This is a genomic window from Rhizobium sp. Leaf371 (assembly GCF_001424045.1).
GTDB lineage: Bacteria > Pseudomonadota > Alphaproteobacteria > Rhizobiales > Rhizobiaceae > Ferranicluibacter.
The window spans coordinates 55597-170939 of sequence record NZ_LMQB01000003.1; the positions used below are offsets into that span (position 1 = coordinate 55597).

At 64.4% G+C, this 115343-nt stretch carries 102 protein-coding genes and 3 pseudogenes (2 of these 105 only partly in view); 72 read left to right on the plus strand and 33 right to left on the minus strand.

Translation table 11 applies throughout. From position 1 onward, the window contains the following. On the minus strand, window positions 1-340 hold the 5' end (the start) of the coding sequence (locus ASG39_RS05685) for a DUF3991 and TOPRIM domain-containing protein (protein ID WP_062593801.1). Its footprint begins 557 nt before the window's first position; 340 of the gene's 897 nt are visible here — the first part of the coding sequence; the start codon lies at window positions 338-340; the stop codon falls past the left edge of the window. Between the two features lie 517 nt (window positions 341-857). Beyond that, on the minus strand, window positions 858-1595 hold the full coding sequence (locus tag ASG39_RS05690; RefSeq protein ID WP_062593802.1) for a GGDEF domain-containing protein: 738 nt from the start codon (window positions 1593-1595) through the stop codon (window positions 858-860). Window positions 1596-1835: 240 nt separating this feature from the next. Between ASG39_RS05690 and ASG39_RS05695 the strand changes: the two genes are divergently transcribed. Next, window positions 1836-2657 carry an alpha/beta hydrolase gene (locus ASG39_RS05695; protein ID WP_244481142.1) on the plus strand — a complete coding sequence of 274 codons (822 nt, stop codon included), beginning with the start codon at window positions 1836-1838 and terminating at the stop codon, window positions 2655-2657. Window positions 2658-2771: 114 nt separating this feature from the next. Here the strand turns inward: ASG39_RS05695 and repC are convergent, their stop codons facing one another. From repC to ASG39_RS23040, 3 genes are all read right to left on the minus strand, one after another. Next, on the minus strand, window positions 2772-2972 hold the full coding sequence (repC, locus tag ASG39_RS24425; RefSeq protein ID WP_347360153.1) for a replication initiation protein RepC: 201 nt from the start codon (window positions 2970-2972) through the stop codon (window positions 2772-2774). 322 nt (window positions 2973-3294) lie between these two features. Further along, on the minus strand, window positions 3295-4017 hold the full coding sequence (locus ASG39_RS05700) for a hypothetical protein (RefSeq protein WP_062593803.1): 723 nt from the start codon (window positions 4015-4017) through the stop codon (window positions 3295-3297). 104 nt (window positions 4018-4121) lie between these two features. Then, complete coding sequence (locus tag ASG39_RS23040) at window positions 4122-4814, minus strand: hypothetical protein (protein WP_082476974.1); 693 nt, start codon at window positions 4812-4814, stop codon at window positions 4122-4124. Between the two features lie 826 nt (window positions 4815-5640). Between ASG39_RS23040 and ASG39_RS05710 the strand changes: the two genes are divergently transcribed. From ASG39_RS05710 to ASG39_RS05725, 4 genes are all read left to right on the plus strand, one after another. Beyond that, window positions 5641-6147: a MarR family transcriptional regulator gene (locus tag ASG39_RS05710; protein WP_062593806.1), complete on the plus strand. Its 507-nt coding sequence runs from the start codon at window positions 5641-5643 to the stop codon at window positions 6145-6147. A gap of 94 nt (window positions 6148-6241) precedes the next feature. Continuing rightward, window positions 6242-6928: an Abi family protein gene (locus ASG39_RS05715; RefSeq protein ID WP_062593808.1), complete on the plus strand. Its 687-nt coding sequence runs from the start codon at window positions 6242-6244 to the stop codon at window positions 6926-6928. Window positions 6929-7918: 990 nt separating this feature from the next. Next, on the plus strand, window positions 7919-8572 hold the full coding sequence (locus ASG39_RS05720) for a DMT family transporter (RefSeq protein ID WP_244481144.1): 654 nt from the start codon (window positions 7919-7921) through the stop codon (window positions 8570-8572). 130 nt (window positions 8573-8702) lie between these two features. Beyond that, the gene (locus ASG39_RS05725; protein WP_062593810.1) at window positions 8703-9737 is read left to right on the plus strand and encodes a LacI family DNA-binding transcriptional regulator; all 1035 of its coding nucleotides are present in this window, start codon (window positions 8703-8705) and stop codon (window positions 9735-9737) included. Between the two features lie 18 nt (window positions 9738-9755). On the opposite strand, the gene ASG39_RS05730 is transcribed toward ASG39_RS05725, so the two are convergent. Together ASG39_RS05730 and ASG39_RS05735 are read right to left on the minus strand one after the other, a co-directional pair. Further along, window positions 9756-10703, minus strand: coding sequence for an alpha/beta hydrolase (locus tag ASG39_RS05730; protein ID WP_062593811.1), 948 nt, complete (start codon window positions 10701-10703; stop codon window positions 9756-9758). Continuing rightward, entirely contained in the window at window positions 10700-11848 is a 1149-nt protein-coding gene (locus tag ASG39_RS05735; RefSeq protein WP_062594158.1) for a Gfo/Idh/MocA family oxidoreductase, read from the minus strand. The genes ASG39_RS05730 and ASG39_RS05735 overlap by 4 nt, the downstream gene beginning before the upstream one ends. Window positions 11849-12117: 269 nt before the next feature. Here ASG39_RS05735 and ASG39_RS05740 point away from each other — a divergent pair, with 269 nt between their 5' ends. Genes ASG39_RS05740 through ASG39_RS05765 form a run of 6 tightly spaced genes read left to right on the plus strand, consistent with a single transcriptional unit; the run spans window position 12118 to window position 17314 of the window. Beyond that, window positions 12118-12963, plus strand: a complete 846-nt coding sequence (locus ASG39_RS05740; RefSeq protein ID WP_062593813.1) for a sugar phosphate isomerase/epimerase — start codon at window positions 12118-12120, stop codon at window positions 12961-12963. After that, complete coding sequence (locus ASG39_RS05745; protein WP_062593816.1) at window positions 12960-14036, plus strand: Gfo/Idh/MocA family oxidoreductase; 1077 nt, start codon at window positions 12960-12962, stop codon at window positions 14034-14036. Before ASG39_RS05740 ends, ASG39_RS05745 begins: the two co-directional genes overlap by 4 nt. Next, the gene (locus ASG39_RS05750) at window positions 14036-14872 is read left to right on the plus strand and encodes a sugar phosphate isomerase/epimerase (protein WP_062593818.1); all 837 of its coding nucleotides are present in this window, start codon (window positions 14036-14038) and stop codon (window positions 14870-14872) included. The genes ASG39_RS05745 and ASG39_RS05750 overlap by 1 nt, the downstream gene beginning before the upstream one ends. Beyond that, the gene (locus ASG39_RS05755) at window positions 14869-15624 is read left to right on the plus strand and encodes an alpha/beta fold hydrolase (RefSeq protein WP_082476975.1); all 756 of its coding nucleotides are present in this window, start codon (window positions 14869-14871) and stop codon (window positions 15622-15624) included. The genes ASG39_RS05750 and ASG39_RS05755 overlap by 4 nt, the downstream gene beginning before the upstream one ends. Continuing rightward, window positions 15621-16334 (plus strand): ribulose-phosphate 3-epimerase, encoded by a 714-nt coding sequence (locus ASG39_RS05760; protein ID WP_062593820.1) that lies wholly within the window; start codon window positions 15621-15623, stop codon window positions 16332-16334. The genes ASG39_RS05755 and ASG39_RS05760 overlap by 4 nt, the downstream gene beginning before the upstream one ends. Then, window positions 16331-17314 carry an ROK family protein gene (locus tag ASG39_RS05765; protein WP_062593822.1) on the plus strand — a complete coding sequence of 328 codons (984 nt, stop codon included), beginning with the start codon at window positions 16331-16333 and terminating at the stop codon, window positions 17312-17314. Before ASG39_RS05760 ends, ASG39_RS05765 begins: the two co-directional genes overlap by 4 nt. Here ASG39_RS05765 and ASG39_RS05770 read toward each other — a convergent pair. After that, window positions 17305-18066 carry a DeoR/GlpR family DNA-binding transcription regulator gene (locus ASG39_RS05770; protein ID WP_062593824.1) on the minus strand — a complete coding sequence of 254 codons (762 nt, stop codon included), beginning with the start codon at window positions 18064-18066 and terminating at the stop codon, window positions 17305-17307. The two genes, ASG39_RS05765 and ASG39_RS05770, sit on opposite strands and share 10 nt — an antisense overlap. A gap of 207 nt (window positions 18067-18273) precedes the next feature. Between ASG39_RS05770 and ASG39_RS05775 the strand changes: the two genes are divergently transcribed. From ASG39_RS05775 to ASG39_RS05800, 6 genes are all read left to right on the plus strand, one after another. Then, on the plus strand, window positions 18274-19074 hold the full coding sequence (locus ASG39_RS05775) for a class I fructose-bisphosphate aldolase (protein WP_062593826.1): 801 nt from the start codon (window positions 18274-18276) through the stop codon (window positions 19072-19074). Between the two features lie 4 nt (window positions 19075-19078). Then, the gene (locus ASG39_RS05780) at window positions 19079-20011 is read left to right on the plus strand and encodes a PfkB family carbohydrate kinase (RefSeq protein ID WP_062593828.1); all 933 of its coding nucleotides are present in this window, start codon (window positions 19079-19081) and stop codon (window positions 20009-20011) included. A gap of 258 nt (window positions 20012-20269) precedes the next feature. Next, window positions 20270-21415 carry an ABC transporter ATP-binding protein gene (locus tag ASG39_RS05785; RefSeq protein ID WP_062593830.1) on the plus strand — a complete coding sequence of 382 codons (1146 nt, stop codon included), beginning with the start codon at window positions 20270-20272 and terminating at the stop codon, window positions 21413-21415. 377 nt (window positions 21416-21792) lie between these two features. After that, window positions 21793-23028: a sugar ABC transporter substrate-binding protein gene (locus ASG39_RS05790; RefSeq protein WP_062593832.1), complete on the plus strand. Its 1236-nt coding sequence runs from the start codon at window positions 21793-21795 to the stop codon at window positions 23026-23028. A 107-nt stretch (window positions 23029-23135) separates the two neighbouring features. Continuing rightward, complete coding sequence (locus tag ASG39_RS05795; protein ID WP_062593834.1) at window positions 23136-24074, plus strand: sugar ABC transporter permease; 939 nt, start codon at window positions 23136-23138, stop codon at window positions 24072-24074. A 4-nt stretch (window positions 24075-24078) separates the two neighbouring features. Further along, window positions 24079-24936, plus strand: a complete 858-nt coding sequence (locus ASG39_RS05800) for a carbohydrate ABC transporter permease (RefSeq protein ID WP_062593835.1) — start codon at window positions 24079-24081, stop codon at window positions 24934-24936. Window positions 24937-25346: 410 nt separating this feature from the next. Here the strand turns inward: ASG39_RS05800 and ASG39_RS05805 are convergent, their stop codons facing one another. Continuing rightward, window positions 25347-26258: a DMT family transporter gene (locus ASG39_RS05805; protein ID WP_062593837.1), complete on the minus strand. Its 912-nt coding sequence runs from the start codon at window positions 26256-26258 to the stop codon at window positions 25347-25349. 282 nt (window positions 26259-26540) lie between these two features. Here ASG39_RS05805 and ASG39_RS05810 point away from each other — a divergent pair, with 282 nt between their 5' ends. Beyond that, window positions 26541-27290 carry an AraC family transcriptional regulator gene (locus tag ASG39_RS05810; RefSeq protein WP_062594160.1) on the plus strand — a complete coding sequence of 250 codons (750 nt, stop codon included), beginning with the start codon at window positions 26541-26543 and terminating at the stop codon, window positions 27288-27290. Between the two features lie 210 nt (window positions 27291-27500). Here ASG39_RS05810 and ASG39_RS05815 read toward each other — a convergent pair whose 3' ends face one another. From ASG39_RS05815 to ASG39_RS05830, 4 genes are all read right to left on the minus strand, one after another. Then, window positions 27501-28175, minus strand: a complete 675-nt coding sequence (locus ASG39_RS05815) for a DAK2 domain-containing protein (RefSeq protein WP_062593840.1) — start codon at window positions 28173-28175, stop codon at window positions 27501-27503. Window positions 28176-28334: 159 nt separating this feature from the next. After that, complete coding sequence (locus ASG39_RS05820) at window positions 28335-28793, minus strand: hypothetical protein (protein ID WP_062593842.1); 459 nt, start codon at window positions 28791-28793, stop codon at window positions 28335-28337. Between the two features lie 256 nt (window positions 28794-29049). Next, window positions 29050-29772 carry an anti-sigma factor gene (locus ASG39_RS05825; RefSeq protein ID WP_062593844.1) on the minus strand — a complete coding sequence of 241 codons (723 nt, stop codon included), beginning with the start codon at window positions 29770-29772 and terminating at the stop codon, window positions 29050-29052. Then, a complete protein-coding gene (locus tag ASG39_RS05830) occupies window positions 29769-30314 on the minus strand; it encodes a sigma-70 family RNA polymerase sigma factor (RefSeq protein ID WP_062594162.1) in 546 nt (181 codons plus the stop codon). The genes ASG39_RS05825 and ASG39_RS05830 overlap by 4 nt, the downstream gene beginning before the upstream one ends. A 203-nt stretch (window positions 30315-30517) precedes the next feature. Between ASG39_RS05830 and ASG39_RS05835 the strand changes: the two genes are divergently transcribed. The 10 genes from ASG39_RS05835 (at window position 30518) to ASG39_RS05880 (ending at window position 40843) form a co-directional block, all read left to right on the plus strand. Continuing rightward, entirely contained in the window at window positions 30518-31306 is a 789-nt protein-coding gene (locus ASG39_RS05835; protein WP_062593847.1) for a DUF4394 domain-containing protein, read from the plus strand. A gap of 312 nt (window positions 31307-31618) precedes the next feature. Further along, window positions 31619-32362 carry a FadR/GntR family transcriptional regulator gene (locus ASG39_RS05840; protein WP_062593849.1) on the plus strand — a complete coding sequence of 248 codons (744 nt, stop codon included), beginning with the start codon at window positions 31619-31621 and terminating at the stop codon, window positions 32360-32362. A gap of 53 nt (window positions 32363-32415) precedes the next feature. After that, entirely contained in the window at window positions 32416-33321 is a 906-nt protein-coding gene (kdgD, locus tag ASG39_RS05845) for a 5-dehydro-4-deoxyglucarate dehydratase (protein WP_062593851.1), read from the plus strand. A gap of 137 nt (window positions 33322-33458) precedes the next feature. Beyond that, window positions 33459-34967 (plus strand): ABC transporter substrate-binding protein, encoded by a 1509-nt coding sequence (locus tag ASG39_RS05850; RefSeq protein WP_062593853.1) that lies wholly within the window; start codon window positions 33459-33461, stop codon window positions 34965-34967. 89 nt (window positions 34968-35056) lie between these two features. Next, the gene (locus ASG39_RS05855) at window positions 35057-35971 is read left to right on the plus strand and encodes an ABC transporter permease (protein WP_062593855.1); all 915 of its coding nucleotides are present in this window, start codon (window positions 35057-35059) and stop codon (window positions 35969-35971) included. Window positions 35972-35983: 12 nt separating this feature from the next. Then, window positions 35984-36898, plus strand: coding sequence for an ABC transporter permease (locus ASG39_RS05860; protein WP_062593857.1), 915 nt, complete (start codon window positions 35984-35986; stop codon window positions 36896-36898). A 20-nt stretch (window positions 36899-36918) separates the two neighbouring features. Further along, window positions 36919-38553: an ABC transporter ATP-binding protein gene (locus ASG39_RS05865; RefSeq protein ID WP_062594163.1), complete on the plus strand. Its 1635-nt coding sequence runs from the start codon at window positions 36919-36921 to the stop codon at window positions 38551-38553. 215 nt (window positions 38554-38768) lie between these two features. Beyond that, window positions 38769-39296 carry an Rrf2 family transcriptional regulator gene (locus ASG39_RS05870; RefSeq protein WP_062593859.1) on the plus strand — a complete coding sequence of 176 codons (528 nt, stop codon included), beginning with the start codon at window positions 38769-38771 and terminating at the stop codon, window positions 39294-39296. Further along, complete coding sequence (locus ASG39_RS05875; protein WP_062593861.1) at window positions 39293-40045, plus strand: NAD(P)H-binding protein; 753 nt, start codon at window positions 39293-39295, stop codon at window positions 40043-40045. Before ASG39_RS05870 ends, ASG39_RS05875 begins: the two co-directional genes overlap by 4 nt. A gap of 297 nt (window positions 40046-40342) precedes the next feature. Then, window positions 40343-40843 (plus strand): hypothetical protein, encoded by a 501-nt coding sequence (locus ASG39_RS05880; RefSeq protein WP_156468038.1) that lies wholly within the window; start codon window positions 40343-40345, stop codon window positions 40841-40843. A 29-nt stretch (window positions 40844-40872) separates the two neighbouring features. Here the strand turns inward: ASG39_RS05880 and ASG39_RS05885 are convergent, their stop codons facing one another. From ASG39_RS05885 to ASG39_RS05900, 4 genes are all read right to left on the minus strand, one after another. Continuing rightward, on the minus strand, window positions 40873-41907 hold the full coding sequence (locus ASG39_RS05885) for a hypothetical protein (protein WP_156468039.1): 1035 nt from the start codon (window positions 41905-41907) through the stop codon (window positions 40873-40875). Between the two features lie 142 nt (window positions 41908-42049). Then, window positions 42050-42424, minus strand: coding sequence for a VOC family protein (locus ASG39_RS05890; protein ID WP_062593867.1), 375 nt, complete (start codon window positions 42422-42424; stop codon window positions 42050-42052). 524 nt (window positions 42425-42948) lie between these two features. Then, window positions 42949-43152, minus strand: a complete 204-nt coding sequence (locus ASG39_RS05895; RefSeq protein ID WP_062593869.1) for a tautomerase family protein — start codon at window positions 43150-43152, stop codon at window positions 42949-42951. Between the two features lie 31 nt (window positions 43153-43183). After that, window positions 43184-43441 carry a tautomerase family protein gene (locus tag ASG39_RS05900; protein WP_082476981.1) on the minus strand — a complete coding sequence of 86 codons (258 nt, stop codon included), beginning with the start codon at window positions 43439-43441 and terminating at the stop codon, window positions 43184-43186. Window positions 43442-43586: 145 nt separating this feature from the next. Here ASG39_RS05900 and ASG39_RS05905 point away from each other — a divergent pair, with 145 nt between their 5' ends. Further along, the gene (locus ASG39_RS05905) at window positions 43587-44819 is read left to right on the plus strand and encodes an extracellular solute-binding protein (RefSeq protein ID WP_062593871.1); all 1233 of its coding nucleotides are present in this window, start codon (window positions 43587-43589) and stop codon (window positions 44817-44819) included. Between the two features lie 47 nt (window positions 44820-44866). Further along, a pseudogene (locus ASG39_RS24430) lies at window positions 44867-44981 on the plus strand (IS5/IS1182 family transposase); the annotation flags it as partial. 75 nt (window positions 44982-45056) lie between these two features. Here the strand turns inward: ASG39_RS24430 and ASG39_RS05910 are convergent. Next, the gene (locus tag ASG39_RS05910) at window positions 45057-45731 is read right to left on the minus strand and encodes a GntR family transcriptional regulator (RefSeq protein WP_062593873.1); all 675 of its coding nucleotides are present in this window, start codon (window positions 45729-45731) and stop codon (window positions 45057-45059) included. A gap of 324 nt (window positions 45732-46055) precedes the next feature. Here ASG39_RS05910 and ASG39_RS05915 point away from each other — a divergent pair, with 324 nt between their 5' ends. The 10 genes and pseudogenes from ASG39_RS05915 to atzF all read left to right on the plus strand — a co-directional run bounded on the left by ASG39_RS05915 (window position 46056) and on the right by atzF (window position 56530). Then, a complete protein-coding gene (locus tag ASG39_RS05915) occupies window positions 46056-47183 on the plus strand; it encodes a BMP family ABC transporter substrate-binding protein (protein ID WP_062594164.1) in 1128 nt (375 codons plus the stop codon). A 58-nt stretch (window positions 47184-47241) separates the two neighbouring features. Next, the gene (locus ASG39_RS05920; protein ID WP_062593875.1) at window positions 47242-48387 is read left to right on the plus strand and encodes an ABC transporter permease; all 1146 of its coding nucleotides are present in this window, start codon (window positions 47242-47244) and stop codon (window positions 48385-48387) included. Further along, window positions 48384-49310 carry an ABC transporter permease gene (locus tag ASG39_RS05925; RefSeq protein ID WP_062593877.1) on the plus strand — a complete coding sequence of 309 codons (927 nt, stop codon included), beginning with the start codon at window positions 48384-48386 and terminating at the stop codon, window positions 49308-49310. The genes ASG39_RS05920 and ASG39_RS05925 overlap by 4 nt, the downstream gene beginning before the upstream one ends. Before the next feature lie 12 nt (window positions 49311-49322). Then, a pseudogene (locus ASG39_RS05930) lies at window positions 49323-50340 on the plus strand (formamidase). Window positions 50341-50351: 11 nt separating this feature from the next. After that, window positions 50352-51053: an isochorismatase family cysteine hydrolase gene (locus ASG39_RS05935; protein ID WP_062593880.1), complete on the plus strand. Its 702-nt coding sequence runs from the start codon at window positions 50352-50354 to the stop codon at window positions 51051-51053. Next, on the plus strand, window positions 51053-52153 hold the full coding sequence (locus tag ASG39_RS05940) for a ring-opening amidohydrolase (protein WP_062593882.1): 1101 nt from the start codon (window positions 51053-51055) through the stop codon (window positions 52151-52153). Before ASG39_RS05935 ends, ASG39_RS05940 begins: the two co-directional genes overlap by 1 nt. Before the next feature lies 1 nt (window position 52154). Further along, the gene (locus ASG39_RS05945) at window positions 52155-53705 is read left to right on the plus strand and encodes an ABC transporter ATP-binding protein (RefSeq protein ID WP_062593884.1); all 1551 of its coding nucleotides are present in this window, start codon (window positions 52155-52157) and stop codon (window positions 53703-53705) included. Beyond that, a complete protein-coding gene (locus ASG39_RS05950; RefSeq protein ID WP_062593886.1) occupies window positions 53705-54373 on the plus strand; it encodes an isochorismatase family cysteine hydrolase in 669 nt (222 codons plus the stop codon). The genes ASG39_RS05945 and ASG39_RS05950 overlap by 1 nt, the downstream gene beginning before the upstream one ends. After that, window positions 54366-54719, plus strand: coding sequence for a cupin domain-containing protein (locus ASG39_RS05955; protein WP_062593888.1), 354 nt, complete (start codon window positions 54366-54368; stop codon window positions 54717-54719). The genes ASG39_RS05950 and ASG39_RS05955 overlap by 8 nt, the downstream gene beginning before the upstream one ends. Then, window positions 54716-56530 (plus strand): allophanate hydrolase, encoded by a 1815-nt coding sequence (atzF, locus tag ASG39_RS05960; RefSeq protein WP_062593890.1) that lies wholly within the window; start codon window positions 54716-54718, stop codon window positions 56528-56530. Before ASG39_RS05955 ends, atzF begins: the two co-directional genes overlap by 4 nt. A 174-nt stretch (window positions 56531-56704) precedes the next feature. Here atzF and ASG39_RS05965 read toward each other — a convergent pair whose 3' ends face one another. Both ASG39_RS05965 and ASG39_RS05970 read right to left on the minus strand, forming a co-directional pair. Further along, a complete protein-coding gene (locus ASG39_RS05965; protein WP_062593892.1) occupies window positions 56705-57496 on the minus strand; it encodes a creatininase family protein in 792 nt (263 codons plus the stop codon). Next, window positions 57493-57927, minus strand: a complete 435-nt coding sequence (locus tag ASG39_RS05970) for a RidA family protein (protein ID WP_062594166.1) — start codon at window positions 57925-57927, stop codon at window positions 57493-57495. Before ASG39_RS05970 ends, ASG39_RS05965 begins: the two co-directional genes overlap by 4 nt. Window positions 57928-58099: 172 nt before the next feature. Here ASG39_RS05970 and ASG39_RS05975 point away from each other — a divergent pair, with 172 nt between their 5' ends. From ASG39_RS05975 to ASG39_RS06015, 9 genes are all read left to right on the plus strand, one after another. Beyond that, a complete protein-coding gene (locus tag ASG39_RS05975; RefSeq protein ID WP_062593894.1) occupies window positions 58100-59101 on the plus strand; it encodes an ABC transporter substrate-binding protein in 1002 nt (333 codons plus the stop codon). Window positions 59102-59183: 82 nt separating this feature from the next. Further along, on the plus strand, window positions 59184-60008 hold the full coding sequence (locus tag ASG39_RS05980; RefSeq protein WP_062593896.1) for an ABC transporter ATP-binding protein: 825 nt from the start codon (window positions 59184-59186) through the stop codon (window positions 60006-60008). Between the two features lies 1 nt (window position 60009). Then, window positions 60010-60846, plus strand: coding sequence for an ABC transporter permease (locus ASG39_RS05985; RefSeq protein WP_062593898.1), 837 nt, complete (start codon window positions 60010-60012; stop codon window positions 60844-60846). Between the two features lie 5 nt (window positions 60847-60851). Continuing rightward, on the plus strand, window positions 60852-62147 hold the full coding sequence (locus ASG39_RS05990) for a cytosine deaminase (RefSeq protein WP_062593901.1): 1296 nt from the start codon (window positions 60852-60854) through the stop codon (window positions 62145-62147). After that, window positions 62144-63544: an FAD-binding oxidoreductase gene (locus tag ASG39_RS05995; RefSeq protein WP_062593903.1), complete on the plus strand. Its 1401-nt coding sequence runs from the start codon at window positions 62144-62146 to the stop codon at window positions 63542-63544. Before ASG39_RS05990 ends, ASG39_RS05995 begins: the two co-directional genes overlap by 4 nt. A gap of 3 nt (window positions 63545-63547) precedes the next feature. Continuing rightward, on the plus strand, window positions 63548-64153 hold the full coding sequence (locus ASG39_RS06000) for an NAD(P)H-dependent oxidoreductase (protein WP_062593905.1): 606 nt from the start codon (window positions 63548-63550) through the stop codon (window positions 64151-64153). A gap of 47 nt (window positions 64154-64200) precedes the next feature. After that, the gene (locus ASG39_RS06005; protein ID WP_062593907.1) at window positions 64201-65160 is read left to right on the plus strand and encodes a LysR family transcriptional regulator; all 960 of its coding nucleotides are present in this window, start codon (window positions 64201-64203) and stop codon (window positions 65158-65160) included. A gap of 79 nt (window positions 65161-65239) precedes the next feature. Then, the gene (locus tag ASG39_RS06010) at window positions 65240-65743 is read left to right on the plus strand and encodes an RNase H family protein (protein ID WP_062593909.1); all 504 of its coding nucleotides are present in this window, start codon (window positions 65240-65242) and stop codon (window positions 65741-65743) included. Between the two features lie 115 nt (window positions 65744-65858). Next, on the plus strand, window positions 65859-66488 hold the full coding sequence (locus tag ASG39_RS06015) for a hypothetical protein (protein ID WP_062593912.1): 630 nt from the start codon (window positions 65859-65861) through the stop codon (window positions 66486-66488). 134 nt (window positions 66489-66622) lie between these two features. Here the strand turns inward: ASG39_RS06015 and ASG39_RS06020 are convergent, their stop codons facing one another. The 5 genes from ASG39_RS06020 to ASG39_RS06040 form a co-directional block, all read right to left on the minus strand. Beyond that, on the minus strand, window positions 66623-68764 hold the full coding sequence (locus tag ASG39_RS06020; protein ID WP_062593914.1) for a beta-galactosidase: 2142 nt from the start codon (window positions 68762-68764) through the stop codon (window positions 66623-66625). 35 nt (window positions 68765-68799) lie between these two features. Further along, entirely contained in the window at window positions 68800-69936 is a 1137-nt protein-coding gene (locus ASG39_RS06025; RefSeq protein WP_062593916.1) for an ABC transporter ATP-binding protein, read from the minus strand. Window positions 69937-69963: 27 nt separating this feature from the next. Further along, window positions 69964-70815 (minus strand): carbohydrate ABC transporter permease, encoded by an 852-nt coding sequence (locus tag ASG39_RS06030; RefSeq protein ID WP_062593918.1) that lies wholly within the window; start codon window positions 70813-70815, stop codon window positions 69964-69966. After that, window positions 70815-71699, minus strand: coding sequence for a sugar ABC transporter permease (locus ASG39_RS06035; protein WP_062593920.1), 885 nt, complete (start codon window positions 71697-71699; stop codon window positions 70815-70817). Before ASG39_RS06035 ends, ASG39_RS06030 begins: the two co-directional genes overlap by 1 nt. A gap of 128 nt (window positions 71700-71827) precedes the next feature. Next, a complete protein-coding gene (locus ASG39_RS06040; RefSeq protein WP_062593922.1) occupies window positions 71828-73102 on the minus strand; it encodes an ABC transporter substrate-binding protein in 1275 nt (424 codons plus the stop codon). 201 nt (window positions 73103-73303) lie between these two features. Between ASG39_RS06040 and ASG39_RS06045 the strand changes: the two genes are divergently transcribed. Further along, window positions 73304-74458, plus strand: a complete 1155-nt coding sequence (locus tag ASG39_RS06045) for an ROK family protein (protein WP_062593924.1) — start codon at window positions 73304-73306, stop codon at window positions 74456-74458. Between the two features lie 36 nt (window positions 74459-74494). On the opposite strand, the gene ASG39_RS06050 is transcribed toward ASG39_RS06045, so the two are convergent. Continuing rightward, window positions 74495-75088, minus strand: coding sequence for a TetR/AcrR family transcriptional regulator (locus tag ASG39_RS06050; protein ID WP_082476997.1), 594 nt, complete (start codon window positions 75086-75088; stop codon window positions 74495-74497). Window positions 75089-75549: 461 nt separating this feature from the next. Between ASG39_RS06050 and ASG39_RS06055 the strand changes: the two genes are divergently transcribed. The 5 genes from ASG39_RS06055 to ASG39_RS06075 all read left to right on the plus strand — a co-directional run bounded on the left by ASG39_RS06055 (window position 75550) and on the right by ASG39_RS06075 (window position 82160). Then, complete coding sequence (locus ASG39_RS06055) at window positions 75550-76536, plus strand: MDR family oxidoreductase (protein WP_062593928.1); 987 nt, start codon at window positions 75550-75552, stop codon at window positions 76534-76536. Window positions 76537-76579: 43 nt separating this feature from the next. Continuing rightward, a complete protein-coding gene (locus tag ASG39_RS06060) occupies window positions 76580-77371 on the plus strand; it encodes an SDR family oxidoreductase (RefSeq protein WP_062593930.1) in 792 nt (263 codons plus the stop codon). Between the two features lie 83 nt (window positions 77372-77454). Next, on the plus strand, window positions 77455-79371 hold the full coding sequence (locus ASG39_RS06065) for a propionate--CoA ligase (protein WP_062593932.1): 1917 nt from the start codon (window positions 77455-77457) through the stop codon (window positions 79369-79371). Window positions 79372-79524: 153 nt separating this feature from the next. After that, on the plus strand, window positions 79525-81162 hold the full coding sequence (locus ASG39_RS06070; protein WP_062594168.1) for a GMC family oxidoreductase: 1638 nt from the start codon (window positions 79525-79527) through the stop codon (window positions 81160-81162). Between the two features lie 68 nt (window positions 81163-81230). Continuing rightward, a complete protein-coding gene (locus ASG39_RS06075) occupies window positions 81231-82160 on the plus strand; it encodes an alpha/beta hydrolase (RefSeq protein ID WP_062593934.1) in 930 nt (309 codons plus the stop codon). Between the two features lie 54 nt (window positions 82161-82214). Here ASG39_RS06075 and ASG39_RS06080 read toward each other — a convergent pair whose 3' ends face one another. Next, window positions 82215-83633 carry a helix-turn-helix transcriptional regulator gene (locus ASG39_RS06080; RefSeq protein ID WP_062593936.1) on the minus strand — a complete coding sequence of 473 codons (1419 nt, stop codon included), beginning with the start codon at window positions 83631-83633 and terminating at the stop codon, window positions 82215-82217. Between the two features lie 124 nt (window positions 83634-83757). On the opposite strand from ASG39_RS06080, the gene ASG39_RS06085 reads away from it, so the two are divergent. The 8 genes and pseudogenes from ASG39_RS06085 to ASG39_RS06120 all read left to right on the plus strand — a co-directional run bounded on the left by ASG39_RS06085 (window position 83758) and on the right by ASG39_RS06120 (window position 95276). Beyond that, complete coding sequence (locus ASG39_RS06085; RefSeq protein ID WP_062593938.1) at window positions 83758-85290, plus strand: acyl-CoA carboxylase subunit beta; 1533 nt, start codon at window positions 83758-83760, stop codon at window positions 85288-85290. A 133-nt stretch (window positions 85291-85423) separates the two neighbouring features. Continuing rightward, window positions 85424-87427 (plus strand): acetyl/propionyl/methylcrotonyl-CoA carboxylase subunit alpha, encoded by a 2004-nt coding sequence (locus ASG39_RS06090; protein WP_062593939.1) that lies wholly within the window; start codon window positions 85424-85426, stop codon window positions 87425-87427. Further along, complete coding sequence (gene scpA, locus ASG39_RS06095) at window positions 87427-89568, plus strand: methylmalonyl-CoA mutase (protein ID WP_062593942.1); 2142 nt, start codon at window positions 87427-87429, stop codon at window positions 89566-89568. The genes ASG39_RS06090 and scpA overlap by 1 nt, the downstream gene beginning before the upstream one ends. Before the next feature lie 8 nt (window positions 89569-89576). After that, window positions 89577-89984, plus strand: coding sequence for a methylmalonyl-CoA epimerase (mce, locus tag ASG39_RS06100; RefSeq protein WP_062593944.1), 408 nt, complete (start codon window positions 89577-89579; stop codon window positions 89982-89984). A gap of 256 nt (window positions 89985-90240) precedes the next feature. Then, complete coding sequence (locus ASG39_RS06105; RefSeq protein WP_156468040.1) at window positions 90241-90438, plus strand: hypothetical protein; 198 nt, start codon at window positions 90241-90243, stop codon at window positions 90436-90438. 449 nt (window positions 90439-90887) lie between these two features. Then, window positions 90888-92273, plus strand: a 1386-nt coding sequence (locus ASG39_RS23045; RefSeq protein WP_244481145.1) for a methyl-accepting chemotaxis protein, incomplete at its 3' end; no start/stop codon positions are given. Between the two features lies 1 nt (window position 92274). Further along, a pseudogene (locus ASG39_RS24435) lies at window positions 92275-92916 on the plus strand (methyl-accepting chemotaxis protein); the annotation flags it as partial. 401 nt (window positions 92917-93317) lie between these two features. Further along, complete coding sequence (locus tag ASG39_RS06120) at window positions 93318-95276, plus strand: HAMP domain-containing methyl-accepting chemotaxis protein (RefSeq protein ID WP_062593954.1); 1959 nt, start codon at window positions 93318-93320, stop codon at window positions 95274-95276. A gap of 337 nt (window positions 95277-95613) precedes the next feature. On the opposite strand, the gene ASG39_RS06125 is transcribed toward ASG39_RS06120, so the two are convergent. Continuing rightward, complete coding sequence (locus ASG39_RS06125) at window positions 95614-97557, minus strand: methyl-accepting chemotaxis protein (RefSeq protein ID WP_062593955.1); 1944 nt, start codon at window positions 97555-97557, stop codon at window positions 95614-95616. A 360-nt stretch (window positions 97558-97917) separates the two neighbouring features. On the opposite strand from ASG39_RS06125, the gene ASG39_RS06130 reads away from it, so the two are divergent. Continuing rightward, window positions 97918-98991 carry a PAS domain-containing protein gene (locus ASG39_RS06130; protein WP_062593957.1) on the plus strand — a complete coding sequence of 358 codons (1074 nt, stop codon included), beginning with the start codon at window positions 97918-97920 and terminating at the stop codon, window positions 98989-98991. A gap of 56 nt (window positions 98992-99047) precedes the next feature. On the opposite strand, the gene ASG39_RS06135 is transcribed toward ASG39_RS06130, so the two are convergent. The 3 genes from ASG39_RS06135 to ASG39_RS06145 form a co-directional block, all read right to left on the minus strand. Further along, window positions 99048-100184 (minus strand): GGDEF domain-containing protein, encoded by a 1137-nt coding sequence (locus ASG39_RS06135; RefSeq protein ID WP_062593960.1) that lies wholly within the window; start codon window positions 100182-100184, stop codon window positions 99048-99050. A gap of 332 nt (window positions 100185-100516) precedes the next feature. Further along, window positions 100517-102328 (minus strand): methyl-accepting chemotaxis protein, encoded by a 1812-nt coding sequence (locus ASG39_RS06140; protein WP_062593961.1) that lies wholly within the window; start codon window positions 102326-102328, stop codon window positions 100517-100519. Between the two features lie 142 nt (window positions 102329-102470). Then, a complete protein-coding gene (locus ASG39_RS06145) occupies window positions 102471-103382 on the minus strand; it encodes an EamA family transporter (protein ID WP_062593963.1) in 912 nt (303 codons plus the stop codon). Between the two features lie 122 nt (window positions 103383-103504). Here ASG39_RS06145 and ASG39_RS06150 point away from each other — a divergent pair, with 122 nt between their 5' ends. Beyond that, on the plus strand, window positions 103505-104281 hold the full coding sequence (locus tag ASG39_RS06150; protein WP_082476987.1) for a winged helix-turn-helix domain-containing protein: 777 nt from the start codon (window positions 103505-103507) through the stop codon (window positions 104279-104281). Here the strand turns inward: ASG39_RS06150 and ASG39_RS06155 are convergent. Beyond that, on the minus strand, window positions 104235-104630 hold the full coding sequence (locus tag ASG39_RS06155; protein ID WP_062593965.1) for a response regulator: 396 nt from the start codon (window positions 104628-104630) through the stop codon (window positions 104235-104237). The genes ASG39_RS06150 and ASG39_RS06155 overlap by 47 nt on opposite strands. After that, window positions 104630-108175: a PAS domain-containing protein gene (locus ASG39_RS06160; protein WP_156468042.1), complete on the minus strand. Its 3546-nt coding sequence runs from the start codon at window positions 108173-108175 to the stop codon at window positions 104630-104632. Before ASG39_RS06160 ends, ASG39_RS06155 begins: the two co-directional genes overlap by 1 nt. A gap of 382 nt (window positions 108176-108557) precedes the next feature. On the opposite strand from ASG39_RS06160, the gene ASG39_RS06165 reads away from it, so the two are divergent. From ASG39_RS06165 to ASG39_RS06195, 7 genes are all read left to right on the plus strand, one after another. Beyond that, a complete protein-coding gene (locus ASG39_RS06165) occupies window positions 108558-109115 on the plus strand; it encodes a hypothetical protein (protein WP_062593968.1) in 558 nt (185 codons plus the stop codon). 213 nt (window positions 109116-109328) lie between these two features. Beyond that, entirely contained in the window at window positions 109329-110567 is a 1239-nt protein-coding gene (gene serA, locus ASG39_RS06170) for a phosphoglycerate dehydrogenase (RefSeq protein WP_062593970.1), read from the plus strand. A 241-nt stretch (window positions 110568-110808) separates the two neighbouring features. Then, the gene (locus ASG39_RS06175) at window positions 110809-111351 is read left to right on the plus strand and encodes an XRE family transcriptional regulator (RefSeq protein ID WP_082476999.1); all 543 of its coding nucleotides are present in this window, start codon (window positions 110809-110811) and stop codon (window positions 111349-111351) included. Window positions 111352-111559: 208 nt separating this feature from the next. Then, window positions 111560-112501 carry a substrate-binding domain-containing protein gene (locus ASG39_RS06180; protein ID WP_062593974.1) on the plus strand — a complete coding sequence of 314 codons (942 nt, stop codon included), beginning with the start codon at window positions 111560-111562 and terminating at the stop codon, window positions 112499-112501. Window positions 112502-112643: 142 nt separating this feature from the next. Then, window positions 112644-113453: an ATP-binding cassette domain-containing protein gene (locus ASG39_RS06185; protein ID WP_062593976.1), complete on the plus strand. Its 810-nt coding sequence runs from the start codon at window positions 112644-112646 to the stop codon at window positions 113451-113453. Next, entirely contained in the window at window positions 113450-114493 is a 1044-nt protein-coding gene (locus ASG39_RS06190; protein WP_062593977.1) for an ABC transporter permease, read from the plus strand. Before ASG39_RS06185 ends, ASG39_RS06190 begins: the two co-directional genes overlap by 4 nt. A gap of 2 nt (window positions 114494-114495) precedes the next feature. Then, window positions 114496-115343: the 5' portion of a phosphotriesterase gene (locus ASG39_RS06195; protein WP_062594170.1), read on the plus strand. 241 nt of this gene lie beyond the right edge of the window; only the first 848 of its 1089 coding nucleotides appear in the window; it begins with the start codon at window positions 114496-114498; its stop codon lies beyond the right edge, outside the window.

The window sequence follows — 115343 nt, forward strand, 5'->3', positions numbered from 1 at the left end:
ATCTTGAAGCGATATCTGCCCTGGGTTGCCGGGCCAGCGGCGAGCTCCAGAGGGCGGTCTGCGCCGGGGCGATACCGGCCAGCGCTGCGACGGCGGCCAGCGTCGAGGGAAAATCGCCCGGGTGCAGCCAGCCCAATAGGGCAAAGACGTCGCCCTTGCGATCGGAAAGCGGATCGAACCAGCCTTTGCCCTGATGGGTGACGATGATGATCTCGGCGCCGCGCCGGTATTTGACGGCACGGCGGGTGCTTTCCTTCAGGTCGAGCGCGAAGCCCGCCTGTTCCAGTCCAACGGCGCAGGAGACCCGCGCCCGAAGGTTTTCGATGTCTTCTCTTTGCATTTCCGTTTTCCCTTTCCGCCCTCATGATTGACAGGCAGGATCAGGCAGCCGCGAAGGCCTGCGGCGGCAAGGGCGCGGCGAGAGGATGGCAGCGATCGGAGAACAGGCGCGGCGGAGCTTCCCTTGCGGACGCTGGGCGCAAGTGGCATGTCGCTCAGCCACAGCACCTTGCTTAGGAAAAACTGCGGCCGCATCAGCGTCAGGGATGGATGCCCGACAGGGGGAAGACCGCTGGCGGGCTTCCGCTTTGCCGGCAGCCCGGCCCGAAGGGCGACGCCAGCCTTCCTGTCGGCGACCAGACGAACCGCAGAACGACTTCCATTTCGGCCGAGGGTTTCGCGAACGTGAATTCTGTCTCAATGTTAGAACACCAGGCATGACCGGGGAACGTGTCAGCCTACAGTGACAGCGAAACCATCAGGCAATGCCCCCGATCCTTCAACATCCGGATGACGCTTTGGATATCTCACCGATGCCTCGGTTGGCTATGTCCAGACGCCGACCTTTGCTACCGTGCTCATGCCACGACCCTGTTTCGGCCGAGGGCCTTCGCCCGATAGAGATTGTCGTCCGCTGTCTTCAGGCTGTTCGATGGATCAAAACCAGACGGGCAGTAGAGCGCCCCGATACTCGCAGAGATCCGCACCTGTGAACCAGAAGATGCTTTCAGAACAATACGGGCGACGTCCTCGCGAACCTCCTCGCAACGAGCGAGCATTTCATCGAACGTCAAACCGTTCTGAAACAAACCGAATTCTTCGCCTCCAAGACGTCCCGAGAAATCCGACTGGCTTTGGTAGCGGGCAAGGATCTGGCCGGTACGACGAAGGGCTTCGTCGCCGGTCGCATGACCATACCTGTCATTGATCGTCTTGAAATGATCAAGGTCCAGAAACAGCAGGGCACCGGATGCGCCCTTTTGGCTGGCGACGTTCAGGGCTTCGAGAAACGCGCTCCGCGTGAGCACCCCTGTCAGTCCATCGGTCCGCGATTGAAGGTGAAGTGCCTCATAGGCATCCGCGAGCTTCTGCAAAGCCTCTTTCGCGGCTGCTTCTGCCCGTCGAACTTTCTCTGACTGGGTGAAATGGAGGGCGGAGGCCGGGATCGATATCGCCAGCGGGCAAAAAATGGTCATGAACAGGCCCGCACCCGCCACCTGCCCGCCGAGAAACGGTACAATGCTGAACGAAAGACCCAGCGAGGCCACCACCGACAGTAATCCGGTCAAAATTGACTTCTGAACAATACGACGCATCGATATCACCGTGTGGAAATAATAATATCTATGAACCTCATCACTTTAAAGATGGTTGAAACACTCCGGTAAAAGTCGAGCCATGTGCCCCACAACTGGAAAACCGGCCTCTGACGTTACGCGCGGGGAGTATCCGCCGGACTGTGGCTTGCAGGGATTATATGGAGCGAGGTTCGGATTGTGGTCACAGAGATCGCTTAGGTCCTTCGGCATCACGGTCAGAATGAACGCGGAGCATCGATGATGAACGAAAAAACGATCGAAACATCCCATGGACAGATCGCAGTCTACGACACGCCGGGAAACGGAATTCCTGTCCTGATGATCCACGCCAATTCCGTCTGCAAGGAGACATTCCATTTCCAGATTGAGGCCCTTGCTGGCAAGCACCGTATCATCGCCGTAGACCTGCCGGGCCATGGCCAATCCTCTGATGCCATCGATCCGCTGCGCACTTATAATTTCAACGGATACGCCGACACCATCTGCGAGGTGATTGAAGCGCTCGACATCGATCAATTCGCCTTGCTCGGCCACTCTCTCGGCGGCCATGTCGCCCTGGAACTGATGAGGCTCCTCCCGGAAAGGACGGCCGGTACGATGATCTTCGGCACACCGCCAATCCCTCCGGGTCCGGAGGGTGCAGCGCTCGGCTTTCTTCCCAATCCGGAATTCGCCAACACTGGCAAAGAAACCCTGAGTGAGCAAGAAATCGACATGGTCGTCGCGCTGGCGCTCGGATCAGATGCCGTCCACGACACGTTCTGGAAAACCGCTGTCCGACGAACGGACGGGCGCTCGCGCCAGTTGATGATCGATGCAGCACTTGCCGGAAGACATTCCGATCAGCGTGCCCTCGTGAAGACCTCTCCTGTTCCGCTCGCCATCGTCAACGGCGCCGACGACCCGGTGATCAATCTCGATTACATCGACAGCCTGACATTCGCGAACCTCTGGGAGAGCGGTCCGGTTCGTGTGGAAAATGCCGCACATGGTGTCCATTGGCAAAGGCACAAGGAGTTCAACGTCCTGCTGGATGGCTTCCTCAGCACAATCGCTTAAAGGTGGAATGGGCGCAGCTTCAGCGAATTCATTCTGCCCGCCTCTCGCGTCCGGCATTGCTTTGCATCAAGGCCATCAGCATCGGACCGACGGAAAACTCGCCTCTCTCCACCGTCATGTCAGATCGCGCAGATCACCGCTGGCCGGATTGCTCTGTCCTCCCCTTTCGAGAATGCAAGCCATGGCGGCCGCGCCATTCCAGTCCACGGCTTCGCAGGCAGACTGGCTTGCATCCGCGCGAGCCCCGGACATCGATTGTACGGTCACGGCGAAAGACGTCAGGTCACGCCAGTTCGCCCCACCCCTACTCCCCATACATCGCGATATCAGGGCACGCCTTCAGCACCATCTCAAACGTGCGGGCTTTTCTCAGCTCACTCGGCGGTTAGCTGGCGAGACCATTGTCATAGAAGAGAACGGGCCGGCTATTGGAGCCGCAATCGGATCCATGAGACGCTTCGGGCGTGACCCCTGTCGGCGCCTCAGGCAAGATAAGTCAACCCCGCTGCGGAACTTGGTACCAGTATCTTGTCTCACGATGGTGGGAGCACACGGGACGGCTGGATCGCACTGGTGATGGGCCGACACATTATTCACGCGCCAGCCCGTTTACAGCGGCTGCCACCGCAAGTCACGGCTATGGTTTAAACCGCTCCAGCATGGCCTTGAGTTGAGCGTTCTGCAGCTTGAGTTTGCCGACGAGTGCGCGGCGCAACAGCTTTATCTCGTCATCGAGGCTGAGGGCCCGAGGGGTGACTGGGAGGGGATTTGCACGCTTGCGCCCAGCGGCAGCCTGCTCGGTCCTGTTATTCTGTCGCCGTGGCGCCCGAGCTTTCGACGCAGGCGCTGCCGCCTCGGGTTCGGGCGGCGCCGCGACACCATCTCCGGCAGCGATAGCGGCGGAATAAGCAGCATCCCTCGCCTGTTCCGCCACAACCCCGTCGGGACGCTCGACGGCAATGGTCGGTTCGCCCATATCATCGGCTGTCACGCCGATAAGTGCCGGCGGGCTCACAGATGCTGCGTCATCAGCAACCGCGTCAGGTTCGGGCGTTGCCGCGACACTATCTCCACCAGCGATAAAGGAAGCGATAACGGCGGGATAAGCAGCATCCGTCGCCTGCTCCGCGACAAGCGCCGCCGGAAGCTCGATGACAGAGGCCGGTTCGACTCTATCTTCGGCAATCACACCGGCAAGCGGCGGTTGGCTCAGGGAGACTGGATGATCAGTGACCGCCTCGGCAGCGCGCGCCGTCTCGGCCTCCTCTCCACCAACGGTGTCAGGGGGCGGCAGGCTCTGTTGCGGAGCCTGGTGCCGTCTCGACGTCAGGCGGGTAACGTAATTCCATAGCGATGCCATGATGATTGACCTTGTGTTCTACCCGCTTGGACATTAGCGAGCGCGAACCGGGCGGCGGCCGCAACCGCGCCGATGCAACGGTCGCGGCTCGCTTGCCTGCACCGTCAAGCGAGATTGAGGCGCTTTCGTAAATCCGCATTCTCGGTGCGCAGCTTTTCGGAAAGCTGTTTGCGAAGGCTGCGGTTTTCGTCTTCGAGCCGCAGGAGCTCCGCCATCTCGTCGATCGCGTCCATGGCTGGTGCGACGTCGGCGACGGTTGCGCGCTTTTCACTGGCTGGCGCCTTAGCTTCGGCAACAGCCGGTGCAGCAGCCGACTTTGGCTTTCGGCCACGCCTGGGCTTGCCAGCGGTCGCGTCATTAGTGTCGGTTTGGGCGCTGACCGCCTTCTTTGCCCGCGGCTTGCGCTGCTTGACCGGCGGTGCTGTTACCGCGGCGGGCTCTGGCGCACCTGCATCCGGCTGGACGTCGGTGTCCGAATTCACATTCGTGTCGGCGGTCTTATCCGCGTCCGTCACGGTCTCGATTTCGTCGGGCATGTGGCTCTCCTGTGTCACCAATCCATTGTTCGGCTGCGGGATGACCGGTGTCAACACCGGCATCTGCAAACTGTCTTGCGCCAAGGCCGAATTGCCAATCGAGGCTTCCTCTTGCGCGACGCTTGAGAAAAGTCCGTCATCATGCGCTTGACGCGCCACGGACTTCAGATCGAGGTTTCCCCATATCGACTGTGGCTTGCGTTCAGATTTGCGCCGCCCGGATTTATATTCGACGGTGAAGCTGCGGGTAGTTTTTTTCACGGGATCATGCCTTGATATCTCATGCCGATGTATCAGCCATTGATGGGTGATCGCAAGACCGCACGGCAAGCGCAAGGCCCGGTTTCCGCACCGGGCCTTTGAGCCTTTTTTGAGCAGAGCCCCCGTATGCAGAACTCCGGCTATCGTTATCTCATCGTCGATGCCAGGCCCCCCCTGGTAGGATAACATTACGTGCAAGCTGAGAAATGCGTCTTTCTTCAAGACGTCCGAGCTTCTGACGAATGGCACGCTGCGGGAGAAAGTCGGGGACCAGCCTGACCTCGTTGAGGTCGCGATAGACAGGCAAGCCAGGCCGCAGCGGCGGTCGACTGGCTTAACGCTCCGGGATCGATAGATTAAGTCAGGACGTCGATTGGCATCTCATCGCAATGACGATCTGGAAGGCGATCATCCGTGAATTTGCGTTCGTTGTTCTCGCGAAGACGCCAAAACAGATGTTGCATGATTGGCTTCGGATGATAATCTTTGACTGATCGGAGCCAGCAAGTTGCGTAGGGCGAACGCTCCAGCTGGGCGAGCTTCCCGAATTTGCTGGAAAACCAACGCAGATCTGCCGGCCCTGCTCAAGAAAATGCGGCTCGGGTGGGTGAAATTGCTATCCCACGGTGGGTTAGGGATCCGACCCAGGTGGGGCCCAAATCCTATCCACTAAGCAGCATTACCTATCAGCGCTATATGCCAGGTAGACGAAACATGGATAGGCTGGTGCGGTAGATTTTTAGCCTACCTGCGTTTGCGGGACCTATTGAAGGTGTGGGCTTTTTCTATCACATTCTCGCTATGTTCAACGTTCGCGAGACCTCCAATGACCATTCAGGATAATATCGTCGTCGCATTTCCGACGAAACCCGACGAGCCTGCCTCAAGTAGCTTCGACAAAATCTGGGGCAAGAAGGTGAAGAGCCATGGCTATGCAGCCATCCCAACCATTCTCATTCGCTCGCAGCATAGGCTTGGCATCAACAGCACCCAGTTCTGTTTGCTGATGCACTTGCTTGATCTCTTCTGGTCGCCGGATCGTCCCCCCTTCCCCACCAAGCAGCAATTGGCGGACCGGATCGGCATCAAGCCATCCAGCATCAAGCCCAACATGAAGGCATTGGAGACCGCGGGCCTCATAAAGAGGGTGCAGCACAGGACGTCATCTGGAGACTGGGGCGCCAACACCTATCACCTGGATGGTCTGATCCAGCGTATCAAGGACCTGGAGCCCGACTTCGATCTGGAGAAGAAGAAGAGACTGGCCGAGAGAAAGCGGGTAGAGACACCGAAGGGCAAGCGACCTAAGGGTGAGCCTACACCCAAGAAATGAATTACCCCGGCCGCATGCCAAGGGCAGAGACGGTACCGGGGTTTACGCAGACAGATATATACAGGGGTGGGGCATAAATCAACCCCATGGGCACATGAGCATAGACGAGACCATACCCTACCCGGGCATAGAGGATACTCTGTCAGCCGACAGGTTCGGCACCTACCTCGCATGGGCCGGGGGTGACCGCAACAAGGCCGTGGCTCTCTATACCCTCAATGCCTTGCTCAGCGAAAGCCTGAACCTCCCACTGCATATGCTGGAGGTGGCCTTGCGCAACCGCATCCACCTGGTCATGAGCACAGTGCATGAAGAGACCTGGTTTGATATGCCCGAGCACCGGCTGAACCCGGTACAGGCCGACATGATCGCCGGAGCCCGCAAGGATCTCACCGACCACGGCAAGGACGATACCCCCGCCCGGATTGTCGCCGCGTTGACCTTCGGCTTCTGGACCGCGATGCTTGGCAAGGAATATGAAGACCTTTGGCAGAAGACCCTTAAGGACATCGCCAAGCGGGAAGACGGCAAAGGTCTTCGCCGCAAGGATTTCACACGATCACTCAGTTCAATTCGCACGCTAAGAAACCGGCTGGCCCATCATGAAACGGTGCTCTACTGGAATCTGCGAAAACACTATGCCAACATCATACAGATGACCTCGTGGCTATCACCGGTTGCCGCTGACTGGTGTAGGGCATACTGCCGTTTCGAGAGTCTCTATCCGGTAGAGGGAATGGATCTGCACAGTGATAAGCCGGAAAAGACGGAACTGGCGTAACCTAACGAACGAGGAACCGCGGCGAGTCGGATGATAAATGCGGCGATCACAATTCCGCTTCTCCGGCACGTGCAGCGTTGCCAGCGGTGAGCTTTTTATACAGACGGAAAAGTAAGATGGAACAATGTGCCACCTCCCTCAGGCCCCTGCAATTCAGCTAGTGCTCGCGGCAAGCGCGAAGACAATCATTCCTCCTCACTATTTGCGACTGAGGTTACGGCGTAAAGCAACAGCCTCCGAAATCCTTCGAACGACGACCATGAACCTCTTGCTCCCCTAAAGATCTGGCACCTGCTTCGAGCCCTCTTGGAACGCTCGCAGGGCGCGTTCGGGGGCGCTTTGCATGTATCCATTATAATTATATCCTTCTCTTTCAATGTGTTAACCCGGTTTGCAGCTGCAAACTAGTTTTAGGACCTTTGCGGAACATTATTGCAGGTCGCGCGAACTCTAATTCGACGTTATGACAATTCGAATTGCGCAGTCCGTCTACGTCTTCAAGCGAAACACAAGATAATAGGACCGGTCCGAAAAAACCGGCGGCCGCTGCGGAGGACAAGAACGCTTTTGAATTAGGGAAATGGGATGGAGGGACCTTCACTCGATTCAGTGTGAGCCTGCGCCGGAATAACATCAGTCAGACTGAGCTGCCAGGCTCGCTGTGCCCCACGCTCGGGGCGAGCTTAGCCAACTGCTCGCTTCATAAACGCTTACGCGCACGCTCCATCAAGCTTTCGCAACGATAGGCACGAACCAATCCGCCTCTATATGAGGTTTGCTGGCGGTGGATTGACAAGGTCGCCACACACAAGGTGCGGTAGAGATTACGCATCGAGGTCGTTACGGGCGCATGTGATTCCTGCCCCACTAAAGCCGGGTAGAAGCGCTCGCCGGGTTCCGGGTCTTTGCCAGGGGCGCTGCAGCATCGGCCTGTCTCTGGGCGGCGCTGGCTATGTCGGATACTTCATCAGCGCCGCCTTCGCCGTCCAGTTGGCCGGCGCGGCCATTCCGCCCGTCATCATCGGCACCATGCCGGTCTTCCTGGCGATCCTCGCCAATGTGAGGGACCGATCGGTGTCCTGGATGGCTCTCGCGCTGCCGCTGGCCCTGATTGCAGGTGGCGTGGGTATCGTGAACGTCGCAACGGTTCGCGCGGCGGATGCTGCGGACGCGGCGTCGATCATGCTCGGCGTTCTCGCAAGTCTGGCAGCCCTGGCGATCTGGATCGCCTACGGCTTGGCCAATGCGGCTGTCATGCGGTCAGCGGACGCGCCGGATGGCCTGCAATGGACGGGGCTTCAAGGCATCGGCGCGGCGATCGGAAGTCTGCTCCTTTTGCCATTGGCGTCGTTCGATCTCGCGGAGGCAGCATACGCTTCGGAGACGACGCGCTTCATCGTCTGGGCCGTGGTGATGGGGCTCGCCGGCTCATGGTTTGCGACCTGGTGCTGGGTGGTAGCCTCCCGTCGCCTGCCGCTGGCGCTCGCGGCCCAGCTGATCGTCGCGGAAACCGTGTTCGGCCTCGCCTATGGCTTTCTCTTCGAGGGCCGGTTGCCCTCTCCGGCCGAGGCCATCGGGGCGACGATGCAAATCGCCGGTGTCTTCTTCGGCATCGCGGCTTTCATCAAACCGCGGGCTTCATAGCCCTTGGAGAGCGAACTTCCACGAAATTTCCTTGCGGAATTTTTTTCTTTTCGCTTGTAAAAATCTTGTCCGATGTGAATTTGACGTCGACGGTGGGCGCGGCCGGAAGGGTCGCAGGCGGGAAGCGGGCATGGCGAAGAAAAGCTACAAGTCGATGGACGAATTCGCCCAGGCCTGCGGTGTTTCGCGCCCGACGCTGTCGAAGTATTTCCACGACCCCTCGAACGTCAAGGAGGTCACGCGCAAGCGGATCGAGGCGGCGCTGAAGAAGTCGAATTTCGAGCCCAATCTCTTTGCCCGGCACCTCAACCGCAAGCGCACGCGCAATATCGGCGTCCTCGTTCCCACCATTTCAGACCCCTTCTATGTGCAGGTCGTCACGCTGATCGAGCTGGAGCTGCGCGCGCGCGGATACTGGCCGATCCAGATCTCCTCGCACACCCGGCCCGATCTGGAGGAGGAAGCGATCCGGACGCTGCTGGCGCTGAAGGTGGCGGGGGCCATCGTCGCGCCGCTCGGTGCCGGCTCGCAGGCCTCGACGCTCCAGCGGCTGACGGATACGATCCCGGTCGTCTGCTTCGACAGTCCGGCGAGCTTTGACCTGCCCTATGTCGGCAACGACAATGCGCAGAGCGTGGCGGCCATGGTGCAGTATCTCTGTCGCTCGGGCGAGCCGCCGGTCTTTCTGGAAATTCCGCAGGTCAACGAGAACTCCGGCGAGCGGCAGGAGAGCTACCGGGCGACGATGCTGAAGGAGGGACACGAGCCCCTGGTGATCGACTGCGAAACGCCGGCCTCCTGGGAGTTCGAGCGGCTGGGCTTCGAGCAGATGCAGACCATCCTGAAGCGGGACGGCCTGCCCGGCCGGACGCTCTTCTGTGCCAATGACCGCTTCGCCTTCGGGGCGATGGCGGCGGCCTTCGCGGCCGGGCTGAAGATCGGGCGTGGCGAGGGCTGCGACGTGCGGATCGCCGGCCATGACGACCATCCGCTGAGCCGCTACACCTGCCCGCCCTTGACGACCATGGCGCAGGATGCCGCCGCCATCGCCGCGACGAGCGTCGAGATCCTGCTGCGCCGGATCGACGATCTCGACGAGGGACGCCCGATGCAGGACGACAAGGTCATTCTGGAAGCGACGCTGGTCATGCGGGAGTCCGCGTGAGGCCTATGGTCGTCCGGCCTATCGTCTTGCCCGGCCGATTTTCGCATCGAACGCGGCCCAGGCTTCGGCCGCGGCCTCCAGCGCGTCCCGGGCTTCCGGGATTAGGCCGCCCATGGAGACGAAGCCGTGGATCTGGCCCGGCCAGGTCCGGACGATCGCTTCCGCCTCCATTTGCAGGCGCTCGGCATAGGCCGCACCCTCGTCGTAGAGCACGTCGTGACCGGCCAACGCGACGAAGGCCGGAGCGACGTCCTCAAGCGAGGAGACGAGCAGCGGCGACAGGCGCCAGTCCGTCCCGTCGTCCTCCCGCGGCAGGTAATGCGCGCGGAACCAGGCCATGCCGGCAGCGGTAAGCCCGAAATCCCGGGCGTAAGCGGCATAGCTGGCGGAGGTCTGCCGCTGGTCCGTCACGGGGTAGATGAGGATCTGTGCCGTCACCTGTGGCAGCGCGCCGTCCCGCGCCATCAATGCGAGAACCGCCGCGAGATTTCCGCCGGCACTGTCGCCGCCGACCGCGATGCGGGCAGGATCGATGCCATAGCGATCGGCGTGCGCCGCCATGTCGGCGAGAAGCGCGGCGCAATCCTCGACCGCTGCGGGATAGGGATGGTCGGGTGCGAGCCGGTAATCGGGCGAGACCACGACGGCGCCCGCCAGATTGGCGAGGATGCGGCAGATATCCTCATGGCTTTCCGGCGCCCCGACGACCCATCCGCCGCCATGCAGATAGAGAAGCGCCGGCGCGCCTTCGGCCGGTGCGCCCTGCCCGCGCCAGAGGCGCAGGCGCAGCGGCCCGAGAAAGCGCTCCTCCGTCGCCGCGACCTCTTCGAGCGGCTTTTGCAGCGCGGCGAAGCCTTCGAGAAAGCCCGTGCGGGCCTCCTCCGGCGAGAGCGTCTCGATCGGCGGCGCATTTTCCCGCGCCATCAGGTCAAGGACGCGCCGTGCGGAGAGATCGAGCGCTGTCATGCGAGCAGGCTCCGGGCTTCGTCTTCCCGCAGTTCGGCCGGCTGGTCCAGCGCACCCTCGATCGCCTGCGCGTTCCCGGTTTCCGCCGCCCGCAGGATACCCTCCATGATCTCCAGCACATGCAGCGCGAGCGCGCCGGAGGCGCGGGGTGCCCGTTTCTCGCCGATGGCGCGGGCGAGGTCGGCAAGGCCGAGCATGCGGTAGTTCGCCCTGTCCGGCGCATCGACGGGCCAGTTGACGGCGCCGCAGGGGAGCGTTGCCGTATCCGTCTCCTTCCAGTCGGCGCCGCGCTCGGACACGGCCACCGTGCCGCCGAACGTATCGGGGTCCGGCAGCCGGAGCGACCCCTCCGTGCCGTGCAGTTCGATCGGATGGTTGGAATGGCGGAAGACATCCCAGGACGCCCCGAAGGTGATCGTCGCGCCGTTCTCAAATTCGAGCAGCGACAGAACGCTGGTCGGCGTCCCCACGGAAAAGCGCGTGCCCTGCTTCGGGCCTTCGGCGGTGATCAGCCGGTCCTTCTGGCCGCTGGTCGCCACGGCCTGCACGCGGCGGACGGGGCCGATCAGGTTGACCAGCATCGTCAGGTAGTAGGGACCCATATCCATGACCGGGCCGGCGCCGGGCTGGTAATAAAAGCCGGGGTCCGGATGCCAGTGCTCCATGCCGCGTCCCATCATGAAGGCGGTGCCGGTGACCGGCTTGCCGATCGCGCCGGCCTCCATCAGGCGCCGCGCATGCCGCCCGGCGGCGCCCAGAAACGTATCGGGCGCCGAACCGATCAGAAGCCCGCGCGCTTCGGCTTCCCGCACCAGCCGGCGTCCGAGCTCCGCCGTCACCGCCAGCGGCTTCTCCGTGAAGACGTGCTTCTGCGCCTCCAGAGCCTGCATCGAAATGTCGAAATGGGCTGCGGGAATGGTGAGGTTGAGCACGAGGTCGATATCGGCCGCCGCCATCAGGGCATCGACGCCGCTCGCGCGCAGGCCGAACTGCGCGGCGCGCTGGTCGGCCGCCTGCGGATTGACGTCGGCGCAGGCGACGATCTCGACGTCGCGAAACAGCGGTGCGTTGCGCAGATAGGCCATCGAGATATTGCCGCATCCCACGATGCCGATCCGGAGGGGTTGGCGTGATGTGTTCGTCATGTGCTGAGCCTGATCGTTGAGCCGCGTGGTCGCAAACACGCAGACAAAATATGTTGACGTGCGATAAGAATTTATCTTACGTACAACCAACCAGGCTGGGAGGCAACGGTGACATCCATCAAAATCACGACGGCTTCCGGCCATCCCGGCGGCATCGATGCCTGCGGATGCGATGCCTCCGCCGCCTGCCGCATCTCCCGCCTCTTCGCCTGACGAACCGCCGGAGACGGCCGCGCGGCTCGCCCGGAAACCATGACAGGAACCGACGGATGACGAAAACAGAACGGAAGTTCGGCTGCCAGACCTACACATGGGAAATGCTCGGGTCCGGTTGGAACGGCGGCCCGGACGCGCTGATCGCGGCGGTCGCAGACGGCGGCTACACCGGCATCGAGATCACCAACACCATGATCGGCGATTACGCGGCGCGCCCGGACGACTTCGCACGGGCGCTGGACGGCGCCGGCCTGACGCTCGTCTCCTTCGCGTTCGGCTCTGACAGCGGCTTCACCCTGCCCGTCCGGAGCGGGGAGGATCTGGATGCCGTCAGGCGCTGGGTGGATTTCGTCGCCCGGTTTCCCGGCGCGCTGGTCTCCCTCGGCTCGGCCACATCCGTGTCGGACGGACCCCGGGACGACGGGTTCGGGGTCGCAGCCGAGATCTACAACAGGGCGAGCGAGATCGGGCGCGGGGCCGGCGTGGTCGTTGCCGTCCACCCCTCCTCGCACCACCGGACGCTGCTTTCCACCCGCAGCGATTACGACGAGATCTTCTCGCGTCTCGACCCTGAGGTCGGCTGGGTGCCCGATACCGGGCACATCCTGCGGGGCGGCCAGACGATGGCCGACACACTCGCCGCGCATCACGATCGCATCCGCTACGTCCACCTGAAGGACGTGGATGCCGCCGGCGACTGGGCGATGCTGGGGGCGGGCGTCTGCGATATTGCCGAGGTCATCGCCATCGTCGCGAAGGCCCCGAATTTCAACGGCTGGATCGTGGTCGAGGAGGAATCCGACGCGGCGGGCAAGGACCCGGCAGGCGCCGTGCGCGCCAACCGCGAGACGCTCTCCCGCATGGGTTTCGACGACGCCCGCACGGGAGCAGGGTCGTGATCCGCAAACAGGAAAGACGGCTCCGGGTGGGCGTGCTCGGATGCGGACCCATCGCGCAGTTCGCGCATCTGGAATCCTGCGTGAAGGCCGGCAATGCCGATCTCTATGCCATCTGCGATGCGGCGCCGGACCTTCTGGCGCGCATGGCGGCGACCTACGAGCCGCAACGCAGCTATGCCGATTACGACGAAATGCTCGCCGATCCGGAGCTGGAGGCCGTCATCGTCGCGACGTCGGACGCCTATCACGTGCCGATGTCGATCAAGGCGCTCGACGCCGGCAAGCATGTGCTCTGCGAGAAACCGATCGGCGTCTCGATCGAGGAAGGCGAGGCGCTGGCCCGCGCGGTGGAGGCCTCCGGCAAGATCCTCCAGGTCGGGCACATGAAACGCTTCGATCCGGCGCTGGAGGCGGCACGGGATTTCGTGCGCGACGACATGGGCGAGATCCTGGCGCTCAAAGCCTGGTACTGCGACAGCACGCATCGCTACACCAACACGGACGCCGTGCAGCCGCTGCCGGTGTCGAGCAAGCTGGCGAAGCGGCCGGGCGGCAATCCCAAGGCCGATCTCCGGCAATATTTCATGCTGGCGCACGGGTCGCATCTGGTCGACACCGCCCGCTTCTTCTGCGGCGATATCGTCGCCGTCCGCGCGCGTCTGGCCACGCGCTTCGGCGCTTATTGCTGGTTCGTGGAAACCGAATTCGCCAATGGCGCCCTCGGCCATCTCGATCTCACCGTCGCGGTGCGGATGGACTGGCACGAGGGTTTTCAGCTCTATGGCGAGAACGGCTCGGTGATCGCGAAGACGTTCAATCCCTGGTATTTTCGCGCCTCCGAGGTCGATATCTTCCACGAGAAGGATGCGACGTCGCGGCGTCCGCTCGGGGCCGACGGCCACTTCTTCCGCCGCCAGGTCGAAGGGCTTGCGGACACGGTCCTCACGGGTGCGCCGATGCGCGGTGCGGACGTCCGCGACGGCCTCGCCTCCATCCGCGCCATGGTCGCCATCGCCCGCTCGGTGGAGACCGGCGAACGCGTCGAGCTGGCCTCCGTCACGGGAGCGGTCTGATGCAGCTCGGCATCTTCGCCAAGACCTTTGCCGGGACCGACCCCACGCAGGTGCTGCAGGCGGCGCGCGCAGCCGGCTACGCGACAGTGCAGTTCAACCTCGCCTGCACAGGCCTGCCCTCCCTGCCGGACGAGATCGCCGACGTCGCAGCCCTGGTCGCCCGGATCGATGCGGCCCGTGTCGCATCCGGCGTCGGTATCGCGGCGCTGTCCGGCACCTACAACATGGCGCATCCCGACCCCGCGGTGCGCACCCGCGGACGGCAGGCGCTCGGCCATATCATCGATATCGCGGGCGCGCTGAAGATCCCGCTCGTCACACTTTGCACCGGCTCCCGCCACCCCGGCGATCAGTGGGCACACCACCCCGACAATGCGACGCTCGAAGCCTGGGCCGACATGGTCGCGGACATGGCGGACGCCCTTCAGCGTGCGGAGGCTGCGGGGATCACGCTCGGGATCGAGCCGGAACAGGCGAATGTCGTCGCGTCGGCCGACGATGCCCGCCGGTTGATCGGGGAGATGGCCTCCGACCGGCTGCGGATCGTGCTCGATCCCGCAAACCTCTTCGAGAAGGCGGATGCCGGGCACGCCCGCACAATCGTCGCGCGCGCCGTGGAGATCGCGGCGGGGCTGACTGTCATGGCGCACGCCAAGGACCGGCAGGCCGACGGCCGCTTTGCCGCACCCGGACGCGGCGTCGTGGATTTCGCCGATTTCATCGCGCGGCTGCGCGCCTCCGGATTCGAGGGCGCCGTCGTGACGCATGGCCTGGAGCCGGAAGACGCGCCCGACGTTGCCCGGTTCCTGGCTCCGCTCCTCACGGTGCCGGCATGAGGCAGGCGGTTCTCTTCCAGCACGGATTGGGCGGCGACGACGCGCAGGCGGCGGCAAACTGGCCGGAGACGTCGAATGCGCTGCGGGTAACGATCAACAGTCGCGGCCACAAGGAAACGCCGCTCGGTCCCGACCGGCCGTTCAGCATCCCGCTGTTTGCAAGGGACGCGCTGGATGCCATGGCGGGGCACGAGAGGTTCATCGCGGGCGGCCTATCGATGGGCGCCGCCATCGCCCTCTATCTCGCCTGCCATCATCCCGAGCGGGTGACCGGCCTCATCCTCGTGCGCCCCGCCTGGACCTTTACCAGCGCCCCCGACAATATGGCACCCATCGCCGACATCGCGGCCCTGCTGCGGCGCCTGCCGCCCGAGGCCGCACGCGCGGCCTTTGCCGAGGGGGAGACCGGGCAGCGCCTCGCGCGGGATGCGCCCGACAATCTCGCCTCGCTGCTCGGCTATGCCGACCGACCCCAGCCCTCGCGCTTTGCCGAGGTGCTCGCCGATATCGCCGCGGGTTCCCCCGGCGTCAGCCGGCAGGCGGTCGAGGCCCTGCGGCTTCCCGCCCTGATCATTGCCAACGCGCACGACGCCATCCATCCGCGCGCCTGCGCCGAAACGCTCGCGGAGGCGATCCCCGGTGCCCGGCTCGTCACCGTGGCGCCAAAGGCGCTCGAACGGGATCGTCACCACCAAGAGGTCAGGGCCGCGATTGCGGACTTTCTCGCCATGCACACCCGGAGCCCATCATGATCGAAAACCACGCCCATGCCATCTCGGCCCTGCCCCGCAACCGCCTGCTTGCGGAATTCTCGTTGTGGTCGGCCGATCTGGTCAATCTGCAGCGCGACCTCGCCCGCATCGAGGCGGTCGCCGATCTTCATCATATCGATGTCGCGGACGGGCGTTTTGCGCCGGGTTATCTGTTCTTCCCCGATCTCGTCGCCCAGATCTCGCAGCAGACCAAGGTTCCGATCCACGTCCATCTGATGGTGGAGGCCGACAGCGTCGAGGCGCAGGCCGCGCAGTTCGTCGAAGCCGGCGCCAGCCTTCTGAGCGTGCATGCCGAAAACGGCGACGCCGGCCTTCGCGCGCTGGCGGCGGCGCGTGAGGCCGGTGTCGTCGGCGGCGTGGTCCTGCGGCTGGAGACGCCGGTCGAGGCGATCCTGCCCTTCCTGCCGCATGTCGGCATGGTCACGCTGCTCGGCACGCGGATCGGCGTCAAGGGGCAGTCGCTTGCGCCCGAGGCGTGCGGCCGGCTGGGGGAAGCACGGCGTCTTATCGAGGCGGCCGGGCTTTCCAACATCATCCTCGCCGCCGATGGCGGCATCCGCGAGACCACGGTGCCCGCGCTGCGCGCGGCAGGGGCTGAGACCGTCGTCCTCGGATCGCTTGCCTTCGGCGCGCCGGATCTCGCGGCCCGGATCGACTGGCTGCACGGACTTGGCGGCAGGGCGGCATGACCGCCGCCGCAGCCCTTGCCTTCGATCTTGGCGGCACCGATCTGCGGGCCGCGATCGTCACGCGGACAGGCGAGGTGCGGCAGGCGCTGACGGTGCCGACGCGCGCGCGCGCGGGGGTCGATGCGGTGCTCGACCAGATGGCGTCGCTCGCCGAGACGTTGATGGCGGAGACGGACGGCACCATCGCCGGCGTCGGGCTCGGCGCACCGGGGCCGCTCGACCCGTCGGCCGGCATCATGATCGCACCGCCGACGCTCGCCGGCTGGCACGATGTCGCCGTGGTCGAGCGTCTGTCGGCGCGGCTCGGCCTGCCGGTGTTCCTCGACAATGACGCGAACATGGCGGCGCTCGGCGAATGGCGCCATGGCGCGGCCCGGGGATTCGAGACCGTGCTGTTCGTCACCGTCTCCACCGGCATCGGCGGCGGCGTCGTCTCCGGCGGGCGCATCTTTCACGGCCGTCGCGGCCTTGCGGTCGAGATCGGCCATATGACCCTCTCCGGGTCCGGCCCGCGCTGCCTCTGCGGCAATGTGGGATGTTTCGAGGCGCTGGCATCGGGAACCGCCCTCGGTCATCGCGGTGCCGACGCCGCTTTGCGACCGGGCGGCGAAAAGATCGCTGCGGCCCAATCAGCCATCGGCCGTCCGGGCGCGCGGTCGGTGGTGGAGGCGGCGCGGGTGGACGATCCCGTCGCCCTCGCCCTGATCGCGGAGGAGGCGGAATGGCTCGGCATCGGACTGACCAACCTGCTGCACATCTTCTCGCCGGATATCGTCGTTATCGGCGGCGGCCTTTCGAATGCCTTCGATCTCCTGATCGGCGGCATCCGCAGCGTCGTCGCGACACGCGCCATGTCGGCCTATCGCGACGTCGTCATCGTGCGGGCGGGGCTTGGAACGAATGCCGGGCTGGTGGGAGCCGCCGGGCTGGTCTTTGCGCAGCCGGGCTTCACGATCCGGGCCGACCGCGATCAGACGTAGCGGACCTCGACGCCCAGCTTGTCGAGGCGGCCGCGGATCGAATAGGGCATGCCGGTATCGGTGATGATCATGTCGACGCGCGACAGCGAAAACGCCTTGGACGAGGCGCCAGTGTCCCATTTGGTCGAGTCTGCAACCAGGATAACGCGCCGCGCCATGCGCACCAGGTTGCGTTTCGTGCGGGCGATATCCTCGGAGACGTCGACGACGTCGAAGGCGTGATCGATCGCATGCGCGCTGACGAAGGCCTGGTGCGCCACCAGTCCGCCCACGGCCTTGTCGGCATCCGACACGATGGTGCTAACCGTGTTGGGAAACACCCGGCCGCCGATCATGTGGACGTCCAGTCCGGGGCGGTACATCAGGTGCTGGGCGATGTTCATGGCGGTCGTGGCGACCACCACATTGTGCACCGGCGGCATCTGCATCGCCAGTTGCAGCAGCGTCGAGCCGCTGTCGAAGACGATGGACTGGTTGTCGAGGATGAGCCGCGCCGCCATCTGGGCGATCCGGCGCTTGGCCTCGAAGTTGCGGTTCATCCGTTCCTCGAAGGCGGCGGCCGGCGAATCCACCGGCAAGGCGATGGCGCCGCCATGCGTCTTGATAAGCTGCTTCTTCCCGTCGAGATTTTCGAGGTCCGAGCGAATGGTGACTTCGGACACGCCGAAGCGCTCCGCAAGCTCCCGGGTCTTCGCCTGCCCCACGCGCTGGAGCTCAAGCATGATCTGGTGTCGTCGTTGTTCTGCAAGCATGGCGGTTCCGGTGGCGGAAGACTTTCGAAAAAACGAAGCAGACATCGCATGTGCGATGCCGAAATAAGCGTGTGCAGCGCAATATAGCGGAGATCTTTCGGAAATATCTATAAGGCAAATGTAAAACGAAAGAAATCGAAATATTGTGTATTTGTTTTCTTTCGAGTTAGCTGAGGCACAGACACGTCATCAACGGAGGAGATCGTTATGGGCCTTGGAACCAAAGTGCGGCTGTCGCGGCTGTTTTCGCATGCATCGGGAAATCTGTTCGGCGGCGCCGTCGATCATTTCGTCGGCTATGGCAATGTGCGCGAAGGCGGGCTTGCGGATCTGCCCGGCGCGCTGGAGCGGGTGATGGCCGGTGGGCCGGACTATATCAGCATCCAGCCGGGTGCCGCCCGGCATCTCTGGTCGGCCTATGCCGGCAAGGCGGCGCTCGTCATCCAGGCCGGCTGCTTCACGCCGGACGACCGCATCCGCCAGCTCATCGCCACGCCGGAAGACGCGGTTCGCTACGGCGCCGACGCCCTGGCCGTCGCCATTCCCGTGCGCGGCGATACCGAGGGCCACTACATCCGCTGGCTGACGGACACGGTCAACGCCGCCGCCCGTTTCGAAATGCCGGTCGTCGCCCACGTCTACCCGCGCGACTATGCCAATGGCGGCAAGATCGTCTTCACGCCGGACGAGATCGCCTATGCCGTCCGCATCGGTTTCGAGACCGGGGTGGACGTGATCAAGGTCGGCTATACCGGCGACTTCGACAGCTTCAAGGAAACGGTCGCCACCTGCCCGGTCCCGATCGTCATCGCGGGCGGACCGAAGACCGATACGCTGCTCGGCGCCCTTCAGCAGACCAGCGAGGCGCTGCGCGCCGGTGCCCGCGGTGCCGTCGTCGGCCGCAATCTCTGGGGTCACGGGGACACGACGAAGGCGGCCCGCGCCTTCAAGCTCGTCATTCACGACGGCATGGCGCCAGAGGAAGCTCTGGCCGCCGCAGGCGCCTGACGCCATGGCATCGCACCGCCTCGACGTTCTCGGCTTCGGCGCCGTCGCCATCGACGACATCGTCTATGTCGATCGACCGCTGAAGGCCGGCAAAGGCAAGGTCGTGGGGCGCACGCGAGACTTCGGCGGCAATGTCGCAACCGCCCTCGTGGCGGTTGCGCGGCTCGGCGGCCGGGCGGGCTTCATCGGCTGGCTGAGCGGCGCGTCCGACGACGATCCGAGCGCCGGCGAGCTCGAACGGCAGGGCGTGGACGTCTCCCGCGCCCCGCGCCGCCCCGATGCCCGGGCCATCCGCTCGGTCATCACCGTCGGGCCCGACGGAGACCGGTTCATCGCCTATGACGACGATGTGCCGCACGGGACCCGCGACGATCTCAGCGACCAGACGCTGTCGGCGGCGCGGGTCCTGCTCATCGATGGCTATGCGACGCATTCCGAGCGCATCGTCGCGCGGGCGCGCGCACTCGGACTGTCGGTCGTCGCCGACATCGAATGGTCGATCGGCTCGGCCACGGATCGCCTGATCGCGCTTGCCGATCATCTCGTCCTGCCGCTCGCCTATGCCGAGGCGCAGACGGGCGAGACCGCGCCGGCCGCCATTCTCCAGCGTCTGTGGACCGACGACCGCGCAGCCGTCGTGCTCACCGATGGCGACCGCGGCGCTTTCGTCCGTCTGGCAGGCGATGCGCGGGACTGGCACGTTCCGGCCTATGCGGTGCACGCCGTGGATACGACCGGTGCGGGCGACTGCTTTCACGGCGCTTATGCCTTGGCGCTTTCGCGGGGCGAACCGCCGATCGACTGCGTGCGCTATGCCGCCGCTGCCGCCGCGATCTCGGTGACCGGGAAAGGTGGCCGGATGGCCCTCCCCGATCACGCCGCCTGCAACGCGCTGATGACGGCGACCGACGCGCCGAGACCTCTGGCGATGGCCTGACGCACGCGCATCGAACGATACCGCTAAACTTGCACGCGTAAAAAAATATTTTTTCGTTCGCAATATGGAAGATACGTTCAAAAATGCGTGTCTTATGAAGGATCTACGGAATCTGCAACCGGAGCGGCCGGCAATGACGGAGGCTTTCGGCGGCAACGGGCCGTTGACGCGCGGCGCGCGGACAGGCCTTCTATCGGCGCTGTCGCACAAGGGCCATCGCAAGGTTCCGATGGCTGAGGAAATAGGGAGGAGAACACCGTGGCCGACGTGGTGCTGGACAAAATCTGCAAGACCTTTGGAACCGAGTTCCACGCGATCAAGGATCTCAGCCTGACGATCCGCGACGGCGAATTCCTGATCCTCGTCGGGCCGTCCGGCTGCGGCAAGTCGACCGCCCTCCGCATGATCGCCGGGCTGGAAGAGATCAGCAGCGGCACGCTGAGCATCGGCGGCGAAAACGTCGTCGATCTCTCGCCCAAGGATCGCAACATCGCCATGGTGTTCCAGTCCTACGCGCTCTACCCGCACATGACCGTGTTCGACAATATCGCCTTCTCGATGAAGCTTGCGGGAAAGAGCAAGGACGAGCGCACGAAACGCGTCAACGAAATCGCAAAGACCCTGCAATTGACCAAGGTGCTCGGCAACAAGCCGGCGGAGCTTTCCGGCGGGCAGCGCCAGCGCGTGGCGATGGGGCGGGCCATGGTGCGGGAGCCGGCGGCCTTCCTGATGGACGAGCCGCTCTCCAACCTCGACGCCAAGCTGCGCGTGCAGATGCGCGCCGAGATCGTCAACCTGCAGCGACAGCTCGCGGTGACGACCATCTACGTCACCCACGACCAGACCGAGGCCCTGACGATGGGCGACCGTGTCGCCGTGCTCAAGGGCGGCGTGCTGCAACAGGTGGACACGCCCAAAGTTCTCTACAGCAAGCCGGTCAATGCCTTCGTCGCGGGCTTCATCGGCTCGCCGTCGATGAACCTCTTCCAGGGGCGGCTCGAAAACAGCCGCATCGTCCTGCCGACCTTTTCGATCCCGGTGCCGGAGGCGGTCTTCGCGCGGTCCCCCGGGCTGCGGGCGTTCGAGGGGCGCATGGTGGTGTTCGGCATCCGTCCGGAGGATCTCCACGACAGCGGGCTCGCCTCCGGCGCGATGTATCCGACCGTGCCGGCAACGGTTAAATCCATCGAGGAGCTGGGCTCGGAGTGGATCGTCCATCTGAACATCGATGCCGTCCGCGTGGATTCCGGCGACCCCGATGCCGTGGAGGAACTGAGCAGCGCCGCGAATGCCGTCGCCAAGTTCGAGGCCACCAGCCCGGCCCGGGCCGGTGCGCGGATCGATGTGGCGATCGACGTTGCCAAGCTGCATGTCTTCGACCCGGAGACCCATCTGGCGCTCTGACCGCTGCGTCGTTCACCTCGTGTCGGAGGCTGCCGGACAGGGTGCCGGGCCCGCGGAAAAGCGGCAGATCGAGGGCCTTGCAGAGAGCGGCTCTCGCTCTGCGAGCGGCACCGAAAAACCACCGGAATCGCGTCCTTTCATTTATTTACGAAAGTAAAGAAATAACGATCCGCAGGTAATTTACTTTGAGATGAATTGCGCTGCTAAATTTGGGAATAATATAACTATAAATCAACAGGATAGCGGATTGCATCCAGACTCAAAAATACCGAAATTCCGGCAGGCTGAAATTGGACGTTGACAGGTGTCGGCGTTCGGGACCCTACTGCCATATCGATCTGGGAGGATCGAACAAACCGTATTCCTGGGAGGGGATCATGAAGGCTAAGAAGTTTCTCGCCACCGCAGCGCTCTGGGCATTGTGCTCGACGGCTGCGTTCGCCGATACCACCATCGAGTTCATCCAGTGGTGGGAGCCGGAAATGCCCGCAGGCGCGCTGCGCGGCATCATGGATGATTTCGAAAAGGCCAATCCCGGCATCAAGGTCACGCTCGTCAGCGGCCCCTACGCCACCACGCGCGACCAGATCGTCGTCGGTGCGGCGTCCGGCACGCTCAGCGACGTCGTCGGCCTCGATGGCGCCTGGGTCAACGGCCTCGCCAAGCAGGGCGCCATCGCCGCGATGGACCCGCTGATGGCCAATGCGAAATACGATGCCGGGCAGATCGCCGACATCGTCAAGGTCGATGGCAACAGCGTCATGTTCCCGCTCGCCTCCTTCGTCTATCCGGTGTTCGTCAATCTCGATCTTGCCAAGGCGGCCGGCGTCGACAAGGTGCCGGGCACGCGCACGGAATTTGCCGAAGCCGCCAAGAAGATGACGGATGCAGCCAAGAACCAGTATGGCTGGGTGCTGCCGCTGTCGCTGCAGAACCCCGGCGGCATCCAGAACGACGTGATGTCCTGGACCTGGGCGTCCGGCGGGTCGATGCTGAAGGACGGCAAGCCGGATCTCGAAAACGAGTCCGTCGTCGGCACGCTCGAATACATCAAGTCCCTGCACGACGCGGGCGTCATCTCACCCGGCATCTTCGCCAAGAAGGAGCAGGACAAGGTCGAGGAATTCGTGAACGGTCGCGTCGGCATGATGGTCGACTCGCTGGCCCACATCAACCTGATCCGCGAGCGGAACCCGAAGCTCAATTTCGGCATCTCCGCCCTGCCCGCCGTCGATGGCTACACGGGCAAGCGCGGCCTGCCCTATGCATCCTGGGGCATCGGCATCAGCGAAGGCAGCAAGCACAAGGAAGAAGCCTGGAAGCTGGTCGAATATCTGATGAGCCCCGACGTCAACGGCCGCCTCGTCTCCATCGCCAATGCGTTTCCGGGCAATGTGAACGCAAAGCCCGACTTCTCGAAGTCCGACCCGCTGTTCGAGCAGGCCTTCGCGATCTTCCAGAGCGGTCATCTCGCCAACGAGTTCGTCGGCCTTCCCGTGGCCGAGGACCTGATGCGCCAGATGGGCATCGAGGTCCAGAAGATGTTCGACGGTTCGGAAACGCCCAAGGAAGCCGCGGCCAACACCCAGAAGCAATGGCTGACCAAGTTCTAACGCGTTTCCTCGCAGCGTGAAAACCGCGCCGCACGCATCCCCGGCAGGCGCCAATCGCCTGCCGGGGCGCTTCATCCGCCTTTGAGGACATCTGGAAAGCAACCGTCATGAGCAGTGTGACAGAAGGTCTGGCCGTTCCGTCCGCGACGAAGCGCAAGCGCGGCTTCGTTGCCTATCGAACGCGAAAGCGGCTGGTTCCGTATCTCTATATCGCCCCGGCCACCCTGCTCTTCTCGGTGCTCATGCTGTTTCCGATGATCATGGTCTTTCGCTATTCGCTGATGGATGGCGCGATCATGAAGAAGGATTCCGCGTTCGTCGGCTTTCAGAACTACCTGACGATCTTCCGCGACGCGATCTTCTGGCAGGCCTTCGGGCAAACGCTCTATTTCACGGTCATGAGCGTGGTCTTCCACTTTCTCATCGGCCTCGCCTTCGCGCTTCTCCTCAATACGCAGCGGATCGATCCCGCCATTCGCAGCCTGTTGCGCGTGCTCTACATTCTGCCCTGGCTCTTCACCGCCGTCATCATCGCCATCATCTGGCGGCTGCTGCTCGACCCGAACGGCGTCGTAAACAGCGTGCTCATGGCCCTTCATATCGTCGATTTCAAAGTGGAGTGGTTCTCCTCCACCGCGACCGCGCTCCATGCCCTGACCTTCGCGAACATCTGGGCCGGCTATCCGCTCTACATGGTCAGCCTGCTCGCCGGCCTGCAGGGCATCTCCAAGGAGCTCTACGAGGCGGCCGGCATCGACGGGGCGAACGAGCTGCAGAAATTCTGGTACATCACCATTCCGCAGCTGATGCCGATCATCATCTCGATCGCGCTTCTCGATTTCATCTGGACGATGCAGGTCTTTCCGCTCGTCTGGATGACGACCGGCGGCGGGCCGATCTACGCGACGGAGGTGCTGAGCACCTACACCTACAAGCTCGCCTTCTCGCAATATGAATTCTCGCTGGCCTCGGCGAGCGCGATCATCATCCTCGTGGTGTCGATGAGCGTGACCTATTTCTACATCAAGCACCAGAAGGGCAGGTAATCCCATGGCCCAACGTTCAGCCAAGCGCGCCTCCGGCCGTTCCGTCCTGCCCACGATCCTGACCTATATCGGCCTGGCGATCGGCCTCGTCTTTGCGGGCTTTCCCATTCTCTGGATGGTCTTCAGTTCGTTGAAATCCAACACGGAAATCTTCGCCCTGCCTCCGAAACTCCTGCCGGACGTCTATACGCTCGTGGCCTACGCCTCGATCTTCGACGATCCGGTGAAGATCCGCTTCTTCATCAACAGCTACATCGTCGCCGGCGTCGTCACGCTGCTCACCTTGCTCGTCGCCATCGTCACGGCCTACGGTTTCAGTCGGTATTCGTTCCGCTTCAAGAACACGCTGAACATCTTCATCATCAGCACGCAGACCGTGCCGCCGATCACGCTGCTCATCCCCTATTTCGGCATGGTCGTCGCCTTCGGCATCTTCGATACCTATTTCGCGCTGATCCTGACCTACCTCGTCTTCACCCTGCCCTATGCCATCCTGCTGATGACGGGCTACCTCAACACGCTGCCGAAGGAGCTGGACGAGGCGGTCCTGGTCGATGGCGGCACCAGCTGGACGGCGCTCTGGCGCGTGATCGTCCCGGTCTCGGTGCCCGGCATCGTCGCGACAGCGGTCTATACGTTCCTTCTCTCCTGGAACGAATTCCTCTTCGCGCTGACACTGACGAAATCCATGGACCTTCGCACGGTCCCGATCGGTATCCAGCTGCTGATGGGACAGCACGCCTTCGAGTGGAACGAGATGATGGCGATGAGCGTGCTGGGCTCGTTGCCGCTCCTGCTCCTTTATCTCTTCGCCCAACGCTATTTCCTCGCCGGCATGACCTCCGGATCGGTGAAGAGCTGATCGGCGTGCGTTGAGCGCGGGCCGCGGAACGGTCCTGCATGGGTCGCCACGTCCCCACCCTCCACGTGCGAAAGCGCGCCGCAGACGATCTGCAGATTGCCGGCGTGCCTTCCCGTGTCGCGATCCGGTCTGAGCCGAGCGTCCCGGTGACCGGCCCGGTCTCAAGCCCGATGTGGCCGTGACCGAAGGCATGGGTGGTGTCGCTGCTGAGGCTGCTCGGACCGATGACGCGCAGGCCGGCGCGAAACCGCCTCGCCGAACGTGCTGGCATCCGCCAGGGCCCGCATGCCGGGATCACGGCGGGAGCGGGAGGTGCTCCTGTCCGCGACAGGCCGGGGACGTTGAGTTCGACGTGACGTCGAGGGAGATCGACCGGGGTGCCGCCCTCAGCTCCAATACAGAGACGGGTTTCAAGGTGGCGACACTCTTGCTGCGGCTCGATCTGTCGATCGCGACCTCGGGCGCGCGAAGATCACCACATTTCCGGCCAGCGTCAGCACGAGGCCGAGGATTGCAAGGGGGGTCCAATGATAGCCCTCGTAGACGGTCGAGAGCGACAGGGCCACGACCGGGAAGAGCACCGTCGTATAGGCAGCCCGCGACGAGCCGACGCGCGAAACCAGCATCAGATACGTGGTGAAGCCGATCACCGAGCCGAAGGCCGCGAGATAGAGCAAGGCGATGAGATAGCGCGTGTCGGGCGGTGCGACGACCGGTGTGCCGGTGAGGGCGATGAGGAGCAGCAGGAAGATCGCGCCATAGGTCATGCCCCAGGCATTGGCGATCACCGGGGCGATGCCCCCGGCGCTGTTGCGGCGGGAGACCATGTTGCCCAGCGAGAAGAACAGGGTGCCGAGCGCCGACAGGCCGACGCCCTTCCACGTGTCGGCATCGAAATGCACGAGGATATCCGGGCCAAACAGCAGGAGCAGCCCGGACGCGCCGAGCCCAGCCGCCACCACCGTGCGCCCGGTGATCCGATCGCCGAAGAACAGCCGGGCATTGATGGCGTTGTAGATCGTTGCCAGCGAGAAGATCACGGAGATCAGGCCCGACGGCACATAGCTGGCCGCGTTGTAGAAGCAGATGAAGTTGCAGCTGAACAGGCAGAGCGCCTGGGCCAGAATGAACGGCTGGTGCCGGGCGGCGGGCACCTTGAGCTTGCCCATCGCGCCCAGCACGACGAGGAAGATGAGCGCGGCCGCCGCAAAGCGGTAGAACACCGAAACCAGCACCGGCACCGCCCCGACCTGCATGGCAATGGCGATCCAGGTCGTGCCCCAGATGATGACGGTCGAAACGAACAGAAGGAGGTTGGCCATGACGTTCTCGCTGTGATGGCGGAACAGTAGGAGGGAAAGAGTCGCACTTCTTGCAGATTCTTGCGGTGAAAGTGCTCTGGCCGAGGCCAGACGAGACGCCGCGGCTGGCCAGCGCTGCCCAATGTCGTAAGATGGGGCTCGGTCCGCCAGAGCACTGTCATGTCCCTCGACAACCCGTCCATCTTCCGCTTTCTTTCGGCCTCGCCCCGCGCGCAGGTCACCGATGCGCTGACTCTCGGCTTGGGCCGGTCGGCGGCGATCTGGCGCAATGCCCATGACCAGATGCGCTACGAGCAGCCGGATGACCACACGTTCAGCCTGTATCTCGAAGGCGGATCCGGCACCCGCCGTATCGATCGAGGTCATGTCAGCGGCTGGCCGGGTGCGCTCTGCATCATGCCGCAAGGCGCCTCCTCGGAATGGGCCATCACCGATCCCTTCGCCTTCGTGCACCTCTATGTGCCCGATATGGAAATGCGGCGCGTCTTTGCCGAGACCTTCGATCGCGACTGCCGGCTGATGGTGGTGCCCGAAGCGACCTTCGACCAGTCACCGGCGCTCGCGCAGGCGCTGCGGCGGATCGCGGAGGCCACGATGTGGGGCGATCCGCTGCTGGCCGACGCGGCGATCACGACAGCCCTCGCCTGTCTGTTTGTCGATCCGCGTTATGGCGGTGCCCGTCCCGTCTGCGTGAAGAGCGGCCTCGCACCTGTCGTGCGCCGCCGGATCACCGATTACATCGAAGCCCATCTCGATACCCAGATCACCTTGCCGCATTTGGCCTCCCTTGCCGGCCTCAGCGCATTCCACCTGCAGCGCATGTTCCGCGCCAGCTGCGGTGTCTCGCCCCATGGCTGGGTCCAGCACAGGCGCCTCGCACGCGCCAAGGCGCTTCTGGCCGAAGGCGAGCCGATTGCCCGGATCGCTTCGGCCTGCGGCTTCAGCAGCCAGAGCCACCTGACGCGGGTATTCAAGACCCATACCGGCACCACGCCCTCTGCCTTTCGAAGAAGCGTTTCCGGTCGCGCCTGATGTTCGCACTGCCGTTTGCGCGCCGAACATCGAGCGCTCCGGATAGCAGGTGCCGGCGCAGCCGTCGGCACTGGCCGTCGCCGGGAAGGAGGGCGCGTGCCGTCCATGGGCCGAGCGTCCCTCGCGGCAGAGGACATCCGCAGGACGAGACGATGCGGTGCTCGCCGTCACTCTGATGCATCTCAATCCGCCTGGTAGCGGCCCGTCTCGTCAGCGGCGCGTCTGGCGCGCGATATCTTCAAAGAGGCGCGCGACGGCTTCAGCGCCCGGGTCGTTGATGCCCTTGAGCGCCGCCGCCGGAACATAAGCGGACCTGCCGGCGCCGGCCTTGGTGATCGTCGCCGTGTGATTTGCACCTTGGCGCGCCGCTTGCGCGGCGGCGTCGAGAGACTGCGTGGCGACCAGCGCTTCGAGCGCCGGTTCGAGCGCGTCGACCATCGTCCGGTCGCCGCGCTTTGCCCCGCCATAGCGTTTCATCTGGTGAAGTCCGGCAAGCAGGGCCCTGCCCCAATCTGCATCCGTCGCAAACGACGGACCGGCCGATGTAAAGAGGATCGACAGAAGGACACCGCTTGACCCGCCCGCAGACCGCAGGAGCCGTTCGCCGATGGATTGCAGCAGGGACGCGCCATCGCGAAGCGGCAGCTGGTCGAGGTGACCCGATATCGCGCCGGCTGCGAGCGCCAGCGTCGATCCCGTATCCCCGTCGCCGACCTTGGCATCCAGGGCATCCAGGGCATCCACATCCGCCGCGTGCGACGCGAGAGAGGCGGTCGCGGCCAGAAGAAATGCGCGAACCGCCGGATCGTCCGAAGGGGCGACCGTGGTCCGGGCAAGCTCCGGTGCAGCGACGATCCGCGCCGCCGCGTCGGGGCGAGCGTTCAACCGCGGCCAGGTTGCGACCGACGTCTCGGCCTGGATCGCCCGCAGCCGCTCGCGGTTCAGGACGTGCTCCAGCCGCGAGAAACACCGGACCCATCAGTGCACGCGACCACCGTCCTGTGTGGCGGCGCGTCCATTCCCGCAGCCGAAGCCGCACGGCTTTTAGCGAAGCGAGTCGTCGTCCGGCGTCAGGCCGGCCAGTGCGCGTAGCCGCCAGAGGCGGTCGGTCCACCAGCGCTCCAAGGGGTTCGTCGCCCGGTCCAACGGCAGATCGAGAACCATCCTGCGTGTCACGCGATCGTTCGACCATTCGAGCTTTGAACCGGACACGGCTCCCCCATAAAGCTGCAGCATTCCAAGGTCTGAAACGCCTCGAATGGCGCCATTCTCATCGCGAAGGACGATCCAGCCGGGCGCATCGCTTCCGCCACCCGGCATGGCGAAGAACATCGGCCGGCCGCAAACCGTCAGTGTCCAGCGTCCGTCGGGGCTCTTTTCGACCAAGTAGGGCTCGTCACAGTGCAGGTTGCCCTCTGGAACGAAGGCGACGGTGATGATGGCCGCTGCTCCCAGCAGCGCAAAGCCGTTCAGACAGGCACGAATTGGCTTTGCGATGGTCATGCCGGCCCTAACATCGTTTCACCACATATTACCGCATCGGCCAGAGCGTGGTGGGCGGTCGTCGCCGAAGTCGATGACGGCCTTCCGTCGCACACAGAAGGGGATCTGCATAGATCCCAGGTGCCGCGCCACCGTCATGGTCTCGTTTCCCGCGCCGACCGGACGAGAGGCTCAGGCGCAGGCTTCAAGACGCGCAGGACGGTTATCCGCGACGGCGAATGCGATGCCAAGCGCTATTTTCCTCCCCAGCCGCCCCTCACCGCGCAATCTTCGCAAACCCCTTTGCAAGGATGGGGCCTGTCGGCCTGCCCGTCAGGGAGCCGCCCGTCTGTTCCAGGGTCAGTTCGTAGAGCTGGCTGTCGTGCGGCTTGGGGAGAGCGGGCCCGTCCAGCCGGGCCGAGCGCGCGTCGTCGATCAGGCCGAGGGAGACCGGGCCGCGTTCGGGCGATGGCAGGGTCCAGACCTCGATCGTCTTGCCCTCGGGAACGGCGAAATCCGCCAGAAGCCGGACGGCCGCCGTCTCGTTGCCGAAATCCTCGACGATCGCCTTGATGTCGCCGGCCTCGTTGACGAGCACAGCCACCACCAGCGGATCGACAGTGCGCATCAGGCTGAACGTGAGCGCAACGGCGAGCGTGACAGCCGCCGCCGTGGCCCCAAGCGCCGTCGCGCGCCAGCCGCCCCGCCTGTTGTCGTTTGCGGTCGCCTTGTGCCTGCCCGTGCTCCCCGCATGTTGCGCCGAAAGCCCGGTTTCGATGCGGCTCCAGAGCTGGTCTCCGACGATGGCGGCCTCCGCCGTCTCGTCCAGCGGCAGAAAGCGCTCGCGGCTGGCGGCGATGGCGGCCTTGAGATCGGGATCGTTCTCCAGATCGGCCTCGATCCGCAGCATGTCCGCCGCATCCAGAAGGCCGAGCACATATTCGTCGGCGACGACGCCGATATCGCCCCGCCCGTTCCCATCGACCCGCTCGTCGCTCATGCCATGCACTCCCGCAATGCGGAGAGGCCGCGCCGGATCCAGGACTTCGTCGTGCCCAGCGGAATGCGGAGCCGGCCGGCGATCTCGCCATGGGAGTATCCGCCGATATAGGCCATGAGAATGCCGCGCCGCTTGGTTTCCTCGAGCGCACCCAGACAATCGTGAAGGCGGGAGGTGCGATCGAGCCGGTGCCAGGCCGCCATGACATGATCCACCTGTTCGCGCTCGCGCAGCACCTCGACATCCTCGACCGTATATTCCCGGCTGCCGTCGCGCAGCAGATTGAGCGCGCGGTTGCGAACGATGGCATAGATCCAGCCGCGGGCCGAACCACGATCCGGCTGATACTGGTGGGCCTGCGTCCAGATGCGGATGAAGCTTTCCTGAACCACCTCTTCGGCAAGGTCGCGCCGCCGCACGATGCGTTCGGCGACGGTGACCAGACGTCCCGCTTCCCGATCGAAGATCCTGCGCAATGCCGTGCGGTCACCCTTCGCGCAGGCGGCAAGGGCCGTCGTCAGATCGTCCGGCGGTGAGCCCATCGACATTAAAATCCTTTTCCATCGCCGCACCATCCGTGCGGTCTGACCCACTCTACCCGCCGGCGCGCAGGATTGGATGCGCTTTGAGAATATTTTTCATGTGGCTGCATCCAAACGGCCCTGCTCCCGTGTCTTCAAGACAGGAAGCATCGCCGTGCGCGCGCAGATGTCTTCCGAAATGGAACAACACACGGGAGAATTCCATGATGACCGTTCGCTTCGCCTTGATAACCTCCACTCTTCTGGTTGCCAGCACCGGCAGCCTATTTGCCGCGCCGGTCCTCGGCCTGACCGGCGACAAGACCCTGGTCCTGTTCGACACGGACAAGCCCGCCGTCACGAAGAGCATGGATGTCACCGGTGTCGACAGGTTGGTCGGCATCGATGTCCGCCCCGGGAACAAGACCGTCATCGGCGTCACCCCGGAAAGCGAGATCGTCACGATCGACCTTGAGACGGGCGCCGCAACGTCGGTTGCCAAGATGGACAAGGCGCTGGCGATGACGGCCGCACCTGTGGTGGTCGATTTCAACCCGGTGGCGGATCGTCTGCGTTTCATGACCGGCACCACCAACCACCGCGTCCACCCGGATACGGGTGCCGTCACGGTCGATGGCACGCTCGCTTATGAAGAGGGCGACATGCACAAGGGCGAGACGCCCGATATCGTCGCTGCGGCCTACACGAACTCGATCGGCAAGCCGGAGAAGACCGCGATGTACAACATCGATGCGACGATCGGCGGCCTGATCCAGCAGACCAAGCCGAACGACGGCACCTTGAAAGCCATCGGCAAGCTCGGCCTCAAGGACAAGCCGGCCACCTATGCCTTCGACATACAGGGCATGGAGACGGGCGGGAACGCCGCCTATCTCGCCGCCGGCAAGACGCTCTACAGCGTCAATCTCGAGACCGGCGCCGCGACGGAAATCGGTGCGATCACCGGCCTCAGCAACGACCTTCGCGATATCGCGATCCTCCCGGCGATGTAACCGTTCCCGGACCGACGAGATCGTCTCGATATGCGGCCGTGAAGGCGGCCGCATATCCTGCTTTCACGCCTCCAGGTTTTGCCTTTGTCCGGCGTAGGCGAACGACGATGGCGAATGACGATGGCGTCCCTGGTTGCGTTCTGCGGCCGCCGGCGACCGGATCTCGATCGGCATCGCACCGGATGCATTGACTTGGTTTCGGGACGAGCAGATCTTCACCCTCACAACGAGGAAGTGGACCGGCACGCGCGCTATGCACCATCGTCATCATACGAATTTTAGACAGTCATCCGAAATCGCAAGGCCTCTCCCATGAGCGCAGCACCACAAAGGGGGCGACGCTATTCGAGTGACGTCGTCGACATCATCCGGGCCCAGATCAGGGAGGGCGTCTATACGGTCGGCGACAAGCTTCCGACGGAACCGGCTCTAGTCAGCCGCTTCGGCTTCAGCCGCACCGTCATTCGCGAGGCGATCGCGGCGCTGCGGGCCGATGGCATGGTCGAGTCGCGCCAGGGGGCCGGTGTCTTCGTCATCGCGTCGCGACAGGGCGATCCGCTGCAGGATCTCTTCAGCCGGGAAACGGATCGGATCTCCGACATCATCGAAGAACTGGAGCTTCGCATCGGCGTCGAAGTCGAGGCCGCAGGCCTTGCCGCGTCGCGTCGATCGCCGGCGCAGGAGGCGGAAATCCAGGCGCAGGTCCAGCGCTTCGGGGATCTGATGGACATGGGAAAGCCGACGGACGAGGTGGATTTCCAGTTCCACATGGCGGTGGCCACCGCCACCAACAATGCCCGCTTCCGCACCTTCCTCGAGCATATCGGCCGCCGGATGATCCCGCGCGTGAAGTTCAAAAGCGTCATGGGCGGCGTCGATCCCCTGCCGAGCCGCGATCATCCGATCCTGGACGAGCACCGCGCCATTGCCGATGCCATCTCCGCGCAGGAGCCTGAAACCGCCCGCGAAGCCATGCGCCTGCATCTCCTGACCGGCATGGCGCGATACCGCTCCCTGGTGTCGCAACCAAAATATAAGCCGCCGACCACGGATTGACTCATCTCAAAAGTCATAATACGACTTGAGCCTTCAACGACTGGGAGGTTCTGTTGTCGCCTGAGGAAATCAAATCCGCCATCGCATCGGGTCTGCTGTCGTTTCCGGTCACCCATTTCAACGCGGACCTGAGCCTTCATCTAGAGAGTTACAGCCGGCATGTGGCGTGGCTTTCCGGCTTCGATGCGGCGGCGCTCTTTGCAGCCGGCGGCACGGGCGAGTTCTTTTCGCTGTCGCCCGAAGAAGTCGGCCTGGTCACGAAGGCGGCGAAAGAGGCCTCCGGCAGCGTGCCGATCATCACCGGCTGCGGCTACGGCACCGCACTTGCCATAGACACCGCGCGCCAGGCGGAGCGGGCCGGCGCGGATGGGCTGCTACTGCTGCCGCATTATCTGATGGAAGCGTCGCAGGAGGGGATTTACCGGCACGTCAAATCGGTCTGCCAGTCCACGCCGCTCGGGGTCATTCTCTACAATAGAGCCAATTCGGTTGCGACCGCCGACACTGTCGCGCGGCTTGCGGAGGCCTGCCCGAACCTGATCGGCTTCAGGGACGGCACCGGACGGGTCGATCTGGTCCGTCACGTCACCGCCAAGCTGGGGGACAGGCTCTGCTATATCGGCGGCATGCCGACGCATGAGCTGTTTGCCGAAGGGTTCAACGGCGTCGGCGTCACGACCTACTCCTCCGCCGTATTCAATTTCGTGCCGGCGCTGGCGCAGCGCTTCTACAAGGCGATGCGGGCGGGCGACCGGGCGACGATGGAGGATATCCTCAACCGCTTCTTCTTCCCGTTCGCCACCCTGCGCGACCGGGAAGCCGGCTACGCCGTTTCCATCATCAAGGCCGGCGTCGACCTGATCGGCCAGACGCCGGGGCCGGTTCGTCCGCCCCTGACGGACCTGACCCCTGACGAAAAGCAGATGCTGGCAAGCCTCATCGAGGCTGCCGGCGCCTGACGACGCTTGCCGCCGCCGCGCAGGGAGAGGCGGTGGCCGCATCCATCGGATCACGGATCGGACGACAGCGCCCTGACCATCGCGCGCAGCGGTCCGAACAATTTCAGACGACATCGTGTTCAATCGGGAGGAGCAACATGACTGGCATCACATTACGTCTTATCGCAGGAGGCCTGCTGGCCGCGGCGTCGGCATCCTATGCCATGGCGCAGGACGCCACGGCGATCCGCATCGTCCTGCCGGAGCAGCCGGCAAACCTCGAGCCCTGCGGCACCATCATCACCAATGTCGGGCAGATTCTCGCCCAGAACGTGGTGGAACCGCTCACGGTCATCGATGCGGCGACCGGACAGCCGCGCCCGAAGCTTGCGACCGAATGGAGCCAGGTCGATCCGCAGACATGGCGGCTGAAGCTCAGGGAGGGCGTGACCTTCCAGGATGGCGAGCCCTTCAACGCGGCGGCGGTCGCCTTTTCGATCGAGCGCATGACGGGCGGCAAGCTGAACTGCAACAACATGGCGAAGTTCGGCGATGCCAAGCTGACGGTGAGCGCCGTTGACGACCTGACGGTGGAGATCAAGTCCGACCGCCCGGAGCCGATCCTGCCCACCTTGCTCAGCGTGGTCATGGTGGTGTCGCCGAAGACGCCGGCCGACAAGGCGGTCAACGATCCGGTCGGCACGGGGCCGTTTCGCCTGAAGACCTTCAACACGCAGACCGTCGAACTTGTCAGTTTCGACAAATACTGGGGCGACAAACCGAACGTGACGGCGGCGACCTATGTCTGGCGCGCGGAATCCTCGATCCGGGCCGCCATGATCGAAACCGGCGAGGCCGACCTGACCCCGTCGATCGCGATCCAGGATGCCTCCAATCCGGAAACGGACTTCTCCTATCTCAACTCCGAGACGACGGCGATCCGCATCGATGCGGCGCAGCCGCCGCTTGACGACCTGCGCATCCGCAAGGCCCTGAACCTCGCCATCGACTGGGAGGGGCTCGCCCAATTGTTCGGAGACGACATCAAGCGCGCGTCGCAGATGGTGGTGCCCGGCATCAACGGCCATGACGATGCCCTCTCGCCCTGGACCTATGATGCCGCCGAGGCCAAGAAGCTGGTGGAAGAGGCCAAGGCTGCGGGCGTCCCGGTCGAAACCGAGATCACCCTCATCGGCCGCAACGGCATCTATCCCAACGGCTCGGAAGCCATGGAGGCCATGGTCGCCATGTGGCAGGACGCCGGGCTGAACGTAAAGCTGACCATGCTCGATGTCGCCGACTGGCTGCGCTACCTGCAGAAGCCTTACCCGGAGAACCGGGGTGCCAACATGCTGCAGATGATGCACGACAACAACAAGGGCGACGCGGCGTTCACCATTCCGATCTTCTATCGCTCGACCGGCAATTATGCGACCGTAAACGATCCGGCGCTCGACAAGCAGGTGGACGAGGCGCTGGCGGCAACCGGCGACGACCGCACGGCGAAGTTCAAGGCCCTCTTTGCCAAGGTCCGCACCGATGTCGTGTCCGATATCCCGATGTTCCACATGATCGGCTACACGCGCGTCGGCAAGCGCCTCAACTGGAAGCCGGATATCACCACCAACAGCGAAATCCCGCTGGCCAATATAGGCATCAAGTCCTGAGAACGGAAAAGACGCGCGGTGCCTTGCCGCGCGTCTGTCCGCCATGCCGGCCCTTTGCCGGCTGATACGGTCTCAAACGAGGGCCTGCCATGCTCCGCTATCTCGGACGTCGTGCGTCGTACAGCCTGATCTCGATCATCGGCCTGGTCACGCTCGTCTTCTTCCTGACACGCCTGACCGGCGACCCCTCCGCGCTCTACCTGCCCCTGGACGCGAGCGCCGATGCCCGCGCCCAGTTCGCACGGCTGAACGGGCTCGATCAGCCGGCGATCGTCCAGTTCTTCACCTATCTCGGCAATCTGGCGCAACTCGATTTCGGCCAGTCGCTTCGGCAGAACCGCTCGGCCATGGAGGTCGCGCTGGAGGCGTTTCCCGAAACGCTGAAGCTTGCCTTTCTCGCCATCGCGCTGGCGACGTCGCTTGCCATCGTCGTCGGATCGCTCGCCGCGGCCCGTCCGGGCAGCCTGTTCGACCGCATCGCCAGCCTCGTCTCGCTTGCCGGCGCCAGCGCACCCGATTTCTGGATCGCCATCGTCGGCATCCTCCTCTTTGCGGTCGGGTTCGGATGGCTGCCGACCTCCGGCACGGGCAGTGCGGCGCATTGGGTGCTCCCGATCTTCGTCCTGACGCTGCGTCCGTTCGGTCTTTTGGTGCAGGTGGTTCGCGGCACGATGCTGTCGGCCCTGTCCGCCGCCTATATCAAGACGGCCCGGGCCAAGGGCATGCCGCGCCGTGAGATCATCTTCGGCCATGCGCTGCGCAATTCGCTGCTGCCGATCGTCACGGTTGCGGGCGACCTCGCGACAGGGCTGGTCAACGGCGCGGTCGTGGTCGAATCCATCTTCGGCTGGCCGGGCATCGGCAAGCTGATGATCGACTCGATCATCCAGCGCGATTTCGCGGTCGTCCAGTCGACCATCCTCGTCACGGCCGTCGCGATCTTCCTTCTCAACATCGCGATCGATCTCCTCTACGCATTCCTCGATCCCCGCATCCGCTACTAGAAGGCTCGCCCGATGACGCTTCTTTCGGCTCCCGTCGCGGCGATCTCTCCGCGCATGCCGCTCCTTTCCTATCTCTGGCGCGACAAGATGGCCTTCGCGTCCGCCCTCTTTCTGGTGCTGCTCCTGCTCCTGGTCCTGTTCGGCCCCCTGCTCGTCGGCGACGCCGCCGCACGGCTCGGGCTGCGGCAGCGGAACCTGGCGCCTTTCACCTTCAATGGCGGGTTTCTCTACGTGCTCGGGGCAGACACGCTCGGGCGCCCCATCCTGGCGCGGCTGATCGTCGGCGCGCAGAACACGATCTTCATCGCTGCCGCCGCCGTGTTCAGTTCCATGCTGGTCGGTGGCGCGCTCGGGCTGGTCGCCGGCTATTCCGAGCGCTGGTACAGCCACGTCATCCAGCGTTTCGCCGATGTGATCATGAGCTTTCCGTCGCTGCTCCTCGCCCTGATCGTTCTCTATACGCTCGGGCCCAGTATGACGAACCTCGTCATCGTGCTGGCGATCACGCGCCTGCCGATCTACCTGCGAACCGCCCGCGCCGAGGTGCTGGAGCTTCGCGAGCGGATGTTCGTCAGCGCGGCCCGCTCGATGGGCGCCTCGCCGATGCGCATCGTCTTCCGCCATATCGCGCCGCTCGTTCTGCCGACGCTGGTCACGATCTCGGCCATCGATTTCGCGACCGTGATCCTTGCCGAATCCGCACTGAGCTTCCTCGGCCTCGGCATCCAGCCGCCCGATTTCACCTGGGGTGCGATGGTGGCGAACGGGCGTGGCTATCTGCAGACGGCGTGGTGGATCGCCTTCTGGCCGGGCCTTGCGATTATGCTGACGACCTTGTCGCTCAACATTCTCTCCAACTGGGCGCGCACCGTCGCCGACCCGCAGCAGCGCTGGCGGTTGCAGGCTCTGAGAAAGGCTGCCCGATGAGCAGGATCGAAGACGCGGAAATGCCCGCACCCCTCCTTCGGGTCGAGGGACTGACGGTCGACTTTCTCTCCGATGGCGATCCCGTCCGCGCGGTCGACGACGTCTCGTTCCATGTCGCGCGCGGCGAGACGCTGGTCATTCTCGGCGAGAGCGGCTCGGGCAAGAGTGTCAGCACCAGCACGCTGATGGGGCTGGTCGATTGCCCGCCCGGCCACATCGTCTCCGGCCGCTGCCTGTTCGACGGCCAGGAGCTTGCGCGACTCGACGAGGACAAGCGGCGGGCGCTTAACGGCCGGCGCATCGCGATGATTTTCCAGGACCCCCTCGCCTCGCTGAACCCGGTCTACACGGTCGGCCGGCAGATCGAGGAGGTCTATCGCAGCCATGGCGAAGGCGACGGCGACCTGCGCGCCCGGATCCTCGACCTCATGCGCCGCGTCGGCATTCCCGAGCCCGAGCAGCGGATCGATCTTTATCCCCACCAGTTCTCCGGCGGCCAGCGCCAGCGCATCATGATCGCCATCGCCATCGCGCTCAAACCCGACATCCTGATTGCCGACGAGCCGACCACGGCGCTCGATGTCAGCGTTCAGGCGCAGATCCTGGACCTGCTGCGCGATCTGCAGCGCGAAACCGGCATGGCGCTGATCATGATCACCCACGATCTCGAGGTGGCCGCGTCCATGGCGGACCGGATCATCGTCATGAATGGCGGCAAGGTGGTGGAAGCCGGACCGGCCAGAGACGTGTTCGAGACGCCGCAACACGCCTATACCCGGAAACTGATCGCCGCGCTGCCGCATGGCGAAGCCGCCGATGCCGGCCACAAGCGCTCCAGAGAACGGGCCGATGCGGTGCTGCTCAAGGTCGAGGGACTCGGCAAGGATTACGTCCTGTCCTCCGGCGCATTTGCCGGAAAATCGGTGTTCAAGGCGGTAGAAGATGTCGGCTTTCATCTCTGCAAAGGCGAAACGCTGGGCATCGTCGGCGAGAGCGGTTCCGGCAAGTCGAGCGTCGCGCGCATGCTGATGCGCCTGAACGAGCCGACATCGGGCAAGGCGATCTTTGCCGGGCAGAACATCTTCGATCTTACGGGAAAGGACCTGATGGCCTTTCGTCGCCGGGTGCAGATGGTGTTTCAGGACCCGTACGGCTCGATGAACCCGCGCATGAGCGTCCGCTCGATCATCTCGGAACCGTGGCAGATCCACGGCGACATCCTGCCACGCGCACGCTGGAGAGACCGCGTCGTGGAGCTTCTGGACCTCGTCGGCCTGAAGGCCGAGCATGAAGGCCGCTACATCCACCAGTTTTCCGGCGGACAGCGCCAGCGGATCGCCATCGCCCGCGCGCTGGCGAGCGAGCCGGAACTGATCATCTGCGACGAGGCGGTGTCGGCGCTCGATGTGTCGATCCAGGCGCAGGTCATCGATCTTCTGGCGGACCTGCGCAACCGGCTCGGCCTGTCCTACATCTTCATCACGCACGACCTGCCGATTGTGCGCCATTTCGCCGATCGCATCCTCGTCATGAAAGAGGGCCGAATCGTCGAGGAGAACGAAACCACCGCGCTCTTTGCGGCCCCCGTCCACGACTATACGCGGACGTTGCTGAACGCCGTCCCCCTGCCAAAGTGGCAGATGGCGACCTCGTAGGCGGTTGACCGAAGCCGCCGGAACAGCCTGCAGATCGCTCGACGCGCCTGCCGGCCCGACGCCGCCCCGTCCCCCAACCCGGGGCCGTTCCCACCTTCCCGGATGGGAGCGGTGCGGCGACAGGCCCCGATCCTGGCGAACGCACCGTTCACAGATCGACGATTGACCGCAATCCTAATCATGGATATTTTATATCCACGATTAGGAGATGTACCATGAAACTGAGCGAAGGCGTCGAGCAGGCCATTCACTGCACGGCATTCCTGGCGGGGTTGTCGGACGACGGCGTGCTGTCGGCAGCGGCGCTTGCCGAACTTCACGGCGTGTCCACCAGCTATCTCTTGAAACATTTGCAGGCGCTTTCCGGTGCGGGGATCGTGGCGACGACGCCGGGGCCGAAGGGCGGCTACCGCCTTGCGAAGGCGCCCGGGGAGATCAGCCTGCTCGATATCGTTCTCGCGGTCGAAGGACCGGCGCCCGCCTTCCGCTGCGCCGAGATCCGGCAGCGCGGGACCAACCCTCTGCCGGGGCGTTACTTCACCAGGCCCTGCCAGATCAACACCGCGATGCTGAAGGCCGAGAAGGCCTATCGCGCGGAACTTGCCAAAGTGTCCGTCGCGGACCTCGTGACCGACCTCGGCGCTGCCGACGACGGCGGGATCGCCGCGCGTGGATGCGCCTTCCTCGAACGCCACGAACGCAAGACGGGCAATCGCGCCTCGTCACAGGAGACAGCAAAATGAGCATGTCCAAGAAGGTCGTCGTCATCGGCGGCACGGGCCTGATCGGCTCGAAAGCAGTGAAGCGTCTGCAAGACGGCGGCCACGAGGCCGTCATTGCGAGCTCCCGAAACGGCGTCAACGCCTATACGGGAGAGGGACTCGTGGAGGCGCTGACAGGCGCGGATGCCGTGATCGACGTGTCGAACATGATGTCGTTCGACACGGCGGTCATCACCGATTTCTTCGCGACATCGAGCCGCAACCTGACGACGGCCGGAAGGGCCGCGGGGGTGCGCCATCACGTGATTCTGTCGATCGTCAACGCCGACGGCCTTGCCGCCAACCCGTATATGGCCGGCAAGCTGGCGCAGGAAGAGGCCGTCGCGGCGTCGGGCCAGGCCTATAGCATCGTGCGCGCGACGCAGTTTCACGAGTTCATCGAGACCCTGATCGACGCCTATTCCGCAGACGGCACCGTCACGGTTCCGGACATCGACTTCCAGCCGATCGCAGCGGCCGACGTCGCTTCAGCTCTTGTCGAGGTTGCGCTCGGCGCGCCGAAGAACGGCACGATTGACCTCGCAGGACCCGAACGTGGCACGTTCCAGTCCTTCGCCAGGACCTATCTCGACGCCAGGGGCGACCCCCGGCCGACCCGCGCGGATACCGCCATCGACTATTTCGGCGCCCCGGTCGTCACAGGTTCGCTGGTCCCCGGCGGGGCGTTCACCAAGGGCAGAGTGACGCTTGCGGACTGGCTGCGGACCTGAAGGTCCCAACCATCCTCTCTATTTCTGTGGCGTGTCCCACCTCGCGCATAACGGCACCGGCTCATGACGGAGCCAAGCCTGGCTGGCGCAGGTGGTCCCAAGGCCCCTGTCGCCCCGTCACGGGGCGGCGGGATGACAGGCCTTTCCTCATTGCCTGTTCGTGACGGCGCGAGGATGTGCGCTATATCTCGGGAATGACTGGGACGCTCCGGAGACGGTGGAAACATGAGATATGGCTTGCACCTGGGCTTGGCGATCGTCTTGATGGCGCAGCCTGTCCGTGCGCAGGACGGATCGATGCGAGGGGCGATCGAGGCCGGCCTTGCCGGCGTGCTTCGGGGTTGCGAGACTTGGATCCTCGATCCGAAAAGCTGGGCGGACGGGCCGGCGCCGTTCTTGGCGGCGATGCGGCTTGGCGATCGGGTCTCCGAAGTGGCCTCCATTCCCGACGATTTGAAACCGCCACCGCGCCTGCGCAAAGGCAACCGCTCCTTCCGGATCGACGTCAGCGATCGCGCCGGTTTTGCGCTGACCGTGTCCACCGAGATCCCGATGTGCCACATCGTCGGCGTTGGCTTCGGCGACTTCGTCTCTGCGACGGATGCCGTCCTGGCGACCGAGGCCTTCGGCGCGTCCTGGGCGCGGATCGGCGAGAAGGATGAGGGGTCGAGCCATTCCGTCGTCTTCCGGCATCGCCGGAGCGAGCGTCTGGCGCTGACGCTCAGCCAGCCGACCGAGGACCCGGACACGGTGCGAACGATCCACCTCCTGGGGACGGCGGTATACGATCTGCGGTGAGCCGCGAAACGGCCGCCGCCGAATGACGCTCAACAGTCCGGATGATAGGGCCCGATGGACACGGGGCATCCCAATCCGGCGCCGAGATCCTCGGCCAGCGCCGTCATCCCGTCGGGATCGCAGGACTGGGCGACCTGAATGGAAAGACCATCCGTTCCCGGCGCCTGTGTGCGGCAGATGGCCCTAAGCGAGGAGCCGCCAGCCCCCTTGGCGCGCGTCAGGCGGGTGATATCCAAGCGAAGGATCGAGGCGCGCGGGATGACGTAGAGCTGGTTCGACACCACGATCAGCGCTTGCCCGTCTGCCGACAGGCCCATTGTGCCCTGCCGGTCGGCCACCAGCCCGGAGGGATCGCGGACATATTCGAGTTCGGTCTCGTAAGCCGCCGTCGTCCCGGCTTTCGCCATGCGCTCCGTTCCCACGGAACCTGCCATCCGGATCGGCCGGAAGCCTGCGACCCAGTCCCTTTCCTGGCTGCTCAGGGGAAGGCAATAGCCGGTCTCGACATGGACATGGCAGGCCGTCCGCAAACGCGGATCGCGGTTTTCCGCGTCGATCGCCAGATCCGACGGCTGCAGCTCGGGCGGCCAGGCGATCAGCGAGATCCGAGCAGTGCCCGCGCGCCAGGCGGCGACCAGCGTATTCCAGTGCTGCCCGGTCGGCGCGGGGCCCAGTTTCGTTGCGAGATCGCCGGCGATGCGCCTGAGATTCGCATGCGCGTCGTCCTCGAACCAGACGACACTCGAGAAACGGCCGATCGGAAACTGCGGCGGGATGCGGTCGGAGCCATCGGCTGTCCAGGGCTCAAACGCCCCGGCAAGGCGGATCGCCTCCGGCAGGGCCAGCATATCGCGATGAGAGAGGCCACCCGGCGATGGGCCGAGACGGGCGGTCAACTGCGCGCGCGTCTCGTGCCGAGGCAACCGCCAGTCATCCAGCAGGCGGTGGATCGGGTTGGTGCCATCCGCCAGCATCGAAAGCGCGCGTGGCGGCGGACCGTCCGGCCAGGGGGCGACCGGGAATATCGCCCGGCTCCGTCGAAACAGTCTTGTCAGGAAGGACATTCGGAAGCCAGACCTTGATCGAGAGACGGCCGCGGGCAACAGGCATCAAGCCTCAGCCCCCAGACGCAGCATCATCGGCGGGTGAAACGCGCTTGAGGGGTTGGCCCTCCGCGGGTGCCCTCCCCTCTCAAATCTGTGGGTCTCAACGGTTCGCCGCAGTCCGCGCGCTCAGTTTGTTTCCATCCGGATCCCGGAGATAGGCGACGAAGGAACCATTCGACCGTTCGGCCGGCGGGCTCTCGATCGCCGTGCCGCCATGCGCGGTCCCGGCCGCGTGCCAGGCCTGGACATGGGCGGATGTCGGTGCGGCGATGCCGATCGTTCCGCCATTCGCGGCCGTCGCCGGCTTGCCGTCGATCGGCTTGGTAATCATCAGCCGGCCGCCTTCGTGAAAATAGATCAGCCTTCCCCGTGCATCCACCTCGCCGCGGGGTCCGCCCAAAGCAGCGAAGGTGGCGTCGTAAAAGCCTCGCGCCCTCTCGAGGTCGTTGCTCCCGATCATGATATGCGTGAACATGTTCTCTCTCCCGTGACGATCAGTCTGGGCCGATGTCGAACCCGAATGACCGTATCAGAAGCCCATCTACGCCGCCGTTTCAACCCCTCGGCCATTTTGCCCCGCCTTCGGATGGTGCGTCACTGCTGAAAGATGGAAAGGCCAACCCGTCCGGCTTGCAACGCCCCGGCTATACCGTCCTCGGCCACGCGAGACTCGCGTAGATATCCTTCGTTGTCCTCGGCGGATTCGGGTTGGCAGATGATCGCTGCAACGTCAGCGACGCCATCATCACATTGAGACCGTTGGGTCCGAACGGCACGTGTCTATTAGAAGATACTGCATCAGTCTGGAAAATAGGACGACATCGAGGGGAACGATGACAGTTGGTAGACAGATCCTCGGCATTGAAAAACCGCAACAGAAACGGCTTTAACGGTCATCGAAATAGCTTTCGAACACCGTTGTCGTCGCTGGTTCAGGGTTATTTCCGGCTCTCGGTGGCGCGACGGTGAGCCAGGCTCACCGAAGGCCGGGAACGTGATCTAACGCTGTTGGCTGCTGATCAAAGCCAGGTTGGCACGGCCGGTTTCGCCGATGTTGACGGCGGGGTGTTCCCGCAGAACGACGTTGATGTGCTCGCGGGATGAGCCGATCGCCTTGTTCGTCACGTCGATCATGCGGCTGACGATTTCGGTTTTCTGATCGTCGGTCAGACCCTGCTCGATGTCACATTGAATGAAGGGCATGTTTCACAATCCTTTGTTGAAGTGTCTGGCTTTACTGCTGTTTCGCTGCGGCGCGCTGGCGCAGCTGCTCTGCTCCGGCGACATCCTCGCCATTCGGCCCGGGAACGTAGTCGGGGACGTGTTCGCCTGCGTCAAGGAAGTTGAAGCCGGGCATTTCCCGGGTGACGACGAAGATGTTATCGATCGAAACGCCGGCAACATCGATCAGCACCTGACTCAAACCCTTCGCGAGCTGGCTCTTCTGTTCCTTCGTTCGACCGTTCCGGATGTCGCACGTAATGATGGGCATGATGATCTCCTTTCAGTTCGATGAGGGGCCCTTCCGGCCGCTTGACGAGACGTGGTTCTGATGCGGTTCAGGGCTTCGCCTCGATCCCCGTGCCGAAGACGTACTTCCACGCGTGGATCTCAACGGTTTCGTAGACGCCCAATGTGTGGAACGGATCGTTGGCGGCCCACGCGCGGGCGGCATCGGCATGCGCAATATGTGGGCCGATTTTCGCAACAATCTGGCCTCGCGCAAGAACTTCGATCTCCTCGCCCTGCCGGATCTCTATCGCCGCGTGCTCGAAAACCGGAAGAATACGGTCTCGGACTACGACGTCATCGCCATCAACATTCCCTGGCTCGGCGAGTGCGTCGAGAAGGACGTCATCCGGCCGATCGATGCATTGATCCAGAAGACGGGCATCAACCCTCTCGACTTCCACCCGTCCATCTGGTCCACGGCCAAGTGGGACGGCATGGATTACGGCGTTCCGGGATATTGCACCGTGGAAATCCTCGCCGCCCGCAGAGACCTGTTTTCCGAGGCCGGTCTCGACTTCCCGCGCACGTTCGATGACGTGATCGCCGCCGGCCGGCATTTCCACGCGCCCGCCCACGGCATGTATGGCGCCGTCTGGGACGGCGCGCGCGGCATGCCGATCGCTTCCAGCTTCATGTTCTTCCTCGGCGCGTGCGGCCAGCCGGCCATATCGCTCCGCAAGACGCGGGCCGGCTTCACGCTCGAGGGGGTCGATCTCGAGAAACTGCACTGTACCATTTCGTCGGAGGCCGGCCTTGCAGCTCTCGAATTCATGCGCCGCCTGATCGAGGTTTCGCCGCCGAACATTCTGGACATGGCCTGGGACCGCGCCCTCGACGTCTTCATGAAGGGCAAGGCGAGCCTTGGCTATTTCTGGACCATGCGCACGGCCCGGTTCGAATACGACGTCCAGTCCGTGGTCAAGCGGCGCGTGGAATATCTGCCGCAGCCCTCCGGCCCCGGCGGCACGCGCGCCTCGCCGATCGGCGGGTTCCTGTTCTGCATCCCGACCAACCTTCCGGACGAAAGGGTCGAACTGGCCGCCGACGCGATCGCCTGGATGGCGTCGCGCGAGGCGATGAAGGCGCATGTGAAGAACGGCTTCCCCATCGCGCCCCGATTTTCCGTCAGCGCCGATCCCGAGGCCGCCGCCAGCTCACCGATCGTGCGGTTCGTCGATCAGCTTGCCAAGAAGAACCTCCTCCACACGTGGCAGCGTCCAAACATTCCACAATACACGGCCATCGAACGCATTCTCGGCGAGGAGGTGCACAACGCGCTTTCCGGGGCGAAATCGCACAGAACGGCCTTGGACGATGCCGCGCGAGCCATTGATCGTTGTCTGAGGACGATCGATTGAGGATCGGGCCTTTTCGTTGATACCGCCGCATGCAGTGTGCGCCGCCCTATGATGGAACTCCCACCGACCATGCTGTTCTGCGTCAGAGCCCCAAGCGCAAGGCTCGTCATTCCGCCGCGCTCAAATCCGGTTCGACAGCCCGGCATCCAAGCGTCCTGCCAGAGTGCCGACCGACGCCGCCACTTCATCGGCGATGGCGATTTCGTCGGCCTTCGTCTCGGGTGCCGACACCGAACCTCAGACGCGCGCGACGGCGAAAACGGTGCTCGCATCGCTGACGATCGAGACGTGATCATAGGCGGCCTTTCCGGCAGCGGTGGCGTCGGCGCGCAGGATGGCGGTGACGATCCGACCATGCTCCTCGTAGGATTTCGAAAGCCGGCCTGACAGGCGGAACTGAGCATGGCGGAACGGGGCGAGCCTTGCGCGCGTCTGCGTCGCCAGTTCCAGAAGGTGATCGTTATGGGCGCCGCGATAGAGCCGGTTGTGGAATTCCGTGTTGTAGGCGGCATAGTCCTCAGGGACACCGGCGGTGACGAGCTGCATCGACGCCCGGTGCTCCTGTTCGAGCGCATGGCGTTCGTCTGCGTCCATCCGCGTTGCGGAAAGCCGGGCGCAGATGCCTTCGAGTTCGGCCATCGCCTCGAACATCGCGTGAAGATGGGCTTCCTCGACGGTCTTGACAATCGCGCTGCGGTTCGGCTCCCGGCCGACCAGACCCATGGCGCCGAGTTCGCGCAGGGCCTCGCGCACCGGCGTCCGGGACACCTCGAAGCGGGCCGCCAGCGACAGCTCGTCGAGCCGCTCCCCGGGCACCATGATACCGGTCACGATCATGTCGGCGATCGCGCGCACCATCTGCTCGACGGTCGTTCCAGTGCGGGTGACGGTCTTCCGTTTTGCTTGCGTCACGTTCGTCTCGAGGTCAATCTCATCACTGCATACAGATGACGGGCATCTCGGAGCATGTCAATAATCTGTTTAAGATACTGAAAAGATGTACTTTAATCGACGGTCCCTCGACAGCGCCTGCAGGTTTTTGCATCCGCCAGAGCGTAAACGACGTGGCGATGGAAAAATAGGCATTTTGATCGCAAACTGCATGCACTTTTATCATGCCGGTCTCGGGCGCATCACGGCGCTCAGTCTTTCCAATGCGTTAAGAAGTGGCACGGTCATTGCATGCACTTTCATGTCCAACAGCCACCGGCCCACCGCCGCACGGGGAACATGATGATGATCAACCGCTTTTCCATGAACCGCCGACAGTTTCTCCAGGCCTCCGCCGCGGGCCTTGCGACGGTCGCCGTGCCGGGCCTCACCGGGTCAACCGCTTTCGCGCAGGAAGCGCTCACCGTCGGCTTCATCTATGTCGGGCCAAAGGACGACTACGGCTACAACCAAGCGCATGCCGAAGGTGCCGCTGTCATCAAGGCCATGCCGGGCATCACGGTCGTGGAGGAGGAAAACGTGCCCGAGACCGTCGATGTCCAGAAGACGATGGAATCGATGATCAACCTCGACGGCGCTTCGCTCATCTTCCCGACCTCCTTCGGATATTTCGATCCCCACATGCTGGCGATGGCGGCAAAATATCCCGACACCCAGTTCCGCCATTGCGGCGGCCTGTGGCAGGAGAGCAAGCACCCCGCCAATACCGGATCCTATTTCGGCTTTATCCATCAGGGCCAGTATCTGAACGGCATCGCCGCCGGCCACGCCTCCAAAAGCAAGAAGATCGGCTTCGTGGGGGCCAAGCCGATCCCGCAGGTGCTGCAGAACGTCAATGCCTTCCTGCTCGGCGCCCGCTCGGTCGATCCCGCCATCACCTGCCAGGTCATCTTCACCGGCGAATGGTCGCTCGCCATCAAGGAGGCCGAGGCGACCAATGCACTGGTCGATCAGGGCGTCGACGTCATCACCTGCCATGTCGACAGCCCGAAGGTGGTGGTCGAGACCGCCGCCGGCCGCGGCGCCTTCGTCTGCGGCTACCACGCCAACCAGAGCCCGCTTGCGCCCGAAAAATACCTGACCGGCGCAGAATGGGCCTGGGGCAATGTCTACGCCGATTTCATCAAGACGGCGCAGGCCGGCGAAAAGCTCGGCAATTTCGTACGCGGCGGCCTGAAGGACGGCTTCGTCAAGATGAGCCCGCTCGGCCCCGGCGTGCCGGAGGAGGGTCGCAAGGCCTTCGAGGCGGCCCATGCCGAGGCGATGACCGGCAAGCTCTCGGTGTTCAAGGGCCCTTTGAAGGACAACAAGGGCAATGCCGTGATCCCCGCCGACAAGGCTTATGCCGAGGACGCGATCGATCTGGAAAGCATGGCCTATCTGGTCGAGGGCGTCGTCGGTTCGACCTCCTGACATCGTCTGACGCCGGAACCCCCGTAAAGCCTGATCATCCCGTCAACGGAGACGCGTCATGACAGTCGAAGCCAATAACTCGGCCCTGTCGCTGGAACCCGGCGGGGTCTCGTCCTTCCGCCCGGCTCTCGAATGGCTGGCGCGGCGGGCAGAGCCCGTGGTCATTGGCCTTGCCGCCATCCTTACCGGTCTGGCTCTGTTCTCGGTCTTCATCCTCGCGATCGGCAAGTCGCCGGTCGCGCTGTTCCAGATCATATATGCCGGCGGCTTCGGCAGCTGGTTCTCGCTCCAGAACAGCCTTTCGCGGGCAGCCCCCCTGCTTCTCACCGCGCTCTGCGTGGCTTTGCCGGCGCGGCTCGGCCTCGTCATCATCGGCGGCGAGGGGGCGCTGGTGCTCGGCGGCGTCGCGGCCGCGGCGATCGCCACGCCGCTCACCGGCATCCTCCCGCCTTATCCGGCGCTCGTCGGCATGGCGCTCGCCGCGATGCTCGGCGGCGGCATCTGGATCGGCGCGGTGGGGTTCCTGCGCCATTATCGCGGCGTCAACGAGACGATCTCGTCGCTGCTGCTCTCCTATATCGCCATCGCGCTGATGAACCAGCTGGTGGAAGGGCCGCTGCGCGATCCCGCCAGCCTCAACAAGCCGTCCACCTTTCCCCTGCCGGCAGACTACAGGATCGGCGCCATTCCGGGCATGGACGTTCATTGGGGCCTGATCATCGCGGTGGTCGCCTGCGTCCTCTCCTATGTCCTGATCGAGGCAACGCGCTTCGGCTTTGCCGCACGCATGGCGGGCGGCAATGTGCGGGCCGCGCAGATCCAGGGCCTGCCGGTCGGCCGGCTCATCGTCGGCTTCACGGCCATCGCCGGCAGTTTCGCAGGCCTCGCCGGCATGCTGGAGGTCGCCGCCGTGCAGGGCAGCGCCAATGCGTCGCTCGCCGCCGGCTATGGCTATACGGGCATCCTCGTCGCCTTCCTCGCCCGGCACAATCCGCTGGCCATCATTCCCATCGCCGTCCTGCTCGGCGGACTGGAGGCGTCCGGCGGCCTGATCCAGCGGCGAATGGGGCTACCCGATGCCACGGTGGTCGCGCTGCAAGGCACGCTCTTCATCGTCATCCTCTTCTGCGAGACCTTCTACGGCCGCTTCAAGGTCTTCAATCCCGATCTCTGGCCGGACATCCGGAAAGGAAACCGGACATGAGCGAGACGGATATCGGCCTCTGGGGCGTGCCCCTCGCCATCATCGCGGGCGCCATCCGGGTCTCCACGCCCTTCATCTTCGTCTCGCTCGGCGAGGCCATCACCGAGCGTTCGGGCCGCATCAATCTCGGGCTCGAAGGTACGCTCGTCTTTGGCGCGATGACGGCCTATGCCGTGGCGGTGCTGACGGGATCGCCGTGGCTCGGCGTGCTCGCGGCCATGGCTGCGGGCTCGGTCTTCGGGCTCATCCACGGCTTCATCTGCCGCTTTCCCCGGGTCAACGACATCGCCATCGGCATCGCCATGATGCAGTTCGGGCTCGGCTTCGCCTTCTTCCTCGGCAAGCCCTTCATCCAGCCGTCGGCGCCGAAGCTGCCGTCCATTCCGCTCGGCGACTGGTCATCCTACCCGCAGGTGCAGGCGGCGCTGAACATCAACGTGCTGTTCTTCATCGGCTTCCTGCTGGCGCTCTTTCTCACCTGGGCATTCCGCAACACGCGCCCGGGCCTCCTCCTGCGCGTCGTCGGCGACTCCACCGATGCCGCCCGCGCGATGGGAATCGATCCGGACCGCGTTCGTCTTCTCGCCACAGGGCTCGGCGGCGCACTGGCCGCCGTCGGCGGGGCCTATCTCTCGCTCTATTATCCCGGCTCCTGGAACGAAGGCATCTCGTCCGGCCAAGGCCTTATGGCGGTCGCGCTCGTCATCTTCGCCCGCTGGAACCCGATCAACTGTTTTCTCGCGGCTCTCCTCTTCGGCGGCACCGGCGCGCTCGGGCCGGCGCTTCAATCGGTCGGCGTGACGCAAGGCTACTATCTCTTCTATGCGGCGCCCTACGTTCTGACGCTTGCCATCCTCATTGCCACATCTTCGCCCCATCGCGCACTGTCCGGCGCACCGGGCGAGCTCTCCCTGACGAAATAGAGGAATTTGCGCATGAACGGTCTGGGTGGTCTCAACATATCGCAACACGGCGTCGGCATCGGTCTCGTGCAGCTGCAACTGCCCTTGACCGTGACGAAGGCGGACTTAGCCCGCCAGACGCAGCTGGTCGTCGATCTCGTGGCCAAGGCCCGGCGTAACCAGCCCGGCATGGATCTCGTGGTCTTCCCGGAATATGCCCTGCACGGCCTCTCCATGGACATCAACCCCGAGATCATGTGCGATCTCGACGGACCCGAGGTCGCGGCCTTCAAGACGGCCTGCAGGGAGAACGCGATCTGGGGATGCTTCTCGATCATGGAGCGGAATCCAGGTGGTATGCCGTATAATTCCGGCATCGTGATCGACGATCAGGGCGAACTGAAGCTCTATTACCGCAAGATGCACCCGTGGGTACCCGTCGAGCCCTGGGAGCCGGGCGATCTCGGCATTCCCGTCATCGACGGGCCGAAGGGTGCCAAGCTCGCGCTCATCATCTGCCATGACGGCATGTTTCCGGAGATGGCGCGCGAATGCGCCTACAAGGGCGCCGAGATCATGATCCGCACGGCTGGCTATACCGCGCCGATCCGCGAGTCCTGGCGCTTCACCAACCAGTCGAATGCCTTCTGCAACCTCATGGTCACCGCCAGCGTCTGCATGTGCGGCTCGGACGGCACGTTCGACAGCATGGGCGAAGGCATGATCTGCGATTTCGAGGGTACGATCATCGCGCATGGCACATCGGGGCGGGTCAACGAGATCATCACGGCGGAGGTCCGGCCGGATCTGGTGCGCGAGGCGCGGCTCGGCTGGGGGGGTGGAAAACAACATCTACCAGATCGGCCATCGCGGCTATGTCGCGGTCGCCGGCGGTGCGGGCGATGCGCCCTACAGCTACATGCACGACCTCGTCGCCGGCACTTATCGGCTGCCCTGGGAGGACGACGTGAAGGTCACCGACGGCACCCCCTGCGGCTTTGAAAAACCCACCCGGAAATACGGCGAGAGCGCCAAACTGGCTGCGGAATAGGAGAGAAGATCATGGATGCGATCACCGAAACCGCTGGACGCTACATCACCGCCGACCCCTATCCCTGGCCCTATAACGGCCAGCTGCGGCCCGATAATACCGCGCTCGTGATCATCGACATGCAGACCGATTTCTGCGGCAAGGGCGGCTATGTCGATCACATGGGCTACGATCTCGCGCTCGTCCAGGCGCCGATCGCGCCGATCGGCGCGGTGCTCGCGGCCATGCGGGCCAAGGGCTACCACATCATCCACACGCGCGAGGGCCATCGACCGGATCTCGCCGACCTGCCGGCCAACAAGCGCTGGCGCTCGCAGCGCATCGGTGCCGGCATCGGCGATCCCGGTCCCTGCGGCCGGATTCTGACGCGCGGCGAGCCCGGCTGGGACATCATCCCGGACCTTTATCCGATTGCCGGAGAGACGATCATCGACAAGCCCGGCAAGGGCTCGTTCTGCGCCACCGATCTGGAGCTGATCCTGAACCAGAAGCGCATCGAAAACCTGATCCTCACCGGCATCACCACTGATGTCTGCGTCTCCACCACCATGCGGGAGGCCAATGATCGGGGCTTCGAATGCGTCATGCTGGAAGACTGCTGCGGCGCGACCGACTACGGCAACCACCTCGCCGCCATCAAGATGGTCAAAATGCAGGGCGGCGTCTTCGGCGCGGTGTCGAATTCCGCAAACCTGATCGAGGCCCTGCCCTGATGGCCTTTTCGAAACCCGAGGTGCTGCAAGCCTCCGTCTGGCGGGTGCCGGCGAGCGGTCCGGCCGACGTGTCCGGCGTGGAGGCGCTGTTCGCCGCCGGGCTGAAGCCGGAGACGGTCGTCGCCATCCTCGGCAAGACAGAGGGCAATGGCTGCGTCAACGATTTCACCCGCGGCTATGCCACGGCGAGCTTCGAGGCGTTGTTTGCGCGGCAGGGTGTCGAGGCGCCCTGCCTCGTCATGTCCGGCGGAACGGAGGGCGCGCTGTCGCCGCACTGGACGGTTTTCGCCCGGGAAGCCGTGGCCGACGCATTGGAGGGGACGACGGGAACGGCGCTCGCCATCGGCGCATCGCGCACTCCCCCCCTTCCCTTCCATCATCTCGGCCGCCGGGAGCAGGTGCGTCTCGTCGCGCAAGGCGTGACGGCCGCCATGGCGGATGCCGGTATCGACGACCCCGCAGACGTCCATTTCGTCCAGATCAAATGCCCGCTTCTGACGCTTGCGCGCATCGGTGAGGCCGATGCTGCGGGCGAGACGGTGGCGACCCGGGACACACTGAAATCCATGGGGCTGTCGCGCGGCGCCTCGGCCCTCGGCGTCGCCGTGGCGCTGGGTGAGATCGACGCGAGCGAGATCGCCGACGCCGCCATCGGCGCCCGCCTCGACCTCTTTTCCCGCTGCGCCTCGACCTCGGCCGGCGTCGAACTGACCGATCACGAGATCGTCGTGCTCGGCATGAGCAAGTCCTGGCGCGGTCCGTTCGCCATCGACCACGCCGTGATGGCGAACGCCATCGACACGGCCCCGGTGAAAGCCGCACACGCGCGCCTGCCAGACGCGGCGTGGCTCACGGCCGTTCTCGCCAAGGCGGAGCCCGACCCCTCCGGCATGGTCGGCGGGCGACGTCACACGATGCTGGACGATTCCGACATCGCCGGCACCCGTCACGCCCGCGCTTTCGTCGGCGGCGTGCTCGCCGGCGTCTTCGGCATGACAGACCTTTATGTCTCGGGCGGTGCGGAGCATCAGGGCCCGCCGGGCGGCGGGCCCGTCGCCATCATCGTGGAACGCGAGACCATCGGACAAAAGGAGAGCTGACATGCCTGTCATTCGCGATACCCCGGTTCCGCCCTCGGGAACGGCCGTCGGCATCGAGACCATCGGCATGACCATGCGCTTCGGCAGCTTCACGGCGCTGGACGACGTGTCGATCCGCGTGCCCGCCGGCTCCTTCCATGCGCTGCTCGGCGAAAACGGCGCCGGCAAGTCGACGCTGGTCAAATGCATCATGGGCTTCTACCACGCGACTTCGGGTTCGCTGGTGGTCGATGGTCGCGAGGTCTCCGTCGCCTCGCCGCGCGATGCCGCCACCGTCGGCCTCGGCATGGTCTACCAGCATTTCACCCTCGTCCCCTCGCTGACCGGCGCCGAAAACCTCGTCATCAGCCGCGCGGACGTGCCGGCGGTGATCAACTGGGGACAAGAGCGCAAAGACCTCGCGCGTTTCATGGAACGCATGCCGTTCCGGATCCCGCTCGACCGGCCGGTGCGCGAGCTTGCCGCCGGCGAGAAGCAGAAGCTCGAAATCGTCAAGCAACTCTACCTCGGTCGCTCCTTCCTGATCCTCGACGAACCCACATCCGTCCTGACGCCGGCGGAGGCCGACGAGATGCTGGGGCTCGTGCGTGGGCTGACGGACAGCGGCGGGCTGACCGTCCTGATGATCTCCCACAAGTTCCACGAAATCACCAAGTTCGCCGACGCCGTCTCCATCCTGCGCCGCGGCAAGCTGGTCGGTGCCGGCGCGATCGGCGATCTTTCCACCGCCGACATGGCGGCCCTGATGATCGGCGATGTGAAGCTTGCCGAACTCGACAGCCGTGCACCGGTTGCTGACACGGCGGACACGGTGCTGCGTCTCTCCCGCGTGAAGGCGCCGGATCGTTCCGGACTGAAGACCATCGAGATCGACGACCTTGCGGTGCGCGCGGGCGAGATCGTCGGCATCGCCGGCATTTCCGGCAACGGGCAGAAGGAGGTGACCGAGCTTCTGGCCGGCCAGCGGCCGACCTCGACCGGCACCATCGAGGTCAACGGTGCGGCCTATGGCGCGACCCGTGCGGAGACGCGCAAAAACAATGTCCGCTTCATCCCGGAGGAGCCGCTGCAGAATGCCTGCGCGCCGCGCATGACGGTGAGCGAGAACCTCTCCTTCCGTACCTTCGACCTCAAGCCCGATGGCGGGCAGGCGATCTGGCTTTCCAAGGCCGGCATGAAGGCGCGGGCGACAACGCTCATCTCCGACTTCAAGGTGAAGACGGCGTCCGCCTCGTCGCCCATCGCCGCCCTTTCGGGCGGCAATGTTCAGCGTGCCGTGCTCGCCCGGGAACTCACGGGCGATGTCGATCTGCTGATCGTCTCCAACCCCTGTTTCGGGCTCGATTTCTCGGCGGTCGCCGAAATTCGCGCCCGCATCATGAAGGCGCGCAATTCCGGCACGGCCGTGCTGCTGTTGTCGGAAGATCTGGACGAGCTTCTGGAACTCTCCGACCGCATCGTCGTCATCTCGGAAGGCCGGCTCGTCTACGAGACGGCGGCGCGCGGCGCCGATATCGGCGTCATAGGGGCGCATATGGCGGGGCATCACTGATGGCGGAGATCACGGCAGAACCCTTCGCCTTCCCGGCACGCTCTGGCGAGATGGCGCTCGTCGTCATCGACATGCAGCGCGATTTCGCAGAGCCCGGCGGCTTCGGCGCGAGCCTCGGCAACGACGTTTCCCGCATCGGCCGGATCGTGCCGGACGTGAAACGCCTAATCGAGGGCTTTCGCACCGCCGGCCTGCCGGTGATCCACACGATGGAGTGCCACCGGCCCGATCTTTCCGACCTGCCACCCGCCAAGCGCGACCGCGGTAGCCCGGCGCTGCGGATCGGCGACGAGGGCCCGATGGGGCGCGTGCTGATCGTCGGAGAACCCGGCACGGCCATCCTGCCCGAACTCGCGCCCATCGACGGCGAGATCGTGATCGAGAAGCCTGGCAAAGGCGCTTTCTACGCGACCCCGCTCGGCGAGATCCTGAAACAGAAGGGCATCACCCAGCTCGTTTTTGCCGGCGTCACCACCGAGGTCTGCGTGCAGACGACCATGCGCGAGGCCAACGATCGCGGCTATGAATGCCTGCTCTGCGAGGAGGCGACCGAAAGCTACTTCCCCGACTTCAAGGCCGCGACCCTCGCCATGATCCGCGCCCAGGGCGCCATCGTCGGCTGGACGGCGCATCTCGACGACATTCTGAAAGGACTGCCTCATGCCTGAAACCACCCGCGATTTCTCACCCTCGGGCGGCTGGAAGGATCTTGCCTATGAGGCCTTCCGGCAAGGCGTGACGATCCACTGGATCAAACGTTTCGATGGCGACCAGCCGGGCGTGGCGCTGCTGAAGTACGAGTCCGGCGCCTCGGTGCCGCGCCACAGGCATGAAGGGCTCGAAACCATCCTCGTTCTCGAAGGCGTGCAGTCGGACGAGACGGGCGATTATGGCGAAGGCCGCTATATCGTGAATGCGATGGGAACCGAGCATTCCGTCTGGAGCAAAGCGGGATGCGTGGTGCTGATCCAGTGGGACCGGCCCGTGACGATCCTCGAGGAGGACAGGACATGACCGGTCCATCGACACGCGAACGCCCGGCTTTCGACATCGCTTCGCTCGCCGACTTCTATCGCAAGGGCGGCAGCGTTGCCGAGATCGTGGAGCAGGTCTTCGCCCGCATCGCCGCGGTGAACGATCCCGGCATCTTCCTGCACCTGGCCGACCGGCAGGACGTGCTGGCGGAGGCGCAACGCCTCGGCGCCTACGATCCCGAAAAACCGCTCTTCGGCATCCCCTTCGCGGTGAAGGACAATATCGACGTCGCGGGCATGCCGACCACGGCCGCCTGCCCGGATTATGCCTACGTGCCCGAAGCCGACGCGGAGGTCGTGCACCTGTTGAGAGAAGCCGGTGCGCTGGTCATCGGCAAGACCAATCTCGACCAGTTCGCGACCGGCCTTGTCGGCGTCCGCTCGCCCTATCCGATCCCGAAAAACGCCATCGATCCCGCGCTCGTGCCCGGCGGCTCGTCCTCGGGCTCGGCGGTCGCCACCGCGCACGGCATCGTCTCCTTCGCGCTCGGCACCGACACGGCGGGCTCGGGCCGCATTCCCGCCGGGCTCAACAACATCGTCGGGCTCAAGCCGAGCCTCGGCGCGCTCTCGACGACCGGCGTCACTCCCGCCTGCCGCACGCTCGATTGCGTCTCGATCTTCGCGCTGACGGTCGAGGATGCCTGGAGCGTGTTTTCCGTCGCGGCCCGACCCGACCCTGCAGACGCCTATTCCCGCGATTTGCCCGAGGCTTCCCGCATCGCCCCGCCCGTCCTCACGATCGGCATTCCCGCCAGCGCCGACCGCGCCTTCTTCGGCGACACCGCGATGGAAGCGGCCTACGGGCAGGCGCTCGAAACCCTCGAATGGCTCGGCCACAGACTGGTCGAGATCCCGTTCGGCCCTTTCTACGACGTGGCGAACCTCCTCTACGAAGGCGCCTGGGTCGCCGAACGCTATGCCGCGGTCAAGGACTTCTTCGACCGCCGCGAAGACGCGTTTCACCCGGTCACCCGCAAGATCTATGGCGGTGCGAAGACGCTGTCGGCCGCCGATGCCTTCAACGGCCTCTATGCCCTTCAGGCGCTGAAGAAGACGCTCGCGCCCGTCATCGCCTCGGTCGATCTCTTCTGCGTGCCGACGGCCCCGCGCCACTATACCGTTGCCGAGCTCGAGGCCGAGCCGATCCGCGAGAATTCGCGGCTCGGTACCTACACGAATTTCGTCAACCTGCTCGACATGTGCGGCATCGCGGTGCCCACGGCCCCTCGACCGGACGGCCTGCCGGCAAGCGTCACTCTGCTTGCCCCTGCCGGGAAGGACGCTCTCCTCGCAACGCTCGGGCAAACACTTCACGCCGCAAGCGGCCTCACGCTCGGCGCCACAGGCTGGCCGCAACCTGCGCCCGTCACTTATGAACCGAACATGTCCAACGAGCGTCTTATCGACCTCGTCGTCGTCGGCGCGCATCTCTCCGGCATGCCGCTCAACCGTCAGCTTGTCGATCTCGACGGACAGTTTTCCCGCACCGCCCGGACATCCGCAGCCTACCGGCTCTACGCGCTTGCCGGCACGGTGCCGCCGAAGCCGGGCCTCGTGCGGGTCGCTGAAGGACAGGGTACGGAGATCGAGGTCGAGGTCTGGCGGCTGACGCCCGCCGCCTTCGGCAGCTTCGTCGCCGCGATACCGGCCCCTTTGGGCATCGGCACCATTGCCCTCTCCGATGGTACATCGGCCAAGGGCTTTCTCTGCGAGCAGGTCGCAATCGGGGCCGGCGCTGCGGATATCAGTGCCTATGGAGGATGGCGCGCCTATTGCGCGAAAGCGTGACAGTCCGGCAAGGCCTCGACCCTTCGCAGGCGCGGGGGCAAACGGAGATAGCGTGACACGGCGTGCGCAATGACGTCAGCGGCAAAGCGGTCTCGACGATGAAGGACTTTTGGCGCTGAGACGATGGTCGTTTGCCGGCTAAAAAGGGTGGCCGGTCGCAACCTCTGCTGCAGCCTAGACCGGCAAGGGCGCTTTGCGCATGTCCTGGAGCAGCGTCACCAGGCCTCGGGCCTGATGGTCGGCCAAGGCCTGTCCCTTGTCGCGCGTGGCTTTCGCGGCTTCGCCGACGGCGCCATGGGGGTTGAGGTCGCTGGCAATCCAGGCATAGGCATGATTGCCGGTGGCGCGCAGCAGCGCAAACGTCTCCTCGTCCCTTTCGACGACGGAGGCGAAATTCTCGGCCTTGTCCATGTCGATCGCCTGCGGGCGGAAATGAAGGATCAGCGAGGTCTCTGCATCGCCGCCATGGATGCCGAAGCGGTTCTCGACATCCGAAAACAGGCCGCCCGGCTTGCCGAAGCGGGACCACGAGGCTTTCGCGACCAGCATGCCGGCGGTCACGCGCAGTTCGCGGGCGACGATGCCCATGACCTCCTCGTTGCCGCCGTGCGCATTGACGATGACGAGCTTGCGGATGCCGGCGCGGGCGACCGACTGTCCGAGCGCCAGCCAATGCTCGATCAGCACGGTCGCCGGAATGGTCAGCGTGCCCGGCGCATGCAGGTGCTCGTTCGATTTGCCGACGGACTGGATCGGCAGGATGCGCACATCGAGATCCCCGGGCAACAGCGGGATCAGCGTCTTCAGCATGCCGCGCGCGATCGTCGCGTCCGTGCCGCAGCCGAGATGCGGACCGTGCTGTTCGGTGGCTGCGATCGGCAGCAGCGCGATCGTCTCCATCGGGTCGATGCCGGTGAAATCCGTGGTCGCGAAATCGCCCCACCAGACCTTGCGCGCTGTGCTCATGCCGCTGCTTCCTCTGCCGTCGTGGGGGTGGTGTCGCGAGGCGGCGCTGCGGCCACCACCTCGATCTCCACCAGGAATTCCTCCCGCGTGAAGCCGCCGACGATCATCAGGGTGGAGGCCCGCGGATGGTCGGCAAACAGCCGGTCGCGCACGCGCATATAGGCCGCCATGTGCTCGCGGGCCGTCACATAGGCGTTGATCCTGACGACATGGGCTAACGTCATGCCGGCGCAGGCGAGGATGGCTTTCACATTGGCAAAGCAGATGTCCGCCTGCTCCTCGCAACCGGAGGGCACTGTCCCGTCGGGCGCTAGACCGAGCTGCCCGGAAGCGAACAGCAGCCGGGCGCCGGCCATCACCTCAACGCCATGACTATAGGCGGCGAAGGGGGGTGCGATATCCGGCACGGCCACCGGGTGGCTGGCGGAGATGCCGCAAGAGGGAGCCGCCGAGATTTCCGAAAAAATGCCTTGCAATTGTGCATGCCTCTTTTAGTATCATCGTATTCCGCTGATACTCTACACATTAGAAGGCCGAATACCACAGATTTCATCAGCTCAACTTATTCCCGCTGCTCCCTGGCCCCAGAAGGACCCTGTCGCCATGCCGAACGTCTCCGTCTCTGCATTCCTTCTTTCCCTCGCTCTCTCGGCCGCGCCGGCCCTGTCGGCGGACAAGGTCACCTTCGGCACCAACTGGCTCGCCCAGGCCGAGCACGGCGGCTACTACCAGGCCATCGCGGACGGCACCTATGCAAAATACGGGCTCGACGTCAGCATCCGCCAGGGTGGCCCGCAGGCCGCCAACCGCAACCTGCTGATCGCCGGCCAGATCGATTTCTACATGGGCGGAACGCTCGGCTCGTTCGACGCGGTGGCCGAGGGCATCCCGCTCGTCACCGTCGCGGCCATTTTCCAGAAGGATCCGCAGGGCATTATCGCCCATCCCGATGCGGGAATCGACACGTTTGCCGATCTGGCCAAGGCCAAGACGATCTTCATGGGCAAGGAAGGCTATACGACCTACTTCTCGTGGATGAAGGCCAATTTCAAGGGCTTTTCCGACGAGCAGTTCAAGCCCTACCAGTTCAATCCCGGCCCGTTCCTCGCCGACAAGACCTCCGCCCAGCAGGGCTACATCACGTCGGAGCCCTTCGAGATCGAGCGCCAGGCCGGCTTCAAGCCAAAAGTCTTCCTGCTCGCCGATGCCGGCTACGACCCCTATTCTACGACAATCGAGACGCAGACGGCGCTGGTCGAGAAAAACCCGGATCTCGTGCAACGCTTCGTCGATGCGACGGCGATCGGCTGGTACAACTATCTGTATGCCGACAACAAGGTGGCCAACGCGCTGATCAAGACCGACAATCCCGACATGAGCGACGAGCAGCTCGCCTTCTCGCTCGCCAAGATGAAGGAATTCGACGTGCTGGAATCCGGAGACGCCAAGGCGGGCGGCATCGGCTGCATGACGGACGCGCATTACAAGGACTTCTACGACAAGATGGCCGCCATCGACGTCGTCAAGAAGGACCTCGATTTCAAAAAGTCCTATACGTTGCAGTTCACCTGCAAAAAGGTCGGAATGGACCTGAAGAAGTCCTGATCCGATGCGGCGGGCCCTCACCCCAGAAACACCGGATGACGCAACACCGGACGACGCAACACCGGATGCGGCTGCCCCGGCAATGGCGGGTCCGGTGGCCGGGGCCTCCTCCTCCCGCTGCGTCGTATCGCTCAGGGACGTGACGAAGCGCTTCTCCAACGGCACGCTCGCCCTCTCGCGAATGACGATGGACATCCGCAAGGGCGAGTTTGTCAGCCTGCTCGGCCCCTCCGGCTGCGGCAAGTCGACGGCGCTGCGGATCATCGCGGGTCTCGGAAGCCCGTCGCAGGGTACGGTTGACTGGCCCGCCTCGCGGATCGAACGCGACGGCCGGCCGGATGCCGATGTCGGCTTCGTCTTCCAGGAGCCGACGCTGATGCCGTGGAAGCCGGTGTTTGACAATGCCTATCTGCCGCTGCGGCTGAAGGGCGGTTCGAAAGGCGAGGTGCGCGACCGGGTGATGGCGGCGCTCGAAACCGTCGGCCTCAAGGATTTCGCCAAGGCCTATCCACGCGAATTGTCCGGCGGCATGCGCATGCGGGTGTCGATCGCCCGCGCGCTGGTGACCGATCCGAAGCTGCTGCTGATGGACGAGCCCTTCGGCGCGCTCGACGAGATCACCCGCCAGAAGCTGAACGACGACGTGCTGCGTCTCTGGAACGAGAAGGATCTGACCGTGGTGTTCGTCACCCATTCCGTCTTCGAGGCCGCCTATCTGTCGAGCCGCATCGCCGTCATGGGCGCGCGGCCCGGCCGCGTCGTCTCCGACATGGTCCTGCCGCGACCGGAGGGACGGGAGAGGGACGAGGCGTTTCGCCTGTCCGAGACCTATGGCGATCTCTGCCGCACGGTCTCGCAGGCGCTGGCCGGCGCGATGCATGCGCCGCCCGCCGGCGAGGGAGCCTGAGATGACCGGCGTTTCCGCAGCCGTGCCGGCCGGGCTGGCAAAGACCGCGCGCCGCCGCGACCATCTTCTCCGGCTGGCCGTTCCCGCCATCATGCTCGGGCTGACGCTGCTCGCCTGGGAGGTCTATGTCCGCGTCAACGCCGTGCCGCCCTATATCCTGCCGGCCCCGAGCCTGATCGCGCGCACGCTGGTGAAGGACTGGGGCACGCTCTATCCGGCGCTGCTCGTCACGCTGCGCATCACCTTCTCCGCGCTCATCCTCGCACTGATCGGCGGCACGCTTCTCGCCGTCCTCCTCGTCCAGTCGCGCTGGGTAGAGCTGGCGCTCTACCCTTACGCCGTGATCCTGCAGGTCACGCCGATCGTCGCCATCGCGCCGCTGATCCTCGTCTATGTCTCCTCGACGCAGGTGGCGATCATGATCTGCGCCTTCCTCGTCGCGTTCTTCCCGATTCTGTCGAACATGGTGCAGGGGCTGAAGAGCGTCGATCACAATCTGCTCAATCTCTACGACCTGTATGGCGCGACCCGCTGGCAGCAGCTGCGCCTGCTGAAACTGCCTGCGGCCTTGCCCTATTTCATGACGGGGCTGAAGATCGGCGGCGGACTGTCGCTGATCGCTGCCGTCGTTGCGGAATTCGCGGCGGGCTCGGCCGGCGCAGGCTCGGGCCTCGCCTTCCGGCTGCTGGAGGCGCAGTACCGCTTGAACATTCCCCGCCTTTTTGCTGCCCTGGTGCTGCTGTCGGCGACCGGCGTCGCCATCTTCGCACTGACCTCGATCCTGGCGTGGCTGGCGCTGCGGCGCTGGCACGAAAGCGCTCTGGCGCGGGAGAATTGAGCCTCATGACGTCCCTGAACCCCGACAGTCCCGCCCTCCTCGTCCGCCGCGGCCGCATCGCCGGGCCGGATAGTTTCTCCCCCGTCGATCTGCGGCTGTCGGAGGCGCGCATCGCGGTGATTGCGCCGGCGGGCACGCTTGCGCCCGAGCCGGGCGAGACCGTGATCGAGGCCGACGACGGCATCGTGCTTCCGGCCTTCGTGGATCTGCACACCCATCTCGACAAGGGCCACACCACGCCGCGCCAGCCCAATCCGGACGGCAGCTTCATGGGCGCGCTGACGGCGGTGTCCGCCGATCGTGTCGCCAACTGGACGGCCGCCGATGTCGAGGCGCGGATGGAGTTCGCCCTGCGCTGCGCTTACGCCCATGGGACCGCGGCGATCCGCACGCATCTGGATTCCGCACCGCCGCAACACGGGATCTCCTGGCCGGTCTTTGCCCGGATGCGGGAGAGATGGGCCGGACGGATCGAGCTTCAGGCAACCGCCCTCTGCGGCCCCGACCATTTGCTGGACACGGCGCTGGTCGAGGAGCTCGCCCAGACGGCGAAGGCGCATGGCGGGTCGCTCGGCGGGGCGATCTCGGTGTTCGACAAAGCGGGTGAGGCGATCGCCAATCTTATCGATGCCGCCGGCCGCCATGGTCTCGATCTCGACCTGCACATCGACGAAAGCGGCGACAGCGCCTCGCGCAGCCTCTCGGTGCTCGCCGACCGGGTGCTCGAGACCGGCTTTTCCGGCCGTGTGCTCGCCGGCCATTGCTGCTCGCTTGCGGTGCTTGCGGGCGAGGACGCGAAGGCGACCATCGCGCGGGTGGCGGAGGCCGGCATCGCGGTCGTGTCACTGCCCATGTGTAACCTCTATCTCCAGGACCGCGTGGCGGGGCGCACGCCGCGCTGGCGGGGCGTCACGCTGCTGCGCGAACTGAAGGCGGCCGGCGTCGCGGTGTCGCTAGCGTCCGACAACACGCGCGACCCCTTCTATGCCTATGGCGATCTCGACATGCTGGAGGTGCTGCGCGAAAGCGTGCGCATCGGCCATCTGGATCACCCCGCCGACAGGCTCGCCGACTGGTTTTCCGCGATTGCCGCCGTGCCGGCACGGACCGGCGGCTTTGCCTATGGCGGCACGCTCGCTCCCGGCGCCCCGGCCGATCTCGTGGTCGTGCGCGCCCGCACGCCCGGCGAGCTGTTCTCCCGCCCGCAGGCAGACCGCACGGTGATCCGCGCCGGCGCGGTCATTTCCGCAAGGCTTCCCGACTATCGCGACCTCGACCCCATTCTCGGAGTGACATCATGACGCTCGACGCTTTCCGCAACGCCATCGGCTCCATTGCGGTCGAGGACAATCCGAAGCTCGTCCAGAAGAAGAGCCGCGATTTCTACTGGTACTCGCCGGTGCTGAAACGCCAGCTCGACCATGTCACGGCGGACCTGATCGTCACGCCGAAATCGGAGCAAGAGGTGGTGGAGGTTCTCGCCGCCGCCTATCGTCACGACATCGCCATCACCCCGCGCGGGGCCGGCACCGGCAATTACGGGCAGGCCATGCCGCTGTCGGGCGGCGTCGTGCTCAACCTTGCGGACATGAACCGGATCATCGAGACCAGCCCGGTGCATGTGCGCGCCGAGACCGGCGTCATCCTCGAGAAGATCGACCAGCAGACCCGGGTGGCGCATGGCAGCGAGATCCGGTTTTTCCCCTCGACCTACCGCACGGCCACCGTCGGCGGTTTCGTCGCCGGCGGTTCCGGCGGCGTCGGCTCTATCCGCTGGGGCGGGCTGCGGGCGCTCGGCAACATTCTCGGCCTCACCGTCGTCACCTGCGAGGAGACGCCGCGGGTGCTCAAGATCGAGGGTGCCGACATCCTGAAGGTCGCCCATGCCTATGGCACCAACGGCATCATCACCGACGTGACCCTGCCGCTGACCGCCGCCTATGACTGGATCGACAGCCTCGTCGGCTTCCCCGACGTAATGGCGGCGACCCGTTTCGCCGAGGCGCTGGCCTGCCAGGACGGCATCCTCACCAAGGAGATCGCCGTCGTCGCGTCGCCCGTCGCTTACGACTATTTCCCACATTACCGCCGCTTCTTCGCGCGCGACACCTCGCTCGTCGTCGTCATCGCAGCGCCGCACGCGATGGACGCGCTGGCGCTTCTCGCCACCCATCACAAGGGCGATCTGATGTTCCGCTCGGACACCGTCGCGCCGGAGGAAAAGCGCCAGTTTCCGCCCGTCTACGAGCTCTGCTGGAACCACACGACCATGCGTGGCCTGAAGGTCGATCCCTCGATCACCTATCTGCAGACGCAATATCCCGACGTCGACCATGTCCGGCGCATCCACGAGATGCTCGGCGACGAGATGCCGCTGCATCTGGAGATGATCCGATTCGACGGCCGCATCGTCTTTTCCGGCCTGCCGATCGTGCGTTTCACCACCGAAGAGCGGCTGGAGGAGATCATCGCCATCCACGAGACCAACGGCTGCCTCGTCTTCAATCCGCACCGCTACACGCTGGAAGAGGGCGGCATGAAGCGTACCGATGCGGGCCAGCTGGCCTTCAAGGGCGAGGCCGATCCGAAGGGGCTGCTCAACCCCGGCAAGATGGTCGCCTGGGAAAACCCGGACTATGATTTCAGCGCCCGTCGCAGCTGGGTGTTTGCCGGCCTGCAAAGCATGGACGCGGCGTGAGCCATGGCGCGCATCCTTCTCATCCACGCCCATCCGGTCGAGACCAGCTACAGCGCGCAATTGCGCGACGTCGCCCGAAAGGCGCTGGAGGAGCAGGGGCACGAGATCGACCTGCTCTCGCTCTATGACGAGGGCTTCGATGCGGTTCTGTCGCGCGAGGAGCGGCTGAACTATCACGACGAGGCGATCAACATCACCCCGGCCATCGCGCCCTATGTCGCGCGCGTCCGCGCCGCCGATGCGATCGTGCTCGTCCATCCCGTCTGGAATTTCGGGCTGCCGGCCATTCTCAAGGGGTTCTTCGACCGGGTCTTCGTGCCGGGCGTCGCCTTCACCCTGGCGCGAGGCGACAAGGGCAAGCTCGTCCGCATTCTGCACAATGTCCAGTCGGTCGCGGTCATCACCACCTATGGCGGCCCGCGCTTCCGGGCCATGCTGGTCGGCGACCCGCCACGCAAAGTCGCACGCCGCGTTCTCTGGGCGATCTTCCGCCCGAAAAAACCTGTACGCTATCTCGCACTTTACAATATGAACGGCAACGGGGTGGCCGAACTCGATGCCTTCAAGGCGAAGGTCGCCGCGGCGATGTCGACATTCGCGGCGCTCTAGAGGGCCTTGGCGAGACGGCGACCGGCGGAAGGGCGGGAAGAACGCAGATGGCAGGCAGCATCGAACCGGCGATCACGGACGGCCTGGAGGGCGGCGAGCGGCGGCGCGGCGAGCTCGACATCCGTCAGTTGCGCGTGCTCAAGACCCTTCTGTCGGAAGTCAGCGTCTCGCGGACGGCCGCGATCCATGGCCTCAGCCAGCCGGCCGTCAGCCTGACGCTGCGCCGCTTCCGCTCGCTGACGGGCGACCCCCTTCTCGTGCGCAGCGGCACGGGCCTTGCCCCCACCCTGCGCGCGCAAGACATGGTCGCCCTGATCGACCGCGTCCTCGACGATATCGATCACCTCGTCGGTCGCGAAGCCGATTTCGAGCCGGAGACCTCGGAACGGGTGGTGCGGATCGTCGCGGCGACGAGCTTCACGCCGTTCCTCGTGCCGCGCCTCGTGCAGCATCTGCGCCGGCACGCGCCCCGCATGGTGCTGGAAATGCTGCCCATGCCCAGCATCGCCGCCCTCCAGCAGCTTCTGGACGCGGGCGAAGTCGATATCGTTCTGGCCCACCGCCAGCCGAACTCTCCCCATCTGCGCGGCGAGACGCTGACGGAATGCCAGACCGTCTGCATGCTCGACCCCGGCCATCCCCTCGCCGGCGCCTCCCGCATCGCCATGGCGGACTATCTCGATCTCGAGCACCTCTCGCCCAACCCGCCCTCCGGCGCCGCCGTCAGCCCGATCGACGGACGCCTTGCCGAACTCGGTCTCGCCCGGCGCATCCGCGCCAGCCTGTCGGAATATGCGCTGGTGCCCATGGTGCTGGCCGGCAGTGATCTCGTCTTCACCACCACCAAGCCCTTCGCGGACCAGTTCGCCGCGCGCTCTCACATCGCCGTCGTCGATGCGCCGGAAGAGTTCGGCGTCATGGCCGTCTATCTCTTCTGGCACGAGAGGGTCCACCACTCGACCTTCAACGCATGGCTGCGCGGCCTCGTCAGGGGCATGCTCAATTAGGGCTGTTCAGATCGCCGATGATGGCGTCATCGATCCTGACGACGGCATCTTTGAGAGAGAGAGAGAGAGAGAGAGAGACGTGATCGACATCTATGCGGACGGTTCCTTTCGGCCGAAGACCGCGACAGGTGGCTGGGCCTTCGTGGCGTTCCAGAAGGACCGCGAGATCCATCGGGCGCAGGGGTTTGCGCGCGGGCTGTCGAACAACACGTTCGAGCTTCGGGCTGTTCTGGAAGCGGCGCTCTGGATCGGGACCGACTGGATCGGACCGGACTGGATTGGGACAAACTGGGCCGGCGCTTCTGCCACGATCTGGACGGACTCGCGCCAGACGGTGACAGCCTGTCATGCCTCCCGGGCGATCTGGCGAAACAATGGCTGGCGCCGTCTGGAGGCGAACCCGAAGAAGCGGAAGCGCGTCATACAGGATGTGGCGTTGTGGCAGGCGCTCGACCGTCAACTCACGGCCAATCCCCGCATTGAAATCGCATGGTGTCGCGGACATGATGAAATCGCCGGCAACGAACTGGCCGATGCCCTGGCGCGGACGGCGGCAATGGCATCAAAGGCCAGCATCGGCTGAAGCATGTCGCGCCGAAGCGTTTCGCGGTTGCGACGAGCCTCCGTCGGGCACGGCCGGGATATGCGCGCGCAATGGCCGCGTTGACTTGAGCGGATCCGCGACCCATGTCACCGGGATGTCGAAGCGCGAGAAAGACGATGTCGAACTCCTGAGGACCTGGGCCTTGCCGTCCGCCGCCACGCTCGGCTCGTCGGTGCGCGCAAAGGGTCTTCTCCTCGAACTGCGGGCCCGCCTGCCCGCGTCCTCGAAGAAGCTGCTCGTTCTCGACGGCGGCGAGCTGGTGCTTGCGATGCCGGCAAAGGCCAAGACCGAATTCCATGCCGCAGCCGCCATCGTCTCCGCCGCCATGAAGGCGATCGAGAGCCTGCCGGTGATCCCCCGCGAGATCGAGGATATCCTGACGATCAAGCCGGGCGAGCGACATCGCTGGCTGGCAGATGGCCGGCTTCCGAGCGCGGGCACGCGCACGGTCCGGCTGGCGGGCCGCGCGAAGAAGATCACCTTCCATGTCTTCGATGCGAATATCGTCGAAGAGCTTCTGAACAGCGGTGTCGTCGACGAATGGCGAGACGAGGACAAGGCGACCGCGGCCGAGAACCGGCGTCGCGCCGCCTACAAGGCAAAACTGACGCGTTCTCTGCGAAAGGCCGAGACTGCCGCGCCACGTTCGACGCCGGGACCGGACGAGCCCTCGGCGGCGCTGGAGGACTGGGACGCGTTCGGACGCGACGGGCTCCTGCGCTGATCGGCGCGAGACGACTGGCACAGGCCGTCGCCGTGCAAGCCTTGATTGTCGGGGCCAGTCGAAGCCGTGCAGATCCTGAACGCCGGGCCTCGGCTTTCAGGATGTCCAGGCCCGTGACGCGAAGCGCATGCGCCTCAATCGGGGAGCCGAACGACGGCGCATCCGTAAGGTCCGAGCGACAGATGCCCGGAAATGGCTTCGCCGGTCAGAAGGTCGATGCCGGCCGGAAGGTCCGTCAGTTCGGTCGACGCCGCCTCCGTGTTCAGAAGGAACAGGAGCGTGCGGCCGTCGCCCTCGCGCAGGGTGGCCTCGACGTTTGCCGGCAGGTTCGGCACGAGCGGCGCGATGCCGACATCCGCCGAGAGCTGACCGACCAAGGCCTGAACGAGCGCATCCGTCAGGTAGGTGCCGACATAGATCGCCTGGCCCTTCCCCACCCGGCGCCGCGAGATGGCCGTGCGGCCGCCGAGGAACCGGTTGCTCCACTGGCCGATCGTTTCAACGTCCGGATCCGTTTCGAAGACCTCGTAGAGATGCGCCGCATCATACTCCGCATTGCCGATGGTCAGACGATAGCCGCGCCGGGCGGAGCTTGCAGGCAGACGCCGGGCCGGAACGTGGAGCCCGAACTCCGGCCCCGGCATGCCGAAGAGACCGTCGGCGCCGGGTTCCGCCACGCGTCCGAATTCCTCCACGCGCACGCCGCAGAGGGCCGAGAGGCCCGGTCCCGGCGCAAGGGTGCGCGGAATGTGATTGTTCTCGTCCCGCGTTCCGGTCATCGCGCCGACCACCAGCGTGCCGCCATTGCGCACGAAGGCCTCGACATTCGCGTCCCATTCGCTCTTCCACATCACCCAATGCGGGATGTAGAGCAGCTTGACGCGCGAGAGATCGTCGGCCGGGTGAATGAACCCGCAGGCGATGCCGGTCTCGTAGCAATAGCGGTGCAGCCGGGTTCCGTCCTCGAGCGGGCTCGGCAGGCCCATGGGATAGGTCTTGTAAGCTTCCTGATTGTCGAAATCGGCACCAGCGATGGCGATATCCATGCGCACGGTCGTGCCCAGCAGATCCTGCCTGATGCGGGCGATATCGCCGGCAAATTGCATCGCCTCGCGATAGCGTCGGCGGGGAACGTCGTCATGGTCGATGATGCCCATCCAGTAGATTTCTGCGCCGAAATGCGCCGGCCTCCAGCGGAAGAACAGAAGGCCGTCGGCACCGCGCGCCACGGAACTCAGCGCCATCCGCCGCATTTCCCCCGGCTCCGGGGTCATGGTGGAGAAGCCGGGCTGGCTGCCGAAGCCAGACGCCTGTTCCGGCACGATGAAGTTGCCGCTATAGGCGCGGCAGACATCGAGATGCAGGGCCTGCGTCGCCGCGTGGCCGCCGGTGCGGCGCATCTCGTCGTAGAGCATCGGGTAGATATCGAAGCCGATGAAGTCGAGATCCTCGCCGAACGGGCCGCGGAAGTCGATATCCTCCAGCCGGCCGAGATTGTGAAAGACGAACCAGTCCGGATTGACCGCGCGCAGGATCTCGACCTGATCGTGCTGGAACGCGGCGGTCGCGTCGGCCAGAAACCGGTGGTAGTCCTGGACATGGCCGGGGCTCGGGAAACCGGGATTGGCGGCGCGGGGCGCGGTGATCTGGTCGAAGCCGTCATAGGCCGTTGCCCAGAAATTCCCGCCCCAGGCGACGTTCAGGGCGTCGATGCTGCCGTAGCGGCGTTCCAGATAGGCGCGGAACGCCACCTGCGTCTCCTGCGAATAGGAGGTCGAGACCGTCGTGTTCAGCTCGTTGTCGGTCTGCCAGCCGATGATGTGCGGGTTGTCGCGGTAATGATCGGCCAGCGCCCGGGTAATGCGCCGGCTATGGACACGGTAGACCGCGCTGTTGGTGTCCGCATGCTGGCGGGACCCATGGGTCGCGACCCTGTCGCGCTCGTCGACGCGCAGCACGTCCGGATATCGCGCCGTCAGCCAGCGGGGCGGCGTGGCGGTCGGGGTGCAGAAGATCGTCTTGATCCCGGCCGCGCCGAGGACGTCGATCGCGCGGTCGAACAGCGCAAAGTCGAACACGCCCTCGCTAGGCTCGAACAGGTGCCAGGCGAATTCGCCCAGCCGGACGACGTTGAAACCGGCCGCCGCCATGCGCTCGGCATCGCTCTGCCAGAGCGCCTCCTCGATGTGCTCGGGATAATGGGGAACGCCCAGCAGGAACTGGTCGAGATTGAGCGGGCGCCAGACCGAGAGAGGGGCCGGGGGAGTGCGCTTCATGGGATCTGTCCTCGTCGATGCAGGAAATAGACGTATCAGAGGCGGGCGACGGGCTTCGGTGCGGAGACCGTTCGTCCGTCGGCGCCAAAGAGATAGGTGTCGCGCGGCTCGAAGCCGATCACCACCGGGGCCCCGGGCCGGAACGGCGTGACATCGCCGATCTGGACGGTGAAGGCGCCGGTGCCGCTGTCCGAATTGCTGGTGGTCAGGCTTCCCGCGTCGGCGTAAAGGATGGTCTCGCGGCCGAGATGCTCGACAAGCCGAACCTCCGCGGGAAACGTCACGCTCGAGCGGATGTCCTCGAGCGTCAACTTCTCGGGCCGGATGCCGACCGTGACATGCTCGCCGACCTGGACCCGGCCCTCGAGCTGGCCGAAGGGGATCGACATGCCGCCCTCGCATTCGACGACGGCCCCGCGACCATCGGCCGTCCGAACGGTCCCGTCCACAAAGTTCATCCGCGGCGCGCCGAGGAAGCCGGCGACGAACAGGTTGACCGGATTGTTGTAGAGTTCCAGCGGCGCGCCGACCTGTTCGATCCGACCCTTGTTCAACACCACGATGCGGCTTGCCATGGTCATCGCCTCGACCTGGTCGTGCGTCACATAGATCATCGTGGAACCGAGCCGGGCATGAAGCGTCGAGAGTTCGACGCGCATCTGCGTGCGCAGCGCCGCATCGAGATTGGAGAGCGGTTCGTCGAACAGGAACACGTCGGGCGAGCGCGTGATGGCCCGGCCGATCGCCACGCGCTGGCGCTGGCCGCCGGAGAGCTGTCGCGGCCGCTTGTCGAGCTGCTCCTCCAGGCGCAGGATGGCCGCCGCGCGCGCGACGGCGGCCTCAATCTCCGCCCTCGGACGCTTGGCCATGCGCAGCCCGAAGCCCATGTTCTCGGCCACCGTCATATGCGGATAGAGCGCATAGGACTGGAAGACCATGGCAATGCCCCGGTCGCCGGGCTCCTCCTTCGTGACGTCGCGGTTCTTGATGAGCAGGCGCCCGGAGGAGATGCTCTCCAGTCCCGCGATCGTCTTCAGCAGCGTCGATTTTCCGCAGCCGGAGGGGCCGACCATGACGGCGAACTCGCCGTCCTCGATCGTCAGGTTGATATCGCGCAAGGCATGATAGCCGGCATAATGTTTTTCGATGTTCTGGAGTTCAACGCTCGCCATCGCGGAGCCATCCTTTGCGGTGTCTGCTCACCCCTTCACCGCGCCGACGGTCAGTCCGGCGATGAAGTGGCGTTGCATGAGGAAAAACATGAGGACCGGGGGCACGGCGACGATGACGGTCGCGGCGGAGACGAGGTTCCAGGCCGAGACATATTCGCCCCGCAGGTTGCTCAGGCCCGCCGTGACCGGCTTCACGGCATCGCTCTGGGTCAGCACGATCGCCCAGAAATAATCGTTCCAGACGAAGGTGAAGGTGAGGATCGCAAGCGCAGCAAGTGCCGGGCGCACCAGGGGAAGCACGACGTGGACAAGCGTCTGGCCGGGCGAGGCCCCTTCGGAACGGGCCGCCTGGAAAAGTTCGTCCGGCAGCGCGGCGATGAAGTTGCGCATGAACAATGTCGCAAACCCCGTCTGGAAGGCCACATGGAAGACGATCAGCGCGGCATAGGTATCGTAAAGGCCGAGCGCCACCATGAGATCGCGCACCGGGATCATCATGATCTGCGCCGGCAGGAAATTGCCGCCGACGAAGAGCGCGAAGACGAGGTTCGCGCCGGGGAACCGGTGGCGCGACAGCACGTAGCCTGTGAGCGTGGACAGCACGAGCACGCCCACGACGGAGGGCAGCGTGATCACGAGGCTGTTGACGAAATAGCGGGCCATGGCGGTCTGGGTGAAGACGGCCGTGTAGTTCTCGATGAGGTTGAAGCTCTTCGGCCAGCCCCAGTAATTGCCGGCCATGACCTCCTCGAAGGAGCGCAGCGACGTCACCATGACGGTGAAGAGCGGCAGCAGCCAGAGGAGAAGAACGAGCGAGACGAGGCCGATATAGACGCCGCGGCGCAGGGGGGCTGTGGGCGGGATGGGGCGAGGATACATCAGGCGTTCCCTTCTTCCACCTTGAGGAGCGTGCGGAGATACCAGACGATGAAACCGGCCATGATCACGAACAGGACGGTTGCGATCGCCGCGCCATAGCCGAAGCGGTAGGAGAAGATCGACTGCTCGTACATCTGGTAGGCGAGCACGGTGGAGGAGCCGAACGGGCCGCCGGACGTCATGACCGCGACCATGTCGAACGAGCGCAGCGCCCCGATGACGGTGACGGCGAGCGCGATGAAGCTCACCTCCCGCAGCTGCGGCAGGATGACGTTCCAGAGCATGGCAAAGCCGCGGGCCCCATCCACCCGCCCTGCCCCGATCAGCTCCTCGTTGAGATTGTTGAGACCGGCCAGAAACAGCACGAGGCAGAAGGCGACCTGCGGCCAGAGCGCGGCGATGACCACCGCCACGGTGACGAAGGTCTCGTCCGACAGCAGGGCCGGCGCGGTCGCGCCGAACGCGTTGAAGATCAGCGCCAGCAGGCCGAAGGTGGGATCGTAGACCCAGGTGAAGACGACGCCGACCGTGACCGAGGCGAGCACGAGCGGGATGAAGAACAGCGACTTCACGATCCGCATGCCGGCGATCGGCTGGTTGAGCATCAGCGCCAGCGCAAGCCCCAGCGGCGGCGCGGCCATGAACATCACGAGCCAGATGACATTGTTCTTCAGCGACACGAAGAATTGCGGATCGTCGATCAGCTGCCGGTAGTTGTCGAGGCCGACCCAGACCATGGCGCCGACGCCATCCCACTCGTGGAACGAGACCCAGATCGTCTGGAGCGACGCGAAGATGATGACGACCCCGAACAGCAGGATCCCCGGGAGAATGAAGAGCGTGGGTGCCAGCCAGCTGCCATGGCGCCGCCAGAGTCGTGACATGTCGATCTGCTTCTGTGTAAGAGCGATAAGGGCCTGAGCGTCTTCAAGCTCGGAAGACGGATCGGGCGAAGAGGTTCGACCCCTTGGCCCGAGCGGCGGCGCCAGGGAGAGCGGCGGCCGCGGTTCGGCTATGCCTTGAAGACGCGCTTGCGCGTCGCTTCGAGGCGCGTCAGGATCTGCTCGCGCCGCTCCGGCTTCACCATGAACTCCTGAAAGCCCTTCAGGCCTTCCTGCGCCATGTCCGGATCCGTGTCGCGATCGTAGAACTGGGCGGTCCCCTTCACCGACTTCAGGCTTTCCACGGCGGCGTTTACCAGCGGGTCGGCACTTGGCGGGCAATCGCTGCGGGGCGGCACGGCGCCTTCCGGCGCAAGATAGGCCGCCAGGTTTTCGGGCTGGTAGAGGTAGGCAAGGAACGCCCGCGCGCCCTCCTTGTTCTTGGCGTTTTTCGGAACGTGAACGGAATTCAGCGCGAAATCCTCATAGCGCGGAAGACCGGGGGCGATCTCCGGAAAAGGCGCGAAGGCGATCTGGTCCTGCTCCTCGGGCGGAAAGCCGTATTTCACGAAGCCTGCGAGATCCATCATCGCCGCCTTCTTCTGCGCCAGCGCGGCGGCGGCCTGCTCCCAGCCGGAAGAGGTGTGGTTCGGCGTGAACAGGCCAGCCTTTATCAGAGCCTCCCACTTGTCGAAGACGGGCGTCAAGGCGGGGTCGGTATAGGCCATGGTGCCGTCCATCAGGGCCATGTGCTTTTCAAGCCCGTTGATGCGCAGGTTCATGTGATCGAACCAGCCGGCGGCGGGCCACATCTCCTTCGTGCCCATGCTGACCGGGACCATGCCGGCCGACTTCGCCTTGTCACCGAGCGACAGCAGGTCGTCGTAGGTCGCAGGCGCCGTCCAGCCCTTCTCGGCAAACACGTCCTTGCGATAGAACAGCCCCCACAGCAGGCCGCCGAGCGGCAGGCCGTACTGCTTGCCGTCCACCGTCACCGCACTGGTCGAGGTGTCGAGGACGTCCTGATATTTTTCGCGCGCAAAGAGGTCGGAGATGTCGTCGAACAGATCCCGCTTGACGAAGGCTTTCATGCGGTTGCCGGAAAACCAGAAGCAGATGTCGGGCGCACCGACGACGAGATAGCTGCGGATGGCGGTCTTGTGCGCCTCGTGGTCCATATTGTTGATGACGACCTTGGTCCCGCTGGCCTTTTCGAATTCGCTGGCAAGGCGCTGAAGCACCTCGCGCTGCGGGGCGTTGGCGATGTTGGAAATGATCGTCAGTTCTTTGGATTGTGCGAGCGCCGGACGGCCAAGGATGGCCGCGGACGCCATCAGGCCGCCCGCGCCGATCATGAAGGTCCGTCGCGACGGTGCAAAATCAGGCTGAATATCGGTCAAACGCATAGTGGCTCCTCCCACGACAGGTCCATCCGCGCGATCGCTGGTCGCGATCACGATCGGGTCAATTTCGTTCGAGATCGGCAACCGCCCCGAGGCCGACGACGCGTCGTTGCAGCCTGTTCCCTCGATTGCCAATGCGGAAAAGCTAGCCTATCTTCCCATGTCAGACAAGAATTAATTTACGAAATTAATTAAAGGGAAGACATGCGCGGCGGCCCCACGACATCTCGAGCCATCAACCGGAGACTGATCCTCCGTCTCCTGCGCCAGCAAGGTCCGGTCTCCCGGGCGGAACTGGCCTCGCTCACGGGCCTCAGCGCTGCCGCGGTGACCTTCGTGGTCGCCGAGCTGATCGAAGAGGCACTGGTCATCGAGCGGGAGGCCGTCGTCGGCGCGACGGGACGCCGGCCGACCCCGATCGATATCAACTACGAGGCGCATCTGACGGTCGGCTTCAAGCTGCATCGCCACCACATCGAGTGCGTGTTGACAGACCTTGCCACGACCCCGCTGATCGCCTCCGACGTCGACATCTGCGACCCGGCGCCAGCTGCCATCATCGAGACGATCGCCGCGACCATCCCCCGCCTGTTGCAGCGGGCCGGACGAGCGAGCGACGCGGTGGTGGGGATCGGCGTCTCCATTCCCGGCGAGATCAACCCGGCAACCGGCATCTGCCTGCAGAGCCCGCGCTTCGGCTGGCGCGATCTTCCCTTCGCCGAGATGCTGGCCGAACGGGTTCATGCACCCGTCTGGATCGATGACGACGTCAACGCCTTTGCCGTCGCGCAGCGCCTGTTCGGCGCCGGCCGGACGCATCGCAACTTTGCAGCCCTTGCCATCGGCGCCGGGATCGGCTGCTCGCTCGTCATCGACGGCAAGATCTATCACGGAAGCCGGAGCGCGGCCGGCAAGCTCGGGCACACCATCTCCGTGCCGGACGGGCGCCTATGCGAATGCGGCCGCCACGGCTGTCTCATGGCGCACGCCGCCGAGCCGTTCATGCTGGACGAATGGACCCGCCTCACCGGACAGGCGATCGCGTGGGAACCCTTCGTGGAAGCCGTCCAGGCCGGCGACGACAAGGGCCTTTCGATCGTCGCGGACGCCGGAAAACGCATCGGCCGCCATCTCGCCGACATGGTCAACCTGTTCGATCCGGAAGTGATCGTCGTCGGCGGAGAAGCCGTCGCCTTCGGCGAGGCGCTCCTCGGTCCCATTCGCTGCGAGATGGAGGCGCGCACCTTCTTCTCCAATCCCAAGCTCGTGCCCGATTGGGTCCCGAACTCCTGGGCACGCGGCGCCGCGGCCCTGGCAACGCAGGCCGTGTTCGATTTCGAAAGCGTATCCAGCGGTTAGACAGCGGCCGCCGGAGCGACGATCGGGAGATCGCCCCTACCCTTTCAGGATGCCGTCCAGAACCCGCATCGTGTCATCGATTTCGGCTTCGACCCGTTCGCGCGGGAAGCCGGCGCTCGCCTTGACGCCGACGGAATGAAGGGTTGCGATCATGAGATTGGCATAGCAACGGGCCTTCGCGCCGCCCGGATCGGACGCGATGCGTTCGCTGGCCCAGGTCTCAATGCGGCGCTGTTCGCGATCGACCAGATCCCGCAGAACATGCTTGGCATCGTCGCTGGCATTCGCCTCGGCCGCGAGCACGCAGGCGATGAGGCAGCCGCGGGGCTGCTCGTGATCGTAGAGGAAGCCGACGATGACGTCGCGAAGAGAGGGCTGCTCAAGGTCTTCAGCATTTGCCCGGGGCAGGCCGCGCATGGCGATCTGCTCGTAATAGCGGCCCACCGCCTTGAAGAACAAGGCGCGCTTGTTGCCATAGGCGGCGTAGAGGCTCGGGCGGTTGATGCCCATCGCCTCCGTCAGCGCGTCGATATCGGTGCCGTCGTAGCCCTTTTCCCAGAACACATCGACGGCGCTGTCGAGGGCCGTATCGACATCGAACAATCGCGGCCGGCCGCGCTTCTTTTGCATCTCGATAACGTCCGCCAAACTCGGCTCCATATTAATTTACCCCACAGTACACAATCCGCTTGACGGAGGCAATGTCCCGCTCTCATAATGTATTCGCCGGTACAGAAGTAGGAGGCTGTACGGGCTCGCGTCGATGCTTCGACGCCGGAAGGGAGGATCGTCCAGAACGGAATATGCCGGGAAGATCGGTGTTTGCTGTGTCGCCCCATTGTGACCCATGGGGGCCCTATGGAGCAGCCCAGGGAGCAGGACGTGGCGGCCGGTGGGCTTCGGGGAATGAAACCCGTCTCCCTCGTTGCCCCTCACATCCCGCACGGCACCGTGTCGATCACCGCGCATGCCGTCTGCGCGCCGCCTCGAAAGCATCCTGAACGACAGCGTTCACCCGGTGATGACCGATTGCTGCCCGAGATCGGCCGGCAACGGCAATCCCCGGCAACAGAGACAACAAGGGAAAACCCATGGCCTTCAAGGCACTGCTCGCGACCAAGCCTGGCGACACGATCTCGACCGATGTGGTGACCTTCGACGAGGCGAACCTGATGCCGGGCGACGTGACTGTGGCCGTCGATTACTCGACCGTCAACTTCAAGGACGCGCTGGCGCTCGGCGGCAACCACAACATCATCCAGACCTATCCCCTGATCGCGGGCATCGACCTTGCCGGCACGGTCGAGGCCTCGACCTATCCCGGGATCGCGGTCGGCGACCGCGTCGTCGCCAACAGCTGGGGTCTCAGCCAGACGCATCATGGCGGCGACGCGCAGAAGGCGCGGCTGAGCGGCGACTGGCTCGTCAAGCTGCCCGACGCGCTCTCCACGAGGAATGCCATGGCGATCGGCACGGCCGGTTACACCGCCATGCTGAGCGTGCTGGCGCTGGAACACGGCGGCATCACGCCGGAGCGCGGCGACATTCTGGTGACCGGCGCCAGCGGCGGCGTGGGGTCGATCGCCATCGCGATCCTGTCGGATCTCGGCTACCGCGTCGTGGCCTCGACGGGCCGTCTGGAGGAGACCGACTATCTCCGGGCGCTGGGTGCCGCCGAGGTGATCGACCGCCGGACGCTGTCGGAACCGGGCGCGCCGATCTCCAGCGAACGCTGGGCCGGCGTCGTCGATTCGGTCGGCAGCTATACGCTGGTGAACGCTCTGGCCCAGACGAAATATCGCGGGATCGTGACGGCCTGCGGTCTGGCCCAGGGGCTGGACCTTCCGGGCACCGTCCTGCCCTTCATCCTGCGCAACGTCACGCTTGCCGGCATCGATTCCGTTAACGCGCCGCAGGCCGAGCGGCTTCGGGCCTGGTCGCGGCTTGCGACCGACCTCGATCTCGAAAAACTGACGCGGACGGAAACGGTGGTGACGCTTGCCGAGGTGGCCGGCATTGCCGCCGACGTGCTGCAGGGAAAGATCCGGGGACGCACGGTGGTCGATGTGAACGCCTGAGACCTTTGAGACGAGAAACGACAACGTGTGGGAGGAGAACACGATGCGACTGGAGAACAAGGTGGCCGTCATCACGGGCGGCGATAGCGGGATCGGGCTGGCCTCCGCCAGGCTGTTTCTCGCGGAAGGCGCGCGCGTCGCGATCATCAGTAACAATCGGAAGACGCTCGACGCGGCCAGCGCGCTTCTCGGCGCCGAAGTGCTGGCGATCGAGGCCGATGTGACGGTGCCGGACACGCTGACGGCGGCGCTGACGCAGGTCGGCGCGCGGTTCGGCCACGTCGATGTTCTCCTGCCGGCCGCCGGCATCGCCTCGCCGACCCCGCTTGGGGCAACGACGGCGCAGACGGTCGATCGGCTCCTGTCGATCAACCTCTCCGGCCCGTTCCATACGGTACAGGCCGCGCTGCCCTATTTCCGGCCGGGCGCCTCGGTCATCCTCATGGGGTCGGTCATGGGCTCGCTCGGGCCGGCCGGGCTTTCGATCTATGCGGCGACCAAGGCCGCGATGGTCGGCATGGCGCATGCCATGGCCTGCGAACTGACGCCCAAGGGTATCCGCGTCAACACGATCATCGCCGGCCCGACGGAATCGGCGATCTGGAACGGCCTTGCGGCATCGCCCGGCGAGGCGCGGCAGATGATGGATGGCATCGCCACCACCGTTCCGATGGGCCGGCTGAACACCACCGAGGAGGTTGCGCAGGTTGCGCTGTTCCTGGCCTCCGACCAGTCCAGAACCATCCACGCGGCCGAGCTGGTGGTGGATGGCGGCCTGATCGGCGCGCCGGCCGGACGCATCGATCCGGCCCTTGGCCAAGAGCAGGCAGCCTAAGGGCGTCGGCAATTTTGAGACGACGGAAGCGCGGCGTCGCGGCAAGAGCGGCTGCACGGCGCCTTCCGGGAGGAGGTATCGGGATGACGACCTACAAGGAATTCTATCGCCGTTCGATCGAGGAACCCGATGCGTTCTGGACAGAACAGGCCGGGCTGATCGACTGGCAGCAGCCGTTCGAGCGGGTCTGCGACTATGACAGGCCGCCCTTCGCCGATTGGTTCGTGGGGGGCAGGACCAACCTCTGTCACAATGCCGTCGATCGCCATCTCAAGGATCGCGCCGACCAGCCGGCGCTCGTGGCCGTCTCCACCGAGACCGGCGACGAGACGACGTTCACCTATCGCGATCTGCATGCCGAGGTGCAGACCATGGCGGCGATCATCCGGTCGCTGGGCGTGGAAACGGGCGACCGGGTGCTGATCTACATGCCCATGATCCCGCAGGCGGTTTTCGCCATGCTCGCCTGCGCCCGGATCGGCGCGGTCCATTCCGTCGTCTTCGGCGGGTTTGCGAGCCCGAGCCTTGCCAGCCGGATCGACGACGCCAAGCCTGCGCTCATCATCAGCGCCGACGCGGGATCGCGCGGCGGCAAGATCATTCCCTACAAGCCGCTCCTCGACAGGGCGCTGGACCTCGTCACGATCCCGCAGCCGCCGGTGCTGATCGTCGATCGCGGCCTGGCCGAGGCACCCTTGCGCGACGGTCGCGACGCATCCTATGCCACGCTCCGGTCCGCCTTCGCGGGTGCGACGATCCCCTGCGTCTGGCTGGACTCGCGCGCCCCGAGCTACACGCTCTACACCAGCGGCACGACGGGCACGCCGAAGGCGGTGCAGCGCGATACCGGCGGCTACGCCGTGGCGCTGGCGGCGAGCATGAAGCACATCTTCCGCGGCGCGCCCGGCCAGACCTTCTTCTGCACCAGCGATATCGGCTGGGTCGTCGGCCACAGCTACATCGTCTACGCCCCGCTGATCACAGGCATGACGACGATCCTTTACGAAGGCCTGCCGACGAAACCGGATGCCGGCATCTGGTGGCGGCTGGTCGAGAAATACAAGATCACCGGCATGTTCAGCTCGCCGACGGCCATCCGGGTGATGAAGCAATACGCACACGAGCCGATCTTCGCCTCCGACCTTTCGAGCCTGCAGAACCTGTTTCTGGCCGGCGAACCGCTCGACGCACCCACGGCGAAATGGATCAACGACGCCTTAGGCACGCCGATCATCGACAATTACTGGCAGACCGAATCCGGATGGCCGATCCTGGCGCTGGCGAACGGCGTGGGAACATCCGAGACCCGGTTCGGCTCCCCGGGCGTACCGATGTACGGCTATCGCGTGCGGCTGCTCGACGAGGAGAGCGGCGAGGACATCACCGTCGCCAACCGCAAGGGCCTGATCGTGATCGAAGGCCCGCTTCCCCCCGGCTGCATCCAGACCGTTGCCGACGACGATGCGCGGTTCGTCTCGACCTACTGGTCGAAGTTCGGCGGACGCTACGTCTATTCGACCTTCGACTGGGGCGTGCGCGACGAGGATGGCTACTATTTCGTGCTCGGGCGTGTCGATGACGTCATCAACGTCGCCGGACACAGGCTGGGCACGCGCGAGATCGAGGAGAGCGTCTCCGGTCATTCAAACGTTGCCGAGGTGGCGGTCGTCGGCGTCAGCGATGCCTTGAAGGGCCAGGTCGCGGTCGCCTTCGTCACGGTCAAGGACAGGCAAGCCATTGCCTGCGCCGAGGATGCGACACGGCAACGGCAGGAGATCCTGAAACGGGTCGAGCAGTCGCTCGGCGCGATCGCGCGGCCGGCCGCGGTCCATTTCGTCGCGGCCCTGCCGAAGACGCGATCGGGGAAGCTCCTGCGACGGACGATCCAGGCGATCTGCGAGGGGCGCGACCCCGGCAATATCACGACCATCGAGGACCCCGGCGTTCTCGATGCGATCGCGGAGGTCGTCAGGCCGGCCGCCGCGCTGAAGCGGCCATAGAACGAATCCGGCGAAAACAGTTTTTCGTCCGGATCTGCAATGAGAACAAAGACAGAGCGACGGTCTGCGGTTCGAGGAAACGCGGAAACGCTCTGGCGTGGAGAACGCCTGGTCTTTGCGGCTTCGATCAACGGGATGAAGGAGGAGGACACCATGGCAACGCATGCGCTCGACTATGACTGGGTGATCATCGGCTCCGGCTTCGGCGGCAGCGTCTCGGCGCTGCGACTGGCCGAAAAGGGATATCGGGTCGCCGTCATCGAAAAAGGCAAACGCTACGAGGACAAGGACCTGCCGACATCCGATCTGGACAAGCAGCGCTTTGTCTGGGACCCGGCCCACAAGCTCTACGGCATCATGCGATCCGTGCTGTTTCGCCATATCCTGACGGGCGCGCAGACCGGCGTCGGCGGGGGAAGCCTGATGTATGGCGGCGTGCTGTTTCGCGCGCAGACGGGCTTCTACGACGATCCGCAATGGCGCGGCATCCAGAGCTGGGAGCAGGCGCTGAAGCCGCATTACGCCGAGGCGGAGCGCATGCTGGGCGTCAGCCTGCCGCAATGGGACTCGGTCGCCATGGGCCTGATGCGGGAGGTGGCGCAAGCGTTCGGCACGAAGGACAGCTTCGCACTGTCCCCCACCGGCGTGTTCTTCGGGGAACCGGGCAAGACGGTCGCAGACCCCTATTTCGGCGGCGAGGGACCGGCGCGCACCGGCTGCATGCGCTGCGGCGAATGCATGGGCGGCTGTCGGGCCGGGGCCGCAAACCGGCTGACCAAGAACTACCTCTGGTTTGCCGAGAAGAAGGGCGTGCAGGTTCTTCCCGAACAGGAGGTGGTCGAGGTCACGCCGATCGGCGCGCCCGACGGCGGCGACGGCTACCGGATCGTCACGACGCACCATGACGCGGCGGCACGGGACACGCGGACATCCTATACGGCCCGCGGCGTCATTTTCGCGGGCGGCGCCGTCGGGACCAACGAACTCCTCGCGCAGTGCAAGCATGGCGGCTTGCTGCCGCGCATCAGCGACCGCCTCGGCGATCTCGTGCGCACCAACAGCGAGGTGATCTATTCCGTTCAGTTTCCGGAGGATATCGGCTCCTGGCGCGATGTGACGGCCAGCAGCCGGGTACTTCTCGACGGCGACACGCAGATCGAACTCCTGACGCTCGGGCCGAAGGCGGGCGCACAAAGGCCGATCTGGACCTTCATGCCGGGCGGCGCACCGTCCGGGCGCCGCGTCGTCAAATGGCTCGGACAGGTGCTGCGCCACCCGCGCGCCTGGGTGCACTCGCTCCGCAAGGAGGGCTGGGGCGCGCGCACCATGCTGATGCTGGTGATGCAGACGCGGGACAACGGCATCCGCCTGCGGGCAAAGAAGCGCCGTTTCGGCAAGGGCTACCGTCTCGTCAGCGAGGCCGATCCGCAGCGCCCGGCGCCGAACTATATCGAGATCGGCGACAAGGTCATCCGCTGGCTGGCCGAGCGCACCGGCGGCATTGCCCAGACCACCGTCTTCGACGCCGTCCTCGGCATCCCGAACACGGGCCACCTCCTCGGCGGCGCGGCGATCGGGGCGAATGCGGAGAGCGGCGTGATCGACGCGGACCTCAAGGTCTTCGGCTATCGCAACATGCTCGTCTGCGATGCCTCGGCGATGCCGGCCAATCCGGGCGTCAACCCGGCGCTGACGATCACAGCGCTTGCCGAATACGCCATGTCGAAGATCCCCGCAGCCGTTGCCGACGACGCGCAGACCGGACCCCTGCATCTGCAGCCGGCCGGCTGAACAGGAGACGGCGCCGACAGGCGCGCCGGACCCACATCCTCAAAACCATCACGACAAGGAGAACATCGATGACGGACAGAACCGTAACCCTCAGCCCCCAGGCGCTGGCCTTCGAACAATTGCTCGCTGCCGGCGGCACGCCGCCGGGCCAGATCGACGCCATCCGGCTCGGCGCCGAACGGCTTCATCTCGCGGCAAGCGAACCGGACGGCGTGACCTATCGCGAAGTCGATGCCAATGGCGTGCCGGCCATCTGGGCGCAGCCGAAAACGGCCGATAACGGCTTCGTGCTTCTCCACGCCCATGCGGGCGGCAGCGTGACGACATCGGCTGCGGTCGATCGCAAGCTGGCCGGCCATATCGCGACGGCCGTCGGCGTGCCGGCGCTGGTGCTCGACTATCGCCGCGCGCCGGAACACAAGTACCCGGCCCAGGTCGACGACGTCGATGCCGCCTTCGAGTGGCTGCTGTCGCAGGGCTTTGCCGCCGAGAACATCATCACCATCGGCCATTCGATCGGCGGCTTCCTGTCGGCGGCCGTCGCGCTGCGCCGGCGGGATGCCGGCAAGTCGCTGCCGGGCGCCGTGGTCTCGATCTCGCCCTGGTGCGACCTGGAGATCGCCAACCCGGCAATCGAGGCCAATGCCGGCACCGACAAGCTTCTGAGCCGTCAGATCCTCGAATTCTTCCGCGATGCCTGGGTCGGCGGGACCGATGTCGCGTTTGACGATGTCCGGATCAACCTCAACAAGGCCGATCTCGCCGGCCTGCCACCGACGCTGGTCTCCTGGGGAACCTACGAGGTGCTTGCCGGCGAGGACGAGATCTTTGCCGAACGCCTGAAGGCCGCCGGCGTGCGCACCGAGGTCCTCCCGGTCGCCGGCGGGCAGCATTCCTATGTCTGGGCCGCCGGCCGCGTCCCCGAAAGCGATGCCGCCATCGCCCACATCGCCAAATGGCTGCGCGCCACCCTGCCGATCAAGCCGAAGGCGGCGTAAGGGAAACGAGACACGTCGTCGCCGCGCGGCATGTTCTGCGCGGCGACGAGACGCTCACGCCTCTTCGATGGTGTAGGGCAGCACGTCTCTCCGGTCGTGATCTACATAAAGTTTCCGCATGAGCGGCGGTACCGCGCGCTGCGGGCATGTCAGACGCTCGCAGATCCGGCAGGAAATACCGATCGGCGCGAAACCGGCCCGTCCCGACGTCTCCAGGTCGTCCGCATAGACGAAGGCATGGGCATAGGAAATCTCGCAGCCGAACGCGATGGCATAGCGCGGCTGCGGGCTGTGAAACCCGGCGCCGGACTTGGTGACCTGCGTTGCCAGACAGAGATAGCGCGCGCCGTCGGGGGTTTCCGCCAACTGGCGGATGATCCGCCCCTGCGCCTCGAAGGCTTCATGAACGTTCCAAAGCGGACAGGCGGCGCCGAAGCGCGCGAACTGAAGCTTGGTCGCGCTATGTCTTTTGGTGATGTTGCCGGCACGATCGATCCGGGCGAAAAAGACCGGAATGCCCTTGTTGCCCGGGCGCTGGAGCGTGCTCAGACGATGGCAGACCTGCTCCAGGCTCGCGCCGAACCAGGCGGCGAGAAGATCGAGATCATGGCGCAGGGTCTTTGCCACCGAGAGAAATGCGCCATAGGGCAGAAGCAGCGCGCCGGCGAAATAGTTCTGCAGCCCGATCTTGCAGATCTCGGCCGCCTCCACCGTCCGGAAATTGGCATCGCGCGCGATCAGATCGATGAGCTGGCGGGCATGAAGCTGGGCGATCTGCAGGGCGATCTGGAAATCGCGCGTGGCCGGCGGCGCATAGCGGTTGATGGAGAGGATGCCTGCCGAGCGGTCGAACCGGCGCAGCGCATCGTTTTCGGACGGAGCCCAGCGCACCTCGATCTGGAACCTGGTCTTGAGATACCGCGTGAGAGCCGAGTAGCTGTCGGCCTCGCCGAGCCCGATCTCGGCCGCCAGGCGTTCCGCCTCGATATCCAGCGCGTGAATATAGTTGTCGAGGAAATGAAAGAAGTCCCGGACTTCCTCGTAGGACGTCGTTTCCGCCAGCGACGCGGATCTCCCCAGACTGTCGCTGAGGCTGGCAAGCTGCTCGCTGTTGCGCCGAAAGCCCTGGTGGACGCGGATAAAGGCGCGGGCGAAGTTCGGCGCGCCCTGGGTAACGAGTTTCATTTCCTGCGCGGTGGGCGCGAGATTTTCGAAGACGGGATCGTTCAGCGCTTCCGAGAGCGCCGACAGCAGCCGGTCGCCCTCGCCGGACGACAGCTCGCTCATATTGATCTGGAATTTCTCGGCGAGCGCAACCAGCACCGTCGCGGACACCGGCCGCTGGTTGTTTTCGATCTGGTTGAGGTAGCTCGTGGAGATACCGATCCGCTCGGCGAACTGGGCCTGTGTGGCCTTGTTCGCTTCCCGCAACTCGCGGACCTTTCGTCCGATGAACAGCTTGCCGACGCTCATGTTCGCAACTTTGCAAAGTTATATTTGCATCTTTATAATTTACACATGCGCGCCCGTTCAAGTGTTTTGTGAAACACGGATCTGCGCTAGAACGAGGGTATCGAATGGGACGCGGGAAGAGAACATGAGAACGGTGCTCGAACAGCTTGAATCGCGACGCGCGGAAGCCAGACTCGGTGGCGGCCAGAAGCGGATCGATGCCCAGCACGCCAAGGGCAAGCTGACCGCGCGCGAACGCATCGAGGTTCTCTTGGACGAAGGCTCGTTCGAGGAATACGACATGTACGTGACACACCGGGCCGTCGATTTCGGAATGGCCAGCCAGAAGATCGCCGGCGATGGCGTGGTGACCGGCTGGGGCACGATCAACGGGCGGCAGGTCTATATCTTCTCCCAGGATTTCACCGTCCTTGGCGGATCGCTCTCAGAGACCCATGCCCAGAAGATCTGCAAGATCATGGACATGGCCCTTAACAACGGCGCACCGGTCATCGGGCTCAACGATTCGGGCGGCGCCCGCATCCAGGAAGGCGTCGCATCCCTTGCCGGCTATGCCGACGTCTTCAAGCGCAATGTCGAGGCCTCCGGCGTCGTTCCGCAGATCTCCGTCATCATGGGGCCGTGCGCGGGCGGCGCCGTCTACTCGCCGGCCATGACCGACTTCATCTTCATGGTGCGCGACAGCTCCTATATGTTCGTCACAGGTCCGGATGTCGTGAAAACCGTCACGAACGAGATTGTGACGGCAGAAGAGCTGGGGGGCGCACGGACCCACACCACCAAGTCGTCCGTGGCGGACGGCGCCTTCGAGAACGATGTCGAAGCGCTCGAACAGGTCCGCCTGCTGTTTGATTTCCTGCCGCTCAACAATCGCCAGCAGGCCCCGATCCGGCCGTTCTACGACGATCCGGCCCGCCTGGAGCACCGCCTCGACACGCTGGTTCCGGATTCCTCGAACAAGCCCTACGATATGCGGGAGCTGATCCTCGCGCTCGCAGACGAGGCCGATTTCTTCGAGATCCAGGAAGCTTTCGCCAGGAACATCATCACCGGCTTCCTGCGGATCGAAGGCCAGTCGGTCGGCGTCGTCGCCAATCAGCCGATGGTGCTGGCCGGGTGCCTGGATATCGATGCCTCGCGCAAGGCGGCCCGTTTCGTCCGCTTCTGCGACGCCTTCAACATTCCCATCCTGACGCTCGTCGATGTTCCCGGCTTCCTTCCCGGCACCTCGCAGGAATATGCCGGCGTCATCAAGCACGGCGCGAAGCTGCTGTTTGCCTATAGCCAGGCGACCGTGCCGATGGTGACCCTGATCACCCGCAAGGCCTATGGCGGCGCCTACGACGTCATGGCGTCGAAGCATATCGGCGCCGACGTCAACTATGCCTGGCCGACGGCGGAGATCGCGGTCATGGGCGCCAAGGGCGCGACCGAAATCCTCTATCGCTCGGAGCTTGGCGACGCTGAAAAAATCGCCGCGCGGACGAAAGAGTATGAGGAACGCTTCGCCAATCCCTTCGTCGCCGCCGAACGGGGCTTCATCGACGAGGTGATCATGCCCCATTCCTCCCGCCGGCGCATTGCCCGCGCCTTTGCCTCGTTGCGCAACAAGCGCAGCGACGTGCGATGGCGCAAGCATGACACCATACCCTTGTGAGGCGGCATGACCGGAGCCCTGACCGTGCGGGATGTGTTTCCGCCGAACTCTGAGAGTATAACCATTGGCGGCGTTTCCATCACCCTGGATCGGACCGCTCGAACGCCAGACACCTTCACGCGCGGGATGCCCGATGCTTAGAAAAATTCTGATCGCAAACCGCGGTGAAATTGCCTGCCGGATCATCAAGTCCGCGCGGAAGCTCGGCATTGCCACCGTCGCCGTCTATTCGGATGCGGATGCGGACGCGCTGCATGTGAAGATGGCGGACGAGGCCGTGCATATCGGCCCGTCGCCCTCCAGCCAGTCCTATATCGTCATCGACAACATCCTCGACGCCATCCGCCAGACGGGCGCCGATGCCGTGCATCCCGGCTATGGTTTCCTGTCGGAGAATGCGGCGTTCGCCGAAGCCCTGGAGAAGGCAGGCGTCACCTTCATCGGGCCGCCGGTCAAGGCCATCCTGGCGATGGGCGACAAGATCACCTCCAAGAAGCTTGCCGCCGAAGCCGGCGTGTCCACGGTGCCCGGCCACATGGGGCTGATCGCGGACGCCGCAGAGGCGGTCACGATCTCCGCATCGATCGGCTATCCCGTGATGATCAAGGCCTCGGCCGGCGGCGGCGGCAAGGGGATGCGGATCGCCTGGAACGACGACGAGGCGCGCGAGGGTTTTCAATCCTCGAAGAACGAGGCGAAGGCCTCCTTCGGCGACGACCGGATCTTCATCGAGAAGTTCGTGACACAGCCGCGCCATATCGAGATCCAGGTGCTCGGCGACACGCATGGCACCGTGCTCTATCTCGGCGAACGCGAATGCTCCATCCAGCGCCGCAACCAGAAGGTCATCGAGGAAGCCCCCTCCCCCTTCATCGACGCAGCGACGCGGCGCTCGATGGGCGAGCAGGCGGTCGCGCTCTGCCAGGCTGTCGGCTACCACTCCGCGGGGACGGTGGAATTCATCGTCGATGGCGACCGCAATTTCTACTTCCTCGAGATGAACACCCGGCTTCAGGTCGAGCACCCGGTCACCGAGCTGGTGACGGGGATCGATCTCGTCGAGCAGATGATCCGGGTTGCGGGCGGCGAGAAGCTGAGCTTCGCGCAGGACGATATCACGCTGAACGGCTGGGCCATCGAAAGCCGTCTCTATGCGGAAGATCCCTACCGCAACTTCCTGCCCTCCATCGGCCGCCTGTCGCGCTACCGCCCGCCGCTCGAAGGCGTGAAGGCCGACGGGACGATCGTTCGCAACGACACCGGCGTCTTTGAGGGCGGCGAGATCTCGATGTACTACGATCCGATGGTCGCCAAGCTCTGCACCTGGGCACCGGATCGTCTCCGGGCCATCGACGCGATGAGCGATGCGCTCGATCATTTCGACGTGGAGGGGATCGGCCACAATCTGCCGTTCCTGTCCGCCGTCATGCAGCATCCCCGGTTCCGCTCCGGCAAGATCACCACGGCCTTCATCGCCGAGGAGTTTCCCGACGGGTTCCACGGCGTCGCCCCGGATGCGGACGCCGCGCGAAAACTCGCCGTGGTCGCCGCTTTCGCCAACCATGCCATCCAGAGCCGCGCCGTGCAGATCTCGGGAACGATCGGCAACCATCAGAGGATCGTCGGCCGGAAATGGGTGGCGGTTCTCGCCGGCCACGCCTTCGATCTGGAGCTGTCCCCGACGGCGGAGGGGGCGACGGTCACCTTTGCCGACGGACCGCCCGTCACGGTTGCGAGCGCCTGGCTCCCGGGCAAAAGCCATGATCGCTTCGTGATCGACGGTGAAGAGATCGGCGTGAAGATTGCGAAATCGGGCACCGGCCTGCGCCTGCGCTGGCGCGGCATGGATGTGGTCGCCCATGTGCGCGAGCCGCGCGTGGCGGCGCTTGCCCGGTTGATGCCGGTGAAGGCGCCCGCGGACACGTCCAAGATGCTGCTCTGCCCCATGCCCGGCATCCTCACCTTCCTTGCGGTGCAGGAGGGCGAGGAGATCGAGGCCGGACAGGCGCTTGCCACCGTCGAGGCGATGAAGATGGAGAACACGCTGCGGGCGGAAAAGCGCGGCACGGTGAAACGCATCGCCGCGGCGGCCGGGCAGAGCCTTGCCGTCGACGAGCTGATCATGGAGTTCGCGTGATGTCTAGGGATAAGACCGTTGCGGACTGGGAGGCTCTGGCCGAACGCGAGGTGAAGGCGCCGGCCGAGACGCTCGTCTGGCACACGCCCGAAGGGATCGACGTCAAGCCGCTCTACACCCCGTCGGATCTCGACGGCGCCGACCATCTGGGTTCGCTGCCGGGATTTGCGCCGTTCACGCGCGGCCCCCGCGCCACGATGTATGCGGGTCGCCCCTGGACGATCCGGCAATATGCCGGCTTCTCCACGGCCGAAGCGTCGAATGCGTTCTACAAGCGCAATCTGGCGGCGGGTCAGAAGGGCCTGTCCGTCGCTTTCGATCTTGCCACGCATCGCGGCTATGACAGCGACCATCCGCGGGTCGAAGGCGATGTCGGCAAGGCCGGCGTGGCGATCGACAGCGTCGAGGACATGAAGATCCTGTTCGACGGCATCCCGCTCGACGAGATGTCCGTCTCCATGACCATGAACGGCGCCGTCATCCCGATCCTTGCCAATTTCATCGTCGCGGGCGAGGAGCAGGGCGTGCCGCGCGCGCAATTGTCGGGGACCATTCAGAACGACATTCTGAAGGAGTTCATGGTCCGCAACACCTACATCTATCCGCCGGAACCCTCGATGCGGATCATCGCCGACATCATCGAATATACGGCCAAGGAAATGCCGCGCTTCAATTCGATCTCGATCTCCGGCTACCACATCCAGGAGGCCGGATCGACGCTGGTGCAGGAGCTGGCCTTCACGCTCGCGGACGGTCGCGAATATGTCCGGGCGGCGATTGCCAAGGGGCTCGCGGTCGACGACTTCGCCGGCCGCCTGTCGTTCTTCTTCGCGATCGGGATGAACTTCTTCATGGAGGCCGCCAAGCTCCGCGCCGCGCGTCTCCTGTGGTCGCGCGTCATGGCCGACTTCCATCCGAAGAAGCAATCGTCCCTGATGCTGCGGACGCATTGCCAGACGTCCGGCGTATCCCTGCAGGAGCAGGACCCGTACAACAACATCATCCGCACGGCCTACGAGGCGATGTCGGCCGTCCTTGGCGGCACGCAGTCTCTGCACACCAATGCGCTGGACGAGGCGATCGCCCTGCCGACGGAGTTTGCCGCGCGCATCGCACGCAACACCCAGCTCATCCTGCAGCACGAGACCGGCGTGACGAACGTGGTCGATCCCCTCGCCGGCTCCTATTACGTGGAAAGCCTGACCAAGGAACTCGCGGACAAGGCCTGGGCCCTGATGGAAGAGGTCGAGGCCCTGGGCGGCATGACCAAGGCCGTTGCAACCGGCATGCCGAAGAGACGGATCGAGGAGGCCGCGACGCGCCGGCAGGCGACCGTCGATCGCGGCGAGACCGTCATCGTCGGCGTCAACAAGTACCGGCTCGAAAACGAGGATCCGATCGATATTCTGGATATCGACAATGCCGCCGTTCGCGCGGCCCAGGTCCGGCGCATCGAGGACACGAAGCGCCGGCGCAATTCGGAGGCGGTGGCCGCGGCGCTCGCGGTCCTGACAGGCATCGCCCGCAGCGGCGAGGGAAACCTGCTGGCCGCGGCCGTGGACGCCGCACGGGCCCGCGCGACGATCGGCGAGATCACCGATGCCATGCGGGTCGTTTTCGGAGACCATACGGTCGTGCCCGAGGTGGTCACCGACGTCTATGGCGCGGCCTATGAGAACGATCCGGAATATGCGACGCTCGTCGGCCGGCTCGGCGAACTGGCAGAGACGCTGAGCGTCAAGCCGAAGATCATGGTGGCGAAACTCGGGCAGGACGGTCACGATCGCGGCGCCAAGATCATCGCCTCGGCCTTCGGCGATATCGGTTTCGACGTTCTCGCCGCACCTTTGTTCCAGACGCCGGACGAAGCCGCCGAGATGGCCATCAGACACAAGGTCCATGTCGTCGGCATGTCGTCGCTTGCGGCCGGCCACAAGACGCTGGCGCCGCAGCTCGTCGCGGCCCTCAAGGCGCGCGGCGCGGCCAACATCATCGTCGTCGTCGGCGGCGTCATTCCCCGCCAGGACTATGACTTCCTGCTTGAGAACGGCGTCTCCGCCGTGTTCGGTCCCGGCACGAACGTGCTCGAGGCGGCCCGCGCCGTGATCGATCTCATGCAGGGCAAATTGCGCAATCAGTGAGGTCGAACATGCTGGGCTCCCTAAACCACGTCGCCATCGCCGTGCCGGATCTGACGGCGGCCATCGCCGTTTATGAAAAGCTCGGCGCGACCATCTCCGCACCGCAGGAACTTCCCGAACACGGCGTGACCGTCGTGTTCATCCAGCTTCCCAATACCAAGATCGAGCTTCTCCATCCCCTCGGCGAGACCTCGCCCATCGCGGCGTTTCTTGCGAAGAACCCCGCAGGCGGCATCCATCATCTCTGCTTCGAAGTCCCCGACATCGGCGAAGCACGGGACAGGGTGATCGAAAACGGCATCCGCGTGCTCGGGACCGGCGAGCCCACCATCGGCGCCCATGGTCTCCCGGTCCTGTTCGTCCATCCCAAGGACATGTTCGGAACCCTTGTCGAGCTGGAACTCGCCAAGCCCTGAGGCCGCCCCTCGGCCTCAGCCGGGGCTCTGCCCCTTGGAATGAACGATTGACGTTCCCTATTTCCACACCCTCACAACTTGTCTTTGCAAATGAGCGAATTTCGTTCCGCTATATCAATTCGGGCTTGCTCCTTAAGAGATTGCTTATCGAAAAGGCAATGAAATCATCCGATGATGAGGCATAGAAGCGGAAAACGTCGCGGTGGCCTCCACCCTGATCTCCGTTGGACACGCCCATTCAATCGGAGGCATCGTCATGAACAAAGTTGTGTTTCTGCCCATTCCGCAGCGCAATCCGCAAGACCCGATGGATGAACTGGCAACGCTCATTCAAAATTCCGACTTGCCGGACCTCCTCAGCGAGCTCGAAGCAAAACTCGGCGTCATCCTCGACTATACGAAGTCGTTCCAGACGATCTCGGATGCTGCAAAGCGACCTTCGACAGACGCCTAGAGAGCAACCCGTATTGTTTTTTTTGATGAAATCGATTTCAGAACGAAGTGCCCGTCCGATGGCGGGCCTTGGATCGACGCTGAGGTGCAGGATGCCGGCCGGCGGCCGCGAAGGGCCTTTCAGCCTCTGGCAACCGACGGAGATGATCTCCGTGTCCCATTCCCAGCCTCAGGCAAAATGACTTTGCTCCCGGAAATCACCCAGCGGACGGACGCGAATGACGCGTCCCCGCGAAGAGAGTCATGTCGAGATTTTGGAATGGCACGTTCGACGCCAGATCGCCGGACCCGGCGCCCGGGTGATGAAGATGACACGTCTCGCTTTGACCTTGAAACCCTCTGCCGCAGAAAGCCGGCACCCCCGCCGGAGAGACCCTGAGCCTCTCTTTGTCGCATACCGCATGCAACCGTACGTAAACCGGCCTTCACCCCTATCTCCGAGGACTTTTCATGTCTTTCTTGAAAAATGCCAAAATCAGAACCAAGATCCTGTCGCTGATCGTGCCGATCTGTGCTGCGGGTATCGTGAGCGTTCTCGCCATATCGTCAAGCTACAACAAGGCCGACGAGGACTATAACGCCTTCATCTCCAAGGATGGCGTCGCCGCGATCGAACTCTCCCGCCTGAACACCGGAATGCTGGGGGCTGTCTATGCCGCCTATCAGTCGATGGCCTACGATGCCGCCGACCCGTATCTGGCGAGCGTTACCAAGGGCTATGACGAGAACACGGAGCGGGTCAACGCACGCCTGCAATCGATCAAGACGCTGATGCCGGAGATGGCAGCGGAAACGGCGCGTTTCGAAAGCAATGCGCGCGTCATTCTCGCGCTGACGGGTCAGGCCATGGAACTCGGCAAAGCCAACCGCAACGACGAAGCGCGCGCGATCCTGGCGAAGGCCGATCCCGTCATGAACGAATTTCGCGAGAGCGCCCGCGCCACCGTTGCGAAGATGGTGGCTCATGTGAGCGAGCAGACGGCGAAGATGACCGAGAACACGCACACCACCATCACCCTCTTCCTGGTGTCGTTGTCCGCTCTGTTTGCAGCCATGATCATGGCCGCTCTCTTCGTCACCGGCCGGGGTATCACCGGCCCGATCGACAGGCTTCGCTCCCGCATGCTGTCGCTTGCCGACGGTCAGACGGAGGAAGCCGTCGCGGGTCTCGGTCGACGGGACGAAGTCGGTCAGATGGCGGATGCCGTGGCGGTGTTTCGTCAGAATGCCATCGACCGCATCCGGCTCGAAGCCGAAGCGGCTGCGAACCGGAACCTGTCGGAAGACGAGCGGCAGCGCCAGGCACAGGCGGATCTCCTGCGCTCCCGGGACATGGCGCAGGCCACCAATGGCCTGGCCGAAGGCTTGAAGCATCTGGCGTCCGGAGACCTCACCTTTCACCTCGCCGAGCCCTTTGCCACGGATTTCGAGACGCTTCGTACCGATTTCAACGGCGCCGTCAGCCAGTTGTCCGAAACCCTGCGTGCGGTCACCGAGGCCACTGGCGCGATCGACAATGGCAGCCGCGAGGTGAGTGCCGGCGCCGACGACCTCTCGAAGCGCACGGAGCAGCAGGCCGCAGCCCTGGAAGAAACGGCCGCCGCCCTCGACCAGATCACGGTCAATGTCAGCAACTCTTCCAAGCGCGCGGACGAAGCCCGCAAGGTGGCCGCGATCGCCAATGAAAGTGCCGCGCAGTCCGGCCGCGTCGTCGCCCATGCGGTGGATGCCATGCAGAAGATCGAGGAATCCTCCAACCAGATCTCGTCCATCATCGGGGTGATCGACGAGATCGCCTTCCAGACCAACCTTCTGGCGCTGAATGCCGGCGTCGAGNAAGATCGAGGAATCCTCCAACCAGATCTCGTCCATCATCGGGGTGATCGACGAGATCGCCTTCCAGACCAACCTTCTGGCGCTGAATGCCGGCGTCGAGGCCGCGCGCGCCGGGGAAGCCGGCAAGGGCTTTGCCGTCGTCGCACAGGAAGTGCGCGAACTCGCCCAGCGCTCGGCCAAGGCCGCCAAGGACATCAAGGAACTGATCCGCAATTCCTCCGTCGAGGTGCAGAACGGCGTCCGACTGGTCAGCGAAACCGGCGACGCGCTGAAGACGATCGAAGGCTATATCGTCACCGTCAACCAGCACATGGATTCGATCGCGACGTCGGCCAGGGAGCAATCGGTCGGTCTCGCCGAGGTCAACACGGCCGTCAACCAGATGGACCAGGTGACCCAGCAGAATGCGGCCATGGTCGAGGAGACCAGCGCGGCCGGCGCCACGCTGGCCACCGAAAGTTCGCGCCTGCGTCAGCTTATCTCGCAGTTCCGGCTTGCCGGCGCGCTCCGCCAGACCGCATCCGTCATGGCCGCCACCCCGTCCCACCAACCCATCGCCTCGCCGGCCAGAAAACTGTCGGGAAAAGTCGCCCAGGCCTTCGTCGGCAATGCCGCGGTGAAGGAAAGCTGGGAGGAGTTTTAAGACGATCACAGAGATGTGTTCGCCGGACCCGCGATCCTGAAAAACACAGAAAAAAACGCTGAAACGTTCGGGAGCGCCGCAGACGCTCCCGACGCGCTTTCCGTGCACGTCCGGCAAAATGCCGATCGATTGCGCATCTGAACTTATATGAAATCAACGGCGTAGAGCGTTTCCGCAATCGGGGGAAAAGCCAAAACGATTCGGGAGGAAATGGCCGGAGCCGCACGCCTTCCGCATCGCCGAAGCTGACGCCGGTCGCTTGCGTGCAATTATCGTATATCACGCATTTTTAACGCAACTTGTGGTCAGAATGTTCCCGGCCTCTTACCGGCCGTGGGAAGGTGCTGCGCCAGCTCACGGGCCGCTCTCTTGGCAACATTCTAACGTGAGAAATGCGTCCCATGAAACGTCCAAAACTGAGTACAGCTCTCATCGGCACGGTCATCGGGCTGTTTGCCATGACCGCGATCCTTGCGGGAACGTCCATTCATTCGATGACCTCCATCGACGGCAACAATGATGCCATCGTCGATGACTGGATGCCCAGCGTCTCCCGTTCGAAAGACATCGATATCGCCTTGGGCGATCTCCGCATCGCCTATCGCGACCACGTTCTCGCGACCAGTGACGACGAGCAGAGCGCGGCCGAACAGAAGATCGCCTCTTCGCTCGACAGCGTGCAGAAGGCGATCGAAAGCTACGCTCTCCTCGTGAAAGAGCCGAGCGAAATCGCCGATCTCGCTGCACTCAAGGGCAGTCTGGAAACATACATCACGTCCGGCACGCAACTCGTCGCCCTCTCCCGCGCCAACAAGGATGAAGACGCAAAGCTGCTGATCGCCTCGCCCGCGATGAAGGGTGCAGCGCTCGGCATAGACTCCGTGATCGACAAGGTCGTGGCGACGAACGAAACGGGGGCGGCAGCCGACGGGGTCGAGAACCAGCATCTGATCGAAGACTCCATCAATCTTGCGTACATTCTCGCCGCGCTCGGCGTGATCTTCGGGGTGTGCGCCATCGCCTTCGTCATCGCCGGGATCGCCAAGCCGATCGCGCGCATTACCGGCGCGATGCGACGTCTGGCCGATGGCGACACGAAAAGCGAGGTCCCTTTCGCGGACCGGACCGACGAGATCGGCGCGATGGCGGGCGCCGTGGATATCTTCCGGCAGGCTGCCATCGCCAACAAACAGCTCGAAGCCGATGCCGAGGAGAACCGGCTGCAGGCGGAACGAGATCGTGTCCGCCTGACGGCGGAAGCGGAGGCCGCCGCCCAGCTCCGCCTCGACGCGGCGACGGCGGGGCTGGCAGCCGGCCTGAAGCAGCTTGCTGCCGGTGACCTCTCCTTCACATTGAGCGAACCCTTCGCACCCGATTTCGAAGCGCTGCGCCATGATCTGAACGGTGCGGTGGCGCAGCTGGCCGAAACGCTTCAGGCCGTCGCCCAGGCGACGGGATCGATCGACAGCGGAAGCCAGGAAATCAGCCGCGGCGCGGACGATCTGTCGAAGCGCACGGAACAGCAGGCGGCCTCTCTCGAGGAAACCGCCGCCGCGCTCGACCAGATCACGGCCAACGTCTCGAACTCTTCCAAGCGTGCCGATGAAGCCCGCAGCGTCGCCGTGCAGGCCAATGCCAGCGCGAGCGAGTCCGGCAAGGTCGTTTCGAAAGCCGTGGAGGCCATGGGCAAGATCGAGGCCTCTTCGAACGAGGTCTCCAACATCATCGGCGTTATCGACGAGATCGCCTTCCAGACCAATCTTCTCGCGCTGAATGCCGGCGTGGAAGCCGCGCGGGCCGGGGAAGCCGGCAAGGGCTTCGCCGTCGTCGCCCAAGAAGTGCGCGAACTGGCGCAACGCTCGGCAAAGGCCGCCAAGGAGATCAAGGAACTGATCCGCAACTCCTCGATCGAAGTCCAGAACGGCGTCAAGCTGGTGAGCGAGACGGGAACCGCCTTGAGAACGATCGAAGGCTACATCGTCACCGTCAACCAGCACATGGACGCCATCGCCACCTCGGCGCGCGAGCAGTCCGTCGGCCTCGGCGAGGTCAACACCGCCGTCAACCAGATGGATCAGGTGACCCAGCAGAACGCCGCCATGGTCGAGGAGACCAGTGCGGCCGGCGCGACGCTTGCCAATGAAAGCGGAAAGCTGCGTCAGCTGATCGGGCAGTTTACCCTGGGCGGCGCGCCTTCCAATGCCGCGATCCTGCGCCAGACGGCCGCCGCGATGGGTGGTTCCCTGGTCCACCGGACGGCGGCCTCCCCTGTCCGCAAGCCGGCACCCCGACCGGCCGCCAGGACAGCCGCGGCCTTTGTCGGAAATGCCGCCGTCAACGACAGCTGGGAGGAGTTCTGACCGCGCCGGGAGCGACCGTTAGGCCCCGGTAACGGCAGGCCCCGTAACGCCAGGCCCCGTCTTGACGAAGGCGCCTGACGCCGCACGGGGGTCTAGCCCGCCGACGCCTGAAATCTAAAGTGCCCGTTCGTCGCCAGAACCGTCGGCGTCGGGCCGTTTGAAGCCGAAAGAACCTGGGACGCCGCGCAGCGGGATCCCAGGTTTTTCTTTGTCATGTCGAAGACGCTTGCGGCGACCATCACGTCGATGGCTTGCCCTCCGTCCGTCGCTGCGATCGCTGCGATCGCTGCGAAAAGCAGGTCACGCGAGCTCCCGACGGAGGCAGCCGGGCCGACGTTTAAAAGTCCTGCCAGGCCCCCTTCGAGATATCGACCGCGGCATTGCCGGAGAAGGCGGAGGCGATCTTGCGGCCCAGCGCCTTCACGGGCGACCCGTGGGAGACGTCCCGGTCATTGATCTCACGCGGTGCCGTGACGTGTGCCCGCGCATGCGACGGGGAAAGCCTGAACTGCCCGAGCATCGCGTTCAACGAGGCGACCTCGCGGGCGAGACCGTGGCTTGCCGCCGTGGTTTCCTCGACCATCGCCGCGTTCTTCTGCGTGTCCTGATCCATGAGGTTCACCGCCGTGTTGATCTGCTGGAGCCCGGAGGACTGTTCTTGGGCGCTGTCCACGATGGCGGAAACGTGCCGGTTGATCTCCTGTACCTCCGAGACGATCGTCTCCAGAGCCTTGCCGGTATCCCCGACCAGCTGGACGCCTCCATGGACCTGTTCGTTCGACGTGTGGATCAGCGCCTTGATCTCTTTTGCCGCCGTTGCCGAACGCTGCGCCAGTTCGCGCACCTCCTGTGCGACGACCGCAAAGCCCTTGCCTGCGTCTCCGGCGCGGGCCGCCTCGACGCCGGCGTTCAGCGCCAGCAGATTGGTCTGGAACGCGATCTCGTCGATCACACCGATGATGTTGGAGATCTCGCCCGCCGATTTCGCGATTTCCTCCATGGCGTGGACGGCGCGGCGCACCACATTGCCGGATTGCTCCGCGCCCGCTTTCGTGCGGCTGACGAGCGTGCCGGCCTCCTGGGCGCGCCGGGTCGAATCCTTGACCACCGTTGTGATCTCCTCGAGCGCCGCCGCGGTTTCCTCGACCGCTGCCGCCTGCTGCTCCGTCCGCTTGGCGAGTTCGTCGGCGGCCGACTTGATCTCATTGGCGCCGGCATCGATGCCGCGTGCATTGTCCGAGACCTTGGTCAGCGCCGAATGGAGCATTTCGGCCGAGCCGTTGAAGTCGCCGCGAACACTGTCGAGAGCCGCGTTGAACGGCTGCTGGATGCGATAGGACACGTCGCCCTCGGCAAGTTTCGCAAGACCGGCCGCAAGGTTCTCGACAGCAAACCGGACCTCCTCCGCCTCTCTCGTCCTTTCAAGCTCCCGCTCGATCCGCTCCTTCTCCAACAGGGTCCGGTTGGCTTCCGTCTCCTGCTCAAGGCGGATCCGGGCGATGGCATTGTCGCGGAAGACCTGCACGGCCGCGCCCATGGCGCCGATTTCGTCCTTCCGGTCGAGGCCTTCGATGCGATCCTCGGTATTGCCGGCTGCCAGTGACTTCATGCGTTCGCGCAGGATCGCGATGGGTGTCGTGATCCCCCGCGTCGAGACCAACAGAGCGAGAAGGATCGCCAGGGTGAACGTGATGCCGATCGTGAGCAGGGATGCGAGGATGGTGAAATTCGTGTCGGCTGACAGCGCATTGCTCTCGTTGCCCAGCTCCTGCACATTCGCGTCGATCCATTCCTTGATGTCGGATTGCCAGGCGGATGCCAGTGGCCCGACGTCATCGAGCACGGTTCTCGCCTGATCGATCTGTCCTTCATCGTGAAGGGCGATCATACGGTCGGCCTTCGCGATGATATGGGTGAAGCGCTCGCGGAAGCCTTTGATGCCGTCGGCCAGTTCCGGGTTCTTGACGACAGCGGTATCGAAGCGCGTGATCGTGATGTCGATGTAGTTCCGATAGGCTTTCTTCAGCTCCGCTCCGCGCGGCGCCCCGGCTTCATAGGCCAGCAGCATGAAGGCATTGCCGATCGCTGCCCCGAAGCTGGAAGAAGACCTTGCGCTCCAAAGCGCGGCAGAGCTCTCGTTGTCGATGAAATTCGAATAGGTCGTGTCGGTCTGCTTCAGCTGGTAAGAGACGAACCCAAGGCTGGCGATACCGAGAAAACTGATCGGGATGACAAGCGCAAGGATCTTGGTGCGAATACTGGCGTTCGTGAGGAAGGACATATCGGAGCTTTCTATCGGTTAGCAAAAGACGATGGGTCCGCGACAATAAGACGCTCCTGCGAAACGCGTCGCATCCGGCTGAAACAGACCTTTATCGGAAGCGAGCCGCAGCTTCTGGGAGGGAAAGCGGGCCCGACTTCCAACGATCTCTGATGCTAAGGGGGATAAATTCCTGTTTTCTAAATTAAAGATGGCAAATTTTGCTATCTGCGCGCGAAATGAGCCGAAACCTGTCAGCCCTCGGCGAACTGACGGCGCGGAATTGACCCAAAGGCTCTCATTTTATAGGGTGATGGTGCCATCGTTGGAGGAGCCGGTGTCACATGCTGATGTCGTAGGCTCTCGACGAAAGGAAGACACATGCCGACCAGGCGCCTCATGCATCTCCACGGTGCAACTTCAAATGGCGAGCGTCTTGAGCGTCGCAAGTTCCAGGGCGTGTCTTCCGTCCATTTTCTGAAGCTGATCGAAGACCAGGGCGAAGTCGGCTTCTGGACGAAGGACTTTGCAACGGGTGCGACGACCTGCTCGGCCGGTATCTATCGGATGCTGAGCGCGGAGGCCGGCATGCCGATCGACCTCCTGCACATGATCCATCCCGAGGACCGCGAGCAGCATGATCTGGTCGAGGCCGGGCTGATGCACGGTCATCCGATGGATATCGATTTTCGCATCATTCGCGCCGACGGAACGATCCGGTGGATCAATCATCGCGCCGAGGTGATCTTCGACGAGCATGGCGCGTCGATGCGCGCGATCGGCGTTCTCCGGGACGTGACGGAGCGCCGGGAACTGAAACGGATCGTCGATCGAAGCTGGGCCCGGCATCAGAAACTTCTCTCCCTGATCGGGGGCGTCGAGTGGGGTCTCGATCTCAGCGGTCGTCTCCTGTTTCGGCAGGCCTGGTCGAAGTTTTCAGGGCAAAGCGTCGCCGATGCCTCGGGCCTGGGCTGGCTCGACAGGCTTCCTCCCGAAGGCCGCCTTGCGGCACAGCGTCATTGGGAGGAGGTTCTCGACCAGCAGACGAATTTCGACCTCGAAACCTCCCTGCTCTGCGCGGACGGAACGGTGGCCGACATCCAGCTGATCGCTGCCCCCATTGCCGAGCTGGATGGAACGGTGACGGAATGGATCGGCATGGTGCGCCCGCTGTCCGCACCGGTGACCATCAGCGCGGACCGCACGACGCCGCCCCTGAACCTGACGCGCCGTCAGATCAGGGCAGCGCGGCTGCTGCTGGGATGGACCCACGAGGATCTGGCCACCGAGGCGCGGATATCCGTCTCCTCGATCCGGCGGGTCGAGGAGGGTGAGCGCGCCATGCGATCGACGACCTATCACGCGATATCGAGCGCACTGCTTGCCAACGGCATCGAATTCGGGCCGAACGACACGACATCGACGACCATCACCGTTCATCACAACGAGGCGTGAGTCATGCGTTTGCGCGCATTCGCGAGCACGCGGCCTCGACGGTCACGCGGCACGGGTCAGGCTCTTTTCGCCTCGACGGATGCGCTTGCTCCCGGCTGCGGCCAGACCTGGTTGCGGCCGTTCGCCTTGGCTGCGTAAAGCGCCGCGTCCGCCGCTATGATCAGCTCCGCGACCTCGCAGCTTTCCACCGTCGCGGAGGCCACGCCGAAGCTTGCGGAAACCACGGCATCCGGCCCGAGCGCCGGGTGCGGGACAGCCTCGTCCAGAATCGCGCAGCGGATCGCCTCGGCGATGCAGCGCGCACTGGTGAGATCGGTATTCGGCAGGAAGAGCAGGATCTCCTCGCCTCCGAAGCGGACGGCGAGCCCATCCGTGCCGGCGAGCCCGGCGACGACCCGCCCCGCGATCCGCTTCAGGCAGAGATCGCCCGCCGAATGGCCGTAGCTGTCGTTGAAGATCTTGAACCGATCGACGTCGAGCAGAATGATCGCGACCGGCTTGCGTGCCGCCGTCTTGTTCGCCCAGTGCCGGCCGGTCGCCTGTTCGAAGGAGCGCCGGTTCGCCAGGCCCGTCAGCGGGTCCGTCAAGGCCTGGATGTTCAGCGCCGCGTTCAGATATTTGATGCGCTGGTCGAGCAGGAAGGACTGGCGGACGGATTTCTCCGCGGCATAGGCGGTGAGGATCGAGACGACCGCGCCGCTGATGTAGAAGAGGATGCTGACCGGCTTGCTATCCGCCGGAAAGATGTCCGTTACCTGCAGCACCGCGAGATAGCCGATGAACTGAAGGGCAACGATGACGGCGACGAACTGGGTGCGCGGCCGACCGACGACGCAGCCGCAGACCATCAGCAGGATGTTGCCGAAGACATAATGCGGCCGGTAGTCTCCCTCCGACAGCACGAGGCCCGTGGACAGGCCGACCACCATCGTCGCCGGGATCAGGCTGACCAGGAGGTCGTAATACGGGCTTTTTCGCCAGATGCCCCAGAGCAGGACCAGACAGATCGGCGTGACGAACAACAGGCGGATGACGACATAGGTTTGGAAATAGGCCCCTGTCAGGACATAGTCGCTGATGATGAAGAGGTCGTAGAGAAAAAGGCCGATCAGCCAGCCGATGAACACGAGCTTGTACTGCTGCTCGACGTTCTGACGCCTGAACAGCACCTCCGCCTCGGCTGGGAACGCCAACGGCCAAGTCCGGATGACATGATCATCGAGACTTTCTAATGAAGCGTTCTCTCGCATGGGACTTTTCATCAGCCAAACATTTCACCACGTCACTCTAACATATACACCTTAAGGTATTCTAAGCGCAAACCCTTGAACGGCAGGAGCTGGACCGCACCGCACCGGGCTTTTCCGGATATCCGGGAGGCCTGAATGCCGAAGGGCAAATAGCATCCGTCGCCCGGCATACGGCCCGGAATACAGCTTGAGCGCGCATCTGGAAAAGCGACGGCGCCTTCGCGCCGTCGCCTGATGCTGCCCGCTCCCGCCGCGAGGACGGGCCGGCCTGTGCCTCACGCCGCGAAGCGCGTTCGCTGCTGCGGCTCCTTGTCGAGCCGGAAGTTCTGCAGCAGGGTCTTCAGGGCGAGGCTTTCCTGCAGGAGCGTCTGGCTCGCGGCCGTCGTTTCCTCGACCATGGCCGCATTCTGCTGCGTCATCTGGTCCATGCTGTTGACGGCGGTGTTCACCTCCTGAAGTCCGGTCGCCTGCTCGCGCGCGGCCGTGGCGATAGCGGCCACGCGGTCGTTGACCTTGTTCACCAGCGTCTCGATCTCCCCCAAGGCCCGGCCCGTCGAGCGGACCAGCGACACGCCGGCCTCCACCTCGTTGGCGGAACTGTGGATCAGGCTCTTGATTTCCTTGGCAGCCTTTGCCGAGCGCTGGGCGAGTTCGCGCACTTCCTGCGCAACGACGGCAAAGCCGCGTCCCGCCTCGCCGGCCCGTGCGGCCTCGACGCCGGCATTCAGAGCCAGAAGGTTCGTCTGGAACGCGATCTCGTCGATGACGCCGATGATCTGGCCGATCTGGGTCGAGGATGCCTCGATCCGCTCCATCGCGGTCACCGCGTCGCGGACGATGTCGCCGGATTTCACGGCGCTCGTCTTGGTGGCGTTGACCATGTCGCGCGCCTCGACAGCGCCGTCGGAGGCGTTGCGGACGGTCGAGGTGATCTCGTCGAGGGCTGCGGCCGTTTCTTCGAGCGCCGCGGCCTGCTGTTCGGTCCGTCGCGAGAGATTATTGGCCGCATCGCAGATCTGGTCGGCATTCTCGTGCACGATGTTGGTGGAGAGGGCGATCGAGCGGATCACGCCGCCGAGCGCGGCCACCGCCTGATTGAAGTCGTCCTGAAGTTTCGCGTATTCCGGTGCGATATCGACGATCTCCTTCGTCAGGTCGCCACGGGCCAGCGCCTCGAGCGCAACGCCGAGCGTCGCCATCGCCTCCGTCTGCAGATCGGTCCGCGCGCGATCCCGCGCGCCTGCGACATCCCGCTCGCGATCGAGCTGCTCCTGCTGCGCCGATTCCCGGATGCGCGCGGCGACGCTGTTGGCCACGCTGTCGCGCAGGACATCGAGCACCACCGCCATCTCGCCGATTTCATCCTTGCGGTCCATCTCCGGCACGGGCTCCGAGACGTTTTCCTCGGAGATCGCCTGCATCGACGCCTTCAGGCGCTCGACCGGGCCGACCACGCTGCGCACGACGCTGAATGCGAGCGCCAGAATCAGAAGCGCGGATACGCCGGTCGTCGCGGCGACCTTGATCAAGCCCTGCTGGAAAAGGGCTGCGAGATCGTCGGCATAGACGCCGGTGCCCACCACCCAGCCCCAGGGCGCAAAGCCTGCAACATGCGAATACTTCAGAACGGGTTCGTCCACGCCGGGCTTCGGCCAGTAGTAATCGACATAGCCCTGCCCCTGCGCCTTCACGACATTGACGAATTCGACAAACAGATGCTTGCCGTTCGGGTCCGTATTGCCCGAGAGGTCCTTGCCGTTCAGCTCCGGCTTGATCGGATGCATGATCATGCGCGGGGCCATATCGTTGATCCAGAGATAGCCCGTCCCCTGATAACGCATGGCCTTGACGGCATCGATCGAAGCGGCCTGCGCCGCTTCCCGCGTCATCGTCCCGCCGGTCTCGAGCTTGTTGTAATAGGCGAAGATCGCGACCGCGTTCTCGTCCATCGCCGCAAGCATCGCTTTTCTCTCGGCGATGAGCGCATCATGCGACTGGAACAGCGAAAAGGTCATGGCTCCCGCCATCAGGACGACGGCTGCAAAAACCAGTGCATAGAGTCGCGTCGACATTCTCAAATACTTCACGTGCCGTCCCGCAAAGTCATTTTGACGAGAGGATGACAGGGTATGATTGAGAAATGGTGAGTTCTTTGTGAGCGCTCGCGCGAACGTTACCAAAACCGTACCGTTACTTCTTCCGGACCGCGCAGCAACAGAGCTTCTTAGGTCAACTCTTTCTTTTCCTGAAGAAAAAATGTGCAGGCAGCGTCATGGCGATAACGCTTGCTACCACGAAAATGAGGCCGAGCACTGCGTTCGGGCTCGGGGTTTCCCCGAGAAAGAGTACGCCGATGCCGACACCGATGGGCACGCGAAGGTAAGCTTGTGCCGTGGTGCCGACCGAGCCCATCCTTTGCAGCAGCGTGAAATAGAGCACGAAGGCAAGCGCGGTCGAGAAGACGGACAAGACGAGGAGGGCTGTAATCGAGGACATGGCGGGCGCAAGCGTCCATGGCTGATCGACCAGCAGGCTGACGGGCAGCAGGATCGCGCCGCCCCAGATCAGCGAGCCCGCGGCCGGCATCATCGGGTCGAGATCGCGAAAGGTCCGGCCGAAGGTCACGGCACCGCCATAGGCGACCGCCGCAAGGATGATGGCGAGCTGCGCGACGACGCCGCTGCCGAAGCCGCCGAGAACCGAGGGGCCGACCACGAGGCAGATGCCGACGATGCCGAAGGCGACGCCGAACAGTTTCGCTCCGGTCACGGCTTCATGCCGGGTGATGAGCGCGTTGATCAGAAAGGCAAAGACCGGCGTCAGCGAATTCAGAATGACGGCGAGGCCCGCATCGACATGCTGCTCCGCCCAGGCAATCAGCGTGAAGGGCAGGACGGAATTGAGGGCCGCCTGGATGATGAAGCGACGGGTATTGCGCCGATCCGTCGGCAGCCTCAGCCCGCGCAGATGAAGAACGACCAGCAGCAGGCTGCCGGCAATGATCGTGCGCGCGGCAATCAGCGTGATCGGCGGGATCGTGGCAACGCCGATTTTGATGAGGCTGTAGGAGCCTCCCCAGAGCGTTGCGAGTGCCAGCAGCATCAGGAGGCTGACGGCAAGGCGGGGCGGCTGTTCGGTCATGCGGGGTCCGGATCGTTGCTATCGATGAAGCGCACCCTTACAGCTTTTTCGCCGCAGACGCTTCGGCCCACGCCGAAGCTTTCGGGCCTGACAGGCAGACCTCGACGAGGTAGTCTTCGCGCATGATCGACCTTCCCACCGGCAACATGATCGCGCAGTCCGCCCATCTCATGGGCGACCCCACCCGCGCCAGCATGCTCGCCGCCCTCCTCGGCGGCGAAGCCTTGACGGCGGGCGAACTCGCCTCGCAGGCCGGTATCACGCCGCAGACGGCAAGCGGCCATCTGGCAAAGCTTCTCGACGGCCGCCTGATTGCCGCGGAGCGACAGGGGCGTCACCGCTATTTCCGGCTCGGCTCCCCCGCCGTCGCGCAGGCCATGGAGGCGATGATGGCGCTCTCGCCTGTCGCGCCTGCCTCTCCGGCCAAGCGCCATGGCCCCCGCGACGAAGCGATGCGGCAGGCAAGGACATGCTACGACCATATGGCAGGCCGCCTTGCCGTCGCATTGACCGCCGCCTTCGAACGGCGAGGCTTCCTTCACCGGTCGGAGGGCGTCGGCGTCGTCTCGGACGAGGGTCACCGCTTTCTCTGCGATTTCGGCATCGACCTTGCCGGCACCGATTTTGCCGGCATCGCCAGATCGAAACGCCCGCTCTGCCGCATGTGCCTCGACTGGAGCGAGCGCCGGCCGCATCTTGCAGGTCGGCTCGGCGCGGCGCTGCTCACGCGCACTCTCGCGCTCGGCTGGGTGGTGCGGACGCCGAACAGCCGGACGCTGACGATCACCCAAGCCGGCGACCGGGGCTTCTCGGATCTCATCGCTCATCCCCGGACGGAACAGGACCGCGCCGCTATGAGCGCCGGTCCGGCGCCAGGGTCTGCGCCACGGTCTGCGTAAGGGTCTGCGTAAGAGCCTGGGCCAGTTCGTCTGGATGATAGGGCTTGGCAAGGGTCGGCGTGTCGGGAAAGGCGGTACCCCGATCGATATGTCCGTAGCCGGACGCGAAGATAAACGGGATGCCCCGCGCCTGCAGCATGTCCGCAACGGGATAGGACCGTTCGCCGTTGAGATTGATGTCGAGCACGGCGACGTCGAGCCGCTCGTGCGATGCGCGTTCCAGCGCTTCTTTCAGATGCATGGCAACGCCCACCACCACGAGGCCGAGATCGATCAAGGTATCCTCGAGCGTCATCGCGGCGAGCATTTCGTCCTCGACCACGAGAACGCGTTTTCCGGCAAGCGTCATCAGCGACCTTGTATGCTGGCAAGAGGGGTCGTGATCTCGCAGACGACACCGTCCGCGCGGTATTGAAGCGCCACCGTTCCGCGCAGTTCGGCCGCCAGGCCCCTCTCCACGAGGCGCGAGCCGAAGCCTGTGCGGTTCGGCACGGTCACCGGCGGCCCGCCCTCCTCCGTCCAGATGAGCCGGAAGGTCGGTTCATGCCCGCCCTCCTTGAACCAGCTGATCCGCACACGACCTTCCGCGCCCTGCAGCGCCCCGTATTTTGCAGCATTGGTGCAAAGCTCATGGAAGGCGAGCGACAGGCTGACGGCCGCCTTCGGCCCCACCCGCAGGTTGGGACCCTGCAGGAGGAAGCGGCCGGGACCGCCGAAGGGCTGAACGGCATTCTCGATGACCTGCCGCAAGGGCGCCGATTCCCAGCTTTCCCGGGTCAGGAGATTGTGGGCTTGCGACAAAGCGAGCAGGCGCCCCTGAAACGCCGTTTTGGCCTCGGCGGGAACGCGATCGTCCTTGAAGGACTGGATGGCGATCGACTGGACGACGGCCAGCGTATTCTTGACCCGATGATTGAGCTCGTTGACGAGGAGTTCGCGGTGTCGCTCGGAAAGCTTGCGCTCCGTAATGTCGGAGAAGGAGGCCGCGATGCCGCCGCCTTCCTTGGGGGCGAGCCGCACCTCGATCACCTGATCGATATGCGGAAAGTCGGTCAGCTCGAAAACGCACGTCACGCGCTGCGTCATCGCCGCCTCGACAAAGGCGTCGTAGGGTGGCTGGAGAAGTTCGGGCACCACATGCGCCAGCGGTTGCCCGAGCACTGCCTCGCGCGACAGGCCCAGGGCCTCCTCGGCGGCCCGATTGAAGAGGGTCACCTGCCCTTCGACATTGACCGCGAAGAAGCCGTCCGACACGGCATCGAGCACGGTGCGCATCCGCCGCTCGCTGTCGGCCAGCCGCCGCGCCTGGCTCTGCACCTCGGTAACATCCTGCACGAGGCCGTAGAACCCTTCGACCTGCCCGTCTGCGCCCCGTTCCGGGATGTAATCGGCCCGCACGTGGCGCGTTCCAAGCCCCGGATAGTGAACCATATCCTCAAAGCACAGGCGTTCGCCCGCAAGCACGGCGTCGAGCCTCGGCCGGATCTTGGCGAAGGCGGTTTCCCCGACCACGTCGATGACCGGCCGGCCGATCACAGCGCTCCGATCCTGCCCGAACCATGTCTCATAGGTGTGGTTGACGAAGCGGTAGCGCAGATCCTTTCCGACATGCGCAATGAGAACCGGAAGCGCATCGGTCAACGTCTGCAGGTGCTGCTCGCTGCGCGCGAGCGCGCTGGCCGCCTGTTCGGCCGCAAGCTCGGCTTCGAGAATGCGTTGGCGTGCCGCGGCTTCGCCGCGCAGGGCCGCAAGCCGCAGCGCGCCGTCGATGCGGGCGAGCAATTCCTGCGACCCGAAGGGCTTGACGATATGGTCGTCGGCCCCGGCATTGAGGCTCTCCACACGCGCCTCCTCGCCGGCCCGCGCGGAGAGGAAGATGATCGGCAAGGCCGCGGTCGCATCCTGCGTCCGCAGGTGGCGAAGCAGGGAGAACCCGTCCATCTTCGGCATCATGATGTCGCAGAGAACGAGATCGGGCCGAAAGGTCCCGATGGTGGACAGCGCCTCCTCGCCGTTCGCGGCAAGGGAGACGCTGTACTGGTTGCGCAGGAGACGCTGGATATAGGCGCGCATGTCCCTGTTGTCGTCCACGACGAGAACGCGTCGCCGATCCCCGGAGCGAGGCTCGGCGACATCCGCATCCTCCGCGTCCGGCAACCAGCGAAATGCCTCCTCCACGAAGGCACGGCTCTGCGACCGCGCGGCGCGCGGCGCGTCTTCGCCGTTTCCGTCCTGGGCCGGCGTCGCGCTGCCATAGGGAAGGATCACGGTGAACCGCGTCCCCCGGCCGGGCCCTTCGCTTTCCGCCGAGATCGTCCCGGCGTGAAGCTCCACCAGCTGCTTGACCAGGGCAAGGCCGATGCCCGAGCCTTCGTGGCTTCGCGCGCCCTGCGCCTCGACCCGGTGAAAGCGCTCGAAGACGCGATCCCGCTCGGCAGCGGGAATGCCGACCCCGGTATCCTCGACGCTCAGCGACACCGCCGCTCCGCCAAGATCCTCAAGCCGCACGGTAATCGTGCCGGCCAGCGTGAACTTGAACGCGTTGGACAGGAGATTGAGGACGATCTTCTCGTACATGTCCGGATCGACAAGGACGGGCTGCGGCAGAGGCTCTGTCTCGACGCGCAGTTCCAGCCCCGCCCGCTCGATGGCCGAGCGGAAGATCGATGCGAGATCGGCGGTCAGCCAGGCGAGGTCGCAGGCCACGAGATGCGCTTCCACCCGTTTCGCCTCGACGCGGGAGAAGTCGAGCAAGGTGTTGACCAGCCGCAGGAGACGCAAGCCGTTGCGATAGGCGATGTCGAGCTCGTCGCGATGATCGGGCAGCCGCTCCGGCAGATCGGAGACGGCCCGCTCGAGCGGACCGAGCAGCAACGTCAGGGGCGTGCGGAACTCGTGCGAGACATTGGAGAAGAACGTCGTTTTCGCCCGGTCGAGTTCGGCGAGATCGGCCGCCCGGCGGCGCTCGTCCTCGCGCGCCCGCGCATTGCGGACGGCAACGGATACCTGCGTCGCCAGAAGTTCGAAGAAGGAGCGATAGACGTCGTCGAGCGCCCGGTTGGGCGAGATGCCGGCAACGAGCGTGCCGAGCACCGCGCCGTGCGCGCCGACGATCGGCAGGCATATCGCCGTCTCCACGGGATCGTCGAAGGCGCCGCCACGCGCTGTCGTCAGACGATCGACGGCGTGGACCAGCGAGGTCTCGCCCTGCATGGCACGGTCGAGCGGAGACGGGCCGACCGCATCCCCCGTTCGCCAGTCCAGATCCGCTGCCGTCTCGGGCGACGACAGACCCTGCGATGCCGCCAGTGCGTGACCGTCTTGATCGCGCAGGTAAAGGCAGGCGAAGGGCACGTCGAAGCGATCTTCGGCAAGCGCCGCCACGAGGTCGCTTGCCGCCTGCGCGGTTTCCTCGGCGTCGCCGGCGCGGGCGGCGAGTTCGCGGAGCAGGCGAAGGCGGCGCTCGCCGACGATCTGGTCCGTGACCTCCGAGCAGACGGCGAGCATGCCGACGATCCGGCCGCGATCGTCCTCCGCCGGCGCATGGCTGACCGAGAAATAGGCTTCTTCCCGATAGCCCGAGCGGTGCATCTCCAGCGGCAGGGCCGGCGTCCAGTTGGCGATGCCCGTGGCCATGACCCGCGCGATCATCGGTCCGAGCGTTGCCCACGCCTCGGCAAGCGTGATGCGGATGTCGCCCCCGAAACCGGACGGATGACGATCGCCGATCAGCTTGGAATAGGCGTCATTGTAGATCTGGGTGAAATCCTCGCCCCAGGTGAGCACCATCGGATATTGAGACGATAGAAGCGTGCGCACCGTCGATCGCAAGCTCTGCGACCAGCCCTGAACAGGCCCGAGCGGGGTCGCAGCCCAGTCGAGAACGCGGCCCAAAGCCCGCACGTCCCCGGGACCGGAAAACAGCGATGCGGAGGACCACGCCTCAGGTTCTTGGCTCTCAGGCAAAGCGATACCTCGACGATCTTACCGTAAGCGTAGACAAACGGATCAGCTCCCCTCTGCTCCTTGCTGAAAGCATTCCGACATTGCTGTCAAGCAGTCCAGACAAGGATGCGTATTTTTATCGGCTCGGGTGCTTTCGGCTCCGTTTCCGTGAGGATATCCGTGCCGCGCGGAGTGCCCCTGTTTTATTTAGTGCGTATAAACTAACCATATACCCGCGTTCGCAGAAAAGGCTCCTGAGGCCGACAGGGGGTGCTATAAGCGCGCCGAGCCGGTCCCGTTTCGGCAGGTCGATACGCAGAATGGCACGCCGATGAACTTTCCGATTGTCGCAACCGTCATCTCCATGGTCCTCGGACTGTCCGTCACCCGGCTTCTGACCGGGCTCGTCACCGTTTTTCGCATCCGCAGGTCATCGCAGTTGGACTGGGTGCCCCTCGCCTGGAGCGGCATCCTGTTTCTCACGCAATTGCAGTATTGGTGGGCGATCAATCAGCTGTCGGCGCTTCGCCCGACGTTTCAGTTCGGCGAGTTCCTCTTCCTGGTCCTGATGACCCTGATGCTGTTTCTCACCGCCGCACTTCTGCTGCCCAGTCGCGGTGAGGACGAAGCGCGAGGGCTGCGCGTCTATTTTGAGGAGGACGGTCGTTTCGCGCTGCTGTCGTTGACGGCATTTTTCCTGTTCGGCCTCGTCGTGAACGTCTTCGGTTTCCAGAGCCCGATCGAATCGGCTTGGGCTGTCACGGATATCCCGATGATCGTCTTGCCCGTTCTCGCGTTTCTCTCGCGAAAGCGAAACTATTATGCCGCCATCACGGCGCTCTATCTCCCTCTCTGCGCGCTCGACGTCTGGATTTCGCTGGCGCCGTAGGTGTCGCGGAAGCTTGCATCCCGGCCGTCAATCCGCGCCTCCCATGCCCGCCCGACCAGACCGCCGATCGGCCTGCCCCTCTCGGACCATGCGCGTCGGCAGCCTATTGTTGCTTGCAGTTTTTATCGGATGGTCGCAAAGCATCGTTGAAATGCGCCGCAAAGACCGGCAAACGACATCACCTGTTCCCCTACGGAAAACGAAGGTTCATCCATGCCTATTCAGCTCTCTCTCGCGCGTGACCGCATTTCCGTGCTCCTGCTTGAAGGCATCAGCCAGAGCGCGGTGGATTACTTCCTGTCCTGCGGATACACCAACCTCGTGCATCTGCCGAAGGCGCTCGACGACAAGGATCTCAAAGCCCATATCGCCGATGCCCATATCATCGGCATCCGGTCTCGAACGCAACTGACGGAAGAGATCTTCGATTCCGCCCGCAAGCTCATCGCCGTCGGCTGTTTCTCCGTCGGCACCAACCAGGTGGATCTGGACGCGGCCCGTCACCGCGGCATTCCGGTCTTCAACGCGCCGTATTCGAACACACGCTCGGTGGCCGAACTGGTGATCGGCGAGATCATCATGCTGACCCGGCAGATCTTCCCGCGGTCGGTTTCCGCGCATCAGGGCGGATGGCAGAAATCCGCGGTCGGCAGCCATGAAGTCCGCGGCAAAACCCTCGGCATCGTCGGCTACGGCAATATCGGCTCGCAGTTGAGCGCCCTTGCCGAAAGCATGGGCATGGTCGTCCGCTATTTCGATCTCTCCGACAGGCTGCGCCGCGGGAACTCGGAATCGATGGCGTCCCTCGGCGAGCTTCTCGAAATTTCGGACTACGTGACGATGCACGTTCCGGAAACGGCATCGACGCACAATATGATCACCGAAGCCGAACTGCGCCGCATGAAGAAGGGCGCTATCTTCATCAACAATTCCCGGGGGACCGTGGTCGATATCGATGCGCTTGCAAAGGTCCTGAAGGACGGCCATCTGGCCGGCGCTGCGGTCGATGTGTTTCCCAAGGAACCGGCCTCCAACAACGATCGTTTCGAAAGCCCGCTGCAGGGCCTGGACAATGTCATTCTGACACCGCATGTCGGCGGCTCGACCGAAGAGGCCCAGGAGCGGATCGGCGGGGAAGTCGCCAGAAAGCTGGTCGAGTATTCCGACATCGGCTCGACCATGGGCGCCGTGAATTTTCCGCAGGTCCAGCTGCCCGAGCGCCCGAACGGGACGCGCTTCATCCATGTCCACGAAAACCGCCCCGGCATGCTCATCCGGTTGAACGAGATCTTCTCGTCGCGCGGCGTGAACATCACCGCCGAATTCCTGCAGACCCATGGCGACACCGGTTACGTCGTCATCGAAGTCGAGAGCCTGACCCAAGCCGCCGACGAAATCCTTCAGGTGCTGCGCGCGATACCGGGAACGATCAGAACGCGGCTGCTCTACTGAGCCATCCCGCACGGGCGGATCGTCGTTACGACGGACAGACGCTGTGCGTCGCGCGAGACGGATGCGCTTTCAAGGAACTTGATCCTGATTAAAGCTGGATGTTACACCTTGGAAGCGAAGCACGATGAGCCGTGGATTTTGAGACTTTGCAAACCTGCCTGATCTGCTCGAAGGATTGAATGTGACCGCCGCAAAGCCTGATCTCCCCGACGTGCCTCTTGCGAACCCCTCCCGGCTTGGCATGCGGTTGCGGCTGTCGCGGCAGACGCGCGGGATGACCTTGAAGGCACTGGCACTGGCGGCGAACTGCTCGGAGAGCCTGCTGTCGAAGATCGAGAACGGAAAGGCATCCCCGTCACTTCCGATGCTGCATCGCCTCGTCGGTGCGCTCGACACGAATATCGGATGGATGTTCGAGGAATCCGACGGCGAAGAAGGCATCATCTTCCGGGCGGGAACGCGTCCGATGATCGCCCTCGATCCCCTGCGCCGGGGGGAAGGCATTTCCCTGGAGAGGATCATTCCCTACTCCGCCGGCCACCTTCTCCAGTGCAATATTCACCACATCGAAGAGGCTGGCGAAAGCGCCGGGCCCATTCAGCATGCGGGCGAAGAGGTCGGGTATCTCTTGGCCGGCGAGATCGAGCTGATCGTCGACGGCAAAAGCTTTCGCCTCGCGGCCGGTGATGCGTTCGTCTTCAACTCGGAGCTTCCGCACCATTACCGCAACACGGGCACGGAACGGGCGAGCATCTTCTGGGTGAACACGCCCGCCACGTTCTAGAGTTCGTCAGGGGGACGTGGAATCCGGTTCCCGAATGGACAAACGACCCAAAAAGGATCCAGAGTTTGTCCCGGTCTCGCACCGGACAATCGCCGCTCGAAAATTTGCATTCAAGTCTGTTGACAAAAATTCAAGTCTCTTGAATTATAAGGGTGCGCTTAACGAGAGGGAGGTCCATCGGGCCTTCCCAAAAACAAGGGGAACCCGAATGCGCCTTTCGAGAATTCTGAGCAGCAGCGCTGCGGCCATCGCACTGACATTCGTCTTCGGTACGGCATCCGCCAGCGCGGAGACCTTCGCTCTCGTCACCATCAACCAGCAGGCCCTGTTCTTCAACCAGATCAATGACGGCGCGCAGAAGGCGGCAAAGGCTGCCGGTGCCGACCTCGTCATCTTCAACGCCAACAACGTGCCGGCCGCGCAGAACGACGCGATCGAGACCTATATCACGCAGAAGGTCGACGGCATCATCCTCGTCGCGATCGACGTCAACGGCGTGAAGCCCGCCATCACGGCCGCCAAGACGGCCGGCATCCCGGTCATCGCCATCGATGCGCAGATCCCGGGCGGCGACAACGTCTCCTTCATCGGCGTCGACAATGCCAAGGCCGGCGAAGATATCGGCAAGTTCTTCGCTGACTACGTCAAGTCCGACATGTCGGGAACGGCCAAGACCGGCATCGTCGGCGCACTTAACTCCTTCATCCAGAACCAGCGTCTGGACGGCTTTAAGAAGGCAGCGGTTGCAGGCGGAGACGGCGTGACCTTCCTCGACACCGTCGATGGGCAGAACCAGCAGGACGTCGCGCTCGGTGCCGCCGAAAACCTGATGACGGCCAATCCCGACATGACGGCGATCTACGCCACGGGCGAACCCCAGCTGATCGGCGCCGTTTCCGCCGTGGAAAGCCAGGGCCGCCAGAAGGACGTCAAGGTCTTCGGTTGGGACCTGACCGCCCAGGCCGTCAAGGGCATCGAGGAAGGCTGGGTCACCGCCGTCGTCCAGCAGGATCCGGCCGGCGAAGGCAAGGCCGCCGTCGAGGCCCTGGTCAAGCTGAAGAAGGGCGAGACCATCGAGCCCGTCATCAATGTCCCCGTGACCATCGTCACCAAGGACAACGTCGCCCAGTTCAAGGACATGTTCAAGTAAGGCAGTGTTTCCGCCGGGCTCCCGTGCACCGACCCGTCGTCGGATGCCGGGATGCCGGGATACCTGGGTGCTTGGGTGCGCGGCCGCAGCAGGTCTCCCAGGCCGGCTGCGGTTCCCGCCCTCTCTTTAAGGACATTCCATCATGACCGACGGTCACCCCTACCGCGTCCGGATGACGGGCATTTCCAAACGCTACAATCCCATCCAGACGCTCGACAATGTGACGCTCACACTGAAGCCGGGCGAGGTTCTCGGCCTCGTCGGTGACAATGGAGCGGGAAAATCGACGCTGAGCAAGGTTCTCTCCGGTGCGGTCATCCCCGACAGCGGGACGATCGAAATCGACGGCGAGCGCGTCTCCTTCTCGTCTCCGGCGGATGCGCGCGCCGCGCATGTGGAAATGGTCTATCAGGACCTTTCGCTCTGCGACACGGTCGATGTGGCCGGCAACCTCTTCCTCGGGCGCGAGCCGCGCCGCCGCGTGCTCGGCGTGCCCTTTCTCGACACCAAGACCATGCACGCTGAGACCCGCGCCATGCTCGATCGCCTCGGCATCGTCATCGCCGACACGCGCCTGAAGGTCGAGAACCTCTCGGGCGGCCAGCGCCAGTCGATCGCCATCGGCCGCGCCGCCTCTTTCGAGCCGAAGGTGCTCATCATGGACGAACCGACGGCCGCCCTGGCCGTGGCCGAGGTCGAGGCGGTGCTGGAACTGATCCGCACGGTCAGCGCCCGCGGCGTCAGCGTCATCCTCATCACCCACCGCCTGCAGGATCTGTTCCTCGTCTGCGACCGGATCCAGGTCATGTACGAGGGCCGCAACGTTGCCGAGCGGCGGATCGAGGACACCAGCATCGAGGAGGTCGTCAACCTCATCGTCGGCCGCAAGTTCTCCGCGCGCTCGGCAAGGCACGGGCTCGATCGCGAACCCGAAACGGGAGCTTCCGCATGACCCCCTCGCCGCCTCCCGCATCCTCATCGGCCGGTTCCGCTCCTGTCGGTGCGCATGCCGCCGGCGCGCGCCATCGCAAGTCCGGTCTCTGGGACAAGCTGCTCGAAAACGGCAGCGTCGTCTCCATCGCCCTGTTCTTCGTCGTCGTCTGCGTCGTCTTCTCCGTCATCACCGGCGCGTTCCTCTCGGCGCCGAACATCCTGAACATCATCCGGCAGTGCGCGCCGCTTTTGATCGTGGCCGCCGCGATGACCTTCGTGATCACCACCGGCGGCATCGACCTTTCGGTCGGCTCCGTGCTGGCGCTGGTGGCGACCCTGTCGGCGACGGCTTTGCAGGCGGGCCTGCCCTGGCCGGTGGTCATCGTCCTGATGCTCGCGCTCGGCGCGGCGATCGGCGCGATCCACGGCTTCTTTATCGCCTATGAGAAGATACCGTCGTTCATCGTCACCCTGGCGGGTCTGTCGATCATTCGCGGGCTGGCTCTCCTGATCACGGGCGGCTACTCGATCCCCGTCGATCCCGCCAGCACCTTCACCCTCATCGGCCGCGCCTGGTTCCTCGGCGTGCCCGTGCCGGCTCTGATCGCGCTCGTCGTTCTCGGCATCGCCTATGTCGTCTTCAACCGCACGCCTTTCGGGCGCTATGTCACCGGCATCGGCGCCAACGCGGAAGCCGTGCGCCGGGCGGGCATCGACACGCGCTTCACGACGCTGTTCGTCTACATCCTTTCCAGCAGTGCCGCAGCCCTGGCCGGTATCATCGTCACCGCCCGCCTCGGCTCCGGCTCGTCCAATGCCGGACAAGGCTTCGAACTCGAGGTCATCGCCGCGGTCGTGCTCGGCGGCACCAGCCTCTTCGGTGGCCGCGGCACCATCATCGGAACGGTCCTCGGGGCGCTCACCGTCGCCGTCATCGCCAACGGCCTCATCCTGGCCCATATGTCGCCGTTCCTGACGCCGATCGTCACCGGCACCATCATCCTGATCGCCGTCTGGCTCAATTTCCGCCTGTTCCGCGGCGCGGTGAAAGGGCGATGACCATGGACCACCTGTTCGCGTCGGCACCCCGCGAGCGCGCGGAGATCGGCGTCGCCTCGGGAACGGTGATGACCGTGCTCGGACCGATCCCCGTCAGCGAGATGGGCGTCACGCTGATGCACGAGCACATTCTGCTCGACGGCGCGAAGTCCTGGCGCTGCCCTTGCCATCCGGAAGCCCAGGCGATCGGCACGCAGCCGGTCAGCATGGAGATCATCGGCGAACTGCGGATGAATCCCTACATGAACCGCGACAACGTCTCGCTGGACGACAGCGACCTCGCTCTGTCGGAACTCAAGCGCTTCCAGGCGCTCGGGGGGCACACGGTCGTCGATACCACCAATATCGGCATCGGCCGGGAGCCGGCAAAGCTCGCCCGCATCGCCCGCATGTCCGGCCTGAAGATCGTCATGGGCACCGGTTTCTACCTCGAGTTCAGCCATCCCGAATGGCTGAAGGCCATGGATGTGGACGATGTCGCCCGCTTCATCGTCGACGATGTCGGCGGTGGCGAGACGCAGCCCGACGTCATGGCCGGCATCATCGGCGAGATCGGCGTCAGCAAGGATTTCACGCCGGAAGAGCGGAAGTCGTTGCGCGGCGCAGCACGGGCCTCGAAGATCACCGGCGTGCCGCTCTCCATCCACCTGCCTGGCTGGGAGCGCCTTGCCCATGAGGTTCTCGACATCGTGGAAGACGAGGGGGCCGATCTCAGGCACACGGTGCTGTGCCACATGAACCCGAGCCACGAGGACCTTGCCTACCAGAAGGCGCTGGCCGAACGCGGCGCCTTTCTCGAATACGACATGATCGGCATGGACTTCTACTATGCCGACCAGGATGCGCAGTC

Excerpts from the sequence above, each read along its gene's own strand:
- ASG39_RS05690 (WP_062593802.1), bottom strand. The coding sequence starts at position 1,595 with ATGCGTCGTATTGTTCAGAAGTCAATTTTGACCGGATTACTGTCGGTG.
- ASG39_RS05695 (WP_244481142.1), top strand. The coding sequence starts at position 1,836 with ATGATGAACGAAAAAACGATCGAAACATCCCATGGACAGATCGCAGTC.
- repC (WP_347360153.1), bottom strand. The coding sequence starts at position 2,972 with ATGGGGAGTAGGGGTGGGGCGAACTGGCGTGACCTGACGTCTTTCGCC.
- ASG39_RS05700 (WP_062593803.1), bottom strand. The coding sequence starts at position 4,017 with ATGGCATCGCTATGGAATTACGTTACCCGCCTGACGTCGAGACGGCAC.
- ASG39_RS05710 (WP_062593806.1), top strand. The coding sequence starts at position 5,641 with ATGACCATTCAGGATAATATCGTCGTCGCATTTCCGACGAAACCCGAC.
- ASG39_RS05715 (WP_062593808.1), top strand. The coding sequence starts at position 6,242 with ATGAGCATAGACGAGACCATACCCTACCCGGGCATAGAGGATACTCTG.
- ASG39_RS05725 (WP_062593810.1), top strand. The coding sequence starts at position 8,703 with ATGGCGAAGAAAAGCTACAAGTCGATGGACGAATTCGCCCAGGCCTGC.
- ASG39_RS05730 (WP_062593811.1), bottom strand. The coding sequence starts at position 10,703 with ATGACAGCGCTCGATCTCTCCGCACGGCGCGTCCTTGACCTGATGGCG.
- ASG39_RS05735 (WP_062594158.1), bottom strand. The coding sequence starts at position 11,848 with ATGACGAACACATCACGCCAACCCCTCCGGATCGGCATCGTGGGATGC.
- ASG39_RS05740 (WP_062593813.1), top strand. The coding sequence starts at position 12,118 with ATGACGAAAACAGAACGGAAGTTCGGCTGCCAGACCTACACATGGGAA.
- ASG39_RS05750 (WP_062593818.1), top strand. The coding sequence starts at position 14,036 with ATGCAGCTCGGCATCTTCGCCAAGACCTTTGCCGGGACCGACCCCACG.
- ASG39_RS05755 (WP_082476975.1), top strand. The coding sequence starts at position 14,869 with ATGAGGCAGGCGGTTCTCTTCCAGCACGGATTGGGCGGCGACGACGCG.
- ASG39_RS05760 (WP_062593820.1), top strand. The coding sequence starts at position 15,621 with ATGATCGAAAACCACGCCCATGCCATCTCGGCCCTGCCCCGCAACCGC.
- ASG39_RS05765 (WP_062593822.1), top strand. The coding sequence starts at position 16,331 with ATGACCGCCGCCGCAGCCCTTGCCTTCGATCTTGGCGGCACCGATCTG.
- ASG39_RS05770 (WP_062593824.1), bottom strand. The coding sequence starts at position 18,066 with ATGCTTGCAGAACAACGACGACACCAGATCATGCTTGAGCTCCAGCGC.
- ASG39_RS05775 (WP_062593826.1), top strand. The coding sequence starts at position 18,274 with ATGGGCCTTGGAACCAAAGTGCGGCTGTCGCGGCTGTTTTCGCATGCA.
- ASG39_RS05780 (WP_062593828.1), top strand. The coding sequence starts at position 19,079 with ATGGCATCGCACCGCCTCGACGTTCTCGGCTTCGGCGCCGTCGCCATC.
- ASG39_RS05790 (WP_062593832.1), top strand. The coding sequence starts at position 21,793 with ATGAAGGCTAAGAAGTTTCTCGCCACCGCAGCGCTCTGGGCATTGTGC.
- ASG39_RS05795 (WP_062593834.1), top strand. The coding sequence starts at position 23,136 with ATGAGCAGTGTGACAGAAGGTCTGGCCGTTCCGTCCGCGACGAAGCGC.
- ASG39_RS05800 (WP_062593835.1), top strand. The coding sequence starts at position 24,079 with ATGGCCCAACGTTCAGCCAAGCGCGCCTCCGGCCGTTCCGTCCTGCCC.
- ASG39_RS05805 (WP_062593837.1), bottom strand. The coding sequence starts at position 26,258 with ATGGCCAACCTCCTTCTGTTCGTTTCGACCGTCATCATCTGGGGCACG.
- ASG39_RS05810 (WP_062594160.1), top strand. The coding sequence starts at position 26,541 with ATGCGCTACGAGCAGCCGGATGACCACACGTTCAGCCTGTATCTCGAA.
- ASG39_RS05820 (WP_062593842.1), bottom strand. The coding sequence starts at position 28,793 with ATGACCATCGCAAAGCCAATTCGTGCCTGTCTGAACGGCTTTGCGCTG.
- ASG39_RS05825 (WP_062593844.1), bottom strand. The coding sequence starts at position 29,772 with ATGAGCGACGAGCGGGTCGATGGGAACGGGCGGGGCGATATCGGCGTC.
- ASG39_RS05830 (WP_062594162.1), bottom strand. The coding sequence starts at position 30,314 with ATGGGCTCACCGCCGGACGATCTGACGACGGCCCTTGCCGCCTGCGCG.
- ASG39_RS05835 (WP_062593847.1), top strand. The coding sequence starts at position 30,518 with ATGATGACCGTTCGCTTCGCCTTGATAACCTCCACTCTTCTGGTTGCC.
- ASG39_RS05840 (WP_062593849.1), top strand. The coding sequence starts at position 31,619 with ATGAGCGCAGCACCACAAAGGGGGCGACGCTATTCGAGTGACGTCGTC.
- ASG39_RS05850 (WP_062593853.1), top strand. The coding sequence starts at position 33,459 with ATGACTGGCATCACATTACGTCTTATCGCAGGAGGCCTGCTGGCCGCG.
- ASG39_RS05855 (WP_062593855.1), top strand. The coding sequence starts at position 35,057 with ATGCTCCGCTATCTCGGACGTCGTGCGTCGTACAGCCTGATCTCGATC.
- ASG39_RS05860 (WP_062593857.1), top strand. The coding sequence starts at position 35,984 with ATGACGCTTCTTTCGGCTCCCGTCGCGGCGATCTCTCCGCGCATGCCG.
- ASG39_RS05865 (WP_062594163.1), top strand. The coding sequence starts at position 36,919 with ATGCCCGCACCCCTCCTTCGGGTCGAGGGACTGACGGTCGACTTTCTC.
- ASG39_RS05870 (WP_062593859.1), top strand. The coding sequence starts at position 38,769 with ATGAAACTGAGCGAAGGCGTCGAGCAGGCCATTCACTGCACGGCATTC.
- ASG39_RS05875 (WP_062593861.1), top strand. The coding sequence starts at position 39,293 with ATGAGCATGTCCAAGAAGGTCGTCGTCATCGGCGGCACGGGCCTGATC.
- ASG39_RS05880 (WP_156468038.1), top strand. The coding sequence starts at position 40,343 with ATGCGAGGGGCGATCGAGGCCGGCCTTGCCGGCGTGCTTCGGGGTTGC.
- ASG39_RS05885 (WP_156468039.1), bottom strand. The coding sequence starts at position 41,907 with ATGTCCTTCCTGACAAGACTGTTTCGACGGAGCCGGGCGATATTCCCG.
- ASG39_RS05890 (WP_062593867.1), bottom strand. The coding sequence starts at position 42,424 with ATGTTCACGCATATCATGATCGGGAGCAACGACCTCGAGAGGGCGCGA.
- ASG39_RS05895 (WP_062593869.1), bottom strand. The coding sequence starts at position 43,152 with ATGCCCTTCATTCAATGTGACATCGAGCAGGGTCTGACCGACGATCAG.
- ASG39_RS05900 (WP_082476981.1), bottom strand. The coding sequence starts at position 43,441 with ATGCCCATCATTACGTGCGACATCCGGAACGGTCGAACGAAGGAACAG.
- ASG39_RS05915 (WP_062594164.1), top strand. The coding sequence starts at position 46,056 with ATGATCAACCGCTTTTCCATGAACCGCCGACAGTTTCTCCAGGCCTCC.
- ASG39_RS05920 (WP_062593875.1), top strand. The coding sequence starts at position 47,242 with ATGACAGTCGAAGCCAATAACTCGGCCCTGTCGCTGGAACCCGGCGGG.
- ASG39_RS05925 (WP_062593877.1), top strand. The coding sequence starts at position 48,384 with ATGAGCGAGACGGATATCGGCCTCTGGGGCGTGCCCCTCGCCATCATC.
- ASG39_RS05935 (WP_062593880.1), top strand. The coding sequence starts at position 50,352 with ATGGATGCGATCACCGAAACCGCTGGACGCTACATCACCGCCGACCCC.
- ASG39_RS05940 (WP_062593882.1), top strand. The coding sequence starts at position 51,053 with ATGGCCTTTTCGAAACCCGAGGTGCTGCAAGCCTCCGTCTGGCGGGTG.
- ASG39_RS05945 (WP_062593884.1), top strand. The coding sequence starts at position 52,155 with ATGCCTGTCATTCGCGATACCCCGGTTCCGCCCTCGGGAACGGCCGTC.
- ASG39_RS05950 (WP_062593886.1), top strand. The coding sequence starts at position 53,705 with ATGGCGGAGATCACGGCAGAACCCTTCGCCTTCCCGGCACGCTCTGGC.
- ASG39_RS05955 (WP_062593888.1), top strand. The coding sequence starts at position 54,366 with ATGCCTGAAACCACCCGCGATTTCTCACCCTCGGGCGGCTGGAAGGAT.
- atzF (WP_062593890.1), top strand. The coding sequence starts at position 54,716 with ATGACCGGTCCATCGACACGCGAACGCCCGGCTTTCGACATCGCTTCG.
- ASG39_RS05965 (WP_062593892.1), bottom strand. The coding sequence starts at position 57,496 with ATGAGCACAGCGCGCAAGGTCTGGTGGGGCGATTTCGCGACCACGGAT.
- ASG39_RS05975 (WP_062593894.1), top strand. The coding sequence starts at position 58,100 with ATGCCGAACGTCTCCGTCTCTGCATTCCTTCTTTCCCTCGCTCTCTCG.
- ASG39_RS05980 (WP_062593896.1), top strand. The coding sequence starts at position 59,184 with ATGGCGGGTCCGGTGGCCGGGGCCTCCTCCTCCCGCTGCGTCGTATCG.
- ASG39_RS05985 (WP_062593898.1), top strand. The coding sequence starts at position 60,010 with ATGACCGGCGTTTCCGCAGCCGTGCCGGCCGGGCTGGCAAAGACCGCG.
- ASG39_RS05990 (WP_062593901.1), top strand. The coding sequence starts at position 60,852 with ATGACGTCCCTGAACCCCGACAGTCCCGCCCTCCTCGTCCGCCGCGGC.
- ASG39_RS05995 (WP_062593903.1), top strand. The coding sequence starts at position 62,144 with ATGACGCTCGACGCTTTCCGCAACGCCATCGGCTCCATTGCGGTCGAG.
- ASG39_RS06000 (WP_062593905.1), top strand. The coding sequence starts at position 63,548 with ATGGCGCGCATCCTTCTCATCCACGCCCATCCGGTCGAGACCAGCTAC.
- ASG39_RS06005 (WP_062593907.1), top strand. The coding sequence starts at position 64,201 with ATGGCAGGCAGCATCGAACCGGCGATCACGGACGGCCTGGAGGGCGGC.
- ASG39_RS06015 (WP_062593912.1), top strand. The coding sequence starts at position 65,859 with ATGTCGAAGCGCGAGAAAGACGATGTCGAACTCCTGAGGACCTGGGCC.
- ASG39_RS06020 (WP_062593914.1), bottom strand. The coding sequence starts at position 68,764 with ATGAAGCGCACTCCCCCGGCCCCTCTCTCGGTCTGGCGCCCGCTCAAT.
- ASG39_RS06025 (WP_062593916.1), bottom strand. The coding sequence starts at position 69,936 with ATGGCGAGCGTTGAACTCCAGAACATCGAAAAACATTATGCCGGCTAT.
- ASG39_RS06030 (WP_062593918.1), bottom strand. The coding sequence starts at position 70,815 with ATGTATCCTCGCCCCATCCCGCCCACAGCCCCCCTGCGCCGCGGCGTC.
- ASG39_RS06035 (WP_062593920.1), bottom strand. The coding sequence starts at position 71,699 with ATGTCACGACTCTGGCGGCGCCATGGCAGCTGGCTGGCACCCACGCTC.
- ASG39_RS06040 (WP_062593922.1), bottom strand. The coding sequence starts at position 73,102 with ATGCGTTTGACCGATATTCAGCCTGATTTTGCACCGTCGCGACGGACC.
- ASG39_RS06045 (WP_062593924.1), top strand. The coding sequence starts at position 73,304 with ATGCGCGGCGGCCCCACGACATCTCGAGCCATCAACCGGAGACTGATC.
- ASG39_RS06050 (WP_082476997.1), bottom strand. The coding sequence starts at position 75,088 with ATGCAAAAGAAGCGCGGCCGGCCGCGATTGTTCGATGTCGATACGGCC.
- ASG39_RS06055 (WP_062593928.1), top strand. The coding sequence starts at position 75,550 with ATGGCCTTCAAGGCACTGCTCGCGACCAAGCCTGGCGACACGATCTCG.
- ASG39_RS06060 (WP_062593930.1), top strand. The coding sequence starts at position 76,580 with ATGCGACTGGAGAACAAGGTGGCCGTCATCACGGGCGGCGATAGCGGG.
- ASG39_RS06065 (WP_062593932.1), top strand. The coding sequence starts at position 77,455 with ATGACGACCTACAAGGAATTCTATCGCCGTTCGATCGAGGAACCCGAT.
- ASG39_RS06070 (WP_062594168.1), top strand. The coding sequence starts at position 79,525 with ATGGCAACGCATGCGCTCGACTATGACTGGGTGATCATCGGCTCCGGC.
- ASG39_RS06075 (WP_062593934.1), top strand. The coding sequence starts at position 81,231 with ATGACGGACAGAACCGTAACCCTCAGCCCCCAGGCGCTGGCCTTCGAA.
- ASG39_RS06080 (WP_062593936.1), bottom strand. The coding sequence starts at position 83,633 with ATGAGCGTCGGCAAGCTGTTCATCGGACGAAAGGTCCGCGAGTTGCGG.
- ASG39_RS06085 (WP_062593938.1), top strand. The coding sequence starts at position 83,758 with ATGAGAACGGTGCTCGAACAGCTTGAATCGCGACGCGCGGAAGCCAGA.
- ASG39_RS06090 (WP_062593939.1), top strand. The coding sequence starts at position 85,424 with ATGCTTAGAAAAATTCTGATCGCAAACCGCGGTGAAATTGCCTGCCGG.
- scpA (WP_062593942.1), top strand. The coding sequence starts at position 87,427 with ATGTCTAGGGATAAGACCGTTGCGGACTGGGAGGCTCTGGCCGAACGC.
- mce (WP_062593944.1), top strand. The coding sequence starts at position 89,577 with ATGCTGGGCTCCCTAAACCACGTCGCCATCGCCGTGCCGGATCTGACG.
- ASG39_RS06105 (WP_156468040.1), top strand. The coding sequence starts at position 90,241 with ATGAACAAAGTTGTGTTTCTGCCCATTCCGCAGCGCAATCCGCAAGAC.
- ASG39_RS06120 (WP_062593954.1), top strand. The coding sequence starts at position 93,318 with ATGAAACGTCCAAAACTGAGTACAGCTCTCATCGGCACGGTCATCGGG.
- ASG39_RS06125 (WP_062593955.1), bottom strand. The coding sequence starts at position 97,557 with ATGTCCTTCCTCACGAACGCCAGTATTCGCACCAAGATCCTTGCGCTT.
- ASG39_RS06130 (WP_062593957.1), top strand. The coding sequence starts at position 97,918 with ATGCCGACCAGGCGCCTCATGCATCTCCACGGTGCAACTTCAAATGGC.
- ASG39_RS06145 (WP_062593963.1), bottom strand. The coding sequence starts at position 103,382 with ATGACCGAACAGCCGCCCCGCCTTGCCGTCAGCCTCCTGATGCTGCTG.
- ASG39_RS06150 (WP_082476987.1), top strand. The coding sequence starts at position 103,505 with ATGATCGACCTTCCCACCGGCAACATGATCGCGCAGTCCGCCCATCTC.
- ASG39_RS06155 (WP_062593965.1), bottom strand. The coding sequence starts at position 104,630 with ATGACGCTTGCCGGAAAACGCGTTCTCGTGGTCGAGGACGAAATGCTC.
- ASG39_RS06165 (WP_062593968.1), top strand. The coding sequence starts at position 108,558 with ATGAACTTTCCGATTGTCGCAACCGTCATCTCCATGGTCCTCGGACTG.
- serA (WP_062593970.1), top strand. The coding sequence starts at position 109,329 with ATGCCTATTCAGCTCTCTCTCGCGCGTGACCGCATTTCCGTGCTCCTG.
- ASG39_RS06175 (WP_082476999.1), top strand. The coding sequence starts at position 110,809 with ATGCGGTTGCGGCTGTCGCGGCAGACGCGCGGGATGACCTTGAAGGCA.
- ASG39_RS06180 (WP_062593974.1), top strand. The coding sequence starts at position 111,560 with ATGCGCCTTTCGAGAATTCTGAGCAGCAGCGCTGCGGCCATCGCACTG.
- ASG39_RS06185 (WP_062593976.1), top strand. The coding sequence starts at position 112,644 with ATGACCGACGGTCACCCCTACCGCGTCCGGATGACGGGCATTTCCAAA.
- ASG39_RS06190 (WP_062593977.1), top strand. The coding sequence starts at position 113,450 with ATGACCCCCTCGCCGCCTCCCGCATCCTCATCGGCCGGTTCCGCTCCT.